This is a genomic window from Kribbella sp. NPDC004536 (assembly GCF_042873835.1).
Lineage (GTDB): Bacteria > Actinomycetota > Actinomycetes > Propionibacteriales > Kribbellaceae > Kribbella.
In genome coordinates this window covers 893517-1007493 of the sequence record NZ_JBIALY010000003.1, presented here as the reverse complement: position 1 = coordinate 1007493, position 113977 = coordinate 893517, and the positions used below count along the sequence as shown (strand labels likewise).

Below are 113977 nucleotides of genomic sequence, written 5' to 3'. Positions count from 1 at the left end.
CATGTCTGTACGGATCCGGCGTACCGCGGTCGAGGTCTCGGCGTCGAGCTGATGGCCCATCTGCGGGGCGTGCTACCGGCACCGTACGGACTGCTCACCTGCTCGCGTGAGGTCCAGGGCTTCTACGAGGCCGCGGGCTGGGTCGAGGTCGCGCCGGGCGTGACGATGACGAACGTCTACACCGGCGAGCAGATCGAGGACGTCGGCCATCCTGCGATGGTCCTCGGCGACGGCTTTCCGCCGGGTCGCCCGATCGATCTGCGCGGCCTCCCCTGGTAGGACCCTCTTGACCGGCCGGCTGAGGAAGCAGCCCCCGAGCTCCGTGCTTCCTCGGCCGGTCTACCTAGTGGTCCTGGTTGGGCAGCGGTCTGGACGGCCAGTGCACCTTGGTCGTCGCGGGTCCGGTCGACTCCCGGACGATGAGCTGGGTGTCGACCTCGACCGGTGCGGTGTCGGCCTTGTCCCCGGACTGGATGACGTTCAGCAACAGGTCGACCGCGAGGGCGCCGATCTCGTCGACGGGAATCCGTACGGTGGTGAGCCGCGGACGGCACAGCGACGCGACGAACGTGTCGTCGACGCCGACGACGCTGATGTCGCCCGGAACGGACAGGCCACGGTTCGCCAGCTGCTGCATCAACCCGATCGCGACCAGGTCGTTGTTCGCGACGGCCGCCGTGACGCCGTGCGCGGCGACGATGTCGGCGGCCTGGATGCCGCCTTCGACCGACTGCGCGAACGGGCCGAGCTCGACGAGTTCCATCCCGAGCGCCTTGCAGGTACGACGGACCGCCGAGCGGCGGTGCTGGTTCGACCAGACGTTGCGCGGGGCGTTGACGTACGCGCAGCGGGTGTGGCCGAGGGCGTACAGGTGCTCGACCGCCTGCCGCATCCCGTCCTCGCTCGACGCGACGACGGTCGGCAGACCGCCGGCGCTCCGGTTGACGAGGACCGTGGGAACGCGTCCGGCGATGTCGATCAAGGTCTCGGCGGGCAGCCGGGACGACCAGAAGATCAGCCCGTCGACCTGCTTGGACATGTCCGCGACGGCCTCGGCCTCCTCACCGGAATGCGCGTCGCTGTCGGCCAGGTAGATGCCGTAGTTGCGGGACCGTGCGCGGCGCTGAACAGCCTTGATCATCGGCGGGAAGAACGGGTTGACGATGTCCGGCACGATCAGCCCGACCGATCCGGTCCGGGTCGACCGCGGCGCCGGGTCCGGGACGTAGCCCAGCCGCTCGGCGACCTCCAGCACGTGTGTGCGGGTCGCGGCGTTCACCCGGTCAGGCATGCCGAACGCGCGCGACACCGTTGCCTTGGACACCCCAGCCTCTGCTGCGACGTCCGCGCTGGTCACCGCCATTGCGACCTCCTTTTGCTGCTAGAGCCTGCCGCGCGGCCGGGGAGCGAGTCAAGACGGTTCCGGAAACCATTGGCAAAGTTGCTGCAACACGACAGAATCAGCGGCAGTACCAGAGGAGGCTGAGGTGCGGATCGCAGATCTGTGGTTGACCGCGGTGCCGACGCACGGGCAGGACATGCTGCTCGTCGTCGCCGAGACCGACGAGGGCGTCCGGGGCGTCGGCGAGATCGGCGTCCGGACGTCGTACGGCGTGTCCCGGGCCGTGCTGAAGCATCTGCAGGACGTACTGATCGGGGCGGACGCGAGCCGGATCGAGCACCTGTGGCAGGTCATGAGCCGGGGCGACTTCTTCCCCGCCGACCGCTCGGCCGCGGGCGTGATCGCGGCGATCGACATCGCGCTGTGGGACCTCCGCGGCAAGGCGTACGACGTACCGCTGTACGAGCTGATCGGCGGGCGGGTCCGGGACTTCGTCACCTGCTACACCCACGTCCACCCGGAAGGGCACGACACGGACGCGCTGGTGGAGAGCGCATGCGGACTGGTCGAGGACGGATGGCGGCACCTGCGGCTCGCCGTACCGGCCGCCGGCGACGTACTCGAACCGCGGCAGGCGATGCGGGTCGCGATCGAGCAGTTCCACGCCGTCCGTGATGCCGTCGGCAACGACATCGAGCTGATCGTCGACGCGCACACCCGGCTGGACCCGCCCGACGCGGTCATGTTGTGCCGCGAGATCGAGCTGTCCCGGCCGTACTTCGTCGAGGACGCGGTCCGCTCCGAGGACGTCGAGGCGTACCGGATGCTGCGGGCGCGGACCGGCGTACCGCTGGCGGCCGGCGAGCAGCTGACCTCCAAGTGGCAGTTCCGCCCGCTGATCGAGGGCGACCTGATCGACTTCGCCCGGATCGACCTGGGCATCGCGGGCGGGATCACCGAAGGCCGGAAGATCGCCGCGATGGCCGAGGCCCATCACATCAAGGTGGCCACGCACAATCCGCTCGGCCCGGTCTCGACCGCCGCCGCGATGCACTTCAACCTTGCCTGCAGCAACTTCGGTGTCCAGGAGATGCCACCGAGCTTCGAACACGACGCCGTCGAGCACCCGCACGTACTGGACCGCGGGCGGCTGACGGCGCCGCGCCGGCCCGGGCTCGGCGTCGAGCTCGACTTCACGAAGGTGGACGAGCCCGGCGAGCCGGTGCGGATCCCTCAGGTACGGCGGCTCGACGGCTCGTTCACGAACTGGTGAGTCAGTACCAGACGTTTCGGCCGAAGCTGCGTCCAGAGGAACACCGCCGCGCCGAGCCCGAGCCAGAGGTAGGCGTTGCCGGCGAGCTGTTCCCACAGGTTCCAGCGGAGCTCGCGGTTGTCGCGGCGCGGCGGCCACCAGATCGGAGCCACGACGAACGCGAGGTACCACAAGCCGGCGACGGCGATCCGCCGGCGGCCGTCGAAGCATGCGGCCAAGGAGATGCCGAGCGGCAGCATCCAGACCCAGTGATGACTCCACGACACCGGTGAGCACAGCAGGCTGATCAGCCCGCACACGGACAGCGCCGCGAGACGCCGCCCGCTGAGCCAGAGCGCTCGCGACAGCCAGAGGCCGGGGGCGGCTGTCAGTACGACGGCACTGATCCAGACGATCCCGCCACCACCCAGGTCGCCGGACAAGCGGGCCAGGAACCCGTTCCACGACTGGTTCCCCGCGTACGCCAACCCGCCGATCCTGCTGTGATCGTTGATGATCTCGGTCCAGTACCGAAGCGCCGTCCGCGGCGCGATCAGGAATCCGGCCGCGACCGTACCGAGGAAGGCCGCCGACGCGCGCAGGCAGGCCTTGCGCTGCCCGGTGAACAGGAGGAACGCGACGAACACCAGCGGCGTGAGCTTGATCCCGGCCGCGATGCCGATGCCGATCCCGCGGCCGCGATGCTTCAGACCGAGCGCGTCCGCGAGGATCAGCGCACAGAGCACGAGGTTGATCTGCCCGTACGACAACGTCTCGCGGACCGGCTCGAGGAGCGCCGACGCCGCGACCAACGCGACCATTGGGCCGACGGTCGAGGCCGGCAGGCAGACCTTCCAGATCAGCGCCAACGCGACCAAGGACACCACGATCGCGAACGCGTACGCGACCGGCCAGGGCAGCAACGCCACCGGAATCATCAGCACCGCGGCGAAGATCGGATAGGTGAACGGCATCGAGATCGTGGCCGGATGGACGTCGTACAGCTGCGACGGGTCAGTCAGCACCGTCCAGCCGCCGGCCCGATACACCTTGAGGTCCGCGCCGGTGTGGCTCCAGGTCAACACCAGCAGGGCACCCGCGACCAGCACAACTACTGCCGTCAGCCACCTCGGCCAACCGCTCCCCCGCCCCATCGACACTCATCGATAATTACATTCACCAGGTAACAGAAACCGGTTCCTATGTTTCGAAATCCCATCAGTGGCTGACGGTGCGGCTCGATCGGGGGCCGTCGAGGCCCCAGCTGACGATCCGGGCCGGGGTGATCCGGATGACCTGTCGCGAGAAGTACGGCACCGGTGGCTCGACATCGCTCAACGCCACCGCCGTACCGCGGACCTCGATCCCCCGCACCACCCACGGGTCCACCGACGCAAGATCGTCGACGACGAACGCCACGGTGCTGCCCCGCTGCACGTTGCGGAACTTCTTCGAAGCGCCCAGCGCGTGCCCACCGATGACGATCACTCCGTCGTCCAGGAAGAAGTTGACAGGGTTGTTCTGGACGGCACCCTGCGCGGAAACCGTGGCCAACCGGCCGAGTCGCTGCGTGCCCAGGTACTCGAGTTCTGCCGCTGTGAAAACCATGCCCGAAGTATCGAACCCTGCCCCTGAGGTCAAGGCAAGTCGCGGGGCATACCTTGGCGGGTGAAGGTGTTGTGGCGGGTATGAGTGACTTCAATCAGCAGACGATCGATGAGTTCCGCGCCAACGAGGGCAAGGTCGGTGGGCCGTTCGACGGGGCTCCGTTGGTGCTTGTGCACCATGTCGGACGGAAGAGCGGCCGCGAGTTCGTGGCGCCGATGATGTATCTCGCGGACGAGACGGATCCGCGCACGATGTACGTGTTCGCCAGCAAGGGCGGCGCCCCGACGAACCCCGAGTGGTACGCCAACCTGGTCGGCGCCGAGAAGGCAACCGTCGAGGTCGGCACAGAGACGTACGACGTCAGCGTCCGCGAGGTGACCGGCGCCGACCGCGACCGCATCTACACCGAACAGGCAAAGCGCTTCCCCGGCTTCGCCGAGTACGAGAAGAAGACCGCCGGCATCCGCACCATCCCAGTCCTAGCCCTCACCCGCAGCTGACCTCAGGTCAGGAATGAGTTTTTGAGGCCCGGTTCTGGGGTGGATCCGTTGAGGGCTTGGTAGAAGGGGTGGTTGGGGGTCAGGTCTGTGCGGTGGAGCTTGGTGGCGGTGATTGACGAGGCGTAGAGGGCGGTGACGAACTCCATTGTGGGGCGGGTGCTCGCGAGGGTGGTGCTGTGCGGGCGGCCGGACAGGAGGTCGTCGACCAGTTGGGTGAGCTGTGCCTCGTGGTTGCTCGGCACGTCCTCTCCGGCCGATGCCGTCCACGGGTCGTCGGACGCGACCGCGTCTGACGGAGCCTTGCGGACGCCGGGGTCGAGTCCGAGGGTCGCCGCCTTCGCCGCGTCCGGGGCCGGGTGGAACGTCCAGTCCTTGTCGGAGTACCCGTAGACGTGGTTCACCTCGAGCGTCCCGCCGGTCGTGTCGATCCGGATCCGGCTCAGCTCCCGCGGCGACAGCAGGCTGTTGATCACGGTCGCGACCGCACCGCTCTCGAACACCACCGACGCCAGCGACACGTCCTCGAACTCCACCGGCCGGTCCAGCCGTACGGCGGTCGCGTCGATCGTCCGCCACGGCCCGAGCAGATGCAGCAGCAGGTCGATCTGGTGGATGCCGTGACCGAGGGTCGGCCCGCCGCCTTCGCCGACCCAGGTGCCACGCCATTCCGGGTCGAAGTAGCTGACCGGCCGGTACCACAACGTCTCGCACACCGCGACCAGCGGCCGCCCGAGCGCACCGCGTCCGAGCAGGTCCGCGGCCCGCAGACCGGCGGACCCGTGGCGGTGCTGGAACACCACGGATACCGAGCCTTCGCTCGCCGCTTCGGCGCGAACTACCGCGTCCAGCTCGGCCAGGCTCAGCACCGGCGGCTTCTCCAGCAGCACGGACTTGCCCGCGGCGAGGATCTCGATCGCGAGCTCCGCGTGGCTGCCCGGCGGCGTCGCCACCGAGACGAGCGCCGGCTCCTCCGTCGCGAGCAACTCGGCCACGCTCGGGTAGGCACGCCCGCCGTACTTCGCGACGAACTCCTCCGCCTTCCCGAGGTCGATGTCGGCCGCACCGACGAGCTCGGTCCGTCCGGTGTTCGCGTACGCCTCGGCATGCCGGCGGCTGATATTGCCACAGCCAACGATCGCAACCTTCATCGGGCGGCTCCCCACAGTTCGTGTACCGGTCCCACTCGAACGTACCCGTGCGCGCTCTCGCTACACAGCACGCTCGAACTGAGCTTCTCAGGATCCGCTCAAGATGACGTCGGTACGGTGCGCGGATGGCGAGAGTTGCTGTCTGCGAAGACGACCGGGCGTTGCGTGGCGTACTGCGGCGCGCGCTGGAAGGAGACGGCCACTCGGTCGTTGCCGCTGCCAACGGTCGTGAGCTGCTCGCGCAACTCGCACCGGCGCCGCAGGCGGTCGTCCTCGATCTGGGGCTTCCGGACGCCGACGGACGGGACGTCTGCCTGGCGTTGCGGGCGCACGGGGTGGATGCGCCGGTGCTGATGCTGACAGCGTTGAGCGGGCTGCAGCACAAGGTGAGCGGGTTCGAGGCGGGCGCCGACGACTACCTGACGAAGCCGTTCGACGTTCCTGAGCTGCTCGTCCGGGTCCGGGCGTTGTTGCGGCGTACGACGGTGAGCGTGACCGTCGATGAGGTGGTGCTGGACCCGGCCAGTCATGAGGTACGGCGCGGCGCGGACGGTGCGGCGTTGACGCCGACCGAGTTCCGGCTGCTCGGGCGGCTGATCTCCGTGCCGGGCGAGGTCGTCCGGCGGCATGCACTGGTCGCCGCCGGGTGGCCGCACGGGGCGTACGTGAGCGAGAACACGCTCGACTCGTACCTGCGCCGGCTGCGGGTGAAGCTCGATCGGCTCGGGATCGCGGCGCGGGTCGCGACCGTCCGCGGCGTCGGGTACCGATGGGACTGACCGGTTTCCGCGGGCGGATCGTCTCGCTCGCCGTACTCACCGCGACGCTCGTGGTCGCCGTACTCGTGGTGCTCAGTCACGTGTTGCTGACGCGGGCGACCGAGGCGGACACGCGGACGCTGGCGCGGACCCGGGCCGAGGCGGTCGCGGCGACGGTCGAGGTCGTCGGCGGGAAGCTCCGCCTGCTCGAGGGCACCGGGGATGCGTTCGACACGGTCGCCTGGGTGTACGCCGACGGCCGGCTGGTCGACGGTGTGTTGCACGAACCGATCGCGGAGTTGGTGGAAAACCTTGGTCGCGCCAACGGTGCCGCCTTCGTGACTACGCCGCGGTACTTGTTGTACGGCGCTCCGCTGCCCGTGCAGGGTCGTCATGTGGTCGTGGTGGTGATGGTGGATCTCGCGCCGTACGAGAGCTCGGAGCAGCGCAGTCTGGTGATGTCGCTGATTCTCGGTGCGCTGGCGATCGCTCTGGCCGGGGTCGTCGCGTACGTCGGCGTGAGCCGGGCGCTGCGCGTCGTACGGCGGATGTCCGCGCTGGCCGGCGAGTGGGGTTCGCACGATCCGGGGCGGAGGTTCCGGATGGGGCCGCCGCGGGACGAGTTCGGCGAACTGGCGCAGACGTTCGACCGGCTGCTCGACCGGGTCTCCGACACCATCGCCGACGAACGCCGCCTCACCGACGAGATCGCCCACGAACTCCGCACCCCACTCTCCGTCCTCCACGCCGAGGCCCAACTGGCCGAACTCACCGGCACCCAGGTCGAGCCCCAACTGGTCCGTACCGAAACCGATCGCCTGAGCACTGCCGTAACCACCCTCCTGGACGCGGCCCGAACCCGCCTCCCCGAGGAAGCAACCTGCCACCTCGCAACACCCCTCCAGAACCTCGCGCACACCTACAGCACGACAGGCGGTCTGGCGGGTGGTTTGGCGGGTGGGGTTGAGGTGGCGGTGCCTTCCGCTGTGGTGTTGGCGGTGTTGACGCCGCTTCTTGACAACGCCGTGCGGCACGCCAGCGCAGACGTCTTCCTCGCCGCGGAAGTGCAGGCCGAGCATGTGCTCGTGCACGTGTTCGATGACGGGCCGGGGTTTCGGGAGGACGAGGTGGATCAGGTGTTCACGGCGGGGCACAGCCGGACGGACGGGCACGGGCTGGGGTTGGCGGTGGTGCGGCGGATCGCGACGGCGGCCGGTGTCGGTGTTCGGGCGATTGCGGACGGCCGCGGTCACGTCGAGGTGCGGTTCCCGCGGCGCTGAGGTACCTCCTGCCTATCGGGACAGTCAGGTTGTCTGCAGGTTGCGCGCGCCAGGGTGGCCGGTATGACTACCAACACCGCACCCCGCACGGCCGCGCCGAAGGTGCTGCTGAACAAGGTGCCCGAGGTCACCATCTGGTTCTGGTTGATCAAGATCCTCTGCACGACCGTCGGCGAGAGCTTCGCGGACTGGATCAACATGCAGCTCGGCGTCGGCCTGGTCGCGACCGCGGTGATCTTCACCGTCGTGTTCGTCGCGGTGCTCGCCTGGCAGGTGAGCACATCCCGCTACAAGCCGGCCGCCTACTGGCTGACCGTCGTGGTCGTCAGCGTCACCGGCACCCTCTACACCGACATCCTCACCGACCAACTCGGCGTACCGCTCTGGATCAGCACCTCGGTCTTCACCGTCGCGCTCGCCGTCGTCTTCGGCATCTGGTGGGCGCGCGAGCACACCCTCTCCATCCACAGCATCGTCAGCCGCCCGCGCGAGGGCTTCTACTGGCTCGCGGTCCTGGTCACGTTCGCGCTCGGTACGGCGGCCGGCGACTGGACGCTCGAGCTGACCGGCTGGAGCCCGGGCGTGTCCGTACTCCTCCCGCTCGCCCTGATCGCGATCATCGTCGCCTGCTGGCGGATGGGCGCGAACCCGGTGCTCGCGTTCTGGCTCGCGTACATCCTCACCCGTCCGCTCGGCGCGAACCTGGGCGACTGGCTCGCCTCCCCCAAGGTCCCCGACCAGGGTCTCGGCCTCGGTACGCTCGTCACCAGCCTGATCTTCCTGGCCGCGATCCTGGCGACCGTGGTCTACCTGACGCTCACGAAGTCCGACGTGATCGAGGACCACCAGCGCCACCAACGGACCCCGAAGTACCACCGTCCGGGCCGCGAGTGGCCGATGGTCGGCGTGATGACAGCGGCCGCCATCGCCGCCGGCGTCCTGCTCAACTGGGCGTCCGCGCAACCGCACGCGAACGCCGCCGCCGAGGGCGAAGGCGAGACGCCGAAGTCGAACGTCCACCTGACCTCCCAGCAGGCGCTCGCGCACTTCCCCGCCGCGGACGTCGCGACCTTCCGTACGCTGGTGAAGGGCATGGACACCGCGCTCGCGAAGGGTGACCAGACCGCGCTCAACAAGGGCGTCGACGCGTACGAGAAGGCGTGGGACGACGACCAGGACAAGCTCCAGCCGCTCGACGGCAAGGCCTGGGACTTCATCGACGGCCAGAACGACGCGCTGTTCAACTCGGTCCGCAAGACGAAGGATCCGGGCGCCGAGAAGGCCGCGATCGCAGCCCTGCTGAAGACGTTGGCGTAGTACCGCGGTACGACGCGACCGCCGAAGATCAGGCCCCGGTACTACGGTTCCGGCGGCCTGGTCTTCCTACTTTGGCAGCATGATCGAAGCGAGACAGCTGACGAAGCAGTACGGCGAGACGACCGCGGTCGACGGACTGGAGTTCACCGTCCGGCCGGGCGCGGTGACCGGGTTCCTCGGGCCGAACGGCGCCGGGAAGTCCACGACGATGCGGATGATCATCGGCCTGGACGCACCCACCAGCGGGTCGGTGACCGTGAACGGCAAGCACTACCGGGAGCATCCGTCGCCACTGCAGGAGGTCGGCGCGCTGCTCGAGGCGAGGTCGGTGCATCCGGGCCGCTCCGCCTTCAACCACCTGCTGGCGCAGGCCCAGACCCACGGCATCCCGCGCCGCCGGGTCGACGAGGTGATCGAGCTGACCGGCCTGCAGTCGGTCGCGAAGAAGCGGGCCGGGCAGTTCTCGCTCGGGATGGGCCAGCGGCTCGGCATCGCCGGTGCGCTGCTCGGCGATCCGGCGACCGTGATGCTGGACGAGCCGGTCAACGGCCTCGACCCCGAAGGCGTGCTCTGGATCCGGAACCTGCTCACCCAGCTCGCGTCGGAGGGCCGTACGGTCTTCGTCTCCTCGCACCTGATGAGCGAGATGGCGCTGGTCGCGGACCGGCTGATCATCGTCGGTCGCGGCCGGCTGCTCGCGGACACCAGCGTCGACGAACTGGTCCGCCAGGCGGGCGGCGACGCCGTACGGGTGGCCACTGCGGACGCGGCGCGACTGCGCGACGTACTCGCACGGCCGGGCGTACAGATCGTCGGTACAGGCTCGGAGGAACTGGAGATCACCGGCCTTTCGGCACGAGCGGTCGGTACGACGGCGGCCGAGCACGGCATCGCCTTGTACGAGCTGACGACCGTGAAGGTCTCGCTGGAGCAGGCGTTCATGGACCTGACCCGGGACGAGGTCGTCTATCACGGCAAGGAGCTCGCGGCATGACCACGACGGCTGTTGCAAAACCGGCTACCACCAAGCCTGCGTACCGGGTCACCGGATCGCACGTACTGCGTTCAGAGACGACGAAGTTGTGGTCGCTGCGGTCGACGTGGATCACGCTCGGGCTCGGTCTGTTGTTCTTGGTTGCCTTCGGCACCATTGCGGCGCTCCGATACCACTCGGGGATCACCTCCGGGCGGCAGCTGGATCCGGACTTCGCCGATGCGACCGGGCTGAGCCTGTCGTTGTTCGGCGTACCGCTGTCCCAGCTGGCGCTCGGGGTCCTCGGCGTGCTGGTGACGGCGGGTGAGTACTCGACCGGGTCGATCCGCTCGACACTCGCGTCGGTGCCGCGGCGGTTGCCGGTGTTGTGGTCGAAGGCAACGGTGTACGGCCTGGTCGCGTTGGTGATCGCGCTGGTCGGAACGTTCGTGACGTTCTTCATCGGCACCGGCATCCTGCACAACACACCTGCCGCGATGACGATCAGCACCGCGGGTGTCGTTCGCAGTCTGCTCGGCGCGACCGTCTATCTCGGACTGATCGGCGTCATCGGTGTCGCTCTCGGTGCGTTGCTGAGGTCCGTGGCCGGGGCCATCTCCGCGCTGGTCGGTGCCCTCATGCTCGTCCCGGGGCTCGTCTCGCTGCTGCCGAAGTCCTGGCGCAACTCGATCGAGCAGTACCTGCCGAGCAACGCGGGCGAGTCGATGTACTCGCTGCACCACGCGCCGCACACGCTGTCGCCGGGCGCCGGGCTGCTGGTGTTCGCGGGGTGGACGGCGTTGGCGCTGGCCGGGGCCGCCTGGCGGTTGGCCCGCAGCGACGCCTGAGCCGGAGCTGAGAAGGACTGTCCTGATGGTGATCGACGGTCACAATGGAGTCGTGAGTACGGTGACTGGCGAAGACGCGTTGTGGCGGCACCCCTGGGTGGTCCGCCTCAGCCAGGTCGCCCGGCGGCTCCGCCGGGCGGACCGCGCCGTCCCGTGGGCGCTCGACACGCTCGTGGTCGTCGTCGCCATCGTGCTGTTCTGCATACCTGACCTGGTGCGCGGCACCGACCCACGCGAGCTGGCCGGCGTCTTCACCCGGCTGCCCCTCTGGGGTCTGATCGCGCTCCAGGCGGGCCTGGTGCTCCCGCTCTTCGTACGGCGGCGCGCACCGATGACCGCCTTCGTACTGACCGCGACAGCCTTCACCGTCCAGTGGTCCTTGCTGGTCTTCCTCCGGGCGGACGTCGCTCTGCTGATCGCGCTCTACAGCCTGACTCTGCACAGCTCTTTGCGCCGGCTCCTGTGGGCGTGCGCGATCACCCTGGCTGTCTTCACACTCGCCATCAAGCGGATCTCGGTGGTCGCGGCGGTGGCCGAGATCGCGTTCTTCCTGATCAGCGCGATGACCGCCGCGATCGCGCTCGGCCTGGTGGTCCGGATCCGGCGCTCGCAGCTCGCCGGTCTGCGGGACCGCGCCGCCCGGCTGGAGATCGAACGGGACCAGCGCGCGTTGCTCGCGGTCGCCGGCGAACGGACCCGGGTGGCCCGCGAGATGCACGACATCCTCGGGCACAACCTGTCGGTGATCATCCGGCTCGCCGACGGCGGCGCGTACGCGGCCCGGGTGAACCCGGAGCGGACCGTCGAGGCGCTCACGCTGATCGGCGAGACCGGACGGGACGCGCTCAACGACCTCCGCCGTACGCTCGGAGCCCTGCGCGACGAACCCGCCGTACCGGAGCTCAGCCCGCAACCGGGGATCGCCGACCTCGACGCGTTGTGCGAGCGGATCCGGGCCGCCGGTCCCCGGGTCAGCTATCGGACCGCCGGCGAGTTCCCGGCCGACCGGGGTCTCCAGCTCGCCGCGTACCGGATCGTGCAGGAGGCGCTGACGAACGCGCTGAAGCACGCCGGGCCGGAGACCGAGGCGCAGGTGTCGCTCGAGGTCGTACACCAGCAACTCCGGATTCAGGTCGAGGACTCCGGACCGCTCGGCATACCGCCCGGCACCACGGAGGACGCCGGCCAAGGCCTGATCGGTATGCGGGAACGGGCGGCGCTCTATGGCGGCGTCGTCCGGACCAGCCGTACCCGTACCGGCGGCTGGCGGGTGCAGACCGAGCTCGATCTCTCCCCGAGGACCTGATGACGACAGTACTGATCGTGGACGACCAGCCGCTGCAGCGCCTGGGCCTGCGGATCCTGCTCGAGTCCGTACCCGAGACCCAGGTCGCCGGCGAGGCCGGCAGCGGCTCGGAGGCTGTCCGCCGAACGGCCGAGCTGCGTCCCGACGTCGTCCTGATGGACATCCGGATGCCCGGGATGGACGGCATCGAGGCCACCCGGCAGATCGTTGCCAGCGGCAATCGCTCGCGGATCCTGGTGCTCACCACGTTCGACCTGGACGAGTACGCGCACGCCGCGCTCCGGGCCGGGGCGAGCGGGTTCCTGCTGAAGGACGCCCGGCCGGAGGAACTGCTCGGCGGGATCCGCGCGGTCGCGGCCGGTGACGCGATCATCGCGCCGGCGCTGACCCGGCGGCTGCTCGACACCTATGCGCTCCAGGTCCCGCGCGGGACCCGCGCGGACGACGACGACCGGCTCCGCGGACTGACCGAACGTGAGCGCGAGATCCTGGTCGCGATCGCGCACGGCTGGACCAACCCGGAGATCGCCGGCCGGCTGCACCTGTCCGAGTCGACGGTGAAGACCCACGTCGGCCGCGTCCTGGCCAAGATCGGCGCCCGCGACCGGGTCCAGGCGGTGATCTTCGCCTACGACATCGGCCTGGCCGCACCGAACCCGGCATGACCGGTCAGGCGAAGTAGAGGCCGACGGTGAGCAGGACGGTCCAGGTGAGGCCGGCGGTGAGCAGGACGCGGTCGCGGAAGATCTCGTGTTCGGGCTCCTCGCCGCGGCCGGTGGAGACGAGCAGGGCGTAGCGGAGCAGCCCGGTGAAGAACGGCAGGAACGAGACGGCGAGCAGTTCTCGGTGGACGTCGTGGCCGAGGTACTGGAACGCCCACATGCCGTACGACAGCGCGGTCCCGAGCAATGACACCGTCATCACTTGATCGAGCCACGAACTCGGGTACGCCGCCAGTACGGGCCGGCTGACCGCGTTGCCGGCGGCGAGGTGCTCCGCCTTGCGCTTCCCGGTCACGAGGAACATCGCACCGAACAGCGAAACCAGCAGGAACCAGTGCGACACCGGCAGTCCTGCCGCCGTACCGCCTGCTGCTGCGCGCAGCACGAATCCGAGCGCGACGACGACCAGGTCGACGACCGCGATGTGCTTGAGGCCGGCGACGTACAGCACCTGGGCGACGAGGTAGGCGGCCCCGAGCGCGAACGTCTTCCAGCCGAGACCGCTGACGACCGCGAGCCCGAGCAGCGCGGACGTCGTACCGAAGGCCGCTGCCGTCAGCGGACTCAGAGCGCCGGCTGCGACCGGGCGCAGCTGCTTGCGCGGATGTCTGCGGTCGTCGGGAGCATCCCGGATGTCGTTGAAGGCGTAGATCGCGACGGCGAGCAGGACGAACCCGACGGCGGCGATCGCCGCCTCCAGCACGACGATCGGCGACTCGAGCGCGCCGGCGGCGGCTGGTGCGGCGAACAGCATGACCGACTTGTGCCACTGCTGTGGGCGGCTGAGCCGGAACAGCGCATGCGCCGTGGACTCCCGCTGCCGGACCGGAACCGGTACCTGGACGCCGGTCATTTCGTGGTCACGTAGAAGAAGTCGCGCTGGTCGTCGACCAGGTAGCGATCGGCGGGCGGGTTCATCGAGTTCAGCAGCCGGCGGCTGGATACCGTACCGTTCGGTCCGGGCTGCTCGAGGTTGAAGCTCACGATCGCCGGGTGGATGTCGAGCTCCATCCCCTGCACGATCCCGGCCTGGTGCATCGCCGCGGCCAGCGTCGCGAGCGTGAGCTTGTTGCCGGCCACGTAGATCAGGTTGCCGTGGGCATCCGTTCCGAGCCCGGACCGCCAAGTGTACTGGAACTGGCTGCGCGTGGTCCCCCAGGTACCGTTGGCGTTGATCGTCAGATTGTCCGCGATCCGGCCGTCGGCAATCAGCGGATCCAGGTTCTGCCGGACCGCGACCACGTCCGGCGTCATCCGGATCGTCCGGTTCCAGGTGCCGATCCGGGCGGAGCCGTCGCGGAAGATCACCACCGACGCGCGGCCGTCGACGAGGGGTACCGCCGACGACTCGGTGGTCCACCAGCCGCCGTGCGAGTCCTTCATCTTGAAGCCGGCGTTGAAGGTGGCGATCAGGGCGGACCGGTCGGACCGCGGTACGGAGTACCCGTTCCTGGACTTCATGCCGACGATCGGCTCGCGGGTGCCGGGCATCAGGTGCAGGTGGTAGGTGTCGCGCGGCAGCAGGGCGGCCGCGGCCGAGACGGGCAGGTGGGCGGGATCGGCGCGGAACCAGGTGGTCCAGAGCAGCGGAGTACCGGAGGCGGACTGCCGCGCGACCGACCAGGCCCCTTCGTGTGCCAGCGGTGTGGCGCCCGCGAGGAGCTGCACGGTCGGCAGCCCAGCGGTGGCCGGGTCGGCCGTCGCGCCCGGCGTGGTGGTGCCCCGCCCGGTGGTGCCGCCCCTGGTCGTCGGCAGCGGAATCGCGTCCGGCATGGTGGTGTCGGCCGGGGTGCCGGTCGCCGGCGGCTGTTGGTGCGAGTACTTCCAGGTCTCGATGGTGTCGATGATCGGGCCGCCGCCGTGGTCCCGGAACCATTCGACCGTCCGCACGCTGAAACTCGCGCTGCCCGGGTACAGCAGAGCGCGGACGTACGACACCGCTGGAACCACCAGGAGCAGACAGACGACGAGCGCGATCCACCGCTTCCGGAACCGGCGCGGCCTGCGTTCGCGTGCGTTCTGTTTCATCGCCATCCCGCCGGAAGTAGTTTGCGTGGCAGCAGACCGAGGACGCGTACGGCGAGGCCCATCACGCCGGGCACCCACACGACCGTCCGGTGTGCGTCGACCGCCGCGGCCACCCGCCGCGCCACGTGCTCCGGATCGGTCGCCAGCGGCGGCTTCGGCAACCCGGCGGTCATCCGTGTCGTCACGAAGCCTGGCCGGACGACCAGCAGCCGGACGCCGGACTGTCGACCGAGCAACAATCCGGTCGAGTCCGCGAGTTGCTTGCCCAGCGAGTACGCCGCGATCGACGTCCGCGGCCGGACCGCGGCCGCCGACGACAACAGCACGATCTGCTCCGGTCTGCGGCGTACCAACGCCTGGAGCAACAGTGACACCGCAGTTCCGTTCACCAGCAACCCTTCCGCGAAGGAGGTGGCCGACATCGATCCGACCGCGACGATCGCCACTTCCAGTGGATGTCCGGCGCAGGCGTCGTCGAGCAGCTTGTCGAGGGCGTCGTCGTCGAGGGCACCGCCGAGCGTCGCGTCGTACTCCGCCGTCGACACCGGGAACCCCGCGTCGCGGAGTTTCTCGGCATTGCGCCGCAGCTCGGCGCTCATGCGGCCGGCCAGGATCACCTGGCGCGGCGCGGGCCCGAGCAACTGCATCAGTACCGCCATGCCGATTTCGGAGGACCCACCAACGAGCAGTAAGGACCCGGTCATGACAGCAGCCCGAGGCGTTCGGCCAGCCCGGACGTCCAGCGCCCGGCCGGGTCGAGCCGTCGCTGGGTGCGCCGCCAGGTCGGCAGGCGTGGGTACATCAACGGAATCAGCTCCGGATCGGTCACCGCGTCCTTCGCCAGGTAGACCCGGCCGCCGGCGCCCGCGACGAGCTTGTCGAGCGGCCGCAACGTGCCCAGCCGGCGTGCGGGGAGGTCGACGGCAAGCGTCCAGCCCGGGATCGGGAACGACAGCGCGCCGGCCGTACCGAACCCGAGGTTCTTCAACGTCGCGAGCGCGGGCGGCAACCCGTGCCTACCGAGGTAGGACAGCACTTCGTGGATCGTCCCGATCTCGTCGGCCGGTACGGCGAACTGGTACTGCACGAGACCGCCCCGCCCGAAGGCAGCCGGCCACGCGTCCGCACGATCGAGCGGGCACAGGGCATCGCGCATCGCGACGAGCTGCGAGTTGGCCGACCTGCTCAAGTGCCAGCGCGCCGCCGACGCGGCCGCGATCGTGGTGTTCGACACGACTCCTCGCCCGGGCAGCGACCGGCGGTAGCGCGCGCTCGGCGGCCGCGTCTCGGGGAACGGCGCGACCGCGCCCGGGAGGTCCAGTGTGCCGGCGCCGTAGTACTCGTCGACGATGCCGCGCCCGGGCGCCGAACCGCGCGCGTCCAGCCAGGCGATCGCGTACCGTTCCGGATCGAGCTCCTGCCGTCCCGCGGCCGCCCGCATCGCGTCCAGGGTCTCGTCCAGCGAACGGGTCCGGCGCCGGTTCCTGATCATCCAGCCGGTGTCGACCCGCTGCAACTGGATCGCCGCGCGCAGGATCACACCGGTCAACCCCATCCCGCCGATCGTCGCCCAGAAACCGTCGGGATCCTGGCCCGCCGACAGCTGGACGATCGTGCCGTCCGAACGCAGCAACGCGAGCCACACCACGTGCTGACCGAACGATCCCGCGCCCGGATGGTTCTTCCCGTGCACGTCACACGCGATCGCGCCACCGACCGTGATCCGCTCGGTCCCCGGCACCACCGGGAGCTTCCAGCCGATCGGGAGCGTCTGGTCGATCAGGTCCTTCAGCAGCGCACCAGCCTCGACGACAACCACCCCGTTGCCCTCGTCGAAGGAGACGATGCGGTCGAACTCCGTCAGCTCCAGCACCACCCCGGGACCGCCGGAGCCCGGCAGCGCTGCGTCGCCGTAGCTCTTCCCGGCGCCGCGCACAGTCAGCCGCGGCTCGGCCGTCACCAGGTCGACCAGCCCGCCGTCGAATGTCGGCCGCCGCACCTCACACGTACGGCGGATCGTCCGCCCCCAACCGGACAAGGTCCGCGGGCCGGACTTTTCGTGTGTCACCTTTTCGACGCTAGGCACGGTGCCCTTAGAGCGTGCTGAGTCAGCGATTCTCCGGCACTCAGGCGTCACTCAGTCGATTTCCGCGACACTGGCGGACACCATGATCTGAGAGGGAGCGCTCCACTTGCTGGTGATCTCGCGGCTTCGCCGTGCCAGTGTCCGTAGCCGGTCCGCGGCCGCCGCGGTCGTGGTCGTCGCTGCCGCGATGGCGCTCGGCGCGGCCGTACTGTTGCTGCTCCTGCAGCGCGCGCTGATCACCGCCGCGTCCGACGCCGCCGACGGCCGGGCGGCGGACGTCGCCGCGCAGGTCGGTTCGGAAGGCGTCGAGAACCTGCACAGCTACCTCGCGAAGACGACTCGCTCGAGCCAGATCGTGCAGGTACTGGACAGCTCCGGGCGGATCGTCGCGGCGTCGTCGGCCCGCGCCGAGTCGGCTCCGCTCACCGGGCTGCGGCCGGCGAACGGGACGGTACAGCGCGCCGAGGTCGGTGAGATGCCGTTGCTGGACGACGATCACGACTACCTGGTCGTTGCGCGAGGCATCGAGTACGGCGGTACCACGTACACGGCCGTGGTCGCCGCGTCGATCGAGACGCAGCGGGCGACCGTCGCCACGGTCACGCAGTACCTGACGATCGGGTTCCCGGTACTGCTGTTCGTGGTCGGGCTGGCGAGCTGGCTGCTCACCGGGCAGGCGTTGCGGCCGGTCGAGCGGATCCGGACGCGGGTCCGCGGGATCGAGTCGAGCGATCTGACCGAGCGGGTACCCGTACCGCAGACCGACGACGAGATCGCGCGGCTCGCGGCGACGATGAACGAGATGCTGGACCGGTTGCAGGCGGGGCAGGCGAACCAGCGGCGGTTCGTCGCCGACGCCAGCCACGAGCTGCGGTCGCCGCTGGCGACGGTGTCGGCCGGCCTCGACGTCATCGAGCCGTCGGCGCGCGGCGCGACCTGGCAAGGACTGCATCAGCTGATGACCGGCGAGACCGAGCGGATGCGTCGGCTGGTCGAGAACCTGCTGCTGCTCGCGAAGGCCGACGACGCCGCGCTGCCGATGCACCGTACGGACGTCGACCTCGACGACCTGGTCGAGACCGAGGTCGTACGGCTTCGCTCGGCCGGCCGGCTGACGGTGGTGGCCGACGTACGGCCGGTCCGCGTCGTCGGGGACCGGCTGCGGCTGACCCAACTGATCCGCAACCTGGTCGAGAACGCCGCGACCGCGGCACACACGACCGTACGGCTGGGTACGACGGAGAGCGACGGTCGCGCCGTGCTGACCGTCGAGGACGACGGCGACGGGATCCCCGCGGCGGAACGCGAGCGTGTCTTCGAACGGTTCGTCCGCCTGGACACCAGCCGCGCCCGGGCCAGCGGCGGCTCCGGGCTCGGCCTGTCGATCGTCCAGGAGATCGTCAAAGCTCATCACGGAACTGTCACACTGGCCCCTGCCGCCTCACAGGGCACCGTCGCTACCGTCACGTTGCCACTTCCTGCGGATTGACTCAGGTTGCTCTCAGCGAATTGGGCCGACACTGGGACCATGCGGGTGCTGATTGTCGAGGACGAGATTCCTCTGGCCGAGACGGTTCGGCACGGGCTGACCGAGGACGGGTTCGTGGTCGAGGTGGTGCACAACGGTGAGGACGCCGTCTGGGCCGCGACCGAGAAGCCGTACGACGTGATCGTGCTCGACATCATGTTGCCGAAGCTGAACGGGTACAAGGTGCTCGAGCAGATCCGCGAACGCGGCGTCTGGGCGCCGGTGCTGATGCTGACCGCGAAGGACGGCGACTACGACCAGACCGACGCGTTCGACCTGGGCGCCGACGACTACCTGACCAAACCGTTCAGCTTCATCATCCTGATCGCCCGGCTGCGCGCGCTGATCCGCCGCGGCGCGCCGGAACGCCCGGTGGTGCTGACCGCCGGCGACCTGCACCTGGACCCGGTCCGGCGCCGGGTGGAGCGCGGCGGGAAGGAGATCGTGCTGACCCGCCGCGAGTACGGGCTGCTCGAGTTCCTGATGCGGCACCGCGGCGAGACCGTCAGCAAGACCGAGATCCTGGACAGCGTCTGGGACCCGGCCTTCGAGGGCGACCCGAACGTCGTCGAGGTCTACATCCGCTACCTGCGCCGCAAACTCGACGCACCCTTCGAACGAAACGCCATCCAAACCCTCCGAGGCATGGGCTACCGCCTCGATCCCGACGGCGGCTGAGGCGTGCGCGTCGCAGGTGGATCCAGGCGATAGCCATGACCACGAAGGGTCGACACGGTCGGCAGGCGTAGCGACGGTACGGCGGCCCGCGCGGCCTCCAGGCGCCGGCGCAGTGCGGCGATCGTCACATCGAGAGTCTTCGTCGAGCCGAACCAGTTCTCGTCCCAGACCGTCGCCATCAGGTCCTCGCGGGAGACCGCGGCGCCGGCGTTCAGCGCCAGCGTCTCCAGCAGCTCGTACTCCTTCGGGCGCAGCGGCAGCTCGGCGGTCGCGACCAGGCAGCGGCGGGCTGCGGTGTCCACGGTCAGGTCCGCGATCGCGACCGGGCCCTCGACCGGCGGCGCCGGGCGGCGCCGCAGGTGCGCCCGCAGCCGTGCCAGTAACACGGTCAGGCTGAAGGGCTTGACCAGGTAGTCGTCGGCTCCGGCGTCGAGCCCCGACACGATGTCGATCTCCTCGCCGCGTGCGGTCAGCATCACCAGCAACAACGCCGGCAGTTCTGCCCGCAACGTCCGGGCGAGATCCACCCCGTCGGCGTCGGGCAGACCGAGGTCCAGGAGGACGACCTCGGCCCGCTCCCGCCGCGCAACGGCCAGGCCTGCCCGCCCGGTACGCGCCCAGAACGTCTCGTACCCGCTCCCGGTCAGCGCCCGCTCGAGCAACCGCCCGATCCGGTCGTCGTCCTCGACGACGACCACGGACGTACGTTCGGCCGTGGACTTCACACCCCCGACCGTAGGACGGCCCAACTGAGAACGGGCTGAGTCACAGCTCCCGCAGCTCCTCGACCGCGGGCCTGGCCGAGGAACGTGCGCTCGCCAACGCACCGACGGCGATCGCAGCCACCGCCACCACGACGGTCGCCGACAGGTACGGCCACGGCACCGCGGCCGCCGACGGTGGCGGATCGAACACACCGGTCAGTACCTTGATCAGCATCCCGGCCAGCCCCCACGCCATCAGCGCACCGCCGGTCAGGCCGCCGATCGTCACCGCCAGCGCCTCGCCCAGCACCAGCCCACGCAGCTGCCACCGGCGAGCGCCGAGAACTGTCGCGATGGCGAAGGCGCGGCGCCGTTCGGCGATCCCGAGCGCCAGCACCAGGCCACCCGCACCGGCCGCGATCAGCACCGCGAACGCGAGCTCGAACCGGGTCAGCCCGGCCAGATCGACCGACGTCAGGCTGGATCCGACCTGCGCCCGGACCTGGGTCAGATCGGTCACCTTCGCGGAGTCGCCGAGCGTGCTCCGGACGGCGGCCGCGACCGCTGCCTGGTTCCTGCCGCCGGTGTCCAGCAGGAACGACCCGATCGCATCGCTACCGGTCGCCTTGGCGACGTACGCCGCGTTCGCGACAAAGAAACTGTCCCGCGGCGCGGTCGGGAACTCCTTCACGATCCCGGCATAGTGGAAGGCCACGGCCCGGAAGCCCTTCGTCCGGCTGTCCTGCAACCGCAGCCGGATCAGGTCCCCGGGCGAGAGCTGGAAGTCCTTCACGGTCTCGTCGCTGACCAGGATCGCGTCCGGCCGGTGCGCCAGCTGCCGGAGCAGCGATCGCGCCGTACCGCCGGCGAAGTACGCGTCCTGCAGCGCGGTCGAACCGGCGATCGTGTCCGGCCGTACACCGTAGAAGTCCTGCAGGTCCGACCCGACGTACGCGAGCCGGTGCTGCAACGGTTCCACCGAGCGCACTCCCGGGATCGCGGCCAGCGCGGTACCGGCGTCCGGGCCGGCGACGACTCCGGGTGACTCGGTGACGGTGACGTCCGCGCCGTTCGTCAGCACCGCATCGGCCTCGGCCTGCTGTCGGTAGGTGGCGTTGAACGTCGCCGTCGACACAGCGAACGAGATCGCCAGCGCCAGCAGTACGACGGACCGCACCAGCGGCGTGCGCTGCCGGGACATGCTTGCGGCGGTCGTCCGCGCCAACCGCCCGGTCAACGGCCGGACCAGTACGGTCAGCGCGCCGCGTCCATGTGCCAACGCCAGCGAGGCGAGGCGCCACAACAACAGCGCTCCGCCGATCCACAGCAAGGCCGGCCCGAAGAACGCCCAGTAGGAAACGGAGATCTGCGGTACGCCCTCGGGCGCGAGCACCAGCGAGTAATTGTTGGCGCTCGACGCCCGGAACACCAGGAGCGCGACGATCAGGCAGCCGAAGTCGAGCCCGGCGCGCATCCACAACGGGTTACCGACGCGGTCGACCTGACGTCGCGCGGCGACCACGCTGCTGCCGCGCAGGTCACGGACCGCGGGCAGGAGCACCGTCAGTCCGGCGATCAGCAGACCGGCGCCGAACGCGATCGCGAACCACAGCAGCGTGGACCCCGTCCCGGCCCCGAACGACGTGCTGCCGAACGCGGTCCGCCCGACGATCGCCGCCACCGGCAGACCCAGGGCGCCGCCGAGGACACCGACCAGCGCGGCTTCCAGCGCCGCCAGCCTCAGGACGCGGCGGATGCCGAATCCGCGGACCCGCAGCAACGCCTGTTCGCGCCGGCGCCGGCCGGCTCCGGAGCCGGCCACCGCGGCCGTCAGCAAGGCGGCCAGCACGGCCCCTGGCAGGCCGAGGCAGAGGAACAGGATCTGCGCGTACGCGGCGTCGCTGCGGGCCGCGTCGAGCGCCGCGGCAAGGTTGTCCCCGACCACCGCCGACCCCGCCGACGCCGCCTCCACATTGTGGGCCGCACCAACCACCGAGGTGTAGGCGGCCGCCGGTGCGTGCGGCAGGGCGGCGGTGCGATGCGCGTGGACCTGGGTCGTGATCGCCTGCGGATCCACCGCGGCGACCGGACCCATCAGCCGGGCGAAGCGATCGGCCGGCAGCAGGAGGACGTTGTCCGGCGGCGCGGACGGTTGCGACTGCGGCGGCGCGCCGACCTTCTGGAACAGCGAGTCGGCCTGCGGCAGATCGATCACGCCGTCCACCGTGACCGCTACGGGCGGCAGCCCCGGCCGGCCGATCCGGATCGTGTCGCCCGGCGCCGCATGCAGGTTCGCCGCGGTCTGCTGGGCGAGCAGCACGCCGTCCGACCGTCCGCTCAACGGCCGGATCTCGCCGGGGAACGCGGCGCGATAGTCGTCCGGGAGCCCGAGTACGACACCGGGGCCGGTGGACTGCGTCGAGCCGTCGGCGGTGGCCTGGAATCCCGTCGTACGGCCGAACTCGACCGGCAGTGCCGTCGTGATTCCGGACGCCTGGCGGACCGCGGCCAGGACCGCAGCCGGATCACCGCCCGGCTGTACCTCGACCTGCCAGTCGACGGCGACGGTCGCGATCGCACGAGCGGTCATGGTCGCCTTCGAAGCCGTCAGGAAGGCGCCGATCGCGGCGAGCAGCGCGACCGACAGGCCGACGCCGGCCGCGGTCGCGAGCATCCGCCAGGCCCGGTGGCGGACCAGTCCCCGCAGCCAGAGTGTCATCGGCGGACACCTTCCTCAGCCGGTACGACCAATCGGCCGTCGGTCAGCTGCCACTGCTCGGCCAGCCGTGTCGCGACCGCCGGGTCGTGGGTCGTCACGACCAGCGCGGCGCCGGTCGCGGCCGCGGCCGCGAGCAGTACGTCAAGGACGTGCGCGCCGGTTTCCGCGTCGAGTTGCCCGGTCGGCTCGTCGGCGAGCACGAGCCGCGGGCGCAGGGCAATCGCCCGGGCAACGGCCACCCGCTGCGCCTGCCCACCGGACAACGTGTCCGCGAGCTGATCCGCCAGCGCGGCGACGCCGACCGTCTCCATCGCGGCGACGGCCCGTTGATCGGCCTTGGCTTCGGGTACTCCCGTGAGTACGGCGGCCAGGCCCACGTTCTCCGCCACGGTCAGCGCCGGGAGCAGGCTGGGACCTTGGAAGACGACGGCGATGTCGCGTGACCGTTCGACCGCCGTAGCGCCGAGTGCGGGCCATTCGACGGTCCCGCCGGTCGGGACCTCGAGACCGGCCAGCAGGTGCAGCACCGTCGACTTGCCGGAACCGGACGGACCGGTGATCGCGATCCGCGCGCCCGGCTCGACCGCGCAGGTGCAACCGTGGACAGCGACCACAGCCTGATCGCCGCGCCCGAAGGTGCGCGCGGCGTCGGCACAGCGGACCAGCGTCATGCCGCGATCCTCCCGTCGGACAAGGCGATCACGCGATCCGCAATCCCGGTCACCGCGGCGCTGTGCGTCACGAGCAGTACGCCGCGGCTGTCCTGGGTCCGCGCCCGGATCAGGTCCAGGACGAGCTGTTCGGTCCGGCCGTCGAGTTCACCGGTCGGCTCGTCGGCCAGCAACACGTCGGGATCGTTGCTCAGCGCAACCGCAAGCCCCGCCCGCGCCAGCTCCCCGCCGGACAGCTCCCGCGGCAGGGCGGACGCCCGCTCCCGCAACCCGACCTGTTCGAGCAACTCGTCAGGTCCCGGCCGTTCGCCACTCCTGGTCCGGACCTGGACCAGCTGGATGTTCGCCCGTACGGAAAGGTGGGCGACGAGGTTGCCGGACTGCAGCAGGACGCCGAGCCGGCGGCTGCGGATCCGCGCGCGCTCGGCCTCCGGACGGTGGCTGACCCGTTCACCGCCGAGCGTCACCGCGCCACCGTCCGGTTCGTCCAGCCCGGCCAGGCAGGCGAGCAACGTCGACTTGCCGGAACCGGACGGCCCGACGACGGCAACCACCTCGCCCCGGGCGATTCGCAGACTGACGCCACGCAACGCCGGCGTCTCCTCGTCACCGCAGCGATAGAACCGGTACAGCTCGTGGCAGCACAACACGTCGTCGGTCATCAGGCCCACCGGAAGGAGCCCGAGACGGTCTTCCACGGGTCCACGTTGTCGGCGTTCACCGGACCGATCAGGGTCAGCGCGACCTGCTTGCCGCCGCGGTGGAACAGATACCGTTCGAAGGCGTCGCGGACGACCTTGCCGGTCACCTGGTCCGCCGCGGAGTCGCCCTGGTAGGTGACCAGCACGACCTTGCCCGCCGGCCGGGTGATCTCACTGATCGTGCCGAGTGCGAACCGCGGCACGGTCCGGCTGAGCTCCGGGACGACCGTACTGGTCACCGACTGCGTCGTCGGCGCGACGGACGTACTGGACGGTGTGACCTCGATCCGGTTCAGCTTGTCGGTGAACGACGTGGTGGTCCCGGCCGCGGTCCGCGCCCAGCCTTCCGGCACCTTGACCGAGAAGCCGGTTCCCTGGAACGCCACGAACGCCTGGTTGTCCGGGATGTCACCCGGCGGATTCGACTCGGTCACCACCGGCTTCGAAGACTGCGCCGTCGACGGTGCGCCGGACCGCTCGGGAGGGGTTCCCACTGAGGTGTTCGGCACGCTGTTCGCAGAGGTGCCGGGGGTGGCGGCACCACCGGGTGGGCTGCCGGTGCAAGCAACCAGGACGACGGTGAGCGACAGCGTGAGTACCGGCCGGATCTTCATGCGTTCGACGCTAGGAACCGGCGGGTAAGCGTCCGGAACGACCGAGGTTAGAGGACGGCAAAACCTTCCGCCGGCAGCGCTTCGGCACCCGCATGATGGTGGCATGCGGCGCCGTGTCATCCGGGTCGCGCTCGTGGCTGCACTGGTCTCGCTGATCCTGGTGGCGGTACCGCTGGCGATCGGCATCCGGATCTCGTTCTTCGCCGACGAGCGCGCCGAACTCGAACGTACGGCACTGGCCGCCGCGGTGCAGGTCGGCCCCGATTTCACCGCCGGTGACCCGGTCGAACTGCCTGCGGCCGCGGCCGACCGGCAGCTCGCGGTCTACGACCGGACGCTCCGGCTGCGTGCGGGCACCGGACCGCAGATCGCCGACGACAGCACCCGGGCCGGCCTCGCCGGGCACGCAGTACTGGGCGAGTCCGCCGGCTCGCTGATCGCCGCGGTACCGGTCGCCTCGTCCGAGCAAGTGATCGGCGTGGTCCGCGCCTCCTCTCCGGTCAGCGCCGTCTGGACCCGGATCGCGCTCGCCTGGCTGGCCGTACTCGGTGGTGCCGTCGTTGCACTACTGATCGGTGCCGGGGTCGCGACCTGGCAGGCCCGCCGGCTGAGCGCACCGCTGGAGTCTCTGGCCCGGATCGCCGATGCGGTCACCGCCGGCGACCTGTCCGCGCGCGCGAACCCGACCGGCATCGCCGAGGTGGACGCCCTCGCCACGGCCCAGAACACCATGGTGGAAAGACTCTCGCGAGTCCTGGACCATGCGCACCGCTTCGCCACCGACGCGGCGCATCAGCTTCGTACCCCGCTGGCGGGGCTCCGGCTGACGCTCGAAACCGCCCAGACGGACCCTGCCACCGACACCCGTCACGCAGTCGACGACGCCCTGCGACAGACGAGCGGGCTGCAACGCACGGTCCAGGACGTGCTCGAACTCTCCCGGGTGCCCACCGAGGACCACCGAGGGGCGCTCGCCACGCTGACCGACCTGTTCGCCGAGACCGAGCACCGCTGGCACGGTCTGCTCGCCGGCACCGGCCGCCGGATCGTCTTCACCGTCGAGCCCTCGGTCGGCGGGCGCCGCGTACCTCTGGCCGGCTGTCGCCAGATCCTCGACGTCCTGCTCGACAACGCCCACACCCACGGCCACGGCACCGTCCGCGTCACGGCCCACGACGTCCTCGACACCACTGCGATCGACGTCGAGGACGAGGGCAGCATCAGCACCCCTGCCCCCGCCCTCTTCCGGCGGGACGCCGGCATCGGGCTGTCCCTGGCTCGCAGCCTCACCGAAGCAGCAGGCGGCCGCCTGACCCTTGCCAGGTGCTCCCCGACCCGCTTCTGCCTGCTGCTACCCGGCGAACGACCAGGGTAGGGACCGCAACTGAAAATTTCGCCGCGCATCGTCGTCTTGCTCGGCTTCGGCCTGCCTGGGCAGGGTGTCAGGGCGCCTGACCCTCGACCGCCCCAAGGAGAAGGATGAAGCGACGTACGCTGTTCAAGCTCACCGGAGGCGCCGCGGCTGCCGCGGCCCTCGGCCAGTCGGCGGCCGCCGCGCCGGCGACCTTCACCCACCCCGGAGCGCTGCACAACTGGGGTGATCTCAACCGGGCCAAGGTTCGTGTTGCCGCGGGCAACGATCCGTGGTTGTCCGGCTGGAACCGGCTGGTGGCCAACAGCCACGCCCAGTCAACCTGGCAGCCGAACCCGCAGGCCACCGTCATCCGTGGCGGCACCGGCGAGAACTACGGCATCCTCTACAACGACATCCATGCCGCGTACCAGAACGCGCTGCGCTGGCAGGTGCAGGGTACGAGCGCGAACGGCGACTGCGCGCGGAACATCCTCAACGCCTGGTCGGCCAAGCTCACCACTGTGACAGGTAACGCAGACCGGTTCCTGGCGGCCGGCATCTACGGGTACCAGTTCGCGAACGTCGCCGAGCTGCTGCGCGGCTACCCGGGCTTCGACCTCGCCCGGTTCAAGACCATGCTGCTGAACGTCTTCTACCCGCTGAACAACCAGTTCCTGCTCGACCACAACGGTGCCTGCATCACGAACTACTGGGCGAACTGGGACCTCTGCAACATGAACTCGATCCTTGCCATCGGCATCCTCTGCGACGACGGGGCGAAGTACGACCAGGCCGTGAACTACTTCAAGAACGGCGCCGGCAACGGGTCGATCGCGCACGCGATCCCGTTCGTGTACGACGACCAGGGACTCGCGCAGTGGCAGGAGTCGGGACGCGACCAGGGCCACACGATGATGGGCATGGGCCAGATGGGCGCGTTCTGCGAGATGGCGTGGAACCAGGGCGACGACCTGTACGGGTACGACAACAACCGGTTCATGAAGGCCGCGCAGTACGTCGCGAAGTACAACCTGGGTGAGGACGTGCCGTTCACGAAGTACACCTGGGGAACCGGGCAGAACTGCGCCTACCAGGAGCACACCGTGATCTCCAGCGCGAGCCGAGGACAACTGCGGCCGGTGTGGGAGATCCTGCACTACCACTACACGCGCCGGAAGTACCTGTCCGTGCCGTACATCTCGGCGATGGCCGCACAGGTACGGCCCGAGGGTGGCGGCGGCGACTACGGCCCGAACAGCGGCGGCTTCGACCAAACCGGCTTCGGCACCCTCACCTACGCCAAGTAGGACAGCCAGCCCTCGACCACCAAGCCGGCGTAGTACGGTACCGACTCGAACGACCAGATCTCGCCCAGCACACTGTGCCCTTCATCCACCACCACCGCGACCTCCACGCCGACCTCCACGCCGACCTCCACGCCGCCGTCCTCGCGGCAGCCGCCGTCCCGGCAGAACCAGCCTCCGACACCAGCGCCGTTAGCATCGCCTCGCTGCGCGCGGACCCGCTCAACGCCCGCGCGCAGCGACACCCGGCTGCGGAACACCTCGGCCGGCCGTCTTCCGTGAGAGCGGCCTCGCGGCGCCCGACGAGTCAACCCGATTTGATTCAGTCGGGCACTTGTTCCCTCAAGCCTCCGTAACGATGGCTTTCATGCTGTCATGTCTTTCATGCAGCGACTAGACGTACGCGGGGCGGATGCCGATATTCCGGTGGTGTCGCTCTCGGACGGTGTGGTCACTCTCCGGCCGTGGACGAGAGATGACGCCGGTTTCATGGCGGAAGCATTCGCCGATCCAGCGATCCGGCGGTACAACGGGGCCCACGATCGACTCGGACGGCCGGCTCCGCCGCTCTCGATCGTGGACGCTGAAGCGATCGTCGACGAGTTCGCGTCGAGGTGGCAGGCGTTCGGCGCGGGGGAGCTGCCATCTGGTGTTGCATTCGCGATCACCGACGCAGCCTCTGGTGGCCTGGTCGGCTGCTGCGGCATCGATGACTGGTCGAAGGAAGATGTAGCGCAGTTCGGCTACTGGATCGGGCCGAGCGCGCGAGGGGGCGGGTACGCGACCCGGGCGGTGGTTCTGCTCACAGGGTGGTTGTTCGAGCTCGGCGCAGCTCGCGCCTTCCTGACGGTCGAGGCGGACAACGAAGCGTCAGCTGCTGTGGCCCGCCGAGCGGGCTTCGTGCACGAGGGAACGATGCGCGCACACAGCGTGTGGCAGGGCGAGCGCATCGACGTGATGTGGTTCGCGGCGCTGCCGCTCGAATGGACGATGCGCGAGCCAGCCGAACGAGCGTGATGGGCACGCGATCGGAGCAGGACGCCTAGGGGCAGGTCTGGCACGACATCGCTAGCGACGCAGCACGCTTCATCCAACACCAAGGCCACGGCGCTAGGCAGACTGCCTACGTCCAGGACACTGTCCACAACGCAACACCGCAGGTCACGGCCTGGCTCAAGCATTTGAGTTCAAGGGAACACTTGTTCTAATATGGGCACATGACAGCAACAGCGACCGATCCGGCCCTTGGCGTACCCTCGCCGGGCGGTCCCGCTGCGCTGTCCGCTGCCGATCTAGTGCCGCCCGATCTAGTGCCGCCTGATCGGTGGCCACCCGACGTGCTCACAGACTCGTACCTGCCGCCTGGCGAGCTGTACGACGACGATGTGTGGGACCCGGACCGGCACGACGAACTGCCGCCGATGTCACGCGTCGATGCGCTCGAGTGGGAGGAATGGGCCGGCGTCGACCAGGACGAGGCCGAACGCTTCATGCTGCGCCTGAAGGCACCTGCCTGGGTGTTCCTGCCGCCAGGCGCCGAACTGGCCGCGGCATTGGAGGAGCTGCGCCCGCAGTGCGAGTCACCGATCGCGTCGCTCGAGGCAATGAAGGCCGCGGCCCGGATGGAGTCCTGGGCCGCATCGATCAAGAGCGCCGCCATGGCGTCGTTCGTCCGCCAGCGCAAGGCCCAGGCGACCGAGATCCCTCGCCCCACCCAGCTCGACTCGTCCGGCCGCCCCATCGACCCCGAACGCTCCTGGGCCGCCGAGGTCGCCGCCGCGCTACACCTGGCACCTTCCACCGCGCAGCGCCACATCGACACCGCGTTGCACCTGACCAGCACCCTGGCCGCCACCCACACCGCACTGCGCTGCGGCGCCCTGACCCCGTCCAAAGCCCTGGCGATCTCCGAAGCCACCCGCTCGCTACCCGAGCACGCGGCCCGCGCCGTCGAAGCCCACGTCCTGCGCCGCGCCCCAGGCCAGACCCACAAAAACCTGAACGCCTCACTCCGCCGCCAAGTCGCCAAACACAGGACCCGCGAAGACGCCGACAACCACCGCGCCGCCATCGCCGACCGCACCTGCAAGATCGTCCCCCTCGCGGACGGCATGGCCGGCCTGTGGGTCGTGCACACCGCCGACAAGATCCAGCAAATGTGGGTAGTCATCCAAGCCATGGCCGACCTGGCCAAACGCCCCACCCCCACCACCCCGACCGCCGCGACCACCCAGACCGCCGCAGCCAGCCCGAGGGATGACGCTGCCACAACGGACAGCCGAACGTCGCACACCGCGCCCGGCAGCGCCCCACACAGCGAACCGGTCAGCACCTCATGGGCGCGCGCCGGCCACGCGGGCCCCGACACAGCCGGCTCCAACACAGCCACCGAACACGCAGACACCGGCATCGGCACCGTCTCGCCGAGCCCAGCCCACGGCCGCCGCAAGGCTCGTACAGATTCGCCCAGCGCCGGCCAACCAGCAACGGCGGCCTCCACCAGCCGCAAGGCCACCAGCACCGCCGGGACCGCCGACACCGCCCACCCTGCCAGCACCGCCCACCCTGGCAGCACCGCCCACCCTGGCAGCACCGCCGAGACCGCCGGGGCGGCGCGGGACGCGCGGATCGCGCCCCAGCGGCGTGCGGACGTCATGGCCGACCTGTTCGAACACATGCTGCACAACGGACTCGATTGGCTCGGCCGCCGACTCCCCGACCAGCACCGCAGACGCCCACACATCGAGATCCTCACCCCCATCACCACCCTGCTCGGGATGAACGACGACCCCTGCGAACTCACCGGCTATGGTCCCATCCCCGCCGACATGGCCCGCCACATCGCCACCGACGGCACCTGGCGCAGAATCCTCACCGACCCCACCAACGGCGCAGTCCTCGAAGCATCCACCACCCGCCACGACCCCGGCGCACTGATCACTGAAACGCTCCTCGCCCGCCACCCCGTCTGCGCCTGGCCCGGCTGCGATCGCATCTCCCGCGAATGCGACCGCGACCACGGCACGCCATATGCCCGAGCCGGAACGACAAGTCTCGCCGGGCTCGCGCCGTTCTGCGAATATCACCACGTCATCAAAGACACTCCCGCCTGGGGCTGGTCGACGACAAACCATCCCGACGGCTCCGTCACCCTGAAGGCCCCGACCGGCCACCGCTACACCACCGTCCCACCGGCCCGCGGGCCGGTCTCGCCCCAAGTCCAACGGCCCGCCGGCGAACCGCCACCCTTCTAGGCGCTTCACCAGCCAGTACACAAGGCCGGTCGGCACAGGTGACGTGCCATCGCCCTCGCTGGTCTGACAGTTCCGGCCTGTGCCGCCGCGCGTAGGCCGCCGGGTCCGAGGCCGGGTCCGACTTGGTTCTGTGCCGCGATCCGATGTGCGAGCCGGCTGTCGGGGAGCAGTGCCGGCCCGCGTCGCCTTGCTGCACAGCAGAACACCGTTGCTCAGGGCATCTATCTCGCCACTTCCGGTGTCGGCCAGCTGCCGGCAGGCCTGGATCGTTCACGTCGGCTGGCCGGACGGCTCCGCGAGCGTCCCGGGCAATGATGTCAACCAGTTCTCCACAAGGTTGACGAACTGCACCGGACGATCGTGGTGGAGGAAGTGGCCGCAGCCGTTCCAGAGCACAGTTCGCGACCCGTACGGGAGCGGCAGGCTGATGTCCCACTCGGCCATGGACGGGGTTGGGCGTACGCACAGGAGTGGGACAGTCAGTCCGGCCAGGCGGGCGGCGGCTGCCGGGCGGGCACCGAAGGCGTCCGGGGCCGTGTACATGCCGGCGTAGCTCTCGGCGAGGACGTGACCTGGTGTCGCGAGCAGCTGGTCGCGGACGGCGCCGGCAGGCAGGTCGAGTTGGCGGACCGCGGCCGCGGCGCCCTCCTTTCGCAATGCAGCAAGGCGTTCCGCGAAGGTCGCCGCTTCGGCCTCGTCCGCGCCGTACGCCGGGTCGATCGCGACGACCGCCGACACCAGGTCCGGCCGTTCGAGCGCGAGTTCCGCCACGATCTGCCCGCCCATCGAGTGACCGACTGCGACGACCGGGCCGACCTCCAACCGTTCGACGAGCGCTGTGAGGTCTCTCGCGTAGTCGGCCGGCCGGTAGCCGGTGCGCAGTACTGGAGAGTGGCCGTGGCCTCGCAGGTCGACCGCCAGGACGCGGTGCCCCGCGAAGTTCAGGGCGCTCCACGCGCGCGCGTCGCCGCCCCAGCCGTGCACCAGCAGCAGCGGCTCGGCCGTGCCGGTTGCGGGGCCGGTTGCGGGGCCGGTGTCGGCCAGCCAGAGCGGAACACCGGCTTCGACATTCGCGGTCATGGATGGCAGCATAGTTAACGTTTTCTACGTACCGTCAGGGCCAGAAAATTTCGACCCGATCAGGAGCTGCCGCGTGGCCAGACCGACCGTGAAGGATGTCGCCGCCGCCGCGGGCGTCAGCGCCACGACGGTGTCACGCGTCCTCGCCGGCAACTATCCGGTCAGCGCCTCCACCCGCAATCGCGTGCTCCGGGTCGTGCAGGAGCTCGACTTCGTCATCAACGCCCAGGCCCGCGCACTGGTCGGCGGCTCGACCCGCACCGTCGCGTTCGTCGTCCGCGACCTGGTCGGCCCGCTGTTCGCGTACATCGGCCAGGGCGTCGAGCAGCAGGCGACCGCCGAGGGCCGGGTCTGTCTGGTCTGCACACACCACGGCGACGCCGACCGTGAGCTGGAGCTGATCGAGCTGATGCGCGAACAACAGGCCGAAGCGGTCGTCCTGGTCGGCGGCGGCCTGCGGACGCCCGAACACCTCGAGCGGATGGCGCAGATCGCGCGGTCGCTGGACCGCGTCGGCTCCCGGCTGGTGCTCTGCGGCCGCCCGCCGATCGGCCCGGATGCGCCGGCGACCGTCGTGGAGTACGACAACGAGGGCGGCGCGTTCGCCGTGACGAACTACCTGATCTCGCTCGGCCACCGCCGGATCGCGTTCGTCGGCGCCGCGGAGCCGAGCCACACGACGACCAGCGCCCGCTTCGACGGCTTCACCCGCGCGCACCGGGCACACGGTCTGACCGTCGACGCCGAACTTGTTGTCGGCGGCAACTTCGACCGCGAGTCCGGATACCAGCAGACCAAGGCGTTGCTCACCCGGGACACCGGCATGACGGCGATCATCGGCATCACCGACATGGTCGCCAGCGGGGTGCTCGCCGCGCTCCGCGAGGCCGGTCTGCGGGTGCCCGAGGATATCTCGGTCGCCGGGTACGACGACATCCCGCTCAGCGCCGATCTCAGCCCGGCGCTGACGACGGTGCACATCCCGCATGAGGAGCTCGGACGCGCCGCCGTACGGCTCGCGTTGCACCGCGACGAGTACGCGCTGGACCAGCATCTGCTGCTCGGGACACACGTCGTGATCCGGGACTCGACCGCTCCGCCCAGGGAGACTCATGGCTAAGAGGAAGACGACGAACTCCCCGACGCTGGCCGATGTGGCCGCGCACGCGGGGGTTTCGCCCGCCACCGTGTCCCGCGTACTGGCCGGCAACTATCCCGTGTCCCGCTCGGCGAACCAGCGTGTCATGCGGTCGATCCGCGAGCTGAACTACGCCGCCAACACCCACGCCCGCGCGCTCGCGGGCGTGCAGTCGAAGACGATCGCGTTCATCCTCGCCGACGTCCGCGGGCAGTCGTTCGCGGACGCGGCGCACGGGGTCGAGCAGGAGGCGTCCCGCCGCGGCTGGCTCAGCCTGATCGGGACGAGCCAGGGCGAGGCGGCCCGCGAGCTGGCCCTCGTCCAGCTGATGCGCGAGCAACGCGCCGGCGCGGTCATCCTGATCGGTGGCGTCACCAACGAATCGGCCGACGACCGAGCGCGGATGACCGAGCTGGCCCGGTCGCTGCACGCGTCCGGATCACTGCTCGTGCTGTGCGGGCGCCCCCCGCTCGGCGACGACGTACCGACCGCCGTGATCGAGTACGACAACGAGCAGGGCGCGTACGCGATGACGAGCCACCTGCTGTCACAAGGGCACCGGCGGATCCTGTTCCTCGCGGGTCCCGAGCGGCAGAGCACCAGCGTTCAGCGCCTGTCCGGGCACCGCCGGGCCTTGCGCGACTACGGCGTACCGGACGACGGCTCGCTCGTCGACCACGGTGTGTTCACCCGGGCGTCCGGCTACCAGCTGACCAAGAGCCGGCTGGCAGCCGGGCAGGACTTCACCGCGGTCTTCGCCGCGACCGACGTGGTGGCCGCGGGCGTGTACGCTGCGGCCGCCGAGTCCGGCCTCGACGTCCCCGAGGACCTCTCGGTCGTCGGGTACGACGACGTCGAACTCGCCCAGGACCTCCGCCCGCGGCTGACCACCGTGCATGTTCCGTACGAGGAACTCGGTCGGACCGCCGCGAAGATCGCGCTGGACTCAACACACCAGCAGCCCGGCTGGACCGGCGACCACCGGCTCTTCACGACCCACGTGGTCGTCCGCAGCTCGGTCAGCCGGCGCGGCTGAGGTACCTACCGTCCAGGACGGCGGCCAACGCCTCGCGACCCGAGGTCCCGGAATCCACGGCCACACAGGGAATGTCGTACGCGGCCAGATACGCCAACTGAGTGTCGGTGAATTCCACGTCGAGGCCGACCACACCGCGCGTACCGCGGGCGAACAGCCGTTCCAGCCAGAGCCGGGGCACCGGCTCTCCCCCGTCGACAGTCGTCACGACCAGCGCCAGCCCTGGTTCGCGGGCGGCGTCGGCGAGGCCGGTCAGCACCTCGCCGGCCCGGCCGCTGCTCTGACTCGCGACGACCACGTCGACGAGCGCCGACTCCTCGCGCCGATCGGAGTCCACCGGATACCCGAACCGGAGCAGTACCTCACGTACGCGGGTCCGGGTCGCCGGTGCGACGTCGGGGTACGCGCGCAGGACCTTCGACACGGTCGAGATCGACACCCCGGCCTCGCGCGCGACCACCGCCAGCTTCCTTCGTGGGGCGGACATCGGGGTCACTGCCCCTTGAGGTAAGCGTCCGCCTGCTTCTCCATCTCGCCCTGCAGGTCCGCCAGCCCGGCCTTGTCGACGGCCTTCTTCAACGTGTCGAGCCCCTTGTCGACGTCGACCGCGCCGATCCACAGCGGGTTGCCGTACTGCGTCATCGCGGCGGCGACCTGGCTGTCCTGCCGCTTCACCGGGGTGACGTCCGGGACGAACGACGCGTACGGGTCGAGAGTGAAGTTCTCGTACTTCTGCGCCCACTCGAACCAGGTGTCCTCGGTCGGCGTGATGTCCTTGATCTTCAGCTCGAGCTTCTGCCGCCAGCACAGTGCGTACCCCGGGAAGCCGTACCCGGTGAGCTGCTCGAACTTGTCCGTACCGACCGGCTTCCAGTCCTTCCCCTCGACGCCGTAGCTGAGCAGGTCGTGGTTCTCCTTGATCGAGACCCAGTCCTCCAGCTGCATCGCCCGTTCGTTGCTCTGGCCCTTGACGTTCAGCACGACGAAGTTGTCCGCCTGGAAGGTCTGGTTCGGCTTCGCGTCCTTGCCGCCACGCAGCGGTACGACGTTCGCGATCTGCGCGGACGGGACCGCCTTGCGCAGCGGCGCCAGCGACTGCGAGGACAGCCCGTCCGTCATCGCCCACCGGGTCGCGATGCGGCCGGCCTCGAACTGCGACCCGATCGTGCTCGAGTCGACGTTCAGCGCGTCCTTGTTGATGATGCCGTCGAGGTAGTACTGCCGTACCTTGCGCAGCGCGTCGAGCACGCCGGGCGCCTCCCAGAATGGGATCGGGTGCGACGACCCGGTGCTCTTGCCGTCCTGCGCCAGGTAGAACGGGAACGAGCCACCGCTGAAGCTCTGCACGCTGACGTGCGGGTTCTCCCAGTCGTGCTGGTTCAGCCAGCCGACCGGCGCGAACGCGACCAGCAGCTTCGGCATGTTCGAGGACACACCGACCGGCGTGATCTTCTGCTTCTGCTTCACGTCGTACCAGAACTTCTCCAGCTGGTCGAACGACGTGATGTCCCCGACGCCGAGCTTGTCGGCGAGGTCCTGGCGGACGGTGAAGTGGTGGAACCGGGCGGCCGAGTTGACCTGCGGGATCCCGTACAGCTTGCCGTTCCACTTGTTCTGCTCGAGCAGCTGCGCGTCGAGGTTCTTGCTCAGGTTCGGGTACTTCTTGATCAGGTCGCCGACCGGGACCAGCGACTTGCTCGCGACCAGCTGGATCATGTTCAGCCAGCGGGCCTGCAGCGCGGTGTCGAAGTTCTCGCCGGCGGTGAACTTGAGCAGCGACTGCTGCTGGTAGTTGGACCAGGCGATGAACTGCGGCGCGATCGTGAAGCCGAGATCCTTCTTGAGCTTCTCGTTGACCTTGGCAAGGACCGCGTCCCAGCCGGTGGGGGCGTCACCGGGCAGCAGCAGCGCGAGCGTGTCGGCGGACTTGCCGGAACCGGTGGCCGACGAGCCGCCGCAGGCGCTGAGGCCGAACGCGGCTGCGAGGGACAGGCCGCCGCCGGCGGCCAAGAAGCCGCGCCTGCTGAGGCCGGCGGGTGGTGTGGCGGGCACGATGCCTCCTGTTGTGCTGAAAAGTGTTGTGGTGGACGTCAGCCTTTGGTGGCGCCCAGCGTGATGCCTTTGACGAAATAGCGCTGCGCGAACGGGTACGCGAGCAGGATCGGGCCGATGGTGACGACCGTCAGCGCGAGCCGGAGCTGGTAGACCGGCGTCGTCTGTTGTGCGGCTGTCGGCAGCATCTGGGAGAACGAGACGTTCGAGATCAGGTTCTGCAACAGCAGCGGGAGCGGGTACTTGTGCACGTCGGACATGAACAGCAGCGCGGTAAACCACTCGTTCCAGTAGTGCACCGCGTAGAACAGGCCGACGACGGCGAGGATCGGTTTGGACAGCGGTAGCCCGATCCGGAAGAAGATCGCCATCTCCCCCGCGCCGTCGACGCGGGCCGAGTCCAGGATCTCCTCGGGCAGCTGGCGGAACGCCGACACCTGGATGAAGACCAGGAAAGGTGCCACCAGCAACGGCAGGATCACCGCGAAGTAGCTGTTCTGGAGTTTCAGGTACTGCGTGACGAGCAGGTACAGCGGAACCAGTCCGCCGCTGAACAGCATCGGGATGTAGGCGAAGATCGCCAGCGGGCGGCTCACGTACGGCAGCCGCCGTGCGATCACCCAGCTCAGACCGGACGTGAAGCTGAGCGCCAGCACCGTACCGATGACCGTGATGAAGACGCTGGCGACGTACGCACTGACCAGGGTCGGGCCGGTGAAGATCAGCTTGTACGCGGCTACCGAGAACGGCTGCGGGAGGAGACTGTAACCCTTCACCGCAAGGGTTTGCTCGTCGGTGAACGAACCGGACACGATCACCCAGAACGGGATCAGGCAGGCGATCATGAACAGCGCGACGCCGACGATGCTGATCAGCGTGAACGGTTCCAGACCGCCGGTCCTGCGCGCCTTCGTCCGCGTCGTCGCCTTCGCGAGGCTCGAAGTCATGGTGGTCACAGCAGACTCGTCTCCTTGGAGTAGCGGCGCTGGATCAGCACCGCGGTCGACACCAGTACGAAGCCGACCACCGACTGGAACAGGCCGATCGCGGCGGTGGTGCCGAAGTCGCCGATCTGGCGCAGCGACCGGAACACGTAGGTGTCGATCACGTCGGTGGTCGGGAACAGCGTGCCGTTGTCGCCGACGATCGCGTAGATGGTGCCGAAGTCGCCGTAGAAGATCCGGCCGACACCGAGCACGAGCAGCACCGCGGCCGTCGGCTTCAGCAGCGGCAGCGTGATCCGGAACGCCATCTGCGCGCGGCTCGCGCCGTCGATCTGGCCCGCCTCGTACACGTCCTCGGGGATCGAGGTGATCGCAGCCAGGAAGATGATGCTCATGTAGCCGCCCATCTGCCAGACCTTGACGAACGTCAGGATCCACGGCCACGGTCCCGGCTCGGTGTACCAGCCGACCGTCGGCAGCCCGAACCCGGCGAGGGCGTCGTTGACCACACCGCCGGAGCCGTTCGGGCCGGACAGCAGGACCTGCAGCATGATCGCGATCACGACCGGCGAGACGAAGTACGGGAAGAAGATCGTCGACTGCGCCGCTCGTTTGAAGAAGCGGCCGCGGATCTCGTTCAGCATGATCGCGAGCGTCACGCCGGCCGCCAGCGTCGCGGCCAGGAACAGCACGTTCAGCACGATCGTGTTGAACAGGATCCGCTCGGCGTCGCCCGAGGTGAAGAAGTAGCGGAAGTTGGCCAGGCCGTTCCACGGGCTGCCGAAGATGCCCTTGCTGATGTCGAACTCCTTGAACGCCACCACCAGGCCGGCCAGCGGCGCGTAGCTGAACACCAGGAAGAACGCCACCGCTGGGACTGCCAGCAACCCCAGCCATAAGCCGGAGCGGACGGTTCGGTTGGTCATGGTGCGGAGCTCCTTCGGCATCGTTCTAGAAAGCGCTTTCCATCTGCCGTGAAGGTAGCGCCGGTGATTTGGGGTGTCAAGGTGTGGCAAACGTTGTCTTTGAGCTCAGGCGGCGCGGTCAAGCTCTGCCAGGCTGACGCCGTGCCGCAGCGGTTCGCCGCTGAGGAAGCGCTCGAGTTCGGCCGTTACGCAGCCGCCCAGCCGGGCGAGTTCGTTGCCGTGCGAGCCGGCGATGTGCGGCGTCACGAAGGCGTTCGGGAGCGTGAACAGCGGGGAGTCGGCGGGCAGCGGTTCGGGCTCGGTGACGTCGAGTACGGCGCTGATCCGGCCGGTGCGCAGCTCCGCGATCAGCGCGTCGGGATCGATCACCTGGCCGCGCGCGGTGTTGATGAGCGTCGCCCCCGTCTTCAGCTGCGCCAGCTCTTCCGGACCCAGCAGGTGGACCGTTTCCGCGGTCAGTGGAGCGTGCACGCTGACGATGTCGCTGGTGCTCAGCAGGGTCCCGAGATCGACCGACGCGACATCCTCGGCGTACGGGTCGTAGACCTGGACGTGGAACCCGAACTGGCGGAGCAGGTCGAGCACCTGGCGGCCGATCCGGGAGGCGCCGATCACACCGACCGTACGGCCGTGGTTGCCGACTCCCCTGTGGATGTAGCCGAGCTCGAACCAGCGGTCCCGGCGATAGCGTTCGCGCAGGTCGAAGGCCCCTTTGCCGGCCAGCAGGATCGCGCCGAGGGCGAACTCCGCGACCGGTACGGCGTTCGCGGCGGCCGCGGACGAGACCACGATGCCGCGCTCCCAGACGGCGCGGCTCAGGTGGCCCTTCACGCTGCCTGCGGCGTGCAGGATCGCGCGCAGCTTCGGGGCCTGGTCGAGGACCCGGTTGTCGACGGGCGGACAGCCCCAGCCGGTGATCAGAACCTCCACCTCGGCCAGGCGATCGGGGGCGTAGTGGTCGACCGGACCGGCCGGATCGAGCCGGACGAGCCGGTCGAGCTGTTGCCGGACGGCGGGCGGGAACAGCAGCGGCCAGTGTTCGGCGGACATGACCGCCAGCGCGAGCGGCTTTTCAGGTGTCGGAGGCATGCGGTCAGGTTGGCATAGAAAACGTTAACTATCAGCGGAGCTAAATTTTCGGGCACCGCTGGACGCTGGCGGGCGTCCGGGCGCGGTGCGAGGCTCCGACGCGCCCGTCACAACGCTTGGAGATGTTCCGATGGCCTTTCTCAGATCGATCGCACTGGCCACCCTGGCCGTGCTCCTCGCAGTCGTCGGCGTCGTACCGGTCGCCGCGGCCGCCGATCCTCCCTTGCCGGCGCTGACCCCAGTACGGTCGAGCGCCGGCTTCGTCCACCCGGGTCTCTCGGTGAGCGCCTCGTCGCTCGAGCTGGCCCGGCAACAGGTCCGCGCCGGCGCCGAACCGTGGGCGTCGTACTACGCCGCGATGACGGCGACCTCGTACGCATCCAAAACCTTCAGCTCGCGGAACCAGGGCGCCGTCGTGGACCGTCCCGGTACGGCGGCGTTCAACTCGCAGGGTGTGGAGTCGAAGTTCATCGACGACGCGTTCCGTGCGTACACCCAGGCGATCCTGTACTTCATCAACGGCGACCCGGTGTACCGGGAGAACGCCCTGAAGCTCATCCGGATCTGGGCGCACATGGACCCGAACGGGTACGTGTACTACCCGGACGCGCACATCCACAGCGGTGCTCCACTGATGCGGATGCTGGCCGCCGCTGAGCTCCTGCGCTACTCCACCGTGACCGGGCCGGCCGCCGACGGCTACGACCTGGTCTGGAACGACAGCGACACGGCGGACCTCACCGGCAACCTGATCGTGCCGCTGACGCAGACGTTCCTGTACCGCAACCGCAACTTCATGGGCCAGCACAGCTACTCGCTGATCGGCGCGATCGCCGGGTACATCTTCACCGACAACCTGCCGCGGTACCGCGAGGCGGTCGAGTGGTTCTCGGTGAACTCGACGAATCCGGACGCCGACACGAACGGTGCCTTGAGCAAGGTGATGCCGGTCATCTCGAAGGACGACCCGCGCAACCCGTACCACAAGAGTTTCGTGCAGCTGCAGGAGATGGGACGCGACCAGGCGCACGCCTGGGACGACGTGACCATGCTGACGCAGCTCGCCCGCGTGATCGACGTCCAGGGCACCAAACTCGACCCGGTCCGCGGCACGGTGTCGACGCAATCCGGCGCCGTCTCGGTGTACGCGTTCGGCGGCGACCGGCTGCTGCGCGGCTCGGAGCAGTTCTTCGCGTTCATGATGGGCAAGACGATCCCGTGGATCGACACCACCCAGCGCGGCGGCGTGCTGTCCCAGGCGTACCGCGGGCGGATCTTCGACCCGACCAACGAGTTGTACACGATCTACCGGCAGAAACTCGGACCGGCGATCGCCACGTTCGCGCCGAGCATCACCGAGCTCGCCACCCGGCAGGACGCGGGCGCGCAGTTCTACTGGGGCACGTCGGCCTACAACTTCTGGAACAGCAACCCGGACTTCAACCCGGACTCGTGGCTGTCGTTCCCGGCATCGGTTGCCGGGACGGTTCCCCCGGTGCAGCGGGATGCGCTGGTGCAAGCCGAGACGCGGACCGTTCCGATCACCCCTGGTACGACGGTCGGCGACGGGTACGTACGGATGCGGCCGGTGCCTGGCGGCACGACGATCGCCGTACGGACGCTCCTGTACGACAGCCGGGACGGATACAGCCCTGTTGGCGTACGGATCCGGACGCACGGGACGGCTACGCTGCAGATCCGGAAGGAGCAGGGGTTGGCGCCGTACTACTCGCTGACGCTGCCGGACACCGGTGGTGCGTGGCGGTACATCACGTACGACATGGACACGAGCAAGCTCCGCGGGAGCACAGGTGGCGAGTCGCTCGCGTACTACACCGTCACCGGTTCGCCGGCGGTCACGGTCGACATCGACGCGATCAACCTGCAGGCTAAGGCGCAGCTCACGCCGCCCCAGTTCGCCCAGGGTTCCGACGTACGGCTGATCGCTGTCGCCGGGGAGCCCTTGTCCACAACGCTTTCCGCCACCAACACGCTGACCTACCGTGCGACGCTGCCCGCCGGGGCGGCTCTCGACCCGGCGACCGGCACGCTGACCTGGCAGCCGACCGCGAGTCAGGTCGGCGACCACAACACGGTCGTCGTCGCGTCCGGTGCGACCACCGACGCGGTGCTGCGGGTGCGGCTGACCGTCAGCGCGACGCGCCAGGACGCGATCACCGCGGCGCTCACGGGGTACGACCCGGGGACGACGTACGTCCGGTCGACTCGCTCCGCCGTCGAGTCGGCGAAGGCCGCGGCCTCTGATGCCGTGGACGCGGACCCGGCCACGTTCGCGGCGAAGCTCGTTGCGCTGCAGGCCGCGGTCGCACGGCTCGAGAAGCTGACGCCGACGATGAGCGACGACGGATCGTTCGACTACTGGGGCCGCGCGACCTCACCGTCGCTGTCTCAGGTTGCCCTGGGCAACATGCTGGACGGCGATTTCAACACGTTCTCGGGCGACCTGCGGGCGCCTGCGGTCATCGACCTCGGCGTCGGCTTCCGGGTCACCGCGGACGCGTTCGGGCTGCAGGCGCGGTACAACTTCGCGAACCGGACGCAGGGCGCCAACGTGTACGGCTCGAACGACGGGCGGGCGTGGACGCTGCTCACGTCACGGGAGACCACCGACACGTCCGCTGCGGGCTTCGTACTGGAGAAGATCCCGGTGCGGGACGAGGTCAAGGGCCTCGCGTTCCGGTTCCTGAAGCTCCAGGTCGACCACCCCGGCGTCCCGACGGATCCGGCGTACCCGGGACTGTCGAGCTTCAGCGAGTTCCGGATCTACGGGCAGCGGTCGGAGATGAGTACGGCACTCAACTCGGTGTCGATCTCCTCGTCGGACAGCGACCCGAAACTCGCGCAGAACGGCGACACCGTGACGTTGACGATGTCGGCGACCGAACCGCTCAGCCAGGTCAGCGCGTCGATCGAGGGACAGGCCGCCACCACCACGAGTACGGACGGCCTGCACTGGAAGGCGACCGTCACGTTGCCGGACGACGTACCGTACGGCCGTCCGCTGCGCTTCACCGTCGACTACACCACCGCGGCCGGCGAACCCGGCGCGACCATCGTCGACACCACCGACGGCACCTCGCTCGACCTCTGGAACACCCGCGTCCGGACGTTGCCGATCGACCAGAGCTGGGTCACCGCCTCCAGCCCCGCCTTCCCCGGCGTCGGTACGCCCGAAGCCAACGGCTGGCGCATGTTCGACGGCAACCTGACCACCTTCACCGACACCACCTCCGGCAACGGCTGGGTCTCCGTCACCCCACCCACCGGCACCGCCCTGACCTTCAACGCGGTCCGGGTCCGCCCCCGCAGCAACCTCCCCGACCGAGCCAACGGCGACCTAGTCCAAGCCTCCACCGACGGCACCACCTGGACCACCCTCACAACCATCACCGGCATCACGACCGGCACCCAGTGGTACGTCTACCCCCTACCAACCCAAGCCACCTACCCCCTCCTCAGAATCACCGACAACCACGGCGGCTTCACCAACCTCGCCGAGGTACAACTACTGGCCGGACCCTGACCACTGCCCGAAGCGCGGCCAGGTCTTGCCCGACTCGGGGAGGATCCTGGCCCGCTACGGGGGTGAAATCCTCCCCAAGCCGGGCCTGGCCATCGGGGCGTATGGGCTCGGTCACGCTCGGTGCATACTTGGTGCATGCGGGTAGTGGTGCGGGGGGTTGGGGTTTTGTTGTTGGTGGCGGGGCTCGGGGTGTTGGGGTGGGTGGGGTGGCAGTACTTTGGTACGGGGATCACCTCGAACCGGCAGATGAGTGCGGGTGCGAACTCGCTGCAGAATCAGTGGAAGGCGCCTGTCCAGGCGGGTGCCAAGCCGTCGGCGGGGAAGCCGTTCGTGTTGTTGCGGATTCCGCGGTTCGGGGCGGGCTGGGTGAAGCCTGTGGTCGAGGGCGTGGATGCGGATGATCTCGCTCGGGGGATCGGGCATTATCCGCAGACGCAACTGCCGGGGCAGCCGGGGAACTTTGCGGTCGCGGGGCATCGGGTGACGCACGGGTCGCCGTTCCGGAAGCTGCTCGAGCTCGACAAGGGCGACCAGGTCCTGGTCGAGACGCAGGACGCGGTGTACACGTACGAGCTGGACGGCTCGCCCCGCGACCTGACCGTCAAGGCGTCCGAGACCTGGGTACTGGACCCGGTGCCGGGTAAGCGGCAGACCCCCGCGCAGTCCATCATCACCCTGACCACCTGCCAGGACCTCTTCCACTCCCCCGACCGATCAGTTGCCTTCGGCCACCTGGTGAAAGTGAGCAAGAAGTAGTTCTACGGCACCGGGGCCGGCTGATCAATGAAGTACTGCGCGACCAGGAGACCGCCGAAGAGCACTGCCGGGGCGTAGAGGAACAGCGGCCACCGGAAGGGCGAGATTCGGGCCAGGGTCGCGACGCCGGCGGGCGCGAGCGCGAAACCGAAGGCTTCGAAGACGCCCGAGCCACCGCGGAGGACTATCCACGCGCAGACCGGCACACCGATCGCCGCGGACCACGCGTACGCCCGTGAGAAGGCCCTGTCCCAGGAGTTGTGCGGCACCCAGAACTTCCAGCCAGGTGGGGGCGGGCCCCAGTCCGGGTCCGGTTGCCAGCCTGGTCCGGGGCGCCATCCGTGCGGTGGCGCCGGCCAGTTCGGCGGTGGGTTGTAGCGCATCTTTGTCCCTCTCGGCCTCGTGGTCTGCGAAGCATTGTGGGCAGATGCGGATGACATCTCGATGACATCGGTCAGGCTGCGAGCAGCGCCTGGACCATCAGGTCGTTGCGGGCGTCCTGGCCGGCCGGGACGGTGGTGTGGACACCTTCGCGGAGCAACTGGGTCAGGCGCGACGGCTTCGCGGCCAGATATTCGGCCCAGCGGACGATGTCCAGGTTCGGGTACTTCTTCTCGGCGTCGTGGATCTGGGAGTTGATCCAGGCACTGTTGCGCTGGTCGGCGACCTGGATCGCCGCGGACTTCGCGATCCGCGAGATCTGCGTGTTGACCCAGATCACCTTCCGGTTGGAGCCGACGATCCGCATCGTGCGGTCGATCTGGGCGCCGAACACCGGCGGGTTGAAGATGTCGTTCGTACCGGTCGCCATCAGGATCCGGCGCGGCAGGCCGTACTTGATCGCCCAGTTCTCCAGCGCATCCACGGCCGGTGTCGTCGGCCGGCCGGACCAGTTGTGCACCGCGAGGCTGATGCCGCGGTTGAGCAGTTTGGTGGCGAGTGCCTTGCCGTCCTGTACGGCGATGCTGTCACCGAACATGCACACACCGTCGTTGTCGCGGACGTACGTGACCGTCGCGGCGGTCGAGATCGACCGGCTCAGGATCGTCCAGTCCCCCAGGTCCCCGGAGCCGTACGGGTCGGCGGCGCTGGCGGTCCCGGCGTTTTCGGCCGCGACGGCGCCTGCCACAGCAACTGCTGCCCCCGCAACCAAGAGCTGTCTTCGATTCGGTTTCAGGTTCCCCACAGACAGGAACTGTGGGCTATACCAGCCACTACGCGCAAGTACGGCTATTGGAACGTTATACGGATTGCAGCTTGTTGCAAGATGGGGCTCAGCTGACGGTCAGGATCTTGTTCGCGGTGAACGCCTGGGCATGGTCCGCATCCGCCGGGAACCACACCCGGTACACGAGCTGCCCACGGACCGCCGGCTTGACCCCGAACGCGTACGCGCCGGTCGTGGTCAGCTTCACCGACGCGATCGGCTTCCACGCCCGGTTGACGTACTGCTGCAGGTAGACCGGTTTGCCGTAGTGCGCCGGCGCGACGTACCCACTGAACTTCGCCGCCTGTCCGAGCCGCAGCGACGCCGGCGACAGCGTGGCCGAGATCGTCGGCGCGACCGCCACGTTCAGGTCGACGCTCCGGGTCCCCATCAGGTCGGTGTTGCCCGGGAACGTCATCATGAACACCGACGACGCGAGCGGCTTGTACGCGTAGTTCACGGTCCCCGTCGACGTCGTCTTCAACGCCGCGAGCAGCTTGAACGTGGACGAGTTCTTCGGCCGTACGTACAGGTTGACCGGCAGCCCCGCGATCGCCTTGTTGTCGATCCGCAGCGTGCTCCCACGCACTGTGACCGTCCCGCCGTAGTTCACCTGGGCCGCCGTCACGGCGATCGTCGTCTTCATCCCGAGCAACTGCGACACGGCGACCGGGCTGGTCTTCCCGCCGCGGTCCTTCGCCCAGGCGGCGTACGTGTACGTCGCTCCCTGCGCGAGCCCGGTGTTCTTGACCCCTGCCCCGGTCCCCGAGTACACGAGGGTCCCCGTGGTCAGCGACGGGACCTGACTGCCGGAGTTGCGCCGGACGACGATCTGGTCGAGGTCGGGCACCGACGGCACGTTCCAGGTCAACTGAGCGGCCAGATACGCGCCACTGGCATCGAACGTCAGCTTCGGCGGCGCCGCGTCCAGCGTCGAGAACACGCTGCTGAACGGCTCCAGGTCCCCGGTCGCCTCCTGCACACCGTCGACCGAGATCCGGTACGGCGTGTTGTCGAGCAGCGGAGCCGACGGCGCCAGGACGGCCTGCTTGTTCTCGGCGTCGTACGTGACCGCGGCGCCGACCGGCGCACCGGTCTTGCCGTTCAGGAGCCGTACGTTCGTCGCGTTCACGCTGCCCGCGACCACATCCCGCGGGAACGTCACGACCGGCCGCGTGTCCAGCCCCTGACCGCTCGCGAGATCGGGCGGCGACACCTCGCGCACCGGGTAGTCGGTGCCAGGGTTCGTGCCGCCGGTGTCGCTGTCGGCGATGTCGAGCTGGTACGGCCGCGTGTCGCGGGAGCCGTTCGCGTTGCGGACCGCAATGAAAGTGCTACCCGCGGTCACACTCACGTTCGTTGCCGCCGTCAACGGACCCCACTGCGAGCCGGTCGGGTACGGCGTGACCGCGGACGTCAGCGACTTCAGGTTCCCGTCGTACACGTCGATCCGCGGCCCGAAGTTCACCGCGTACTTGTCGCCGTTGAACTCCGGCCCGGTGAGCGTGACGCTGAGGTTCCGCGCGGCCGAGCTGACCACCTCGTACCAGTCGGTCTCGCCCTCGGTGCTGATCGTGGTACTGATCGAGCCCGACAGCGGGATCGCCCGTTCCGGGGTGTCGTTCAGGTCGATCGGGTTCATCGGGAAGTCCGCGGCCCAGCGGCCGCCGAGCGCGGCGTACGCGTCCAGCATGCCGGCGCCGAAGTACGGGTCGATGCCGCGCGGGCCGGCGTCGCGGGCGGACGACTTGATCCGCGCCTGGACCTGTGCGGGCGTCAGCGCCGGCCACTTGTTCTTCACCAGCGCGGCGACGCCCGCGACGATCGACGCGGCGCACGACGTACCGCTGCAGAACCAGTACGGCGACTGGCTCAGGTTGCGGGCGCCGGTGCTGAGCACGTCCCAGCCCGGCGCGGCGACGTCGACCCAGTCGCCGTACGAGCTGAAGTCGGTCAGTACGCCGCCCGCGTTCGTCGCGGCGACGGCGATCACCTCTGGGTACGCCGCCGGGTACTGCGCGACGTTGCTGCCGTCGTTGCCAGAGGCCGCGACCACGATCACGCCCTTGGCGATCGCGCGGGTGATCGCGTCGTGCAGGACCTGGCTGTCGCCGGGGTTCGCGATCGAGATGTTCAGCACAGTCGCGCCGTGCGCGACGGCCCAGTCGATGCCCTCGACCAGGTCGAGGTCGTTGGCGACCCCATCGGACCCGGCGACCTTGACCGGCATCACCTTCGAGTTCCAGCCGACGCCCGCGATGCCGGCGCCGTTGTTCGTACCCGCGGCGACGATGCCGGCGACCATCGTGCCGTGGCCGTTGTCGTCGACCGGGTTCGGACGGGTGGTCGAGACCGCGTTGTACCCGGCGACGAGGTGGCCCGCCAGATCCGGGTGACCCGAGTCGATCCCGGTGTCGAGGACCGCGACGATCTGGTTGCCGGTGGACTTCGAGACGTCCCACGCCTGCGGTACGCGGACGGTGTTCAGGTACGCCTGCTGCGTGGACGCGAAGTACGGGTCGTTCGGTACGGCGGCCACGCGGCGCCGGTAGCTCAGCGACGCGAGCTCGACCGTCGGGTCGGCCTTGACCTTCTTGAGCAGATCCCGCGCGGGCAGGCTGCCCTTCAGCTTGACGACGTCCCCGGCCGACTCGTCGACCGCGCCGAACTTGGACGCCGCTGCCTTCCGCGCCGACGCGGTGGCCTTCCGCTTGAACTTCACCAGCACCGCGTTCGGCTCGACGTCGGCGACGGACGCCCCGTGCCGGGCGAACCCAGGACGGTACGGCGCCGGCTCGGCCGCCGAACCCGACGAGCCGCTCAACGCCACCACCGAACCGGCGACCAACACCGCCGGCAGCCCCCACCGCAGCAGCTGAACAGGACGAACCGACACAACGCCCCCAGATCTCGGAGTTACGAACGCGGGGAGTATGTCAGAGGTCTGCGCCGGAATCCCTGTCCCGGCGATGTCAATACGTGCAGCTCTCTATGCTGAGCTCATGTCGAACCAGGCCAAGCCGGCGCGCCGCGGGGTCAAGGGGCATCCGAAGTCGGGGCCCTCGATCGGTGACGTGGCGCGCCTGGCCGGGGTCTCGGCGCAGACCGTCTCGCGCGTCTCGACCGGCGCCGACCCGGTCCGCCCCGAGACGAAGGAACGCGTCCTCGAGGCGATGCGGCAGCTCGGGTACGCCCCGAACCACGCCGCCCGCGCCCTGCGCCGCGGCAACTTCCGCTCGATCGGGCTGATGGCGCCGAAGATCATCCGGACCGGCGAGTCCAAGACGATCGAGGCGGTGATCGACGCCTCCCGCCGGGAGGGGTACTCGGTCAGCCTGGTCGACGTGGAGACGCCGTCGTCCAGCGATGTCAGCGACGTCAGCGACGCCGTGCAGCAGCTCAACCACCAGGCGATCGACGGCCTGATCATCATCCGCGCCGCGACCGCGACGCCGACCTCGCTCGCGCTCCGCCCGACGCTGCCGGTCGCGGTCTCGGACTCCCGGTTCATCGGGCACCATCCGTCGATCGGCGCGGACCAGATCGGCGGCAGCCGGGCCGCCGTACAGCACCTGCTGGACCTGGGCCACAAGACCGTGCACCACATCGCCGGGCCGGACGGCTCGGGGCCTGCCGAGATCCGGGTGACCGCGTGGCGCCAGGCCCTGGAGGAGGCCGGCCGCACGGTGCCCGCGATCGTCCGGGGCGACTGGTCCGCGGACTCCGGCTACGAGCTGGGCAAGGCGCTCGCGAAGCGCAGGGACCTGACCGCGGTGTTCGCGGCCAACGACGAGATGGCCTGCGGGCTGATCCACGCCCTGCACGAGGCCGGCCGCGAGGTACCGCGCGACGTGAGCGTCGTCGGCTTCGACGACATCGACCTCGTCGAGCACTTCTGGCCGCCGTTGACGACGGTCCGGCAGCCGTTCCAGCAGATCGGCACCGAGCTGGTCGAGCTGATCCTGCGGCAGCTCCGGCAGGGCGCCCCGCTGGTCGACCTGCACGGCACGGTGACCGCGCCGCTGATCGTGCGCGAAAGCACCGCGGCACCGCGCAAGCGCCGCTAGCGCCGCTGATCCCTAGATCACGTTCCCTCCCCTATGGACATGTTCACGTAAACACGCTAGCGTCCACGCCAGATTGTTTGCGTAAACAGAAACAAACAGAAACGGAGGTCGACGGACATGGCGGAGTCCGTGGCCCAAGAGCCGGCCCAGCAGGTGGTGAGCCTGCCCACGACCCGGCGGAAACGGGCGTCCACGGACGGTAAGGGGTGGCTGTTCGTCGGCCCGTTCCTGGCCGTCTTCGCGGTGACGTTCCTGGCGCCGATCGGGTACGCGATCTACCTCAGCCTGTTCCGTGAGCAGGCGTTCTTCGGCGGTCGCGCGTTCGTTGGCCTGTCCAACTACACCGAGGCGCTGCAGGACCCGAAGTTCTGGCAGGCGTTCGGCCGGGTGGCGATCTTCCTGGCCGTCCAGGTGCCGATCATGCTCGGCCTGGCACTGCTCGCGGCGCTCGCGATCGACAGCGCCCGCCTGCACGCGGCCGGCTTCTTCCGGATCGTGATCTTCCTGCCGTACGCCGTACCCGGCGTGGTGGCCGTGCTGATGTGGGGCTACATCTACGGCGACAACTTCGGCCTCGCGGCGAACCTCAACGATCTGCTCGGGACCGCGATCAAGCCGCTCAGCAGCGGGTGGATGCTGCCGTCGATCGCCAACATCGTCACCTGGGAGTTCGTCGGCTACAACATGCTGATCTTCTTCTCGGCGCTGCGCACGGTTCCCGGTGAGCTGTACGAGGCGGCCGCGATCGACGGCGCGAACACGTTCCGGACGATCCTCGCGGTCAAGCTGCCGGCGCTGCGCGGGGCGATCGTGATCGCGACGATCTTCTCGATCATCGGCAGCTTCCAGCTCTTCAACGAGCCGAACATCCTGCGCACGCTGGCGCCGAACGTGATCAACACGTACTACACGCCGAACATGTACGCCTACAACCTCTCGTTCGCCGGCCAGCAGTTCAACTACTCCGCCACTGTCGCGATCGTGATGGGCGTCATCACCGCGATCATCGCCTACGTCGTCCAGCTGCGCGGATCCCGGGAGGCGCTGTGAAAACCAAGCGCTCGAAAGTACTGACCGGCGTGATGGTCCTCTATCTGCTCTACACGATCGTCCCGCTGGCCTGGTTGTTGCTCAGCGCAACGAAGACCCAGGACGACCTGCTGTCGACTCCCGGGCTGTGGTTCGGCAAGAGCTTCGCGTTCTTCGGCAACGTCAAGGACACGCTGACCTACGACGGCGGGATCTTCCTGCACTGGTTCGCCAACACGGTGTTGTACGTCGTGGTCGGCGCCGGCGGGGCGACCCTGCTCGCGACGGCGGCCGGGTACGGGCTGGCGAAGTACAAGTTCGCCGGCCGGCGCGCGGTGTTCGCCGTACTGCTCGGAGCCGTCGCCGTACCGGGCACCGCGCTGGCCGTACCGACGTTCCTGATGTTCTCCAACCTCGGGCTGACGAACACCGTGTGGGCGATCATCATCCCGTCGCTGGTCAGCCCGTTCGGCCTGTACCTGATGTGGGTCTACTCGACCGACGCGGTCCCGCCGGAGCTGCTCGAGGCGGCCCGGATCGACGGCGCCGGTGAGGTCCGGACGTTCTTCACGGTGTCGCTGCGGCTGCTCGCGCCGGGCGTCGTCACCACCCTGCTGTTCGCGATGGTCTCGACCTGGAACAACTACTTCCTGCCGCTGATCATGCTCAGCAAGCCGAATCTGTACCCACTCACGGTCGGGCTCACCCAGTGGAGCAACCAGGCGACCGGAGTGGGCGCCCGCCCCATCTACAACCTGGTGATCACCGGATCGTTGCTGACGATCGTCCCCCTGGTGATCGCCTTCCTGCTACTCCAGCGGTTCTGGCAGTCCGGCCTGTCCGCAGGCAGCGTCAAGTAGTTCTGGGTCAAGTGAAAGGCACCAAGATGAAGGTAAATCGGTGGGGCATCCGGCGGCTGGTGGTCGCCGGAGCCGCGCTCACGGCACTCGCCGTCGTCGCGGCCTGCGGTGGCGGATCGACCGGCTCGGGCGGGTCGAGCAGTAAGTCCACCGGGTCGGCCGACGCGGTCGACGCCGCGCTGAAGGCCGGCGGCGAGATCACGTACTGGAGCTGGACGCCGTCGGCGCAGGCGCAGGTCACCGCGTTCATGAAGCAGTACCCGAACGTCAAGGTGAACTACGTCAACGCCGGTACCGGCAACGACCAGTACACCAAGCTGCAGAACGTGATCAAGGCCGGCTCGGGCGCGCCCGACGTCGCGCAGGTCGAGTACCAGGCGCTGCCGCAATTCGCGCTGCCGGGTTCGCTGGTCGACCTGAACCAGTACGGGTTCTCGCAGTACGAGTCGTCGTACACCGCCTCGACCTGGGCGTCGGTGCACGCGGGCAACGGGCTGTACGGGCTGCCGCAGGACTCCGGGCCGATGGCGCTGTTCTACAACAAGGAGGTCTTCACGAAGTACGGCATCGCCGTGCCGAAGACCTGGGACGAGTACGTCGCCGCGGCGAAGAAGCTGCACGCCGCGAACCCGAAGGCGTACATCACCAACGACTCCGGCGACGCCGGGTTCACCACCAGCATGATCTGGCAGGCCGGCGGTACGCCGTTCAAGACCGACGGCAAGAACGTCGCGATCAACCTGCAGGACGACGGTTCGAAGAAGTGGACCGGCATGTGGAACCAGCTCGTCCAGGGCGGCCTGGTGTCGAACATCCCGGGCTGGACCGACGAGTGGTTCAAGGCGCTCGGCGACGGCACGATCGCGACGCTGCCGACCGGTGCCTGGATGCCCGGCGTGATGGAGTCCTCGGTCAAGGCGGGCGCCGGCAAGTGGGCGGTCGCGCCGATGCCGACGTACGACGGCCAGCCGGCCACCGCGGAGAACGGCGGCAGCACCGAGTCCGTGCTGAAGCAGAGCAAGAACCCGGCCCTGGCGGCGGCGTTCGTCCGGTGGCTGAACCACGACGAGGGCGTCAAGCCGTTCCTCGCCAGCGGCGGCTTCCCGGCGACGACCAAGGATCTGAAGGACCCGGCGTTCGTGGACAAGGCCAGCGCGTACTTCGGCGGCCAGAAGATCAACCAGGTCCTGACCGGCGCGGCCGACAGCGTGGTGAAGGGCTGGAGCTACCTGCCGTACGAGCTCTACGCGAACAGCATCTACGGCGACACCGTCGGCAAGTCGTACCAGACGAAGTCCGACCTGAACGCCGGCCTGAAGTCCTGGCAGGATGCCCTCGTGACGTACGGCAATCAGCAGGGCTTCCAGGTAAACGGCTGACCCGCCCGCCTCTAGAGAAACGAGAACCCCGTGCCTGACTTCACGATCGGCGCATCCGACTTCCTGCTGGATGGCCGCCCGTTCCAGATCATCTCCGGTGCACTGCACTACTTCCGGGTGCATCCGGACTGCTGGACCGACCGGATCGAGAAGGCCAGGCAGATGGGGCTCAACACCATCGAGACCTACGTCCCGTGGAACCTCCACAGCCCGCGGCCCGGTGAGTTCGACACCACCGGGATCCTCGACCTCGGCCGCTTCCTGCGTGAAGTGGCCGAGGCGGGGATGTACGCGATCGTCCGGCCCGGCCCGTACATCTGCGCCGAGCTGGACAACGGCGGGCTGCCGCCGTGGTTGCTGCGGACCGAAGGTCTCGGCGTACGGCGGTTCGAACCGCAGTACATGGCGGCGGTGACGTCGTACCTGCAGAGCGTGCTGGAGATCGTACGGCCGCTGCAGATCGACCAGGGCGGACCGGTCGTCCTCGTACAGGTCGAGAACGAGTACGGAGCCTTCGGGGACGACCAGACCTACTTGAAGACGCTGGTCGAGGTGATCCGTACCGCCGGGACGACCGTCCCACTCGTCACGGTCGACCAGCCGACCGACGAGATGCTCAGTGCGGGCGGTATCGACGGCATCCTGCGCACCGGGTCGTTCGGGTCGCGGGTCGAGGCGCGGCTGGAGACGCTGCGGAAACACCAGCCGACCGGGCCGTTGATGTGCATGGAGTTCTGGGACGGGTGGTTCGACTACTGGGGCGGGCGGCACCACACGACGTCCGCCGCCGACGCTGCCGCCGAACTGGACGCGCTGCTCGCCGCGGGCGCTTCCGTGAACATCTACATGTTCCACGGCGGGACGAACTTCGGGTTGACCAGCGGGGCGAACGACAAGGGTGTGTACCGGGCGACGGTCACGTCGTACGACTACGACGCGCCGCTGGACGAGGCCGGTCGTCCTACGGAGAAGTACTTCGCGTTCCGGGACGTGATCTCGCGGTACGCGCCGGTGCCTGATTCGGTACCGGCGGCGGTTCCTGCTGCGCCCGAGTTCAACGTTGCATTGGGCGATCCGGTGGGGTTGCTCGGGTGTCCCGGCGGTCGTTGGTCGGACCATCGGTCGATGCCGACGCTGGACGAGCTGGACGTACGGCTGGCGGTCTTCCGCACCGAGTTGCGCCACGGCGGGCCGGCGTTGCTGACGTTCGGCGAGGTCCGTGACCGGGTGCAGGTGTTCCTGGACGGCGCGCCGGTCGGCGTACTGGAGCGGGAACGGCACGAGCGGTCGCTGATGCTGCCGCACGCCCGCGGTCGGCTGGAGCTGGTCGTCGAGGACATGGGGCGGGTCAACTACGGCCCGCGGATCGGCGAGGTGAAGGGCCTGATCGGTCCTGTCCATGTCGGAGCTGCCGAGGTGACCGACTGGTCGGTGTGCGGGATCGACCTGGACCGGCTGCCTCGCCTCTGGGACGCCGCCGGCCCGACGCCGTCCGCCGTCGTTCCCGGGCCGACCGCTTGGCGCGCGACGTTCGAGGCTGACCGGTCCGACCTGTTCCTCCGGACCGATGCCTGGGGCAAGGGTTACGCCTGGGTCAACGGGTTCTGCCTCGGCCGGTACTGGCGGCGCGGGCCGCAGCAGACGTTGTACGTACCGGGACCGTTGCTGGTGGACGGCGCGAACGAACTCGTCGTACTCGAGCTGGAAACCCTGTCGCCGACTGCTTCCTTTGCCGCTGAGCCGTGGCTCGGCTACACCGACCTGTAGTGGAACTGCTCGTCCTCGGCGGCGTCGTACTGCTCGGCGCCTTCGTTCAGTGGTTGACCGGTATGGGTTTCGCGCTCGTGTCGGTCCCTGCTCTGGTGATCGTGCTCGGCCCCGCGGACGGCGTCTCGTTCGCGAACTGCGCCGCCGGCGTCGTGTGCGTACTCGGCCTGGTCCGCGGCTGGCGCTACGTACGACTGCGCGCGATGGTCCCGCTCATCCTCGCCGCCGCCTGCACCGCGCCGATGGGCGCCTGGTTCGCCCGAGCCCTACCCGGTCCCGTTCTCCTCCTGGTGATGGGCGTCCTGGTCACCGTCGCGGCTGCCGTACTCCTGATCGGCCTCAGAGTCCCCGCCCTGAAAGGCCTGACCGGCGCCCTCACCGCCGGCGCCACTGGCGGCTTCATGAACACCGCCGCCGGCCTGGGCGGCCCGCCCGTCTCCCTGTACGCCGTCAACGCCAACTGGACCATCCGCGAATTCGTCCCCAACGCCCTGTTCTACGGCGCCGTAGTCAACGTCTTCTCCCTGCTCACCCGCGGCATCCCGCCCCTCACCACACCCGAATGGCTCACAGCAACCCTGACCCTAACCATCGGCGCCACCCTAGGCGCCATCCTCTCCCCCCGAATCCCCAACCACACCGCCCGCCACCTGGTCCTCCTCCTGGCGCTGACCGGCGGCGTGACCACCGCCGTCAAAGGCCTCCTCAACCTTTAGAGGCCGCGGGTTGGGGACGATTTACTGCCCGAACCGGGGCGCGATCCTCCCCAACCTCAGAGGCCGTGGGTGATCAGCCAGTGGTCGAGGTTGCGGAGTTGTTGGTGGGTCCAGTGGCGGGTCAGGATCGGGAGGATGTCCAGCAGGAAGATGCGGGTGGTTTCGGCGGCGTACAACGCCCGGGACCGCCAGGGCAGCTCGGGCGTTGGACGGCGGTAGGTCTGCAGGCTCACGGCTGCCAGCGTTCGGTGTTGCGGGTGCGGCGGCGCTGGCGGGCGATCTCCAGGTCCTGGAGCGCGTCGGCGTAGATGTCGTCGTCGAAGCCGGCGCGGGCCAGTGCGTTGCGGGCCCGCTGGTGCGCGTTCGCGGTGGCGAGGGTCGGTACGACGTCGCGGGCGATCACGCGCGACTGGTAGTTCAGAAACGCGAGCTGCGCGCGTTGATCGTGCACCGCCTCCACCGCGACGGTCGTGACCTCGCGCGCCGCGGCGGCGAGGGCCCGTACGGTCGTCGTGATCACGGGTACCAGAGCCTTGACCGCAACCTGTCCGGCAAGGTGCCCAGGCACCTGGACCAGCACGTCGCGTCCGTCGATCTTGACCAGTTCGTTGCCCACTGTGCTCTCCCAGCTCTCGAGGCTCGAGATCAGGATCGGCGAGCGACCGGCATCCGGGCGGCGCAGCTGGAAAGGTCTGGAAAACTCGCTAGCCTGAGCTGGTGACGATGCCCGAGCCCGGTGAAGGCCCGCCGATCGCCCGGGCACGCGGCAGCCTCGGCCACGCGCTGAAGAAGTTGCGGGCGCGCCGGCGCGCTTCCGGGCACAAGGCCGAGGTGCCCGCCCTCGCCCGCGTGGCGCAGGTGTCGGAATCGAGCGTGTACGCGTATCTGAGTGGAGAGACGCTGCCGCCTCACAACGCACTGGACGGACTGCTGACCGGGCTAGGGGTGTCGCTGGCGGACCGCGGCTGGTTCCACGAACTTCACGACGACATCGAGGTGCGCTTTCCGCATCACCCGAAGTCGCGAGACACCGGGCCCCCGCGCTTCGAGATCGTGCGGCCGGACGGCTCAGTCGAGGTTGCGGAGATCGTCGAGGCCGCGGGGCTGCCCGAAGAGGAGAGGACGCTGGCCGGGCCGTACGTGATCGAGCAGCTCGCCGAGCACGTACACGTCGACCTACACCGGACCATGCACCGCGTCGACTTCCGGCGCCGCATCCGCGCCACCTCCGCCGGCGTACGGCGATTCTCGTACGCCTTCGAATGCGATCCCGAGTCCGGCCTGCGCCGGGTGCTCGTGGAGTCCCACGGCGATGCCGTCGTCTCGAAGGTGATCCAGGTCGGCCGGAGCTCGTACGTCTTCCACTTCGGGCTGCCCGAACCCCTCGACGCCGGCCGGACCGCCGACCTGAGCTTCTCCCTCGTCACTTTCGAGAACCCCACGGACCAGCCCGGCGACATCTACGGCAAACGCCAGTTCGTCGCCACCGAACGCGTGGACCTCTCCGTCGAGTTCGGCCCCCGAGGTCACCCCCGCCGAAGTCACCTGGTTCGCTGCCCCCTTCGCCCTCGGCAACTTCCCCGACGGCTTCACCTTCCCTCCGGAAAACGTCGTACCCCCCACCCCCACCGGCCACTACCAACAGACCTTCGAAACCACCAACCTCCCCGAAGGCCGGATCGTCGGCCTCCGCTGGAGCTACTAGAACCTGTCGAAGGGTTTGCGCGTGCCGGCTCTTCCTCAGGACTCCGACGGGAGGGTGTTGCCGCGTTCGTCGGGGGCGGCGGCGAAGACGGAGGGGTTGGGGTTGGTGAGGGATTGCCAGCGGTTGAAGAAGAGGTTGAGGAGTACGGCGGTTGCGGCGGCGGCGCTGATGCCGGAGTCGAGGACGACGCCTACGCCGGTGGGGAACTTGTCCCAGAAGTGGGGGCGGGCGATCGGGACGAGGCCCATCGCGACGGCGACCGCGACGACCACCAGGTTGAGGTTGTCCTTGTACTCGACGCGGGACAGCGTACGGATACCGCTCGCGGCGACCGAGCCGAACAGGACGATGCCGGCGCCGCCGAGGACCGGGGCCGGGATCGCGGCGACGACGCGGCCGAAGATCGGGACCAGGCCGAGCAGGACGAGGACGCCGCCGCCGACCGCGACGGTGAAGCGGGACTTGATGCCGGTGATCGCGACCAGGCCGACGTTCTGCGCGAACGCGCTGGCCGGGAACGCCCCGAAGACCGGCGCGACCGTACTCGACAACATGTCCGCGCGCAGGCCGTTCGCGACCCGCCGGTGGTCGACCGGGGTCTCGACGATCTGGCCGATCGCGATGATGTCGGCCATCGTCTCGGTCATGATCACGAACACCACGATCGTCATCGCGACGATCGCGCCGGCGTCGAACACGGGCGTACCGAGACCGAAGACCGGCGGGAACGAGACCACCTTGCCGTGCGGTACGGCGGAGAAGTCGGCCTTACCCCACGGCAGGGCGATCAGTGTGCCGGCGATCATCCCGATCAGGATCGACAACCGGGACACGAACCCCTGAAACACCCGGCTGATCACCAGAATCACCAGCAACGTGATGCCGGCGAGCGCGATGTTGCTCGGGTTCCCGTACCCCTTCGCGCCGACGCCGCCGAGCGCCCAGTCGAACGCGACCGGCAGCAGCGAGACCCCGATGACGGTGATGATCGACCCGGTGACGACCGGCGGGAACAGTTTCACCAGCTGGGCGAAGAACGACGACGCGATCACGCCGATCACCCCGGCGACGAGGATCGCACCGAACACCGGCCGGACGCCGCCGTGCGAGGCGATCGACACCATCGTGGACACACTGGCGAACGAGATCCCTTGCACGATAGGCAGTCTGGCGCCGAACGGTCCGAGGCCCAGCGACTGCAGCAGCGTCGCGAGCCCGCTGATGAAGATACCGGCCGTGACCAGCAGCCCGATGTCCGGCGAGGACAGCCCGGCCGCGCTTCCGACGATCAGCGGCGGCGCGATCAGGCCGCCGTACATCGTCAGAATGTGCTGGGTCCCGTACACGACCAACTGCCCGAACGGCAGCCGTTCGTCCTCGGGCCGGGCGGGCGCAGGGGTGCTCGATGCCATGCTGCCTCCAACACTTTTCCGCTCTACGGAAACAAGATTCCGAACAGCGACACAGTGGCACACGGGTTGCCCACCGTCAACGGTTTGTTGAAATGCAATGTCCTAGGGTTTCCGCTGATGACGGATCGATTCGCGGAGCATCGGGGACTGTTGTACGCCGTCGCGTACCGGCTGCTCGGCAGCGTGGCCGACGCGCAGGACGTCGTGCAGGACGCCTGGCTGCGCTGGAGTCGCGTCGACACGGAGGCGGTGCACGACGCCGAGGGTTACCTCGTACGTGTCGTCACCCGGCTCGCGATCGATCGGCTGCGGAGTGCGGTCGTACGGCGCGAGTCGTACGTCGGACCGTGGTTGCCCGAGCCGATGCTGACCACGCCCGACGCGGCCGACGGGGTCGTCCGGGCGGAGGCGGTGTCGACGGCCGTACTGCTGGTGCTCGAGGCGTTGTCGCCGACCGAACGGGCCGTCTTCGTGTTGCACGAGGCCTTTGGCTACAGCTATTCCGAGATCGCCGGCGTACTCGATCGTCAGGTGGCCGACGTACGCCAGCTCGCTCATCGGGCGCGGAAGGCGGTCGCCACGCGGCGGCAGCGGTACGACACCGACCTCGCGACCCAGCGACAGGTGACGGAGCGTTTCCTCGCCGCGTGTGAGAACGGCGACGTCGAAGCGTTGATGGCGGTGCTCGCGCCGGACGTCACGTTGATCAGCGACGGCGGCGGCCTCACCGGTGCGCCGCGCAAACCGGTCTTCGGGGCGCTGTTCGTCGCGCGGGCGTTCCTGGTCGGATCGAGCCGCCGACCGGCCGGTTCGCGGTACGCGATCGAGGAGCTCAACGGTGCGCCCGGCATCACGATCCGGTCCGCCGACGGGCCGGTCCTCGCGGTCACGTTGCACCTGGTCGGCGGCGCCGTACACACGATCCATGTGGTCAGCAATCCGGAGAAACTCGGCGGGCTGTCACATCCGGCGTAGCTGTCTCCTCCGTGGGGCGCACCCCTACCGGATCGGAGATCTTGTGTACGTCGCTTACCTGGCTGCCACGTTGCTCGCGGCCGCGCTCACCGGCAGCGCCGCGGTCGCGAACCTGATCGGCCACAGCTACCCGAAGTCCCAGGCGGACCTGATCCACGTCGACCACAAGTGGATGCTTCCGTTCGGCCTGCTCCTCGGCGCGGGCGCGCTCGGTCTGCTCGCCGGGTTCGCCGTACCGGCCCTTGGTCTACTCGCTGCCGGTGGGCTCGTCCTGTACTTCCTTGGCGCGCTCGTCGCACACTTCCGCGCGCACGCACTCAACCTCGCGCCGTGGTCGCTCTACTTCACCGCCTGCGCCGCCGCGCTCGTCACCACGGTTCTGTACCGATGAACGGGTAGTGGTGCTGGTCGCGAGATGGTTTCGCCCGGTGGCTACGCCTGGCCGACGGCTGGCAGTCCTCGCACTACCCGTTCTTCGATGCGGGTCGGTTCTATGCTGGGCGATCATGACGGCGGACGGCGGGGATCCATCGCGGCTCCGGTGGCTCAACGAGCGGGCGGTGCTGGCTGCGGTGCGGGCGGCCGGGGAGGTTCGGGTCGCGCAGATCGTCGAGGAGAGCGGGCTCGGGCGTACCGCGGTCGAAGAGGTGCTGGCCAGCCTGGTGGAACGGCGCTGGCTGGTCGAGGAGAGTCCGGCGGTCCGCGGGCGCGGACGGCCGGCGCGGAGCTACCGGTTCCGGGCCGAGGGCGGGTACGTCGCCGGGCTGGACATCGGGGCGTACTCGGTCCGCGGTGTGCTCACGGATCTCGACGGGCGGATGCTCGCGAGTGCCCGGCGATCCGTCACCCCCGAGGCACCGCGGGCCGAACGTCTCCGTGCCGCGGACGAGGTGATCGCCGTCTGCGCCGCGGAGGCGCGCGTGCCGGCCTCGAAGGTGTGGGCGGTCGGCGCCGGTACGACCGGACTTGTCGACACCACCGGCACGGTCGTCCAGGCCAACGCGATCCCCGACTGGGCAGGCACCAACCTCCCGGCCCACTTCACAGCCCGCCTGTCCGTAGCCGACAACGACAGCCAACTAGCCGCCCTAGCCGAACAACACCGAGGAGCCCCGGCGGAGGACATGGTGTTTCTTCATGCGGGGCGGCGGACTGGGCTGGCTTTGGTGTTGGGGGGGAGGTTGCGGCGGGGGGCGTTTGGGGCGGCGGCGGACATGTCGGCGTTGCGTGGGGTTGCCTGGGAGGCGGCGCTCGAGTACCTGCATGCGGTGGTGCCGGACGACGTACCGACCGTCGACAAGGCCAAGCAGGCGTTCGCCGCAGCGCGGGACGGCGACCGTTCCGCCCGCGCGGCCGTACGCAAGTACGCGCACGCGATGGCTGTCGCGGCGGCGACCGCGATCGCGATCGTCGACCCGCGCCTCCTCGTCCTCGGCGGCGCGTTCTCCCAAGCTGCGGACGTACTCCTCGAACCGCTCCAGGCCGAACTCGAGAAGCTCTGCCCCCGCGTCCCCGAACTCCGCGCCTCCAACCTCGGCGCGCTCTGTGTCGCGCTCGGTGCCGCGAGCCTCGCGCTCGACGCACTGAACGACCGGCTGCTCTCCCCCGCCCGCGGACCCCTCCCGCAGTTGGCCGTTCGCAGCATCTGAGTTCGGCCTTTGTTCAGCAGGCCGTTGACGCCCATCCGATCCACAGGCTTAATAATGTCGGAAAGAGGCAATAATGCGCACGAACGCGCAACCCCCTGCCCAGGAAGTAGGTTCGTTGTGAACAGTCGGATCCGCCGCCGGACGTTCCTCACCGCCACCGGAGCCCTCGCCACCGCCACGGCGGTCGGCGACGTCGCCTACGCCACCCCGCACGCACTCGACGACGCTTCCGGGTACGTCGACGTACAACTGCTGAACATCACCGACCTGCACGGATACCTGCAGCCGACGACGCCCAGCCAGGGCAGCGTGATCACCGGCGCCGGCGGCGTCCAGGTCACCGTCGGCGGTGTGGGATACATGGCGACGCACCTCAAGCAACTCCGCGAGGGCCGCAAGAACTCGATCTTCTTCTCGTCCGGCGACAACTTCTCCGGCTGGCCGTTCGAGGTCGACGCGCACGCCAACGAGCCGACCGTCGAGGCGCTGAACGCGCTCGGCCTGCAGTTCAGCACGGTCGGGAACCACGAGCTCGACCACTCGGTGAGCTTCCTGGTCGACCACATGGAGCACGGCGTCCCGTACCCGGTGAACGGCCGCGACGACAACTTCGTCGACTCCACCGGCCACAAGTTCCGCGGCGCGAACTTCCGCTTCTACACGGCCAACATCGTGCACGCGGACACCGGCCGGACGATCGTCCCGCCGTACAACATCGAATGGGTGGACGCAGGGCACGGCCGCAAGCTGCCGATCGCGTTCATCCACCTGACGGTGATGGACACCCCGACCGGATCCACTTCGTACCAGCCCGGGCTGAAGTCGCTGTCCGACGTGGCCCAGGCGAACAAGCTCGCCGCCCAACTGAAGGCGCGCGGCGTGAACGCGATCGTGATCAACATCCACGACGGCGGCGTCGCCGGCAACGACTACAACGCCGGTACGAACCCGTCCGGCCCGGTGTTCCAGCTGGCCGCGAACGCGTCGCCGGACATCGCCGCGATCGTCACCGGGCACTGGCACTGCCGGTTCAACATGATGGTCCCGGACCCGAACGGCGTACCGCGGCCGGTCGTCGAGGCCGGCAACCACGGCTCGCTGATCAACGAGATCAACCTGAAGCTGGACCCGCGCACCGGTGCGGTGATCCGCGAGCTGACCACGTCGACGAACCACGCGAACACCCGCGACGTACCGGTGGACGAGGAACTGCAGTACATCGCGGACTACTGGACCGCGAAGGGCAAGCAGCGGTACGCGACGCCGCTGGCCAAGGTCACCGGCGACTTCACCCGGACCGCGAACGCGTCCGGCGAGAGCACCATGGGCAACCTCGCCGCGGACTTCGCGTACTGGGACGCCAACCAGCACGGCCGGGCCGACCTCGCGCTGATCTCGACCAAGCCGGTGTCCGGGTCGAACGCACTCACCGGCGACCTGTTGTTTGCCAAGGGCACCAATGCGGCCGATGCGGACGGGACCGTGCTGTTCGGCGAGGCGTGGGGCGCGTTCGGGTACGGCAACCCGATCCTGACCGTGACGCTGCCGGGCACGCAACTGCATGCCGCGTTCGAGGCGCAGTGGGTGCCGCAGGCGAACGGGACGGTGAAGTTCGCGCCGTTCGCGGTGTCGCAGAACGTCAGCTACACGTACGACCTGAGCAAGCCGATCGGTCAGCGGGTCGACCCGGCGAAGGTCCTGATCGACGGCAAGCCGCTCGACCTGAACCGGAGCTACCGGGTCGCCGCGCTCGCGTACACGCTGATCGGCGGCGACGGGACGACCGTGTTCGCCGGCTTCACCGACCCGGTCCGCAACGACCGCGACCACGAGGGCTTCATCGCGTACCTGCGGGCACACCCCGTGCTCACCCCGGCCACGCTCAACCGGGCCAAGCCGGCGAGCTGACTGGAAGCGCTCCCACGGCAGAGTCGCGAGGCGGGCGCTTGACGAGAGCGTGATCGATCGGCCACGATCGGTCAGGAAACTGGAAGCGCTCCCGGAGTGTCCGCCCCCGACTCGAAGCAGGAGCAAGCGCATGAAATGGATCGTCCGAAGCCTGGTCGCGACCGGGCTCGCCGTCGCCGCCGTCGTCCCCGCGTACCAGGGCGCCGGCGCCGCCCAGAGCAGCCACGAAACCACCCGGAACCCGCTCCGGCTGACCAGCGGTTTCTACGTCGACCCGAACTCGAACCCGGCCACCTGGGTCCGCAACAACCCGAACGACGGCCGGAAGACCGCGATCCAGAACTCGATCGCGTCCAAGCCGATGGCCCGCTGGTTCGGCAACTGGAGCAATCCGATCGGTACGGCGGTCGGCGACTTCACCCGTGCCGCCGCCGCGGCGGACAAACTGCCGGTACTGGTCGCCTACAACATCCCCGGCCGGGACGCGTGCGGCGGCCACTCCGGCGGCGGCGCGGGGACGCCCGAGGCGTACCGGGCCTGGGTCCATGACTTCGCCGTTGCCATTGGCAACCGTCCGGCGATCGTGGTGATCGAGCCCGACGCGCTCGGCGACTTCAACTGCATGAACGCGGACCAGATCGCCGAGCGGAACGGCATGCTGAGCTACGCCGTCCAGCAGTTCAAGAGCAATGCCCCGAACGCGTGGGCGTACCTCGACGGCGGGAACGCCGGGTGGGTCGCGGCCGACGTGATGGCCCAGCGGCTGCAGGGCGCGGGCCTGGCGAACGCGCACGGCTTCGCGCTGAACGTGTCGAACTACTACACCACCGCGCAGTCCGTCGACTACGGCAACGCGGTGAACAGTCACCTGGCGGCGAAGAAGCCGTTCGTCGTCGACACCAGCCGCAACGGCAACGGGACCGGCAACGACTGGTGCAACCCGCCGGGGCGCAAGCTCGGCGTGCCGTCGCAGACCGGCGGCGGTGCGGAGATGCTGCTGTGGATCAAGGTCCCCGGCGACTCCGACGGTGATTGCGGGATCGGCGCGGGCATCCCGGCCGGCACGTTCAGCCCGGATCTGGCCGTACACCTGATCAACGGGAACTAGCTCGGGTCACCAGCCGGGTCGGGAGGATCAGCGGCGAGGGGTCCTCGCCGCTGAGTACGGCGTGCAGCACGCGTGCCATCTCCCGGCCCAGCGACCGGATCGGCTGGCTGACCGTGGTCAGCGGCGGAGTCGTGTGCCGCGCCATCGGGATGTCGTTGAAGCCGACGACCGCGACGTCGGACGGTACGGACCGCCCGGCGGCAGCCAGGGCGCGGAGTGCGCCGATCGCCATCTGGTCGGAGGCGACGAAGACCGCGTCCAGCTCCGGGTGCTCGGCCAGCAGCGACTGCATCGCGAGCTCGCCGCCGGCCTCGGAGAAGTCGCCGTGCACGACCCGCCGCGCATCCTGACCGGCGACGGCGAGCGCCTCCTGGAAACCCTTGTAGCGTGCGGTTCCGGCCGCCTCGTCCATCCGGCCGGTGATCGTCGCGATCCGGGTCCGGCCGGTCTCGACCAGGTGCTCGGTCGCGAACCGGGCGCCGCCGCGGTTGTCGGCGTCGACGTAGTACCGCGGCTCGAAGTTCAGCGGCCGGCCGCCGAAGACCACCGGCAGCTCGGCGTCCTCGGCGAGCCGGGCGATCGGGTCGTCGCCGTGCATCGACATCAGCATCATGCCGGCCGTGGTCCGGCTCCGGAGCAGCTTCTCCAGCCGCTGCTGCCCGCGCGCCGACGTCGCGGTCACGAGCATCAGCTCGAGCTCGGTCTCCTCCAGCACCGACAGGATGCCGACGACAACCTCCGCGACGAACTGGTCCGCGTACACCGCCGGGTCCTCCGCGGAGATCGCGAGTACGACCGAACCGGACTGCCGCGACGCCAGCGCCCGGGCCGTTGCGTTCGGCACGTATCCGAGCTCGTCGACGGCCCGCTGGACGGCGGCCCGCTTCGCCTTGCTGACATGCGGCGCGTCGTTGATCACCCGGGACGCGGCCGAACGGGAAACCCCGGCACGCGCCGCGACCTCGTCCAGCGTCACCTGCCGACTCCGCGCATCCACCCGCCGATCATCACACGAAATCACCTGCCACGTACGGTTGGTTCCTCATGAACAGCATCGACTTTCACCGCAGCATGCCCGGGTACGCACCGACCCCGTTGATCGAGGCCGGGGGCTTTCGGGTGAAGGACGAGTCGAACCGGTTCGGGCTGCCGGCGTTCAAGGTTCTCGGCGCCTCGTGGGCCGTGAACCAGGCGCTCGGCCCGGCGCGGACGTTCGCCGAACTGGCCACCGGTGTCGCAGCGGTCACGCTGGTGACCGCGACGGACGGCAACCACGGGCGGGCGCTCGCCTACCTCGCAAACAAACTCGGGGTCGCCGCACGGATCTACGTACCCGCTGGTCTGCCGGCCTCGACGCTGCAGGCGATCCGGGACGAGGGCGCGACCGTCATCGACACCGGCCGTCCGTACGACGACACCGTACAGCTGGCCGCCCGAAGCATCGACGGCGACGACGTACTCATCCAGGACACCGCGTGGCCGGGGTACGAGGAGGTGCCGCGCTGGATCGTGGCCGGCTACGACACGCTCTTCAGCGAGATCGACGAGCAGCTCCCCGGCGTACCAGAGCTGGTGGTGGTACCAACGGGTGTCGGCTCACTGCTCCAGGCCGCGCTCGAGCACTACCGCGGCCGGGCGAAGGTCCTCGCCGTCGAACCGACCACCGCCGCCTGTGTCGGCGCATCGCTGAAGGCCGGAGAGCCCGTATCCGTTGACACTTCGGCACCGACGATCATGGCCGGGCTGAACTGCGGCACCGTCTCCTCCATCGCCTGGCCGATCATCCGCGACCACCTCGACGCCGCAGTCGCGGTCACCGACGAGCAGGCCCGCGCCGCGATGGAGTTCCTGCACGCCCACGGCGTCCCGGCCGGCCCGTGCGGTGCGGCCGCCCTCGCCGGCGCCCGACTCGCCACGATTCCGGCGAGCTCCGTCGTACTGATCAGCACCGAAGGCGACCCGACACGTTCTTGCTACCCCCAGTGAGTGTCGCTTCGGTGCGTGGCTGCCACCGGCCGGGCAGACCTTCTAGCGTCGAGGGCGGAGAGGGGTGTGCGATGGCGTATGGGGTGGGGTACGAGCTGGAGTACGAGACGCCGGTGCGGTTGCGGATCCGGATCGTGCGGCGGCGGGCCGGGGACGAGGTGCGGGAGTCCGAAGGGGAGTTCTTCGATCCGGTGCCACCGCCGGCCGGGGCCCGGTTGCTGACCCGGTTCGACTTCGGCAGCTGGGCTCTCACCAGGGTGCACCGGCAGCAGATCGTGCAGCTCGCCACCGATCTGCTGCGCGGCGGACCGATGCGCGGCGTCGACTGCCTGACCGTGAACGTCACCGGGCACGAGGACGAGATCGGTGATCCGGCCCGCTTCGGCGCCACCGGGATGCAACGCGCGACGGCGGTCGCCAAGGCGCTGGCCGACGAGATGAACCGCCAGGTCGCGCGCCTTCCCGCCGGGTCCCGGCCCGCCGGCCGCTACACGGTCAACATCCAGACGCTCGGCCCGACCCGTCCGATGCGGTCGAACCTCACCGCCGACGGACGGGCCCTGAACCGCCGCGTCGAAGTCACCTTCGGCGATCCGGTCGTCTGTCCCGACCTCACCTGACAGCACACCCCCGAGGTGACTGGGAACAAGCTATTGCCTGTTCCCAGACACCAGGCGCTGTTATCCGACCGAGGGACCCAGCCCCAGGGACTGTGGAGTGCTGGAGTCCGGGGACGGCTGGTGGAGTCCTTCGTCCAGGGCGCCGTACTCCGTCATCAGCGCGGGGCTGCCGCCCCACGGAGTCTGTTCCTCGGCGATCAGGGTGTTGGTCGTGAGCAGCAGCCCGGCCACAGAGGCGCCGTTCTGCAGCGCCGACCGGGCCACCCGGAGTGGATCGATGATGCCCATGGCAAGCATGTTGCCGTAGCGGCCTTCGAGCGCGTCGAAACCGTCGTCCGTGCCCATCGCCGTCGTCCGTTCGAGCACCTCAGCGCCGTTGTACCCGGCGTTCGTGGCGATCAGGTACGCCGGTTCGCGCAACGCGCGGCGGACGATCTCCACGCCGATCCGGTAGTCGCCCTGCACGTCGAGGTCGTCCAGCGCCGGCGACGCGTGCAGCAACGCCATGCCGCCGCCGGCGACGATCCCCTCGGCCATCGCGGCCCGGGTTGCCGACAGGGCGTCCTCGACACGATGCTGCAGCTCCTTCAGCTCGACCGGTGTCGGCGCGCCGACCCGGATGATCGCGACCTTGCCCGACAACGCGCCGATCCGCTCGGTCAGTACGTCCTCGTCGACGCCGAACGTGGCCCGCTCCAGCTCGGCCCGCAGCTGCGCGACCCGGAACGTCACGTCCTGCTCGTGTCCCGAGCTCGCGACGATCGCCGTCCGGTCCGCGGTGACCCGCACTTGGTCCGCCCGGCCGAGCTGGTCGATCGTCATCGTCTCGAGGCTGAACCCCGAGTGCCGGCTGTACACCGCGCCGCCGGTGATCGCGGCGATGTCCTCCAGCTTGTGCAACCGCCGGTCGCCGAACCCCGGCGCCTTCACCGCGACGCACTGGAACAGCCCGTTGACGTGGTTGTGCACGAGCATGCTGAGCGCCGTACCTTCGAGGCTCTCCGCGATGATCACCAGCGGCCGTGGCTCGCGCATGATCTTGTCGAGCAGCGGCATCACCTCCTGCACCTTGGTGATCTTCTCGCTGCACAACAGGATGTACGGGTTGTCGAGGACGGCCTGCAGACTGCCGGGATCGGTCACCATGTACGGCGACAGGTAGCCGTTGTCGAACTCGAACCCCTCGACGAAGTCGACGCTCATCCCGTGCGCCGCCGACTCCTCGACGGTCACGATGCCGCCGTCGCCGACCCGGTGCAGGGCGCGCGCGATGACCGCACCGACCACGTCGTCGTCGTTGGCCGAGATCGCCGCGACCCGGGCGTAGTCGTGCTCGGTCTGGACCGGGTGCGCGACCTCGCGCAGCCGCTGCACCAACCGCGCGACGGCCAGGTCGATCCCCCGTTTCACCAGCACGGGGTTGCCGCCGGAGCCGATCGCGGCCATCCCTTCGCGGATGATCGCCTGCGCGATCACGGTCGCGGTGGTGGTGCCGTCGCCGACGATGTCGTTGGTCTTGATCGCGGCTTCCTTGACCAGTTGCGCGCCCATGTTCTCGAACTGGTTCTTGAGGTGGACCTCGCGGGCGATCGTCACGCCGTCGTTGGTGACCACCGGCGAACCGGTGATCTTCTCCAGGATCACGTTGCGCCCCTTCGGGCCCAGCGTCGACTTCACCGCGTCCGCCAACTGGTCGACCCCGGCCAGCAGGAGTTCGCGAGCGTTCTCTCCGAACCGCAGTTCCTTCGCCATGATTGCCCTCCGGATCGTGACTTACGGAACGAGGATCGCGCGGCCGCGGATGCGGCCGGCGTCGAGGTCGGCGACCGCTTCGGCGGCCGCGTCCAGTGGGTAGGTCCGGGTGTGCAGGGTGACCTTGCCGGCCTGCGCGAGGGCCATCAGCTCGGCGAGTTCGTTGAACGTACCAACGATGTTGCCGACGATGTTCCGCTCGGTCGAGATGATGTCCAGGGTCGGGATCCGCACCTGCCCGCCGTACCCGATGACGAAGTACGACCCGGCCCGCCCCGTCATCGCGAAGCCGTCCTGCTCCGCGCCCTGCTCGGCGACGAAGTCGAGTACGACGTGCGCGCCCGCACCACCGGTCAGCTCGAGGACCTGCTCCACGTGCTTGCCATCAGCAACAACCGTCTGGTCGGCGCCGAGCTGCTCGGCCAGCTTCAACGCGTCCGGGTTGCGGTCGACGACGATGATCCGCGCCGCGGTCAGTGCGGCCAGGCACTGGACGCCGATGTGCCCGAGGCCGCCCGCGCCGATCACCACCGCCGTCGTACCGGGTGGCAGCAACGGCAGCGCCTTCCGGACCGCGTGGTACGCCGTGATGCCCGCGTCGGCGAGGGCGGCGACGTCCTGCGGCCGGGTACTCGGGTCCAGCTTGACGCACGCGCGGGCGGAGGTGAGGAGGTACTCCGCCATCCCGCCGTCGCTGTCGAGTCCCGGGAACGTGCTGTTCTCGCAGTGCATGTCGTCGCCCGCGCGACAGGCGCGGCACAGCCCGCAGGTCGGTGTCGGGTGCAGGATCACCGTGTCGCCGACCCGCACGTTGGTGACGGCGGAGCCGATCTCGTGCACCCAGCCGGCGTTCTCGTGGCCGATCGTGTAGGGCAAGGTGGGATGCATCGCGGCGTCCCACTGCCCCTCGATGATGTGCAGGTCGGTACGGCACACGCCGGCGCCGCCGATCTTGACGACGACGTCCAGCGGGCCTTTGACGACCGGTTCCGGTACGTCGTCGATGACTGGTTGCCGGTGGTACCCGTGCAGTCGTACTGCCTTCATCCCAGCTCCTCCTCGCCCGCACCGGTCGCGGCGTACCGGTGCCTCAGCATTCCCCTGCAGATCCCGGTGTTCGCCTCGATCCCGGTCCGGGTCAACCGAGCCAGGCCGAGGTGCCGCGCCGCGTCCGCCGGGCCGATCGCCGCACCGGTCGCGACGTCGACGAGCAGCGGCGCGTCCGGACCGGTCGGCAACCCGAGCTCGGCCCGCCGCCGCAGCAGCCGGTCCAGCGCCGGCGACGCCGGTACGTCCCCGACCCGGCACCCGACCGGCTCGATGCCCGCAGCAACCAGTTCGCGACAGACGACATCAGTTCCTGCCAGTACTGACTTTCGGACGAACGTACGGCGCAGTTCGTCCAACTCGTCCGCTGCCTCCCCGGCGAAGGTGTCCACGAAACCGGCTCGCGCTGATATCCCTGCATTGATCTGAGCAGCCGCGAAGTGGTCTTCCAGGGCGACGTCAGCTGTGCGCACCCACGGTAGGGCGGTGATCGCGTCGTAGGCGTCTGCGACCATCAGGAAGGCGAAGTTGGGGGCGCAGAAGTACGTCGGCAGGCGGAGGCGGACGACCACGTCGCCGGCGGCCGACACGACGCAGGTGGACACGAAGCCCAGCGTCGTGATCGGCTCGTCCAGCTCCGGGTCCCGGACGGCGCCCAAAGCGTCCAGGACCCGGTCCCGCTCAGTGATCACTGCCGTCATGAGGCGACCAGCTTCGAGTCGTCCTGCGCGGCCGGCGTCGCCTCCTTCAGTTGCAGTTCACCCGGTACCTTCAGGTCGTACAGCTTGGCGGCGTTCAGCCCGAGGATCTTCTTCTTCCCCTCGACGCCGAGCCGCGGGTAGTCCGCGAACTCCTCGCTGTCCGGGAACTCCCAGTCCACGAAGCCCTCGACCTGCCACTTCGGTTCCCAGATCCCGTAGTCGCTGCCGAACGTCATCTTGTCCTCGCCGACCCAGAACAGCAGCTCGCCCATCACCTTCGCGAAGAACCGCGGCCGGGCGTGCATCAGGCCGCCGATGACGACCGACAGGCCGGCGTACACGTTCGGCTCCTGGGTGGCCATGAAGCAGAAGTCCTCGATCCGCGGCAGGCCGACGTGCTCGACGATGAAGTTCAGGTCCGGGAAGTCGGTCGCCGCGTGATCGATGTCGGAGACGTCGAACGCGTCCTTGTCCAGCGGCCAGATCGTCGGGCCCTTGTGGACGTGGATGTTCTTGATCCCGAGCTCCTGCGCCTTCGCCAGGTAGGTGTAGGCCGCCGGGTCGGTCAGCTTGTACCCGCGGGACCCGGCGTTCCACTCGGCGGTGTAGAGCTTGACGCCCTTCGAGCCGTACCGGTCGACGTTCGCGGCCAGTTCCTCGAGGCCGGCGTCGCCGTCGCGTGGGTCGAAGCGGGTGTTCAGTACGAACATCCCGGGATGCTTCTCACCGAGGTTCGCGTTCTGCTCGGTGGTGTTGAAGCCTTCCTTGTACCACTCCTTCAGGTAGGTCGGCTGGAAGATCGCGACGTCCACGTACCCGTCCTCGAAGACGTCCTTCATCAGGTCGTCCTCGGTGTAGCGCATGAACTTCTCGATCGGCCAGTGCGTCTCCTTGGGCGCCAGGCTCATGTACGCGTGGAAGCACTCGATCCAGCCCTTCGCGTACTGCTCCGCGCCCGGCACCCAGTTGTCCGGTGCCGCATTCCAGAAGTGCATGTGGCTGTCGACCACGAAGTACTTCTCACCGTTCTTCTCGTACACGAAAAGACCCCCTTCGTCAGCTGGATGCGGTCAGGTCGAAGCCGATGTACTCGGCCGCGTCCTCGGGGTTGGCGAACATGATCGTCCGGTCGTCCAGGTGCACCATCCGCCCGTAGTGGGTGGACATGTTCTCCTCGAACTCGGCCTGGTCGAAGTACCCGGGCTCCTCGCCGAGCGCCTCGGAGATGTCGTCGTAGACGAAGTCCATCCGGCCGATCGCGTCCACCCGGATCATCGACGGCAGCGGCGTCACAGTGACGTTGTCGTACGCCTTCATGACGTCCGCGACGACGACGCCGACCTGGTTGTTCATCAGCGTCACGCCGCACTTGTTGGACGCGGTGTTGTCGGACTTGAACGGGCTCTCGACGACGGCCCTGAGCGTGGTCACTGTGCCAACTCCTTCGGTTCCTCGAGGCCCAGCGTGGTGACGATGCCGCTGAACCGGCTCTTCGCGCGGTCGAGCCCGTCCTCGAACCGCGGCGGTTTGGCGTCCGGCTGCGACCACAGCGGCTGCAGCGTCCGGGCGGCGCCCAGCGCCTTCGCGGTCCAGGTGCTCGCCCAGTCCGTGATGATCGCCTTGTTGTGGTCCGCGAACTCCTTGTCGTTGGTCAGCAGTTCGAACATCGCGGTCGTGTACCGCAGGTCGCGTTCGGCGAAGTCGTACTCCGCCGCGCCGATCACCGTCGGGGTCACGAAGTCGCCGTTGCGCGGAGCGGCCTGCTGCACCAGCTGGCTGCGGAACAGCTCGCCGACCAGCGGTTCGAAGACGACGTTCGCGGCGAAGATCGCCTCGCACCAGTCGTCGATCGCGGTCAGTTCCTCGGCGACCTCGCGGACGCCTTGCCAGGCCGGGTCGTGGTTCCACGTCTCCAGGTGCGCGGTGCCGTCGAAGCCCTCGATCTCCTCGGACAGCGTGAGGTTGTAGAGCGCGAGGTCCTGCGCCGCGCGGATCCGGTGCATGCTGTTCACCGAGATCGCGTTGTTGTGCATGTTCGTCGGCGCGCGCCGGTTCGCGTTCGCGTACAGGTACAGGCCGAGGCCGTGGTCGACGTGCATCCAGGCGCCGATGTGCTGCTCGACGAACCGCACCCAGTTCGGGTTCCACTGCTCGAACGCCTTGGACGCCTTCGCGGCCTCGACGTTCTGGGTGACCTGGCGGACCACGTTCGAGTTGTAGCGGTAGAGCGTGAGCTCCCACTCCTCGTTCGGGTCGCGGAACTCGTGCCAGCCGGTGGCCGGCCATTCCCGCACGAACAGACCGCCCGTACCCGGTCCGCGTTGCGGTGCCGGCTTGTCCGAACCCCACGCCTTCAGCACGGTCCAGTCCATCGGGTAGCCGCCGCGGCCGTCGGAGAAGCCGTACAGCCAGCCCTGGCTCAGGTAGTGCCGCGGATCGGGCTGGACGTCGACCGTGACGTCCTCGTAGTGACTCTGCTTGCGCTTCTGCGGTTTGTAGTAGTTGTAGTGCCGCAGCGTCGAGTCCGGGAACTCGCGGGCGCCGGCTTCGGCGTCGGTGAAGACCGGCTTCGGAACACTGCGTTCAGTCTTAGGTGATTCCTGTGTGGTGGTCATCTTGCCTCCAGCACCTTCGAGTCACCGGCGTCGCCGGTCGTCGTGAACTTGTCGTAGTAGATGTGCTTGGTCGCCACACCGAGCCGCTCCAGCAGCGGGATCGCCGCCTCGACCATCGGCGGCGGTCCGCACACGTAGGCGTCGGCTCCGGTGAGGTCCGGTTCCAGCCGTTTCACCACATCGGTGATCAGCCCGTTCTCGCCGTCCCATGCCTCGTCCGACAGCGCCGGTACGTACTTGAACCGCGGCAGCGGCAGCGCTCGCAGTTCCTCCTCGAAACACAGGTCCCTCGGGGTCCGCGCTCCGTAGTAGAACGTGGTCGGCCGGTCGATCCCCCGCTCGGCCATCGACCGGAGCAACGCGAGGATCGGGGCCAGCCCGGCGCCGCCGCCGAGGAAGACCAACCGGGCGTCCAGGTTGTCCCGGAGGGTGAACACCCCGAACGGCCCGGTCAGCTCCAGCCGGTCGCCGACCCGCAGGCGCCGGTCGAGGAACTCCGAGAACACGCCGCCCGGGTACACCTTGATGACGAACTCGAGCGCACCGCTCTCCCGGCTGGAGGTGTTCGCCATCGAGAACGACCTCGTCTGATCAGTTCCCGGTACGGCGATGTCGACGTACTGCCCGGGGAAGAACTTCAGCTCCCCGGGCTCGGTGAGCCGCAGCACCAGGTGCCGCAGGTCGTGGGTCACCGGGGTGATCGCCACGACCTCGGCGGTACGTTCCTGGATCGGCAGCCCGGAGCGGATCAGCTCCGCGTCGTAGTTGAGCAGCTCGATCGTGAGGTCCTCGAAGGCGTGCGCGCGGCAGAGCAGCGTGTAGCCCTCGTCCAGTTCGTACTCCGGCAGCGCGAAGGTCGAGTACCGGTCCAGGTCGATGTCCTCACCGTCCAGGACGAACGACTTGCAGGACGCGCACTGTCCCTCCTTGCAGCCGTGCATGAGCATCACGCCCTGCTCGGCCGCGGCCCGCAGGATCGTCTGGTCCTCGTCGACCTCGATCTCGATGCCGACCGGTTCGAACCTCACGACGTGCTTCATCAGGCGTCAGCTGGAGCCGGGCGGCCGGCGGGGCCTCCCTTGACGTAACGGGCGGCGAACGCGGTGCGCTCGTCGTCGGACATCTCGTTGAGCAGTACGTTCGGGCTGGCCAGCGGCGGGCACTTGCGCAGGTGGTCGAGCGTCCACATCTTGCTCGGGTCCAGGTCGAGGTGCGGCTGCGCGACCATGGTCTTGCCGTCGTCGCGGACGAAGCCCATGTCGGACACCACGTCGGCCCAGTTCCAGCCGTGGTACAGCGTCTCCCACTCGCGGTGGCCGATCAGCTTGCCCATGTTCGGCGTGTTCCGGCCCTGGTACGTCGGGCGGAAAGCGGTCTCGTCGGTCCACTTGCACATCTCGTGGCAGTACGTACGCCACTGGCCGTCGACCTTCGCCATCACCATGTCCTCACGGACCAGGCACGGGACCATGCACGTCCAGCAGCGGTGCGGGTACTCGTAGTCGACGTCCTCGAAGACGATCGGCTTGTGCCCGTTCGGCCGGGACAGCCGGTTGTAGTTCTCCCACCAGGCGCCGTACTTGTCGTACCAGCCCGGGTACTTGTACTCGAACCACTCGAAGTCCTTGTCGGTCATCGGGTCGATCCGCCAGTAGTTGGCGAGCCACCCGGTGGCGAAGAACTGTGCGACCTCGTGCACGTAGCCCTTGTTCCAGATCTGGTTCCAGGACTCCTCGATCAGGTCGTGCGGGATCTCGAGTCCATACTTCTCCAGCGGCACCAGGTAGCTGCGGTAGTAGTCGTCGTAGATCCAGCGCCGCCACATCTCGGCGTACGACTCGCGGTCCTTGCGGCGGTCCTTCGTGCCGTACTCGATGAACGTACCGATCGCCGCGTCGACGACACGGTGGTTGTTCCACCAGGCGTACCGCAGGTCGCGCGCGAGCAGCTGGTGGTTGTCCTCGTCGGCGAGCGCCATCAGCAGGGTCGCGTACCCGTTGCTGATGTGGCGGGACTCGTCGGACTGCACCGAGTGGAAGACCGTCGGCAGCAGGTAGTCGCCGTTCGCGGCGGCCTCGGCGGGCATCGCGACGAACAGCGTGTTGGTGAAGGCGGTCTCGGCCACGATCGTCAGGTAGATGCTGGCCGCGGTGATCGCGTCACCGGTGATGAACCCCTCGGCGAACTGGCGGCCGATGGTGCCGCAGTAGTCGCTCTGGAAGTTCCGCAGGCTGGAGTTGAAGCCCGCCGGGTCGATGTAGTTGTTCATGTACAGGCGTTTGAGGTTCTGCTGGATCGTCGAGTGCCTGACCTCGTCGATCATCTGGATGGCCTGGCCGTTGTGCAGTTCCGGGTTCGGCACCGTCCGGAACAGCAGCGGCATCGCCCGCGCGGCCGAGATCTCCGGCAGCGGGATGATGCTCAGGAACAGCTTCTGCCACTCCAGCCAGCGCTCCTGGACCTGACGGAACATGTTGCCGCGGATCGCGCCGTCCGAGGCGCCGTACACCCGGTGGTCCTTCTCCTCCTGCATCGGGAAGTACGACCGCAGCACCTGCTTCAGCGGGTCCTTCTTCTGGGCCTTACGGAACGTGTAGTCGGTGCCGTACTGGGAGACCGGCTCGTGGTACGCCGGTTCCCAGGACAGCTCCTGGATCTTCTGGTGGGCCTTCGCCACACTCTGGCGACTCATGGCACTCCTCCCGCTCATGTGACCGGCTGTCACCTGCAGTACAGCCCGGGCCGGAGAGTGCTGGAGGTCTCAAATTGAGAAGGGCGGGCCGGCGCCTGCGAGCGATCGGCTGTCTCATTCTGAGACAGCGCTTGTGCCGTACTGCACTACTCTCGAAGTGACGTCAGGGAGGCCCCGTGGACGAACTCGCACCTACGGCGGACGACAACCTCCGGACCGCCACGGCCCGGTTGAACTTCCTCACGCTCGATCCGGTCGAGCCGCGCGACGTCCGGCCGCCGATTCTCGCCTCCTGGGTGCGCTCGCAGCACTGGAAGCTGCCGCCGGACCGGATCCAGTTGCCGTACGTCGCCGACCCGGACCTCGACCTCCCGCTGACCCGGAGCGCCGGCCCGGTGCTGCGGAAACTGCACGAGAACCTCGACGGGCAGCCGATCAGCGTCATCCTCACCGACCGGTCCGGCCTGGTCCTGCAACGGCTGACCGCGGACGCCGGACTGGCCCGGCATCTCGACAAGGTGTACCTGGCGCCCGGGTTCAGCTACGCCGAGGAGTTCGCCGGTACGAACGGGATCGGTACGGCGCTGGAGGGCGGCGGGCCGATGCACGTGTTCGGTCACGAGCACTACGCCGAGGACCTGGAGGACCTGGCGTGTGCCGGCGTACCGATCAAGCACCCGTTGAACGGCAAGACGATCGGCGCGATCGACCTGACCTGCTGGCGCAAGGACGCCGGTTCGCTGTTGATGGCCCTGGCGAAGACGACCGCGGAGAACATCCGCGCCGCGCTGCTCAAGGACAGCTCGACCCGCGAGCTGACGTTGCTGGAGACGTACCTGCAGCGCTCGCGGCGGCTCGGTGACCTGGTCATCGCGATCGACGAGGACCTGTTGCTGATGAACGCGAAGGCCCGGCAGTCGCTCGACACCGACGACCAGCGGGCGGTCCTCGGGTACGCCTCGGAGATCCTCGGCAGCGGGGCGACCGAGGCGATCCTGACCGAGCTGCCGAGCGGTTCGTGGGTACGGATCACCTGCCGGCCGGTCGGCGGGCGGCCCGGCGCCGGGATCGTCCAGGTCAGCCCACAGTCGACCGGGGTCGGCCTGCGGTCCCCGGCGTCCGGGCACCGCCCGCCACCGCGCCCGGTACTGCCCGGGCTGGTCGGCCGGAGTGCGCCGTGGCTGGGCAGCAGTCGCGAGGCCGACAACGCCTGCCGGGCCGGTCAGTGGGTGGTGCTGACCGGCGAACGTGGTGTCGGCAAGGCCGCGCTGGCGCGGGCGGCGCACCGGCAGAACAAGGCGGGCCTGTTCCACCTCGTCGACGCGGCGCGTGACGGCTTCGCCGCGGAACTCGAGGCCGAACTGGCCGACGACTCGGTGCAGACTCTCGTCGTACGGCATGTCGAGGCCCTCGATCCGGCCGGCGCGGCAGGTCTCGCGGAGGCGTTGTACGGCGTCCTCGAACGGCGGCCGGCCGAACCGCCCTGGGTCGTGCTGACGCTGACGGGCGAGGCGCAGTACCTCGGAGAGTTGCTGACGCTGTTCCCGCTGACCGTCGAGGTCCCGCCGCTGCGGCACCACATCGAGGACGTTCGCGAGCTCGTTCCGTACTTCCTGGAGCAGCTCAGTCACGGTGAGCTGACCTGCGCGCCGGACACCATGCAGCAACTGCTGCGCTCGGCCTGGCCCGGCAACACGGCGGAGCTCTGCCAGGTGCTGCAACAGGTCGTCGTACGGCGTCGCCGGGCGGGCGTCATCGTGCCCGCGGACCTGCCGGCGCGGACCCAGGCGGTCAGCCGGCGCAGCCTGAGCCAGCTCGAGGCGCTCGAACGGGACGCGATCATCCGCAGCCTGATCGCGAACGACGGGCACAAGGGCCGGGCCGCGAAGTCGCTCGGGATGAGCCGCGCGACGATCTACCGCAAGATCCACGACTATGGCATACAGCCTCCGTAAATGTGATCGGAGCTGCGCCTGAAATCGTCGTTCCTGACAGATTTGATCAGATTCCTCTTGCCGCGAGCCTGCCGCTCGGGGTGAGATTGGTCCATGACGGACACGCGACCGGCCTCCGCCGCGGAGGGACGAGCCTTCTCCTACCGCCCGTTCGTCTGGCTCGCGGTCGCGACGTTCTCGATGGGCATCGACGGGTACGTACTGGCCGGGTTGCTGCCGCAGATCGCCGGCGACCTCTCGGTCACCCCGGCGGCCGCGGGTCAGCTGATGTCGGTGTTCGCGTTCACCGCCGCGCTCGCCGGCCCGGTCCTCGGCACGTTCACGTCCCGGTGGGAACGCCGGACGACGATCGTGCTGTCGCTGGGCGTGTTCATCCTCGGCAACGTGGTGGTCGCGGTCGCGACGAACTACCCGATCGCGCTCGGCGGCCGGGTGCTCGCGGCGCTCGGCGGCAGCCTGCTGAACGCGGCCGTCACCGGGTACGTGATCGCGCTGACGCCGGCCGAACACCACGGCAAGGCGTTGTCGTTCGTACTCGGCGGCTGGATGACCGCGACCGCGCTCGGGGTACCGATCGGGCTGGTGATCGGCCAGTCCAGCTGGCGGTTCCCGATGATCATGGTCGCCGTGGTCGGCACGATCGCTCTGGTCGGCATCATGTTGCGGCTGCCGCAGCTGCACCTGCCGGGCGGCACGCTGGTCGAACGGCTCCGCCCGCTCGGGCAGCCCCGGCTGGTGGCCGGGCTGCTCGTCACCAGCGGCATCCTGTGCAGCAGCTACGCCTGCTTCACGTACGCGACGCTGATCCTCGAGCCGCACTTCCACGTCAAGTGGGCGATGATCGCGATCATGTTCGGGTACGGCGTCTCGAGCATGGCCGGCAACGCGGTGACCGGGCGGCTGGTCGACAAGTTCACCGCACTGAAGGTCCTGACCGTCGTCCTCGTCGGACTGTTCCTGAACGCCGTCCTCGGGATGGTCGCGTTGATGTTCGCACCGGCCATGCTGGCCGCGGTCTGGGGACTGGTGTGGTTCTTCTCGGCCGGTGTCGGCAACGGCGGTGGCGCCGTACCGCAGCAGGCCCGGCTGGCCTCGATGGCTCCGGACTCGGCCGCGATCGTGATGGCGCTGAACGGCAGCGCGATCTCACTCGGCGGGGCGCTCGGTAGTGCCTTGGGCGGCGTCGCGCTGACCGCGGGTGCCGCGCCGAACGGGTTGCTCGGCGTCTCGGCCGTGGTCCTGGCGCTCACCGTCGGACTGCATCTGCTGGTCGCCCGTGCTTCAAAAGCCGCCGTCAGTTGAGCACCACCTACGCCGTCGACTTCTCGTACAAGCCGCTCGTCTGGCTGGCGGTGGCGACGTTCTCGATGGGCATCGACGGGTACGTCCTGACCGGGCTGCTGCCGCACATCGCCGCGGACCTGCACGTGAGCGTCGCCGCCGCCGGACAGCTGATGTCCGCGTTCGCGCTGACGGCGGCCTTCGCGGGGCCGGTCCTCGGTACGGCGACGTCGCGGTGGGAACGCCGTACGACGATCGCCGTCGCGCTGGCCGTTTTCGTGGTGGGCAACCTCGTTGTCGGGGTGGCGACGACGTACCCGATCGCGTTCGCCGGGCGGATCGTGGCCGCGCTCGGCGCGTGTCTGCTGAATGCGGCCGTCAGCGGCTACGTGATCGCGGTGACTCCGGTCCGGCATCGCGGGAAGGCGTTGTCGTTCGTACTCGGCGGATTGCTGACCGCCACCGCGCTCGGCGTACCACTCGGGCTGCTGATCGGCCAGTCCAGCTGGCGTTACCCGATGATCCTGGTCGCTGCGATGGGAACGGTCGCGCTGGTCGGGATCCTGCGCGGGCTGCCGCGCCGGCAGCTTCCGGCGGGGCGGCTCGCCGATCAGCTCCGGCCGCTGGGGCAGCCTCGGCTGCTCGGTGCGCTGCTCGTCACGACCGGCATTCTCACGGGCAGTTTCACCTGCTTCACGTACGCCGTCCTGATCCTGGGCCCGGCGTTCCCGGCCGGGTGGATGATCGTCGCGATCATGTTCGGGTACGGCGTGGCCAGTGCGCTCGGGAACGCGATCACCGGTCGGCTGGCGGACCGGTTCCTGGCGCCGCGCGTACTCACGGTCGTACTGATCGTGCTGTTGCTGAACTCGATCCTCGGTATGGCTGGTCTGCTGCTCACCTCGGCCGGGGTCGTCGGCGTGCTCTGGTTCTTCGTCCAGGGCATCGGCAACGGCGGCGCTGCCGTACCGCAGCAGGTGCGACTGGCCGGCCTCGCACCGGATTCGCCGGCGATCGTGATGGCCTTGAACGGCAGCGCGATCTCGCTCGGATCGGCGCTCGGCAGTGGCCTCGGCGGCATCGCGTTGGCGGCCGGGAGTGCTCCCGACGGTCTGCTGGGGCTCGCGGCTGTCGTCCTCGGCGCCACCTTGGTGCTGCATCTGGTTGTCTCGAGATCGGCTTAGGATACGGTCATGGCCGAAAAGCTGCGGATCGTACTGGCGGCGGCGCCGTCGTACCTCAAGCTGGTGTTCGCGCCGGAGAGTATGGCGCGGCTCGAGACGCTCGGGCAGGTCGTCGTACTGCCTGATCCGTCGAACGCCGACGCGCTGCGGGCCGCGCTGCCCGGGGCCGACGTACTGATCACGTCGTGGGGTTCGGCGCCGTTGACCGCGGGCGTGCTCGATCAGGCGGACCGGTTGCGGCTGATCGCGCACAGTGCGTCGTCGGTGAAGTACTTCGTGACCGGCGAGGTGTTCCGGCGCGGGTTGCGGATCACGCAGGCAGGGCAGGCGATGGCCGAGCCCGTCGCCGAGGTGTCGTTGGCGTTCACGTTGAGCCTGTTGCACCGGATCCAGCGGTTCGATCACGCGATGCATGCCGGTGGGTGGCGTCCGGACGTGCCTGCGCAGCACGGGTTGACCGCGTCGCGGATCGGGGTGGTCGGCGCGTCGCGGACCGGGGTCGAGTACATCCGGATGCTGGTGGCGCTCGGGGCCGAGGTTGTTGCCTACGACCCCTATCTCACGGATGATCGGGCGGCTGAGCTCGGCGTACGGTCTGTTGACTTGGACTCGTTGCTGCGTGAGAGCCGCGTGGTGGCGTTGCATGCGCCGACGTTGCCGGAGACGCATCGGATGATCGGTGCGCCGGAGCTTGCATTGATGGCTGACGGCGCCGGGCTGGTGAACACGGCTCGGTCCTGGTTGGTGGACACTTCCGCTCTGCTCGCGGAGCTCCGGTCCGGCCGGCTCGACGCCGCTCTGGACGTCTTCGACGAGGAGCCGCTGCCGCTCGACAGCCCGTTCCGCGGTCTGCCCAACGTGCTCCTCACTCCCCATCAGGCTGCCGCGACTGTTGAGTGCTACTTCGAGATGGGCGCGATCACCGCCGACGAGATCGAGCGGTGGGTCGCGGAGCAGCCTCTCCGGTACGAACTGTCAGAGGCTGCCCTCGCGCGGATGGGGTGAGTCAGCAGGTCGCCGTTGAGGCCGTGCGGAGCGCCTCGCGGTGGAGTGGGTCGAGGTGGTGGCGGGCTCCTGTGGTTGCGTCGGCGATCACCAGCGCGATGTCGCAGCGCAGGCCGGAGTGGCGGAGGTTGTCGACGCGTACCAGCTCTGCGAGTAGCTGGGTGGTGAGCGCGTCGAGCTTCGCGCGGATCACGGTGAGATCGGGGCCGGACGTCGGCGCCTTGTCCGGGTGGGCGGCCCAGTACGCGAGGAGGCCGCGCTGGACGACCTTGCTCGCGTCGATCTGCGCCTGGAAGAACGCGGCCGTCTCGTCCGGGTCGATGCCCAGCTGTAGGGCCGACGCGCGGACCGACGTGAGGATCTGCTGCTCGCGTACGGGGTCGTCGACCGGCTTTCCACTGAAGTACTTCGAGGCGGCTACGTCGTCGCCGATCAGAATCCGCTGAACCACCAGCTCCGTCAGCCCGCCCAGCTGCTCGCCGTGCACTCCCCCGAGCTGCACGACCTCCTGCGGAGCCGCATCAGCCGCCGGCACCACGCCCGCCGACAACCCGACCACAGCCACAACCCCGACAATCACCTTCCGAAACACAGCTCCACCTCTCCACGACTCCCCTGAACGGCACGCGACTGTACGCCCCCAAAGGTGCACCCCATCCACTCCCCGGTCCGCCCCGAACCACCCCCATGCACAAACCATCGTTCGTCCACACGCTCGCCGGCGCATTCGGTGGAGTGGTGGCGGCTGGGGCGGCGCTGGCGGTTGGGTATCTGGTTGCGGTTGTGACCGGCGGACCGTGGCCGGTCGACGCGGTCGGCGTACAGGTGATCGACTGGTCCCCGGGCCCGGTGAAGGACTGGGCCGTCCGTACGCTCGGCACCGCGGACCGCCCTCTCCTCCGCGTCGGCATCTGCACCACCCTCGTCGTGATCGCCGCCATCGCCGGCGCGCTCGCCACCCGCGGCCACCGCCGCACCGCAATCACCATCACCGGCGCCCTCGGCCTCATCGGCCTGACCTTCGCAACCGTCAGCCGCTCCGCCGCCACCAACACCCCCAACCGCTTGCTCCCAGCAACAATCACCCTGCTCGCAGCGGTAGCCGCGATGACCCTCGTCACCCGCGCCCTGGACCCCCCGACCACCACTCCTCGCCCCACACCACCAGACACCAGCGATCCCCTCACGCACCCCACCCACTCCAACGACGCCCACCAGCCGCCTGGGTTTGATCGGCGGAGGTTTCTCGTCGCCGTGTCCGCGTTAGCCGTGGCAGGAGGGGGCGCCGCCGGGGCGGCCCGGGTTGTCGGTGGGTCAGGGGACGGGTTGCGGGCGCGGGTTCGGGTGCCTCGGGTTCGGGATGGGGCGGGGGCGTTGCGGGCCGGGTTGGACGTGCCGGGGATCAGTCCGTTCATGACTGAGAACGCCAAGTTCTACCGCGTCGACACGCTTCTGCAGGTGCCGCGGATCGATCCGCGGAAGTGGGAACTGCGGGTGCACGGGCTGGTCGGCAAGGAGCTGCGGTTGTCGTTCGAGGAGCTGCTGCAGCGGCGACTGATCGAGCGCGACATCACCCTGACCTGCGTCAGCAACGAAGTCGGCGGCCCGTACGTCGGCAACGCCCGCTGGATCGGCGTACCGATCGCCGACATCCTGCGCGAGGCCGGCGTACAGCCCGGCGCCGACGCAGTGAAGTCGACGAGCGTCGACGGCCTGACGATCGGTACCCCACTCGGCGCGCTCACCGACGGCCGGGACGCGATCTTCGCCGTCGCGATGAACGGCGAACCGCTCCCGTTCGAGCACGGCTTCCCGGTCCGCATGGTCGTACCAGGCCTGTACGGCTACGTGTCCGCGACCAAGTGGATCGTGGACTTCGAGGTCACCAGGTTCCGCGACTTCAGCGCGTACTGGACGAACCGCGGCTGGTCGGTCGAGGCGCCGATCAAGACGTCGGCGCGGATCGACGTACCGAAAGGCTTCGCGAACTTGAAGGCCGGACCAACGATCGTGGCCGGCGTCGCCTGGGCGCAGCACCGCGGCATCAGCAAGGTCGAGGTACGGATCGACGACGGCCCGTGGCAACCCGCGACCCTCGCCCCTGCCGACACCACCGACACCTGGCGCCAATGGACGTACCGCTGGAACGCGACCCCGGGTACGCACAAACTCACCGTCCGCGCGACCGACGGCAACGGCGAACTGCAGACCGACCACCAGGCCGCGCCGCGCCCGAACGGTTCGAGCGGTCTGCACAACACAGTCGTGATGGTCACGTGACCCATCCGGCCCGCGAGCTGCCCCGAAGTACTTCCGACAGCCAACTCCTCCAAGGAAAGAGCGCACCTCATGTTCAAGCAACTCGGTCTCGCGGCGACGGCCCTGACCCTGGTACTGACCGCATCCGCCTGTGGAGGTAGCGACGACAAGTCGAGCAGCACACCCTCCACCAGCACGTCGTCGTCGGCACCGGCCGACACGCCGAGCATGACCCCGTCGGCGAGCGACGCGTCGGGCGGCATGGTCGGCCCGGGCTGTGCGGCGTACGCGAAGGCCAACCCGTCCGGCGCCGGCTCCATCGACGGTATGGCGGCCGCACCGGTGGCCACGGCCGCATCGGGCAACCCGCTCCTGAAGACGCTGGTCGCCGCCGTCTCCGGCAAGCTGAACCCGAAGGTCGACCTCGTCTCCACGCTGAACGGCGGCCAGTTCACCGTCTTCGCGCCGGTCGACACCGCGTTCGCAAAGATCCCGGCCGCGACGATCAACACGCTGAAGACGAACGACGCGCTGCTCACCAAGATCCTGACGTACCACGTGGTCGCGGGCCAGCTCGATCCGTCCGCGGTCGTCGGCAAGCACCCGACCGTGGAGAAGCAGGACGTGACGGTGACCGGTTCCGGCGACGCGTTGAAGGTGAACGGCGCGAACGTGATCTGCGGCGGTGTGAAGACCGCGAACGCTACCGTGTACCTGATCGACTCCGTTCTGATGCCCCCGGCAAGCTGACCGTGACCGAACCCACCCCGCTCCCGTGGCCCGCCGGATCGCACGCGCGATCCGGCGGGATCTCGGACGGCGACCTGCTGACGCTGACCGCGACCGGTGACACGGCTGCGTTCAGTGCCCTGTACGACCGCGTCGTGCCTTGGGTGTTCGGACTCGTACGACGGATCCTCCGCAATCCGGCCCAGTCCGAAGAGGTCACCCAGGAGGTCATGCTCGACGTCTGGCGGACCGCGACCAGGTACGACGCGGACCGCGGCTCGGCGCACGCGTGGATCCTGACCATCGCGCACCGCCGCGCCGTCGACCGGGTCCGCTCCGAGCAGGCCGCGGCGGACCGGACCGAACAGGCCGGTGCGCGCGCCGCGGAGATCGAGTTCGACCAGGTCGCCGACACCGTCAGCACCCGCCTCGAGGCCGAGCAGGTACGGCGCTGCCTCGACACGCTGACCGAGCTGCAACGTGAGTCGATCGAGCTCGCGTACTACAACGGGTACACCTACCCCGAGGTGGCGCAGCAGCTCGGCGCGAAACTTCCGGCCATCAAGGCGAGAATGCGCGACGGCCTGATCCGGCTCCGCGACTGCCTCGGCACCGCTCAAGGGGGCCTGACATGACGGATCCCGACGTGCACACCCTCACCGGCCCGTACGTGCTCGACGCGCTGCCGGCCGACGAACGCGCGCGCTTCGAGGCACACCTCGCCGAGTGCGCGTTCTGCACCACCGAGGTCGCCGAGCTTCGCGCTGCCGCGGTCAAGCTCGCCACTCAGGTATCGACCCCGCCGCCGCCCGCTCTGAAGGCCGGCGTGATGGCCGCGATCGAGCACGTACGACAGCTCCCGCCGGTCGTCCAGGACCAGCCCGCGAGTCCGGTCGTACGGCGTCGGCTCGGACGCCGGTCCGTCTTCGCGCTGGCTGCCGCGGCCGCGGTGGTCGCGCTCAGCGGAGGGATCGCGATCGACCAGTACCGCGGCCGGACCGCGGCGGAACAGGCCAACCAGCAGGTGGCCGCCGTACTCGCCGAGCCCGACGCCCACACCGCCCACGGCGCTGTGAACGGCGGCGGCCAGGCCACGGTCGTCACGTCGGCACGCGCGAACAAGTCGGTCGTCGTACTGCGCGATTTGCCGAAGCTGCCGTCCGGCCGGACGTGGCAACTGTGGATGATCGACCCCCAGCAGACCGCCCACTCGATCGGCCTCGCGACCGGCGACCTGACCCGGGTCGTCACCGGCTCCACCACCGGCATGTCCACCTTCGGCCTCACCGTCGAACCCGACGGCGGCTCACGAACTCCTACCCTGCCGGCGGCCGCACTGGTTCCGCTGACCTAGGAGCGGGTGCTTCCCATCGGCTGCTCGGTACGAGACGATCGGTCCACACCCGGGGGGCTGGGTGCTTGTCTGTCGGCTGAGGGGGGCCGCCATGGATTTCGGGCATTTCCTTCGACTCGGAAAATGCCGTCGCGAACTTCGGACGGAGCAGGACCGGCTCAGGGACAGCGGCGAGGCCGAGTTGGCCGAAGGCCTCCGCCCGGCATTGGATGCCGCGCTCCAGACTCTGCGCCGCCTGCACGACGACGACGAAGCCTGGGACGCCGCCGAGAATGCCGTAGCTGCCTTGGCCGGTGCTGATGTCGCGCAGGTCCGCGAGAACTGTGTCCGCTCGCTGCCTCCGCTGCTGATCCTCTTCGGGTACACGGTCCCGCCGCCGCCACCCGCGCAACAACTGGTCGACGAGACCGTCTCCATGCTGAAGGACATCGGCGACGGAGACACCATGGCAGAAGTACGGCAGGCGCGAAGGCAGCTCGGCGAGCTTCTCGCGAGAGCCGAGAACCTCCCGCTGTTACCGGCGTGGCGGGTGCCGCACACTGCGACCGAGGTGAACAGCTTCATCGAGCTCGGGCTGCAGGTCGCGGTCGGGAGCGGCCTCGGTGCACTGGCGGGAGCGTTCGTCGGGGTGGCAGCCGGTGCGGTGACCGGAGGCATCGCTCCCGTCGCGGGCGGGGTCGTCCTGGGCGGAGTTCGGCGATTCCGCCAGCTTCACGCCTTCGAACGAGAGGCCGACGAGTTTCTGCAGACGTACGAGCGACTCAACGCCGGCGTGTTCCCGGCAACTGCTCTGGCGGCGGAGATCTACCTCAACCAGGTGTTGGCGCTGTCCACCGAACACGGGACCGACGATCCGTACGCCTCGATTCTGGTCTCCGGCAACCTCGACGCGCTGATCGACATCTCGCGCCGATTGATCCGGGATCGAGGACGCTTCACGGTGGTCAATCAGGCCAGCTTCCTCCAGCACAACGAACTGCCTCATGAGCTGCTGCCGGTGCTGAGCCGGGTGTACGACGCGGCCGACAAGGCTCGCAGCGAGCGGGCGCTGTACGGCGCCATCAGCCGTCCCGCACTCGACGAGCTGGCACGACTACGAGACGACCTGGTGTCGTTGCTGGAGCGCGACCGGCACTGACATCCGGGGGCTAGTAATGTCCCGGCATGGAGTTGGTGGATGCCGAGGTGCGGGAGCGGGTTCAGGCGAGTTTCGAGCGCCAGGGGCTGATGGAGCACCTCGGCGCGCGGATCTCGCACATCGGACCCGGTGAGGTACACATCGTGCTGCCGAGCCGCCCCGAGGTCACCCAGCAGCACGGCTACTTCCACGCCGGCGCCACCAGCTCGATAGCCGACAGCGCCGGCGGCTACGCCGCGTTCACCCTCTTCCCACCCGGCACCTCGGTCCTCACGGTCGAGTTCAAGATCAACCTCCTCGCCCCCGCCGAAGGCGACCACCTCCGCGCCGTAGGCACCGTCATCAAACCCGGCCGCACCCTCACCATCTGCCGCCTCGAAGTCTTCGGCATCACCGCCGACCGCAGCACCTTGGTTGCCGCCGGCCAGCAAACGCTCATTCAAATCGAGTCGCGCCCAGAACGCTGAAATTACCGGCCGCCAAGACTTGACGCGTCCGGCGAGCGTCCGGTTACTGTTAGTGATGTAGGCCGACGTGTCGGACGCGGGACGAAACTGGGAGCGCCCCGCAGCAGGTGTCCGAACAGGGGGCGTCGGCTGTCCGCATGTTCATCGCTTTCGCACCGGGCATCGCCGTGTCCGGAGCTCGCTTCTGCCTGCGCACGTCCGCGCGCCGGGCCACTGACGCGCGCCCGAAACCCGAATCGAAACGGTGGTATATCGCCATGACGTTGACCGATCCCGACACCGACGCCAACAGCCGGCCACAGCTCAGCCTGGGCACCGCGGCCGCCCGGAATCTCGCGACGACCACCAAGTCCGAGCCGCAAATGCAGGGCATCACTTCACGTTGGCTGCTCAAGCTTCTTCCCTGGGTCGAGGCGAAGGGTGGCGCGTACCGGGTGAACCGCCGGCTCAGCTACGCCGTCGGCGACGGCCGCCTGACCTTCACCAACGTCGGTGCCCAGATCCGGGTGATCCCGCAGGAACTCTGTGAGCTCGGTATGCTGCGCAGCTTCGACGATGTCGACGTGCTGTCGGCACTCGCCGATCGCTTTGTCCAACAGGAGTTCCAGCCCGGCGATGTGATTGTCGAGCGAGGGCAGCCGGCCGACCAGATCTGCCTTGTCGCGCACGGCAAGGTGAACAAGATCGGGCTTGGCAAGTACGGCGACGAGACTGTCCTGGAGACCCTCGTCGACGGTGACCACTTCACCTATCGCGCGATCCTGGAGTCCGACGATCTCTGGGAATTCACTGTCAAGGCAGTCACACCGTGCACGCTACTGTCGTTGTCGCAGGCCTCCTTCGAGGAGTTGGTTTCACGGTCGGACGTCCTGCGGGCGCACATCGACCAGTTCCGGAACAGCCCGGAGGCAGCCCAGGACGAGTACGGCGAGGCGGCCATCGAACTCGCCGCCGGCCACCAGGGCGAGGCCGACCTGCCGGGCACGTACGTCGACTACGAGACGACTCCGCGCGAGTACGAGCTGAGCGTCGCCCAGACCGTACTGCGGGTGCACAGCCGGGTCGCCGATCTGTACAACCACCCGATGGACCAGACCGAACAGCAGTTGCGGCTGACCATCGAGGCGCTGCGGGAGCGGCAGGAACACGAGTTGGTCAACAACCGCGACTTCGGCCTGCTGCACAACGCGGATCTGAGCATGCGGATCCCGACCCGCAGCGGCCCGCCGACGCCGGGCGACCTGGACGAGTTGCTCAGCCTGGTGTGGAAGGAGCCGGCGTTCTTCCTCGCGCATCCGCGGTCGATCGCCGCCTTTGGCCGCGAGTGCACGAAGGCCGGGATCTACCCGGACGCGGTCGACGTCGGCGGACATCGGCTGCCGGCCTGGCGCGGCGTACCGATCTATCCGTGCAACAAGCTCGGCATCAGCCAGACCCGGACCAGCTCGATCCTGCTGATGCGCACCGGCGCCGACAACCAAGGCGTGATCGGACTGCACCAGACCGGGCTGCCCGACGAGTACGAGCCGGGCCTGTCGGTGCGGTTCATGAACATCAGCGAGAAGGCGATCATCAACTACCTGGTCAGCGCCTACTACTCCACCGCCGTACTCGTGCCGGACGCGCTGGGAATCCTCGAGGGTGTGGAGATCGGCCGCGAGGGCTGAGCCGTGGGCCAGCCCTACGAACTGCCCGACTTCTACGTGCCGCACCCGGCCAGGATCAATCCGCATCTGGACGGCGCGCGGGCGCACAGCAAGTCATGGGCCTACGACTTCGACATGATCGACGTTCCCCAGCAGGGCCGTCGGATCTGGGACGAGCACGACTTCGACTCGCACGACTACGCGTTGCTCTGCGCGTACACCCATCCGGACGCGACCGGGCCGGCGCTCGACCTGGTCACCGATTGGTACGTGTGGGTGTTCTACTTCGACGACCACTTCCTCGAGCTGTACAAGCGGACCCGCGACATCCCGTCTGCGAAGGCGTATCTGGATCGGCTGCCCGCGTTCATGCCGGTCCACGGCGACATCATCGAGGCGCCGTCCAATCCGGTCGAGCGCGGACTCGCAGACCTGTGGACGCGCACGGTCCCGTCGATGTCACCCGACTGGCGCGAGCGGTTTCGGCGGACCACCGAAGCGTTGCTCGCCGAGTCACTGTGGGAATTGTCGAACATCACCAGCGGCCGGATCGCGAATCCGATCGAGTACGTCGAGATGCGCCGCAAGGTAGGCGGCGCACCGTGGTCGGCGAACCTGGTCGAGTACGCCTCGGACGCCGAAGTGCCAGCGCAGATCGCTGCGACCCGGCCGATGCGGGTGCTCAGCGACACGTTCTCCGACGCAGTGCACCTGCGCAACGACCTGTTCTCGTACCAGCGGGAGGTGGAGGTCGAGGGTGAGCTCAACAACGGGGTTCTGGTGGTCGAGCGCTTCCTCGGGTGCGGTGTACAGCAGGCAGCGGAGCTGGTGAACGACATCCTGACCTCGAGGCTGCATCAGTTCGAGAACACGGCACTCACGGAAATCCCGCCGCTCGTCGACGAGCATCAGGTCGATGCGGCCGGCCGCCTCGGGCTGCTCAACTACGTGAAAGGCCTGCAGGACTGGCAATCCGGCGGGCACGAGTGGCACCTCCGCTCGAGCCGTTACATGAACAACGGAGGGAAAGCTGCCCACAGCCCTCATGGCCTGGGCACCGCGGCCCTGCGCGCGTTCTCGTCCCTTGCGACCACAGCACCTAGCCGCGCCCGAAGCCACACCTTCACTCCACACCAACCAGTCGGCCCTACCGACCTTCCCGACATCTACATGCCATTCCGAGGCAAACAGAGCCCGCACCTGTCAGCGGCAAGATTCGCCATCCTCGAATGGGGCGAGCGAACCGGCATCACCGATGGAACCATCTGGGACGCACGGATGCTCGAGGCCTTCGATCTCCCGTTGTGCGCATCGGGAATCTTCCCGGACGCGTCACCAGAGCAGCTTGATCTCGCGAGCGCATGGCTGGCCTGGGGTACGTACGCCGATGACTACTATCCGGTCGTCTTCGGGCGTCGGCGTGATCTGGCCGGGGCGAAGGCCATGACCGAGAAGCTGTCCGCACTGATGTCCCTGGACTGTCAAGAGCCAATGCATGCGGGCCCGACACCGGGTGGGGTGGTGCCGGTCGGAGCGCTGGAGATGGGCCTGGTCGACGTGTGGGGGCGGACGGCGGCGGGGATGAGCGCGGAACAGCGGCGCGCGTTCAAGGGCGCGGTTGACAGCATGACCGAGAGCTGGCTCTGGGAGCTGACGAACCAGGCTCAGAACCGGATCCCGGACCCGGTCGACTACATCGAGATGCGCCGGCGGACGTTCGGGTCGGAGCTCACCATGAGCCTGTGCCGGATCGGTCACGGTGAGCAGATCCCGGCAGACGTCTACCGGTCGCGACCGATTCAAGCGATCGAGAACGCAGCGTCCGACTACGCCTGCCTGCTGAACGATCTGTTCTCCTACCACAAGGAGATCCAGTACGACGGCGACTTCCACAACGGCGTGCTCGTCGTGCAGAACTTCCTGGCCTGCGACAAGGACCGGGCCGTTGCCGTGGTCAACGACTTGATGACGGCCCGGATGCGGCAGTTCGAGCACGTGGTCGCGGTCGACCTGCCGGCGTTGGTCACGGACTTCGGCCTGGACGACGACGTCCGCCGGATCGTCCTGCGGTACGCCGAGGAGCTGCAGAACTGGATGTCCGGAATCCTCGGCTGGCACCGCGGCTGCCACCGGTACGGTACCGCCGACCTGCCGCACCGCAGACCGTCCCCCGCCCGCCCGCCCGCGCGGCTGCTGAGTACACCGACCGGGCTCGGCACGTCCGCCGCCCGCATCTCGAGAAAGGCCGGTGCCGCATGAGCAACCAGCTGAGCCTGAGTACCACCGCCGCCCGGCAGCTCGCCACGACCACGAAGTCCGTCCCGCAGATGCAGGGCATCACACCCCGCTGGCTGCTCCGGCGGCTCCCGTGGGTGGAGACGACCGGCGCGACGTACCGCGTCAACCGGCGGACCACCTTCGCGGTCGGCGACGGCCGGCTGAGCTTCACCGTCACCGGGTCCGACGTACAAGTGATCCCGGCCGAACTCACCGAACTGCCGCCACTGCACGGCTTCGACGATCCCGACGTACTCCAGGCCCTCGCCGACCGCTTCCACCGCGAGGACGTCGAACCGGGTCAGGTCATCACCGAGTTCGGCAGCCGCGTCGACGACATCATCCTGATCGCCCACGGACGCGTGACCAAGACCGGCATCGGCCAGTACGGCGCGAACACGGACCTGGGCACGCTCGCCGACGGCGACTACCTGGGCACGGAACTGTTTACCGAACCTCCGGAGCATCTGTGGGAATACACCGCGAGGGCCTCGACCAGTTGCATCGTCCTGAGATTGGGTAGGAACGAATTCTCCGAGTTGGTGGATCGCTCCGAACGCCTTCGAACGCACCTGGAGGAAGTGCGCTCCCGGCCGCGGCGCGCGCAGAACAAGGCGGGTGAGGCGGCGATCGACGTTGCGTCGGGGCATGCGGGTGAGGACGACCTGCCGGGGACGTACGTGGACTACGACCCCGCGCCCCGCGAGTACGAACTCAGCGTCGCGCAGACGATCCTCCGGGTCCGGACCCGGGTCGCGGATCTCTACAACGACCCGATGGACCAGACCGAACAGCAACTCAGACTGACCATCGAGGCGCTGCGCGAACGGCAGGAACACGAGCTGATCAACAACCGTGAGTTCGGCCTGCTGCACAACGCCGACTACAAGCAGCGGATCTACACCCGGACCGGACCGCCGACACCGGACGACTTCGACGAGTTGCTGACCCGGCGGCGCAAACCGCGACTGCTGCTCGCGCATCCGCGCGCGATCGCGGCGTTCGGTCGCGAGTGCACCCGGCGCAAGGTCTACCCCGGGACGACGACGATCGACGGGAAGACCGTGCAGACCTGGCGTGGGGTACCGCTGCTGCCGTCGGACAAGATCCCGATCACGAGCAACAACACCACGTCGGTGCTCGTCGTCCGGACCGGCGCGGACGACGAGGGCGTGATCGGGCTGCACCAGACCGGGCTGCCGGACGAGTACGAGCCCGGCCTGAACGTGCGGTTCCTGGGGATCAGCGAGAAGGCGATCATCTCGTACCTGGTCAGCACGTACTACTCGGTCGCGGTGCTGGTCCCGGACGCGCTCGGCGTCCTGGAGAACGTCGAGCTCGGGCGATGAGGGGGTACGGCGATGACCGTGGTGCAGCGAAGCCGCTCGGCGGCCGAGGTACTGATGTGGAGCCGGGACCAGGTCTGGCCGGCGCTCCGGGCGGCGGTCGCAACGTTGCCGCCGGCAACCAGGCGGATCGTCGACTACCACTTCGGCTGGGCCGACGAGGACGGCCGCCCGGCGCACGGTGACGGCGGCAAGGCGATCCGCCCGGCGCTGGTCCTGCTGAGCTCACAAGCCGTCGGCGGTACGACGACCGCCGCACTGCCGGCCGCGGTCGCGGTGGAACTCGTGCACAACTTCTCCTTGCTGCACGACGACGTGATGGACTGCGACACCGCGCGCCGGCACCGTGCGACCGCATGGACCGTGTTCGGTCTCGGTCCGGCGATCCTGGCCGGCGACGCATTGCTCGGGCTCGCGTTCGACGTACTCGTCGGCAGCGAGCACCCGAGCCGGGGCGCGGCGGCGCGGATGCTCGGTGCGGCGGTTCAGGAACTCGTCGACGGGCAGTTGGCGGATGCGGAGTTCGAGACCCGCGACGACGTCGTACCGGCAGAATGCGTACGGATGGCGCAACTGAAGACGGGCGCGTTGCTCGGGTGCTGCACAGCTCTCGGCGCGCTCCTCGGTGGCGGCCGGCCGCAGCAGGTGGATCACCTGCGTTTGTACGGCGAGGATCTCGGCCTCGCATACCAGTACACCGACGACCTGCTCGGCATCTGGGGCCAGCCCTCGGTCACGGGCAAACCGGTGTACTCCGACCTGCGCCGCCGGAAGAAGTCGCTGCCCGTCGTCGCGGCCCTGTCGTCGGGTACACCGGCCGGACGACAGCTGGCGGCGTTGTACGGGCGCGAGGACGAACTGTCCGACGCCGACCTGGTCGACACCGCCGCACTGGTCGAGGCCGCGGGCGGCCGGACAGCCAGTCAGGCGCAGGCCGACGCCTTGCTCACTGCCGCCTTGGGGGAACTGACCGCGGCCGGAGCACTCGCACCCGCGGCCGCCGAGCTGGAAGGACTGGCCCGGCTGGCCACACGTCGCGATCACTAGTTGGGGGGACCAATGAAGAAGCGCACCATCCTGCTCGCGGCACCGCGCTCGTTCTGCGCCGGAGTCGAACGGGCCGTCGACATCGTCGAACGGCTGCTCGCCGCCCGTCCCGGGCCGGTCTTCGTCCGCAAGCAGATCGTTCACAATACTCATGTCGTCGACGAACTCCGGGCGCGTGGCGCGGTCTTCGTCGACGAGCTCGACGAGGTACCGGCCGGTGCGACCGTCGTCTTCTCCGCGCACGGGGTGGCGCCCGCGGTTCGGGCAGATGCGGCGCGGCGTGGCCTGGACGTGGTCGACGCCACCTGTCCGCTGGTCGGCAAGGTGCACCAGGAGGCCCGCCGGTTCGCGGCCCGCGGGCACACCGTCGTACTGATCGGGCATGCCGGCCACGAGGAAGTCGAGGGCACCCTCGGCGAGGCGCCCGCGCAGACCGTGCTGGTGGAAGACCTGCGGGATGTGGACGAGTTGCAGGTCGACGATCCTACGAAAGTCGCCTATCTGACCCAGACCACGTTGGCCGTCGACGAGACGACCGCGATGATCGATGCGCTGCGCGAGAAGTTCCCAGCAGCGCATGGGCCGGATACGGCCGACATCTGTTACGCCACGACGAATCGGCAGGCGGCACTGTCCGCGATCGCCGGCCGGGCCGAGTTGGTGATCGTGGTCGGCTCGGCCAACTCGTCGAACTCACGCCGGCTGGTCGAGCTCGCGACGCGGGCGGGTACGACGGCATACCTGGTCGACAGCGCTGCCGACGTACCGCCCGACTGGCTGGACGGGGTGAAGGTGATCGGGCTGACGGCCGGCGCGTCGGCGCCGCCGGTCCTGGTCGACGAGGTGATCGACCGGATCAGGGAGTTCGGTCCGGTCGACGTGATCGAGCACGAGGTGACCCGGGAGACCGTCCGGTTCACGTTGCCGTCCGAGGTGAGGGGCGGATGAACCTGGTCGTCAGTGGGGTGCTCTGGGTCGGCTGCATCATGATCGTCACCGCCGTACTCGCGGTGCTGCTGCGGAAGTGGCGGCAACGGGTCGGCCGGGAGGCGAACAACGAGGTCGCCGGCCAGGTGTTCACGGTGGTCGGAGGCGTCAACGTGGTGATCGCGGCGTTCGTGCTGATCTCGCTGTTCGACGGCATGGACACCGCGGCGAAGACCACGTACGACGAGGCGAACGCGTTGGTCGCGGTGCAGTGGGCCGCGGACTCGCTGGCCCCGGCGGACCGGACCAGGGTGCGGCAGTTGACCCGCGCGTACGCAAACGAGGTGGCCGGGCGGGAATGGCCGGCGATGCGGGCCGGCCGGACCGTCGGCGACCAGGGCTGGACGCTGCTCACGTCCTTGCAGAAGACCGTCGAGCAGGCGAAGACGACCAGCGAGCGGCAGGAGGACCGCCGGGTGGAGGCGGCGAACCAGCTCTGGAACGTCTACCAGGCACGGCAGAACCGGCTGAACTCGAGCGGCAGCGGTGTCAGCGAGGTGGTCTGGTTCGCGATCCTGATCGGCAGCGCGATGTCGGTGGCGCTGATGTTCATGTTCGGCGGCCCCGGCCTGTACTCGTACGCGTTCATCGTCTCGATGCTCGCGGGCGCGATCGGGCTGTTGCTGTTCGCGATCTACCAGTTGCAGAACCCGTTCAGCGGCGGAGCCGACGTCGGGCCGGAGGCCTTTCTGTCCGCTCTCACCCGGTTGAGCGACGGTGGCTGACGTCCGACGCGCCGCCGGGGTCGCGGCGAGTACGGCCGCCGTCGTGTCCTGCATCCTGCCTGCGACACCGTCGGTTGCCACCACCGCCTGCTCGTACTTCGACTTCCGGGCGAGTGGGTACCACTCACTGACCCGGATGGTGCGGGTCGACCTCCCGTCCGGTGCCGTGTCGGACCTCGGCCGCCTGGACCACCGGGTGCTCGCGGCCGGGTACTCGCGGGCCCAGGACCTGGTCTACGCGATCGTCAGCGGTGGCCTGCTGCGCCGGCCGCGCCTGGTGACGATCACGCGCGGCGCCACGGTCACGGATCTCGGCGAGGTCCGGCACGGTGTCGGCGGCCTCGCGGACGCGGAGGCGGGTGCGGTCGTCGGGTCACAGTTCTACGTCCGCGATCACCTGCGCCTCTACACGATCGACATCGGCCCGGGGAGCCCGACGTACGGGCGCGTCGTGCGGGCCGTACAGCTCCCTGTCGTCGGGTACGAGGTGGACGACTTCGGGGCGGATCCTTCGTCGGGCGTACTGTACGGCGTCGCGACCTGGGGCCGGGTGGCGCAACTGGTGACGCTTTCACCGGCGACCGGCGCGGTGCGGGTCGTCACGCCGGTGGCGGGGATCCCGTGGCAGGACGGCTACTCCTCCGTGGTGGTGAGCGGATCGACCGTGTACGCCGAACACACTGGTCACGGCCGGGCGAGTGAGCTCTACCGGATCGGGCTCGACGGCTCGTCCACGAAACTGGCCTCAGGCCCGTCCCTCGCCGACACCGACGCCGCCGGCTGCCTCGCACCCGCGACGCCACCGCCCCCACCGACCTCACCGCCACCCAAGCCACCACCCACCCCACCACCACCCACCCCACCACCACCGCCTCCTCCTACTCCGCCTCCGCCGCCTGGAACGCCCACGCCGACCTCCACGTCCCGTCCGACTCCGACGCCCCGACCGACCCCGACGCGGCACCCGACGCCCGCTCCCCCGAAGCCACCCTCGACACCGCACCCACGACCCACCCAGACGCCGACCCCGACCCCGAGGCCGACCAGCACCCCCACCCAGCCCGACCTGCCACCACCCTCGAAGCCGCCGACCCGCACCCCAAGCCGCCCCGCACCGGTGACCGACTTCGCCGTAGCCCCCCAGGCCGCAGCCGCCCCCAAGCCCCACGACCGCAACGTCCAGGTACTGCGCCGCTGGTCCCTGGCCACCCTCCTCGTCATCCTCAGCGGAGGTGCCGCCATGGCCGCCCAGCGCCGCATGCGCCGCCGGCGCTGAAACTCGTTCTCATCGCACCGATGAGTTCGGGTACTCGCGCCGGTCTGTAGTGGTGTGAAGAGTCAACAACGATGGGTTCTCGGGCTGGCCTCGCTCGGGTCGGTGATGGTGGCGCTGGACACGCTGGTGGTGGCCGCGGCGCTGACGACGATCCGGGCGGATCTTGGTGCTTCGGCTGAAGAGCTGGAGTGGACGGTCAACGCGTACGGACTGAGTTTTGCGATGCTCCTGATGACGGCCGCCGCGATCGGTGACCGTCTGGGCCGGCGGCGTACCTACGCGGCCGGTCTCGCCCTGTTCACGGCCGCGTCGATCGCCTGCGCGCTGGCCACCAATCTGCCGTTCCTGATCGTGGCCCGCGCCGTTCAAGGGGTCGGCGCGGCCTTCGTGATGCCGCTGGCGATGAGTCTGCTCGGGGCGGCGTTCCCGCCGGAGGTGCGCGGGCGGGCGATCGGCGTGTTCAGCGGCGTGACCGGGATCGCCGTCCTCGGCGGTCCGATGATCGGCGGCGCGGTCACCGAAGGGTTGTCCTGGCAGTGGATCTTCTGGATCAACGTGCCGATCGGCGCGATCGCGATCGGGCTCGTACTGACGAGGATCCCGGAGAGCACCGGCCCCGCCCGGCGCCTCGACCTGACGGGCGCCGTGCTGATCAGCCTCGCCGCGCTCGGGCTGGTCTGGGGCACGGTCCGCGGTGAGTCGGCCGGCTGGTCGAGTACCGAGGTACTGACCGCGTTCGCGATCGGGGTCGTGATGCTGGCAGCGTTCGGGCTGTGGGAACGGCGGACCGATCACGCGATGGTGCCGCTCGCCTTCTTCCGCAACCGGACGTTCACGGCGGCGAACGCGGCCGGCTTCTTCCTCACCGCGGCGTTGATCAGCGCGGTGTTCTTCCTGTCGCAGTACATGCAGGCCGTACTGGGCTCGGCGCCGTTCAAGGCCGGGCTGCAACTCCTGCCGTGGACAGGGACGCTGTTCGTCGTCGGACCGATCGCGGGCCGCCTCGTCGACCGGGTCGGCGAACGCTCACTGGTCGTGATCGGTCTGACGCTCCAGGCCGCGGGCATGTTCTGGGTCAGCCGCGGCGCGGACCACTACTGGGAGCTGATCCCGCCGCTGGTTGTCTGCGGGGTCGGGATCTCGCTCGCAATGCCCGCGGCGCAGAGTGCGGCGATGGCGGCGCTGCCCCGCGACGGCGTCGGCATCGCATCCGGGATCTACAGCATGAACCGCCAACTCGGCGGCGCGGCCGGAGTCGCCGTCCTGGGCTCCGTGTTCACCGCGGCCGGCGGTTACACCGGCGACGGATTCACCCGGGCGCTCGCGGGTTGCGGCGTACTGTCGTTGCTCGGGGCGTTGTCAGGCGCAGTGATCGCCGCCCGCCGCCGTACCAGCGAGACCGTACCGGTGAAGGTGGTGGAAGGGGTCCGATGAATCTCGAGGAGGAGTTCGCGGAGTACCGGGGTGAGCTGGTCGCGCACTGCTACCGGATGCTCGGGTCGTTGCACGACGCGGAGGACGCCGTCCAGGAGACGTACTTGCGCGCCTGGCGTGGCCACGCGGACTTCGAGCACCGTTCGACGGTCCGGACCTGGTTGTACCGGATCGCCACCAACGTGTGCCTCAACCTCCTGCAGCACAGCAGCCGGCGGGTGGTCCCGTCGGCGCTGGGTGCCCCGGGCAACGATCCGGAGGACCTGCACGCGCAGGCTCTCGAGGTGCCGTGGCTGGAGCCGTTCCCGGACCAGCTGCTCGGGGCCGACCCGGCGACCGTGGTCGGCGACCAGGCGAGTTTGCGGCTGGCGATGGTCGCCGCGATGCAGCATCTGCCGCCGCGGCAACGCGCGGTACTGATCCTCCGCGAGGTGCTCACCTGGCCGGCCGCCGACGTCGCATCGTTGCTCGACACAACGACCGCGGCGGTGAACAGCTCGCTGCAGCGCGCCCGCGCCGAGCTCGCCCGGCTGAAGCCGCGCGAGGAAGAATTGAGCGAGCCGGACGAACCGCTTCGGCGCGCGCTGCTCGACCAGTTCCAGGCCGCGATGGAGAACAAGGACCTGGTCGTACTCGAAGGGCTGTTCAGTGCGGACGCGCGCTGGGAGATGCCGCCGATCCCGACCTGGTTCCGCGGCCGGTCCGACGTACTGCGGCTGCTCGACTCGAAGCTCCGGCCGGGCCCGGCGCGGCGCGTGCTGGTCGAGACGTCGGCGAACGGGCAGCCTGCTTTCGCGATGTACATCCGCGGTGCCGACAGCCAGTTCCACGCGCACTCGGTCAAGGTACTGAAGCTCTCGAAGGGCGCGATCGAGGCCGTGCTCGCGTTCCACCAACCTGCTTTGTTCCCAGCCTTCGGGCTGCCCCTGATCCATGGGAGATCTTGATGTCTTTGGCAACTACTCTGCGGGAACTGCAGGTTCCCGGTACGCCGCTGGTGGTCCCGAACGCATGGGACGCGGCGTCGGCGAAGCTGATCGAGGCGGCCGGTTTCGCCGCGGTCGCGACCAGCAGCAACGCGACCGCCGCGGTGCTCGGCTACGACGACGGCGAGCAAGCGCCGGTCGACGACGTCCTCGCCGGCGCCGCCCGGATCGCACGGTCGGTGTCGGTCCCGGTGACGGTCGACTTCGAACGCGGGTACCGGCTGGCGCCGGCCGAACTCGCCGAACGGTTCCTCGCCACCGGCGCCGTCGGCCTCAACCTCGAGGACTCCGACCCGGCCACCGGCGCGATGGTCGACGCCGGCGAACAGGCCGACTTCCTCGCCGCGGTACGGGCCGCGGCCGGTGACGCGCTGGTGATCAACGCCCGCATCGACACGTTCCTCCGCAAGGCCGGTACGCCGGAGGAACAGTTACGGAGCGCACTCGATCGCGGTACGAAGTACCTGGCCGCGGGCGCTGACTGTGTGTACCCGATCGGGGTCGGCGACCTGGACGTGATCGCCACGTTGACGACGCAGCTCGACGGTCCGGTGAACGTCGCGTACGGGCAGGGCGCGCACACGATCGCCGACTACGCGGGCCGGGGCGTGGCCCGGGTCAGCTTCGGGCCGATGTTCCAGCGGCACCTGTACGGCGTGTTCGCGGCGAGCGTACTCCCGGCGCTGCAGGCAGACCGGAATCCGTTTACCGGATGAACCCTGCCCGAACCGTCGGCGAGTCCTTGTGTGGATTCCGTCCGATCGGGTAAGACGGGCTTGGTAGTGGAAGGCAACCATCGAAGGAACGGGGATAGACGATGGGTCTGTTCGACGAAATGAAGGACAAGGCCGAGGAGCTCGCGAAGGAGCACCCGGACCAGGTCAACGAGGGCCTCGAGAAGGCCGGTGAGTTCCTGAACGAGAAGACCGGCAACAAGTTCGGGGACCAGATCGAGCAGGGCGAGAACTTCGCCCGCGAGCAGCTCGGCTCGGACGGCGACAACCAGGACAACCAGTCCTGAATCCCGGCTGACGCAGCAACACCCCAGCGGCCGCGGCATCTGCCGCGGCCGCTGTGTGTTTCCTCAGTTTCCTGAGTGGATTCTCAGCGCCAGATCACTGCTTCGATCTCGCGGCGCTGCTCGGCGAACACACCGTCGCCCGACGCCTTCGTCAGCAGTTCACGAAGGTCGGTCTCGAAGGCCGGCAGCTCCGCGCCGAACAGGTGCGGCGCCGAGCTCGACAGCGAGAACACCGCCGCGACCACGTCGTCGACCGTACGGTCCTCGACTTCGTTGCCTCCGACCACGATCCGGGTCGGCCCGGCGTACCCGGCGGCGCGCATCACGTCTTCCTCACCACCGGGCGTACCGGTCGGCAGCGCGCTCTGTCCGGCCCGCCGGACCGGACCGAGGTACCGCGTCACCAGCCCGTCGATCGCGTCCCACGGCGGCCGCGGATGCGGCAGCTCCGTACGGCCGTCGATGCCCCGATGGGTGGTCGCACCAACATGTACCCACGCTCCTCCGTCGGCGAGCATGCTGCGTACCAACCCGGCCACCAACGGCTGGTTCATCCAGTGGAACGACTGCGCGAACGTCACCACCTCGAACGTCCCGAGCTGCCCCGGCAGCTCCTCCGCGCGCAACTGCTTCCACTTCGCGTTGTGTACGCCCAGCTCTGCCGCCCGCCCGGCCGCGACGTCGAGCATGTCCGCATCCGCGTCCACCCCGACCACTTCGGCGAAGTACGGCGCGAGCAACAACGTCACCGGCCCGGGTCCACACCCCACGTCCAGCAATCGTCCGGTTGCATTCAGCTGCAGTTCGTCCCGCAGCGCTTCCCCTAATGCGTTCGGATATGCCATTCGCCCGACTGCGTAGTGTCGCGCGCTGCCTGCATAGAGCGTCTTGTCCCATTGCCAGTCCTGGGGGTTCACCACCAGAGGTTAACGAGCGCACAGCGACGCCGCGATCGCATTACGAATAAGTCACGGAAAGGGGTTCGTCTCAGCAGATTCACAGCGTAGGCTCGGGCTGAAAGGCGACGGTGGGGTTGCAGGGGGGAACTGCATGATGCTGGATTTTCACCCGCGTTTCGGGGAAATGCGACGAGTCCGCTGCGGCGGATTCTGATCTGGATCTCCGGCGCTTCCGCAGGGCTTGGCGCCGCGCTTGCGGCGACGGCCCCGTTCCGGGGTGCGAAACTTGTCGACCTCTCCCGGCGCGGCGGCACGCCGGGAGCGCAGCACGTGTCGGTGGATCTCGCCGATCCGGGCTCCTGGCCGGTCGTCGAGGAGGACTTCCGGCAACGCATCGAGGCCGAGGACCCGGAGCTGGTGGTGTTCATCCACAACGCCGGTACGTTGACGCCGCTCGGGCCGGTGGACCGGGTCGACACCGCGCAGTACACCAGAAACGTGTTGCTGAACTCGGCTGCCGCCCAGATTCTCGGGCACGCGTTTCTCAGCGCGGTCTCGGGACGGTCCTGCGAGCAGCATCTGATCATGATCTCGTCGGGCGCCGCGAGCCGCCCGCACGAGGGCGAAGCGAGTTACTGCGCGGGCAAGGCGGCGATCGACCAATGGGTACGGACGGTCGGCCTGGAGCAGCGGCACCGCCGACCCGGCTGCCGGGTGGTCTCGGTGTCACCGGGCCCGCTCGACACCGACATGCAGGCCGAGCTCCGGGCCGCGGATCCCGAGCAGGTACCGGTGGCCGGCCGCTTCCGCGACCTCGAGGCCCGCGGCCGGTTGGACAAACCAGAACCGGCGGCGCGTGCGATCTGGTCGCTCCTCGACCGCGAACTGGACAACGGCTCCGTGCTGCACCTCCGCGACGTGACGTAACACGTCAGGGAGCTCACGCGGCCGTTGCGAACTGGGTTGCGTAGAGGTCGGCGTACAGGCCGCCGCGGGTCAGCAGTTCCTCGTGGGTGCCTCGCTCCTGGATGCGGCCCTCGTCGAGGACCAGGATCACGTCGGCGTGCCGGATCGTCGACAACCTGTGCGCGATGACCAGCGAGGTCCGGCCGACCAGCGCGTTCGCCAGCGCGGTCTGGACAGCGGCCTCGGACTCGGAATCGAGGTGGGCGGTCGCTTCGTCGAGGATCACGATCGACGGTGACTTGAGCAGCAGCCGTGCGATCGCCAGCCGCTGACGTTCCCCACCGGACAACCGGTACCCGCGATCGCCGACCACCGTGTCCAGCCCGTCCGGCAGGCTGTCGACGAGCGGCGCGATCTGCGCGGCCTCGAGGGCCTGGCGCAGTTCCGCGTCGGTCGCGTCCGGCCGCGCGAGCAGCAGGTTCTGCCGGATCGTGTCGTGGTACATGTGCGAGTCCTGCGTCACCACACCGATTGCCGAGCGCAACGAACTCTGCGTGACCGCGCGTACGTCGTGACCGCCGACCAGGACGGCTCCACCGGTTGCGTCGTACATCCGGGAGACCAGCGACGAGAGCGTGGACTTGCCGGCTCCGGACGGGCCGACGACGGCGACCAGCTGCCCGGGCTCGACCGTGAACGTCACGTCCTTGAGGACTTCCTCGCCGGTCTCGGCCGACAGCGTCGCGACGGACTCGAGCGAGGCGAGCGACACCTCCTCGGCGGACGGGTAGTGGAACGACACGTGGTCGAACTCGATCGACGGCTCGACCGTTGCCGGGAGCACCTCGGCGTCGTTGCGGTCAGCAACCATCGGTTCCAGGTCCAGCACCTCGAGCACTCGCTCGAAGCTGACCAGCGTGGTCATGATGTCGACCTGGATGTTGGACAGCGCGGTCAGCGGTCCGTACAGCCGGTTCAGGTACGCCGTCAGCGCGACGACCGTACCGATCCCGAGCGTGCCGGCGACCGCGAGCACGCCGCCGACGCCGTACACCAGCGCGACCGCGAGCGCCGCGACCAGCGTCAGCGAGACCCGGAAGACACTCGCGTACATCGCCGTGGTGACGCCGATGTCGCGGACCCGGGCCGCCTTGCCCGCGAAGTCGCGCGACGAGTCCTGGGTCCGGCCGAAGACCTTGGCGAGCACCGCGCCGGCGACGTTGAACCGCTCGGTCATGGTCTGCGCCATCGTGGCGTTCAGCTTGTAGGTCTCGGCCGTTGCCTCCCGCAACTTCCCGGCCAGCAGCCGGGCGGGGATCACGAACAACGGCAGGACGACGAGCGCGAGCAGCGTGATCTGCCACGACATCACGAACATCGCGCCGAGTACGAGGGCGACGCTGAGCAGGTTGCTGACCACGTTCGACAGCGTCGACGTGAACGCCTGCTGCGCGCCGAGTACGTCGCCGTTCAGCCGCTGGATGAGTGCACCGGTCTGCGTACGGCTGAAGAACGCGACGGGCAGTTGCTGGACGTGGTCGAACACCGCGGTGCGCAGGTCGTACACAAGACCTTCACCGATTCGTGCGGAGAACCACCGCTCGGCCAGGGTGATCGCGCTGTTCGCGAGCGCGAGGGCCGCGACCACGAGGGCCAGCCAGACGACCACGTTCGCGTGGCCGGGCACGATGCCCTTGTCGATGATCGCCTTGAACAGCAGCGGGGTGACGGCACCGGTCGCCGCGTCGAACGCGACCAGTACGAGGAACGCGGCCAGGTAGCCGCGGTACGGACGGGCGAACCCGAGGATCCGGCGGAGCGTACCCGCCGACAGCTTGTGATGCCGGACCGAGGAGTCCTTGAGCAGCGAGCGCATCGCCCGGCCGCCACCGCCTCCCCCGCCCGGGATTCCGGAAATCTGCGACATGCAGTTCCTTTCGTCAGGGACCAGATATACTGAGGTTAACTCACTATGAGGAAACCTCACAAGATCCCCGGCTATTCCACTAGGCTCTGCACATGCACGCGCGTGACGACTCGACCGACGCCGCCGAGCAGATCGCGGCGCTCCTGGACGGCATCGTCCGCCGCCAGCGCCGCGCGTCCCGCGAAGGCTTCGGGGACACCGTCACGCACGGCCAGTTCCGGGTCCTCAGGACCCTCGACAACGCCGCCCAGCCGATCCGCCTGAGCGACCTCGCCGCCCGCCTCGGCATCGTCCCCCGCTCGGCCACCTCGGTCGTCGACGACCTGGAAGCAGCCGGCCTGGTAGCCCGCCAGCCCGACCCGCACGACCGCCGCGCCACCCTCGTAGACCTCACTCCCCACGGCCGCCAGCTGCTCACCACCCTCCGCGAGAAACGCCGCGACGTGATGGTCACCCAACTGGCCCGCCTCACCGCCGCCGAACAGCACACCCTCGCCGACCTGCTCCGCCGCCTCGCCGAGGACTGAGGCGCCGGGCCGCTGGCGGGTTGTGTGACCGCTGGCGTGCTGCAACCCGCCAGCGGTGAAACAACCTGCCGGCGGCGCACCGCGGGAGGTGCGGTGGGCCGCCGGCTGGGGGAAGGGTCAGGCCTTCTTCAGGTGGGCGACGATGCCTTCGAGGTCTTCGGAGAGGCGGTCTTCGCGGATCATGTGGCCGCCTGGGTCCTCGTAGGCGGTGAAGGTGATGCCGGCCTTGTCCAGGGCGGCCTTGAACTCGCGCTGGCCGGCCAGGACCTGGGTCTCGTTGGCGTAGTCGAACGGGTCGGGGCTCGGGCTGGTGCCGGCGACCAGGAAGATGCGCTTGCCGCGGTAGCGCTCGAGGTTCTCCATCGGGTTGTCGGCCGAGACGCGCCGCTCGTCCCACGCCGGGGCGCCGTAGACGGTGCCGCCGGCCAGCTCGACGGCCGCGGACGAGACGTTCGCCCAGTGCACGACCAGCCCGGCGTCGCGGCGCATGCTCGGCGGGCCGGAGTGCGCGCTGATCGAGCTGAAGTGGCCGTAGTACTTCGCCGTGTACTTGAGCGCGCCGAAACCGCCCATCGAGAACCCGGCCACGGCGCGGCCGGCGAACTCGGCGTACGTACGGAAGTTCGCGTCCACCCACGGGACCAGCTGGTTCAGGTGGAAGCTCTCCCAGTTGTGCGGGCCGGCGTTGCTGCTGACCGGGTTCGAGTACCAGCCGGCCTTGCCGCCGTCCGGCATCACCACGATCAACGGCTTGTCCGCGGTCAGCTCGCGGATGTGGTGGTGGTCGAACTCCATGAAGTCGCCGTTGCCGCCGTGCAGCAGGTACAGCACCGGGTACGTGCGCCCGCTGGTGTGATAGTCACTCGGCAGCAGGACGTTCACGCCCGGCGCCCAGCTGATCTCGGCGGTCTGGAAGCGGTAGTACCACATCCGCGGATCGCTCTCGTTGCGATCGGTGATGTGCAGGCCGAATCCGTCGCCGGCGGCGCTCGCGGCGAGGGAGGTGGCCAGAATGGTGCCGGCGCCGAGGCCGGCGGCGACGGTCAGCCCGCCGACGGCCTTGAGCATCGTGCGCCGGGTGGGGCGAGGTGCGCTCACCATGATCTCCTGAGGAGTAAGGGACAGAAACGATCACCATCAGTGATGGCGTCGATCTAAGTTAGTAGCATAACTTTGGGGTCAGGCCCCGAAAGAGGAGGGTTGTGACAGCGAATCCGCCCCGCCGGAAGACCGGCGGTCGCCAGGCACAGATCACCGTCGCGGACATCGAACGCGAGGGCCTGCGGCTCGGTCTGCCGAACCTGACCGTGAACGGCGTCGCGACCGCGCTCGGAGTCAGCCCGACGGCGCTGTACCGGCACGTCGACGGCAAGCTCGGCCTCGAGGAGCTGGTCGGTGAGGCCGTACTGCGGGAGCTGCGGATCGTCGACGATCCGGCGGACGGGGTGCAGGCGCACCTGCTGTCGTTCGCCGAGCAGATCCACGACTTCGTCAGCGCGCACCCCGGGCTGGCGGCGTACATGCAGGGGCTGTTTCCGCGCGGCGAAGCCGGGGTGCGGCTGCAGCGGGAGGCGGTCGAGGCGCTCGGGCGGCGCGGGTACGGTCCGGGCGCCGCGGTGATGCTGTCCGGTACGGTCGCCTCGCTCGCGATCAACCTGTGCGCCGCCGAGGAGCGGCACCGCCCGTACTTCGAGGGATCGCACCGCCGCGAACTCGAGAAGGTGTACGCGCTGCTCGCCGCGGACGAGGTGCTCGCCGCCGCGCAGGCCGAGCTCCCGCAGATCAGCAGCGAGGCCTACTTCCGGATGGTGATGACCGGCTGCATCAGCGGCCTGGTCGCCGCGGCCGCGCCGGGCCAGCCGGTCGGCGACATCCTCAACGAGCTGGGTTTCGAGGCGTCGCCGCGCTGAGATGAGCCAGTACGGCGAGCACGCGGCGGTGGCCGTCCTCGCTTTCGGGGAGGTCGAGCTTGGTGAACAGGTGGCGGACGTGCGCTTCGACCGTGCGTTCGCTCAGGTAGAGGCGCTTGGCGATGCCGTTGTTGGTGAGGCCTTCGGCCATCAGCTCGAGGACGCCGCGTTCGCGGTCGGTGAGCGTCTCCAGCGGGTCGCGACGCGCCATCAGCCCGGCGACCACCTGCGGGTCGAGGGCCGACCCGCCGCGGGCGACCCGCTCGGCGGCGGCCAGGAACTCCGCGACATCGAGCACGCGATCCTTGAGCAGGTAGCCGAATCCGCCGAGCGACACGAGCTCCACGACGTACTGCGTCTCGATGTGCTGCGACAGCAGGAGGACACCGAGCTCCGGGTGCGCGCGCTTGATCGCCTGCGCCGCCCGCGCGCCCTCGTCGGTGTGGGTCGGCGGCATCCGGATGTCCGCGACGACGAGATCAGGTCCGTACGTCGTGACCGCGTCGAGCAGGCCGTCCGCGTCGCCGAGGGCCGCGACCACCTCGTGCCCGCCGTCGACGAACAGCATCCGCAGGCCTTCGCGGAGCAGCACCTGGTCCTCGGCGATCACGATCCGCATGGCAGCTCCGCGACGAGGGTCGTACCGGCACCGGGCCGGCTGTCGACCTGGAACGTACCGCCGAGCGCGGCGACCCGATCGGCCAGCCCGGTGAGTCCGGTACCGCCGCGCGGTGCGGCGCCGCCGATGCCGTCGTCGACGACCCGGACGACGAGCTGCTCGCGGTCGTGGTCGGCGATCAGCTCGACCCGGGTCGCGTCGGCGTGCTTGACCGCATTGGTGAGGCCTTCGCAGCAGATGAAGTAGGCCGCTGCCTCCACCCCACTGTCGAACCGCCGCTCCGGCATCCGCACCGACACCGGAACCGGAGCCCGCCGGGCCAACTCCTCGCAGGCCGGTCCCAGCCCGGCGTCCAGCTGACTCGGCGGGAGACCGCGAGCCAGCTCCCGCAACTCCCCGATCGCCACCGTTGCCTCCGCAACCGCACCGTCCAACGTCGCCCGCACCGCCGCGACGTCCGGCTCGCCGCTCCCACCGAGCTCCGGCGGTGCAGTCGGCTTCCCCAGCCCCAGTTGGTGTTGAGCGTGTCGGAGGGCAAGGCCGATGGACACGAGGCGTTGCTGGGCTCCGTCGTGCAGGTCGCGTTCTATCCGGCGGCGTTCGGCGTGGGTGGCGGCGACGATGCGGGCCCGGGAGGCCGTCACCTCGACCAGTTGGACGTTCAGCTCGGCGCGCAGGCGGGCGATCTCGACCGCGAGGCCGCCGAGTTCGACGACCCGGCGGACGAGCTCCGGACCGAGCGGACCGGCCCCGTCGTACAGGACCACGCCGACCGGCTGGTCGCCGCGTTCGATCGCGATCCGTTGGCGCCCGTCGGCGTCGTCGCGAGCCGTCCCGCGCAGGTCGACGTACCGGCGGCTCTCCGGGAGGAACACGAGCAGCTCCAGCCCGGGGTCGCCGAGGATCTTGCCGAGCACCGGTTGTACGTCCTCCGGCGGGCGCCGCCCGGCGCGGACGTCGTCGAGGAACGTGGTCATCCGGTGCAGCGCGTCGTACCGCGATCGGTTGAACCGGCGATCGACCACGTCCTGGATCCGGGTCCGCAGTGGCCGGAACAGCACGGCACAGACGAGGGTCGCGACGGCCACCGTCCAGGCCGAGCCGCTTCCGAGGAAGGTGCCCAGGGCAACGGTTACGACGGCGTACGAGGCGACGAGCAGGACGGTCAGACCCGCATACGCGACGGTCCGGCTGATGAAGAAGTCGATGTCGTACAGGCGGTACCGCAGGATCGCCGCACTCGCGGCCAGCGGCAGACCGGTGAGCGCGACCGCCGCGAGCACGCTCGCGGCCGGGCTCACGTACCAGAGCGCGAAGCTCGTCGGCAGCGCGACGCCCGCGACCGCCGCGGCGAGGACGAACCACTTCAGCTGCTGGCGTTCCAGGCCCGCGGAACGACGGAAGCGGACGGCGAGCGACACCACCGCGGCGAGCAGCGCGCCGAGGAACAACGGCATGCCGACCGCGAGCAGCAACCCGGTCGGCAGGCCCTCGACCGCGATCGGGTTGCGGCCTGAGACGAAGTCGCGGCCGCGGTCCGGGCTGAGCGTCCACGCGGTCATGCTGATCAGCAGGCCGGCGGCACCGATCCACGGCACCGCGCGCCAGCGGCGTCCCGGGAGCCTGCCGGTCGGGAAGAGCAGGAACGTCAGCACCCAGCCGTACCCGCTCGGCAGCCAGCTCACCGCCGAGATCGCCTCACCGACGGGGCCGCCCGGCCACCCCTCCGCGGCCGCGCGGAGACCCCATCCGTGCGCGAGGTCGGACGCGAGCGTGTTCAGCAGCCCGAACCCGAGGAACAACCAGCCGATCGTGTTCTCCGGTCGCCGCCACGCGATCACCGCGCCGGCACCGACCGCGGCCAGGTTGAACAGGACGTACAGCAACGTGTCGTAGGCCGGCTCGAGCCGCCACGACAGGGTGATCGCGGCAAGCTCCGCGACCACCGCCGTCCCGAACATTCCGGCCACCGCCGGCCGTCGCCCTCCCACGCCACCATCGTGGCAGCGCCGGGCCGTCCCGCCAACAGTGCTGGCACCTACATCGAACGTCGTACTGCTGCCGATGCGCACGGCAACCACTGGTTCCTACCGTCGAACCACAATCTTCGAAAGGTGGGGAACCATGAACCGCAATCTGTCAATCACCGGCCTGATCGGCGCTGCCGTGACCACGCTGACCGGCGTCGGCGTCGAGGCCGTCGTCAAGCCCGCGTCCACGATCTCCGACAAGCTCTGGAGCTACCCGTGGAGCGCGGACGCGATCGTCCCGGTGTCGATCGTGTACGCCGTACTCCATCTGCTGGTGTTCTGCGGGATGCTCGCGCTGTTCCGCTCGTTGACGACCCGCGCCGGGCGGGTCGGGGCCGCGATCGCGGGTGCTGGGACGTTGGTGTTGCTGCTCGCCGAGGTGGCGTCGATTCCGATCGCGGACCAGCGGCTGAGTGACACTGGGCCGAAGGTGGTCGGCGGGTTCTTCGGGCTCGGCGTCGCGCTGACCGCGGTCGGGTTGCTCGTCGCCGGGGTCGTCGTACTGCGCTCGTGGAGCGGGTGGCAGCGCTACACCGCGCTGGTCGCCGGCGTGTGGGCGGTCGCGATGATCGGGGTGAGCGTGACCAGCGCCCTCCCCCTCGGCGTAGCCATCTACGGCATCACCCTGTGCATCCTCTTCACCGCCCTCCTCACCCGCGACCACGAGTCCACCCCCAACTCCCACCTCCACGCCCGAATCGAGAGCTGACCATGCAAGACCACACAACAGAAAACCCCCCGGGCGGCGCAGGGGCCAACGCCCGGGGTGGCGCGGAGGAGCGGGGCGCGGAGGAGCGGGGTGCGGTGCACTCGCGCAAGCCAGCTCTGCGTCGGGCGGGGGTGCAGGTGTTGGTGGTGGGTGGGGTTTGTGGGTTGGCTTGGAGTTGTGGGTTGCGGGGGTTTATGGCTCAGGTTGCGGGGAGTGGGTCCGCGGTCAGTTGGGGTGGGACGTTTGGGTGGATTTTGTTGCCTGGGGCGGCTGTGGGGGTGTTGGTCGGGTGGGGTGAGTGGCTGCGGCGGATGGGGCGCCGGCCGCGGCGGTGGTTGCCGTACTCGCCGATGTTGCTGGCCGCCGTGCTGCTTCCAGGGCTGGCGGATCCGGCGCACTTCCTGGCCGGCGGGATCGGTGGTGGCGCGCTGGCGGTGCCTGTGTTCGGCATCGCCGGCGGATACGCGATCGCCGGCAGCACACGGTGGAAACGGATCGCGTGCGCAGTGCTTGCGGTGATGCCGATTCCGGGCTGGCTGATCGCGACCCTCACCCAGGACTCGGCCGTCGGACCGCGCGAGGTCTGGATCGCCGTCTACTTCTGGTCGCTGATGGCAGTACTCGACCTCGCGGCCGCGATCCCGTTCCGCCGAACTAGTTGCCAGTAGCAAGCACCCTGGCTGTCGCGAGTTCGAACAGCAGCGTGTTGATCGGCGTCGGCACGCGCGACTCGCGACCGAGCCGGACCACCGCTCCGGTCCACGCGTCCAGCTCCGACGGCCAGCCGGCGATCAGGTCGCGTTGCAGCGACGTGGTCCCGTCCGCTGGGAGCTGATCGATCCAGTCGAGCGTCCGGTCGACGACATCGGCCGGGAGCCGAACCCCGCGGGCGACAGCGAGATCGCGGATCTCCGCCGTCGCCTCGGTGAGCAGCTGGCGGGTGGCCGGCTGCTTGCGGAGTACGCCGTACCCCGCGCCGGTGGCCGTACCCAGACCGCCGCCAGGCACCACCGACAGGAACTTCGTCCACAACGCCACCCAGATGTCCTCCGGGATCGCCGCCTGCAGCCCGGCACCGACGAACGCGTCCCGCAACGCCTCCACCCGCGACGTCGTCCCGTTGCCCCACTCGCCGAAGCTGAGCTTCCCGTTGCCGAGGTGCCGGATCACCCCAGGGCTCTCGACGTACGCGATCACCTCCGCGGCCCCGGGCAGTACGGCGTGCTCCCCATAAACCTTCGCGACCTGCCCCGGCGCCTCGACCCCGTTCTGCACGGTGACGATCGCGGTGTCCGGGCCGACCAGCGGGCGGATCGACTCGATCACCTCGGGCAGTTGCCAGGTCTTCACGCAGACGAGTGCGTAGTCGACCACGCCGAGCTGCGCCGGATCGTCGGTCGCCCGCACCGGCTGCCGCAGGTCGCCGTCCGGGCTGTGCACGACCAGCCCGTCCGAGCCGATCGCCTCGAGGTGCTTGCCCCGGGCCACGAACGCGACGTCCTGCCCGGCCGCCGCCAGACGCGCTCCGAAGTACCCACCCACACCGCCTGCGCCGACGATCCCGATCTTCACGCCCGACTCCTCTGTTACCGGTTTAACTGGTAACACCGATGATAGACTATCCACCATGCAGACGGAGTTCACCTGGGTCGGCGGCCGTCCGTCGGTCGACTTCACGGCGACCCTCGGCAAGCGCGAGCAGGCGCCGTTCGAGCGGATCCCGGAGGTGGGCGACCTCGCCCGCTGGTTCCAGGAGTCCGGGCTGACCCGGCAGCCGCCGGCAATCTCGCCCGCTGTCCGCGGGATGGCGATCGAACTGCGCGAGGCGCTGTACAGGTTGTTCTCAGGTACGGCCGTCGCCGCGGACGTCGGCGTCGTCAACCGATGGAGCAGCCGCCGGCTTCCCGGCCCGCGCCTGACGTCCGAGCTTGCGCTGGAAGACGCCTCACCCGAGGCGACCGACCTGCTCACCACTTTGGCCCGAGACGCGATCGACCTGCTGACCGGCCCGTACGTCGGCCGCATCCGGTCCTGTGCCGCGGACGACTGCTCACTGCTGTTCGTCGACACGAGCCGGCCCGGGCAGCGCCGGTGGTGCTCGATGAACACGTGCGGCGCCCGGGCCAAGATGGCGGCGTACCGTGCCGTGGATTGAGCACTTCCCTCAATCCATCGCGGGCGTGGCATCGTCGACTGTTTGATTGTCGACATGCGTACACCGACGACGACCCCGGCGCAGGCGGCCGGGATGATCCGCCGCGACCAGGAACTGCTGCTCAGCCAGGTCGAGGGCAAGACCGAGGACGAACTCCGTACGCCGTACGAAGTGAACGACGGACCGCTCGGGCACTTCTGCGACTCGCTGCACGACCTGGTCGCGCATGTGCTGATGTGGGACGAGATCAACCTCGCCGTACTGCGTGACGCCCGCGTGGGCCGCCGACACTGGAGCCTCGACCCGCGCTGGGAAACCGCCGACATCGGCAGCGCCCTCAACCACGGCGGCGTCGAGGCCGGCCGCCGGATCCCGTCGGAGCTGCTCCTGCACCGCTTCCACAACGTGGGCGACGCCCTGGTCGCCGAAATCCTCCAGTACGACGACGAAACCTGGGCCGACCCGTCCACGGGCGGCGGGTTCGACGGCGGGATCGGAGCGTTGGCCGAGTACGTGTCTACAACGCCGGACGGCGTTCTGTTCGCGCACGCCGCTCGGCACCTGCAGCCGGTGATCGCATGATTGTCGACAATCCGCAGTTCGGCCCCGAAACCGACGCACTGCTCAAGCACCTGGCCGATCTCCCGAGCAACCCCGACCTCGACCCGTACGAAGCGCTCCTCCTCGACCGCGAAGACCTCCCCGACCCCGCGATCGCCGGCGAACTCGACCCACGCGTCGCGACCGAGGACATCGCGATCGACCTTCCTGGGCGAACGCTGCAGGCGAGGATCTACCGGCACTCGACCCAGCCGCGGCCGATCCTGCTCTGGCTGCACGGCGGCGGCTTCGTCGGCGGCGACCTGCGGGACATCGAACACGCGACCTCCCGGATAGCTGCCGACGGCAACGTCACCGTTGTCTCGCTCAACTATCGGCTCGCGCCCGAAAACCCTTGCCCAGCAGGACTCCAGGACGTTTACGAGACCCTCGGCTGGATCCGCGACCACGTCGACGGCGACGGCCGGGTCGCCATCGGCGGACAGAGCGCAGGCGGTGCGCTGGCCGCCGGTGCTTGCCTGCTAGCCCGCGACAACGGCGTGCCACTCCCCGACCGTCAGATCCTCTGCTACCCGGTCCTCGACCTCCACCCGAGCTCCGACTGGCACGAGTGGTACTTCGGCACCCGCGAGATCCCACCAGGCGGCGTACCGCTCCAAGCCGAGACCCTCAAAGGTCTCCCACCAGCCCTGCTGCTGGCTGCCCAACGCGACTGGCTACGTGACGACGCCCTAGCCTACGCGGCCCGTCTCAAGCAGGACGAGGTACCAACAGAACTCGTCGAATACGCCGACACCATGCACGCGTTCCTCAACTTCCCCGCAGCGCTGTCGGCCGGCCGCCACGCGATCGAATTGATCGCCGCGGACCTGCAGACAGCGTTCAGTGGACGCCGCTCATGAGCCGCCGGATCGGGCGGACAGCCACCGCGAGCAGCCCGCCCAACACGAGCGCGACTCCGCCGATGACGCCGAAGTACGCAGCTTCGTGGTCGGGGCTGTAGAGCTTCGCGAGTACGCCGGACATCGCCGTACCCAGCGCGACCGAAAGGAAGAACAAGGCAACCATCTGGGTCCGGAACGCCTCCGGGGCGAGCTTGGTCGACAGCGACAGGCCGACCGGTGAGAGCAACAGCTCGGCGATCGTGAACACCAGCAGGATGCCGGCGAGTCCGAGCAGCGGGGCGCTGTTCGGGCCGCCGCCGGCCATCGTCAGGAAGAGCAGGAACGCAATTCCCATCACGGCGAGGCCGGCACTGAACTTGACCGGCGTCGACGGCTGCCGCGGGCCGAGCTTCGTCCAGAGCGCGGCGAACACCCCGGACAACACGATGATCATCACCGGGTTGATCGACTGCACGAACGACACCGGCATCTCCCAGCCGAGGATGTTCCGGTCCAGTCGCTGGTCTGAGTAGATCGTCACCACGGTGAACTGCTGCTGGTACAACGACCAGAACGCCGCGCTGGCGATGAACAGCGGAATGAAGGCCTTGACCCGCCGGCGCTCGACCTCGGTCACGCGACTGCTCCCGAGGATCACCGCGAAGTAGATCACCGCCGCGATCGCACTGATGACCGCCACCGCCGTCGCGTACCGGGAGGCCGGGAGCACGCCCGAGATCAGCAGTACGACGACGACCACGACGACACCTGCCGCGATCAGACCGGTACGGCGCAACGCCTCGGGCGGGAGCGGGTTCGGGACCTCGCGCGCGGCGGCACCGAGCCGGCGGCGTCCGGCGCCGTACTGCACGATGCCGAGGAACATCCCGGCCGCGGCCAGCCCGAATCCGTAGTGGAAGCCGGCATTCTTCTGCAACAGCCCGGTGAGCAGCGGGCCGACCAGTGCGCCGAGGTTGATGCCCAGGTAGAACAACGAGAACCCGCCGTCACGCCGCTCGTCGTGTTCGTCGTACAGCGATCCGACGAGCGAGGTTGCGTTCGCCTTCACACCGCCGCTGCCGAAGCCGATCAGCACCAGGCCGACGGCGACCCCACCGATGCCGGGAATCAGCGCCAGCGCGATGTGTCCGCACATCACCACGATCGCGCTGTAGAACAGCGTGCGTTCGGCACCGAGCAGCCGGTCGGCCAGCCACCCGCCGAGGATCGTCGACAGGTAGACGAGACCGCCGTACGCGCCGACGATGCTGGTCGCCGTACCCTCGTCGATGCCGAGGCCGCCGCGCTCGGCGGAGTAGTACAGGTAGATCAGCAGGATGCCCTGCATGCCGTAGAACGAGAATCGTTCCCAGAGTTCAACCCCGAAGAGGTTGGCGAGCACCGGCGGATGCCCGAAGAAGGTGCGGTCGGTCCGGGTGGTGTCCGTACCGCTCACAAAAATCTCTCCTAGTGGTCTGCTCGGTGGATGAAGAAGCGGGCGGGGTCGCCGGCGGCGCGGGGGCTGGAGGCCAGCCAGGTGGCGAACGAGTCGGGGTGGCGGCGTTCCAGTTCGTCCAGGTAGGCACGGCGTACGTCGACCATCGCCTGGCGGCGGTCGGCGCCCGCGATCCGCTGCAGCTGGGTGAAGCTGCGGCGCCAGGCGAGGCACAGTTCCTCGTCGCTGAGTTCGCAGACGCTGCGGACGACCGCGGTCAGGTACTTCGGCATCGGCAGGTCCTGCTGCAGTACAGGGGCCTTCGGCAACTTCTTCGCCGGACGGCGGCCCGGGCCGCGCGACATCCGGCGGAGCGGGCGCGCGGGTCGTACCGGTCGCGGTGTGCGGCCCGAGCGGAGCCAGTCGACGACCGGCGGCGAGACGCCGAGGACCAGCAGGACCAGCGTCACGGTCCGCGCGCCGACCGCGGCGGCGTACCCGCAGACCGCGAGGACGCACAGCCCGCCGAGCACGGCGCCGCGCGGTACGACGCGGACCAGGTCGGCGTTCGGCAGGTCACGACCCAAGCCGATACTCAGACAGACCGCGCCCATCGTCAGCGCGGCGACCAGGAACGCGGCCAGGTTCGTCGCCGGCGACACGAACACCAGCGCCGTGAGCACACCGATCGTGGCGAGCACACCTACTGCCGCCCGCCAGATCCGCTCGTACCGAGGCCCGACGTTCACCATGCTCACCAAGTGCCCCATCACCCGGTCCTCCAACCGGAGTCGAACGGCTCCTACCTCAGTGTTACTCGTTTCAGGGCAGTAATGAAGGCTC

At 69.1% G+C, this 113977-nt stretch carries 108 protein-coding genes (2 of these 108 only partly in view); 62 read left to right on the top strand and 46 right to left on the bottom strand.

The window, feature by feature from the left end; translation table 11 throughout:
* Nucleotides 1–279: the 3' portion of a GNAT family N-acetyltransferase gene (locus ACFYRU_RS30160; RefSeq protein WP_387664576.1), read on the top strand. Its footprint begins 240 nt before the window's first position; the window shows 279 of its 519 coding nt (coding positions 241–519); its start codon lies beyond the left edge, outside the window; it ends in the stop codon at nt 277–279.
* Nucleotides 280–343: 64 nt separating this feature from the next.
* Here the strand turns inward: ACFYRU_RS30160 and ACFYRU_RS30155 are convergent, their stop codons facing one another.
* Nucleotides 344–1363 (bottom strand): LacI family DNA-binding transcriptional regulator, encoded by a 1020-nt coding sequence (locus ACFYRU_RS30155; RefSeq protein ID WP_387664573.1) that lies wholly within the window; start codon nt 1361–1363, stop codon nt 344–346.
* Nucleotides 1364–1487: 124 nt separating this feature from the next.
* Here ACFYRU_RS30155 and ACFYRU_RS30150 point away from each other — a divergent pair, with 124 nt between their 5' ends.
* Nucleotides 1488–2615, top strand: a complete 1128-nt coding sequence (locus ACFYRU_RS30150) for a mandelate racemase/muconate lactonizing enzyme family protein (protein ID WP_387664571.1) — start codon at nt 1488–1490, stop codon at nt 2613–2615.
* Here ACFYRU_RS30150 and ACFYRU_RS30145 read toward each other — a convergent pair.
* Both ACFYRU_RS30145 and ACFYRU_RS30140 read right to left on the bottom strand, forming a co-directional pair.
* Nucleotides 2576–3748, bottom strand: a complete 1173-nt coding sequence (locus ACFYRU_RS30145) for a glycosyltransferase 87 family protein (protein ID WP_387664568.1) — start codon at nt 3746–3748, stop codon at nt 2576–2578. The two genes, ACFYRU_RS30150 and ACFYRU_RS30145, sit on opposite strands and share 40 nt — an antisense overlap.
* A gap of 64 nt (nt 3749–3812) precedes the next feature.
* A complete protein-coding gene (locus ACFYRU_RS30140) occupies nt 3813–4202 on the bottom strand; it encodes a PPOX class F420-dependent oxidoreductase (RefSeq protein WP_387664566.1) in 390 nt (129 codons plus the stop codon).
* 80 nt (nt 4203–4282) lie between these two features.
* Here ACFYRU_RS30140 and ACFYRU_RS30135 point away from each other — a divergent pair, with 80 nt between their 5' ends.
* Complete coding sequence (locus ACFYRU_RS30135) at nt 4283–4702, top strand: nitroreductase/quinone reductase family protein (RefSeq protein ID WP_387664564.1); 420 nt, start codon at nt 4283–4285, stop codon at nt 4700–4702.
* 2 nt (nt 4703–4704) lie between these two features.
* Here ACFYRU_RS30135 and ACFYRU_RS30130 read toward each other — a convergent pair whose 3' ends face one another.
* Nucleotides 4705–5850: a Gfo/Idh/MocA family protein gene (locus ACFYRU_RS30130; RefSeq protein WP_387664561.1), complete on the bottom strand. Its 1146-nt coding sequence runs from the start codon at nt 5848–5850 to the stop codon at nt 4705–4707.
* Nucleotides 5851–5975: 125 nt separating this feature from the next.
* On the opposite strand from ACFYRU_RS30130, the gene ACFYRU_RS30125 reads away from it, so the two are divergent.
* From ACFYRU_RS30125 to ACFYRU_RS30095, 7 genes are all read left to right on the top strand, one after another.
* Nucleotides 5976–6629, top strand: a complete 654-nt coding sequence (locus ACFYRU_RS30125) for a response regulator transcription factor (RefSeq protein WP_387664559.1) — start codon at nt 5976–5978, stop codon at nt 6627–6629.
* On the top strand, nt 6620–7888 hold the full coding sequence (locus ACFYRU_RS30120; RefSeq protein WP_387664557.1) for a sensor histidine kinase: 1269 nt from the start codon (nt 6620–6622) through the stop codon (nt 7886–7888). The genes ACFYRU_RS30125 and ACFYRU_RS30120 overlap by 10 nt, the downstream gene beginning before the upstream one ends.
* Before the next feature lie 63 nt (nt 7889–7951).
* Nucleotides 7952–9205, top strand: a complete 1254-nt coding sequence (locus tag ACFYRU_RS30115) for a hypothetical protein (protein WP_387664555.1) — start codon at nt 7952–7954, stop codon at nt 9203–9205.
* A 79-nt stretch (nt 9206–9284) separates the two neighbouring features.
* Nucleotides 9285–10199 (top strand): ABC transporter ATP-binding protein, encoded by a 915-nt coding sequence (locus ACFYRU_RS30110; protein WP_387664553.1) that lies wholly within the window; start codon nt 9285–9287, stop codon nt 10197–10199.
* On the top strand, nt 10196–11026 hold the full coding sequence (locus ACFYRU_RS30105; protein WP_387664551.1) for a hypothetical protein: 831 nt from the start codon (nt 10196–10198) through the stop codon (nt 11024–11026). Before ACFYRU_RS30110 ends, ACFYRU_RS30105 begins: the two co-directional genes overlap by 4 nt.
* A 52-nt stretch (nt 11027–11078) precedes the next feature.
* Nucleotides 11079–12332, top strand: a complete 1254-nt coding sequence (locus ACFYRU_RS30100; protein ID WP_387664548.1) for a sensor histidine kinase — start codon at nt 11079–11081, stop codon at nt 12330–12332.
* The gene (locus ACFYRU_RS30095) at nt 12332–12997 is read left to right on the top strand and encodes a response regulator (protein WP_387664546.1); all 666 of its coding nucleotides are present in this window, start codon (nt 12332–12334) and stop codon (nt 12995–12997) included. Before ACFYRU_RS30100 ends, ACFYRU_RS30095 begins: the two co-directional genes overlap by 1 nt.
* A gap of 4 nt (nt 12998–13001) precedes the next feature.
* Here the strand turns inward: ACFYRU_RS30095 and ACFYRU_RS30090 are convergent, their stop codons facing one another.
* From ACFYRU_RS30090 to ACFYRU_RS30075, 4 genes are read right to left on the bottom strand one after another with little or no spacing between them, the layout of a single operon-like run.
* Nucleotides 13002–13907: a decaprenyl-phosphate phosphoribosyltransferase gene (locus ACFYRU_RS30090; protein WP_387664544.1), complete on the bottom strand. Its 906-nt coding sequence runs from the start codon at nt 13905–13907 to the stop codon at nt 13002–13004.
* Nucleotides 13904–15082, bottom strand: coding sequence for a hypothetical protein (locus ACFYRU_RS30085; RefSeq protein ID WP_387664542.1), 1179 nt, complete (start codon nt 15080–15082; stop codon nt 13904–13906). Before ACFYRU_RS30085 ends, ACFYRU_RS30090 begins: the two co-directional genes overlap by 4 nt.
* Entirely contained in the window at nt 15079–15786 is a 708-nt protein-coding gene (locus tag ACFYRU_RS30080; protein WP_387664539.1) for an SDR family NAD(P)-dependent oxidoreductase, read from the bottom strand. Before ACFYRU_RS30080 ends, ACFYRU_RS30085 begins: the two co-directional genes overlap by 4 nt.
* Nucleotides 15783–17150, bottom strand: a complete 1368-nt coding sequence (locus ACFYRU_RS30075) for an FAD-dependent oxidoreductase (protein WP_387664537.1) — start codon at nt 17148–17150, stop codon at nt 15783–15785. The genes ACFYRU_RS30080 and ACFYRU_RS30075 overlap by 4 nt, the downstream gene beginning before the upstream one ends.
* Nucleotides 17151–17280: 130 nt before the next feature.
* Between ACFYRU_RS30075 and ACFYRU_RS30070 the strand changes: the two genes are divergently transcribed.
* Both ACFYRU_RS30070 and ACFYRU_RS30065 read left to right on the top strand, forming a co-directional pair.
* The gene (locus ACFYRU_RS30070; protein WP_387664535.1) at nt 17281–18657 is read left to right on the top strand and encodes a sensor histidine kinase; all 1377 of its coding nucleotides are present in this window, start codon (nt 17281–17283) and stop codon (nt 18655–18657) included.
* A 39-nt stretch (nt 18658–18696) separates the two neighbouring features.
* Complete coding sequence (locus ACFYRU_RS30065; RefSeq protein ID WP_387664532.1) at nt 18697–19374, top strand: response regulator transcription factor; 678 nt, start codon at nt 18697–18699, stop codon at nt 19372–19374.
* Here ACFYRU_RS30065 and ACFYRU_RS30060 read toward each other — a convergent pair.
* From ACFYRU_RS30060 to ACFYRU_RS30040, 5 genes are read right to left on the bottom strand one after another with little or no spacing between them, the layout of a single operon-like run.
* A complete protein-coding gene (locus ACFYRU_RS30060; RefSeq protein ID WP_387664529.1) occupies nt 19347–20099 on the bottom strand; it encodes a response regulator transcription factor in 753 nt (250 codons plus the stop codon). The genes ACFYRU_RS30065 and ACFYRU_RS30060 overlap by 28 nt on opposite strands.
* A 40-nt stretch (nt 20100–20139) precedes the next feature.
* Nucleotides 20140–22797, bottom strand: coding sequence for an FtsX-like permease family protein (locus ACFYRU_RS30055; protein WP_387664526.1), 2658 nt, complete (start codon nt 22795–22797; stop codon nt 20140–20142).
* Nucleotides 22794–23468 (bottom strand): ABC transporter ATP-binding protein, encoded by a 675-nt coding sequence (locus ACFYRU_RS30050; RefSeq protein WP_387664524.1) that lies wholly within the window; start codon nt 23466–23468, stop codon nt 22794–22796. The genes ACFYRU_RS30055 and ACFYRU_RS30050 overlap by 4 nt, the downstream gene beginning before the upstream one ends.
* A complete protein-coding gene (locus ACFYRU_RS30045) occupies nt 23465–24130 on the bottom strand; it encodes an ABC transporter ATP-binding protein (protein WP_387664522.1) in 666 nt (221 codons plus the stop codon). Before ACFYRU_RS30045 ends, ACFYRU_RS30050 begins: the two co-directional genes overlap by 4 nt.
* Nucleotides 24130–24783 carry a hypothetical protein gene (locus ACFYRU_RS30040; RefSeq protein ID WP_387664519.1) on the bottom strand — a complete coding sequence of 218 codons (654 nt, stop codon included), beginning with the start codon at nt 24781–24783 and terminating at the stop codon, nt 24130–24132. The genes ACFYRU_RS30045 and ACFYRU_RS30040 overlap by 1 nt, the downstream gene beginning before the upstream one ends.
* A gap of 103 nt (nt 24784–24886) precedes the next feature.
* Here ACFYRU_RS30040 and ACFYRU_RS30035 point away from each other — a divergent pair, with 103 nt between their 5' ends.
* Nucleotides 24887–26158: a sensor histidine kinase gene (locus tag ACFYRU_RS30035; protein WP_387664516.1), complete on the top strand. Its 1272-nt coding sequence runs from the start codon at nt 24887–24889 to the stop codon at nt 26156–26158.
* A 104-nt stretch (nt 26159–26262) separates the two neighbouring features.
* A complete protein-coding gene (locus ACFYRU_RS30030; RefSeq protein WP_387664514.1) occupies nt 26263–27444 on the top strand; it encodes an alginate lyase family protein in 1182 nt (393 codons plus the stop codon).
* Here the strand turns inward: ACFYRU_RS30030 and ACFYRU_RS30025 are convergent.
* Entirely contained in the window at nt 27432–27575 is a 144-nt protein-coding gene (locus ACFYRU_RS30025) for a hypothetical protein (RefSeq protein ID WP_387664511.1), read from the bottom strand. The two genes, ACFYRU_RS30030 and ACFYRU_RS30025, sit on opposite strands and share 13 nt — an antisense overlap.
* Before the next feature lie 241 nt (nt 27576–27816).
* On the opposite strand from ACFYRU_RS30025, the gene ACFYRU_RS30020 reads away from it, so the two are divergent.
* Both ACFYRU_RS30020 and ACFYRU_RS30015 read left to right on the top strand, forming a co-directional pair.
* Nucleotides 27817–28458: a GNAT family N-acetyltransferase gene (locus tag ACFYRU_RS30020; RefSeq protein WP_387664509.1), complete on the top strand. Its 642-nt coding sequence runs from the start codon at nt 27817–27819 to the stop codon at nt 28456–28458.
* A 200-nt stretch (nt 28459–28658) separates the two neighbouring features.
* Nucleotides 28659–30695, top strand: a complete 2037-nt coding sequence (locus tag ACFYRU_RS30015) for a DUF222 domain-containing protein (RefSeq protein ID WP_387664507.1) — start codon at nt 28659–28661, stop codon at nt 30693–30695.
* A gap of 270 nt (nt 30696–30965) precedes the next feature.
* Here ACFYRU_RS30015 and ACFYRU_RS30010 read toward each other — a convergent pair whose 3' ends face one another.
* Nucleotides 30966–31775 carry an alpha/beta fold hydrolase gene (locus tag ACFYRU_RS30010; protein WP_387664505.1) on the bottom strand — a complete coding sequence of 270 codons (810 nt, stop codon included), beginning with the start codon at nt 31773–31775 and terminating at the stop codon, nt 30966–30968.
* 73 nt (nt 31776–31848) lie between these two features.
* On the opposite strand from ACFYRU_RS30010, the gene ACFYRU_RS30005 reads away from it, so the two are divergent.
* Nucleotides 31849–32895 (top strand): LacI family DNA-binding transcriptional regulator, encoded by a 1047-nt coding sequence (locus ACFYRU_RS30005; protein ID WP_387664502.1) that lies wholly within the window; start codon nt 31849–31851, stop codon nt 32893–32895.
* Entirely contained in the window at nt 32888–33949 is a 1062-nt protein-coding gene (locus ACFYRU_RS30000; protein WP_387664500.1) for a LacI family DNA-binding transcriptional regulator, read from the top strand. The genes ACFYRU_RS30005 and ACFYRU_RS30000 overlap by 8 nt, the downstream gene beginning before the upstream one ends.
* Here ACFYRU_RS30000 and ACFYRU_RS29995 read toward each other — a convergent pair.
* From ACFYRU_RS29995 to ACFYRU_RS29975, 5 genes are all read right to left on the bottom strand, one after another.
* Complete coding sequence (locus tag ACFYRU_RS29995; protein WP_387664497.1) at nt 33933–34436, bottom strand: LacI family DNA-binding transcriptional regulator; 504 nt, start codon at nt 34434–34436, stop codon at nt 33933–33935. The two genes, ACFYRU_RS30000 and ACFYRU_RS29995, sit on opposite strands and share 17 nt — an antisense overlap.
* A gap of 5 nt (nt 34437–34441) precedes the next feature.
* On the bottom strand, nt 34442–36001 hold the full coding sequence (locus ACFYRU_RS29990) for an ABC transporter substrate-binding protein (RefSeq protein WP_387664494.1): 1560 nt from the start codon (nt 35999–36001) through the stop codon (nt 34442–34444).
* A gap of 38 nt (nt 36002–36039) precedes the next feature.
* Entirely contained in the window at nt 36040–36957 is a 918-nt protein-coding gene (locus ACFYRU_RS29985) for a carbohydrate ABC transporter permease (RefSeq protein WP_387664491.1), read from the bottom strand.
* Nucleotides 36954–37871 (bottom strand): ABC transporter permease, encoded by a 918-nt coding sequence (locus tag ACFYRU_RS29980; RefSeq protein WP_387664488.1) that lies wholly within the window; start codon nt 37869–37871, stop codon nt 36954–36956. Before ACFYRU_RS29980 ends, ACFYRU_RS29985 begins: the two co-directional genes overlap by 4 nt.
* A gap of 105 nt (nt 37872–37976) precedes the next feature.
* Nucleotides 37977–38960 (bottom strand): hydroxyacid dehydrogenase, encoded by a 984-nt coding sequence (locus ACFYRU_RS29975; RefSeq protein ID WP_387664485.1) that lies wholly within the window; start codon nt 38958–38960, stop codon nt 37977–37979.
* Between the two features lie 130 nt (nt 38961–39090).
* Here ACFYRU_RS29975 and ACFYRU_RS29970 point away from each other — a divergent pair, with 130 nt between their 5' ends.
* Nucleotides 39091–42504, top strand: coding sequence for a putative Ig domain-containing protein (locus ACFYRU_RS29970; RefSeq protein ID WP_387664483.1), 3414 nt, complete (start codon nt 39091–39093; stop codon nt 42502–42504).
* Nucleotides 42505–42639: 135 nt separating this feature from the next.
* Nucleotides 42640–43260, top strand: a complete 621-nt coding sequence (locus tag ACFYRU_RS29965; RefSeq protein WP_387664480.1) for a class E sortase — start codon at nt 42640–42642, stop codon at nt 43258–43260.
* A 2-nt stretch (nt 43261–43262) separates the two neighbouring features.
* On the opposite strand, the gene ACFYRU_RS29960 is transcribed toward ACFYRU_RS29965, so the two are convergent.
* From ACFYRU_RS29960 to ACFYRU_RS29950, 3 genes are all read right to left on the bottom strand, one after another.
* The gene (locus tag ACFYRU_RS29960) at nt 43263–43643 is read right to left on the bottom strand and encodes a hypothetical protein (RefSeq protein ID WP_387664479.1); all 381 of its coding nucleotides are present in this window, start codon (nt 43641–43643) and stop codon (nt 43263–43265) included.
* Between the two features lie 71 nt (nt 43644–43714).
* Complete coding sequence (locus ACFYRU_RS29955) at nt 43715–44389, bottom strand: hypothetical protein (protein WP_387664476.1); 675 nt, start codon at nt 44387–44389, stop codon at nt 43715–43717.
* Nucleotides 44390–44534: 145 nt separating this feature from the next.
* Nucleotides 44535–47363 carry a S8 family serine peptidase gene (locus tag ACFYRU_RS29950; RefSeq protein ID WP_387664473.1) on the bottom strand — a complete coding sequence of 943 codons (2829 nt, stop codon included), beginning with the start codon at nt 47361–47363 and terminating at the stop codon, nt 44535–44537.
* A 106-nt stretch (nt 47364–47469) separates the two neighbouring features.
* On the opposite strand from ACFYRU_RS29950, the gene ACFYRU_RS29945 reads away from it, so the two are divergent.
* The 6 genes from ACFYRU_RS29945 to ACFYRU_RS29920 all read left to right on the top strand — a co-directional run bounded on the left by ACFYRU_RS29945 (nt 47470) and on the right by ACFYRU_RS29920 (nt 54285).
* Nucleotides 47470–48534 carry a LacI family DNA-binding transcriptional regulator gene (locus ACFYRU_RS29945; protein WP_387664471.1) on the top strand — a complete coding sequence of 355 codons (1065 nt, stop codon included), beginning with the start codon at nt 47470–47472 and terminating at the stop codon, nt 48532–48534.
* Nucleotides 48535–48651: 117 nt separating this feature from the next.
* The gene (locus ACFYRU_RS29940) at nt 48652–49584 is read left to right on the top strand and encodes a carbohydrate ABC transporter permease (RefSeq protein WP_387664469.1); all 933 of its coding nucleotides are present in this window, start codon (nt 48652–48654) and stop codon (nt 49582–49584) included.
* Nucleotides 49581–50423 carry a carbohydrate ABC transporter permease gene (locus ACFYRU_RS29935; protein WP_387664467.1) on the top strand — a complete coding sequence of 281 codons (843 nt, stop codon included), beginning with the start codon at nt 49581–49583 and terminating at the stop codon, nt 50421–50423. Before ACFYRU_RS29940 ends, ACFYRU_RS29935 begins: the two co-directional genes overlap by 4 nt.
* A 26-nt stretch (nt 50424–50449) precedes the next feature.
* Nucleotides 50450–51802 (top strand): ABC transporter substrate-binding protein, encoded by a 1353-nt coding sequence (locus ACFYRU_RS29930; protein WP_387664464.1) that lies wholly within the window; start codon nt 50450–50452, stop codon nt 51800–51802.
* Between the two features lie 30 nt (nt 51803–51832).
* Nucleotides 51833–53569 (top strand): beta-galactosidase family protein, encoded by a 1737-nt coding sequence (locus ACFYRU_RS29925; RefSeq protein ID WP_387664461.1) that lies wholly within the window; start codon nt 51833–51835, stop codon nt 53567–53569.
* Complete coding sequence (locus tag ACFYRU_RS29920; RefSeq protein WP_387664458.1) at nt 53569–54285, top strand: TSUP family transporter; 717 nt, start codon at nt 53569–53571, stop codon at nt 54283–54285. The genes ACFYRU_RS29925 and ACFYRU_RS29920 overlap by 1 nt, the downstream gene beginning before the upstream one ends.
* Before the next feature lie 56 nt (nt 54286–54341).
* On the opposite strand, the gene ACFYRU_RS29915 is transcribed toward ACFYRU_RS29920, so the two are convergent.
* The 4 genes from ACFYRU_RS29915 to ACFYRU_RS29900 form a co-directional block, all read right to left on the bottom strand.
* Nucleotides 54342–54518 (bottom strand): hypothetical protein, encoded by a 177-nt coding sequence (locus tag ACFYRU_RS29915; RefSeq protein ID WP_387664456.1) that lies wholly within the window; start codon nt 54516–54518, stop codon nt 54342–54344.
* A complete protein-coding gene (locus tag ACFYRU_RS29910) occupies nt 54515–54901 on the bottom strand; it encodes a hypothetical protein (RefSeq protein WP_387664454.1) in 387 nt (128 codons plus the stop codon). Before ACFYRU_RS29910 ends, ACFYRU_RS29915 begins: the two co-directional genes overlap by 4 nt.
* Nucleotides 54902–55461: 560 nt before the next feature.
* Nucleotides 55462–55830, bottom strand: coding sequence for a hypothetical protein (locus ACFYRU_RS29905; protein ID WP_387664451.1), 369 nt, complete (start codon nt 55828–55830; stop codon nt 55462–55464).
* 195 nt (nt 55831–56025) lie between these two features.
* On the bottom strand, nt 56026–57402 hold the full coding sequence (locus ACFYRU_RS29900) for a nucleobase:cation symporter-2 family protein (RefSeq protein WP_387664449.1): 1377 nt from the start codon (nt 57400–57402) through the stop codon (nt 56026–56028).
* A 117-nt stretch (nt 57403–57519) separates the two neighbouring features.
* Here ACFYRU_RS29900 and ACFYRU_RS29895 point away from each other — a divergent pair, with 117 nt between their 5' ends.
* The 5 genes from ACFYRU_RS29895 (at nt 57520) to ACFYRU_RS29875 (ending at nt 63042) form a co-directional block, all read left to right on the top strand.
* Nucleotides 57520–58377, top strand: a complete 858-nt coding sequence (locus tag ACFYRU_RS29895; protein ID WP_387664447.1) for an RNA polymerase sigma-70 factor — start codon at nt 57520–57522, stop codon at nt 58375–58377.
* 43 nt (nt 58378–58420) lie between these two features.
* Nucleotides 58421–58768, top strand: coding sequence for a DoxX family protein (locus ACFYRU_RS29890; RefSeq protein WP_387664445.1), 348 nt, complete (start codon nt 58421–58423; stop codon nt 58766–58768).
* Nucleotides 58769–58883: 115 nt separating this feature from the next.
* Nucleotides 58884–60026, top strand: a complete 1143-nt coding sequence (locus tag ACFYRU_RS29885) for an ROK family protein (RefSeq protein ID WP_387664443.1) — start codon at nt 58884–58886, stop codon at nt 60024–60026.
* A gap of 117 nt (nt 60027–60143) precedes the next feature.
* Nucleotides 60144–61934 (top strand): bifunctional metallophosphatase/5'-nucleotidase, encoded by a 1791-nt coding sequence (locus ACFYRU_RS29880; RefSeq protein ID WP_387664440.1) that lies wholly within the window; start codon nt 60144–60146, stop codon nt 61932–61934.
* Nucleotides 61935–62064: 130 nt separating this feature from the next.
* The gene (locus ACFYRU_RS29875; protein WP_387664437.1) at nt 62065–63042 is read left to right on the top strand and encodes a glycoside hydrolase family 6 protein; all 978 of its coding nucleotides are present in this window, start codon (nt 62065–62067) and stop codon (nt 63040–63042) included.
* On the opposite strand, the gene ACFYRU_RS29870 is transcribed toward ACFYRU_RS29875, so the two are convergent.
* A complete protein-coding gene (locus ACFYRU_RS29870) occupies nt 63029–64039 on the bottom strand; it encodes a LacI family DNA-binding transcriptional regulator (protein WP_387664435.1) in 1011 nt (336 codons plus the stop codon). The genes ACFYRU_RS29875 and ACFYRU_RS29870 overlap by 14 nt on opposite strands.
* A 47-nt stretch (nt 64040–64086) precedes the next feature.
* Here ACFYRU_RS29870 and ACFYRU_RS29865 point away from each other — a divergent pair, with 47 nt between their 5' ends.
* Entirely contained in the window at nt 64087–65028 is a 942-nt protein-coding gene (locus ACFYRU_RS29865) for a pyridoxal-phosphate dependent enzyme (RefSeq protein ID WP_387664433.1), read from the top strand.
* Nucleotides 65029–65099: 71 nt separating this feature from the next.
* The gene (locus tag ACFYRU_RS29860; RefSeq protein WP_387664431.1) at nt 65100–65648 is read left to right on the top strand and encodes an OmpA family protein; all 549 of its coding nucleotides are present in this window, start codon (nt 65100–65102) and stop codon (nt 65646–65648) included.
* Between the two features lie 60 nt (nt 65649–65708).
* Here the strand turns inward: ACFYRU_RS29860 and groL are convergent, their stop codons facing one another.
* The 8 genes from groL to ACFYRU_RS29820 are packed head-to-tail and all read right to left on the bottom strand — an operon-like array spanning nt 65709 to nt 74455.
* Nucleotides 65709–67403 carry a chaperonin GroEL gene (gene groL / locus ACFYRU_RS29855; protein ID WP_387666048.1) on the bottom strand — a complete coding sequence of 565 codons (1695 nt, stop codon included), beginning with the start codon at nt 67401–67403 and terminating at the stop codon, nt 65709–65711.
* 18 nt (nt 67404–67421) lie between these two features.
* On the bottom strand, nt 67422–68447 hold the full coding sequence (locus tag ACFYRU_RS29850) for an NAD(P)-dependent alcohol dehydrogenase (RefSeq protein ID WP_387664429.1): 1026 nt from the start codon (nt 68445–68447) through the stop codon (nt 67422–67424).
* Entirely contained in the window at nt 68444–69148 is a 705-nt protein-coding gene (locus ACFYRU_RS29845) for an iron-sulfur cluster assembly protein (protein ID WP_387664427.1), read from the bottom strand. The genes ACFYRU_RS29850 and ACFYRU_RS29845 overlap by 4 nt, the downstream gene beginning before the upstream one ends.
* Nucleotides 69145–70188, bottom strand: a complete 1044-nt coding sequence (locus tag ACFYRU_RS29840) for an amidohydrolase family protein (RefSeq protein ID WP_387664426.1) — start codon at nt 70186–70188, stop codon at nt 69145–69147. Before ACFYRU_RS29840 ends, ACFYRU_RS29845 begins: the two co-directional genes overlap by 4 nt.
* A gap of 16 nt (nt 70189–70204) precedes the next feature.
* Nucleotides 70205–70579 carry a propane 2-monooxygenase effector subunit MimD gene (gene mimD, locus ACFYRU_RS29835; RefSeq protein ID WP_387664424.1) on the bottom strand — a complete coding sequence of 125 codons (375 nt, stop codon included), beginning with the start codon at nt 70577–70579 and terminating at the stop codon, nt 70205–70207.
* Nucleotides 70576–71763, bottom strand: a complete 1188-nt coding sequence (locus tag ACFYRU_RS29830; RefSeq protein ID WP_387664422.1) for a hypothetical protein — start codon at nt 71761–71763, stop codon at nt 70576–70578. Before ACFYRU_RS29830 ends, mimD begins: the two co-directional genes overlap by 4 nt.
* Complete coding sequence (locus ACFYRU_RS29825) at nt 71760–72791, bottom strand: FAD-binding oxidoreductase (protein WP_387664420.1); 1032 nt, start codon at nt 72789–72791, stop codon at nt 71760–71762. The genes ACFYRU_RS29830 and ACFYRU_RS29825 overlap by 4 nt, the downstream gene beginning before the upstream one ends.
* Before the next feature lie 11 nt (nt 72792–72802).
* Nucleotides 72803–74455 (bottom strand): hypothetical protein, encoded by a 1653-nt coding sequence (locus tag ACFYRU_RS29820; RefSeq protein ID WP_387664418.1) that lies wholly within the window; start codon nt 74453–74455, stop codon nt 72803–72805.
* Between the two features lie 176 nt (nt 74456–74631).
* Here ACFYRU_RS29820 and ACFYRU_RS29815 point away from each other — a divergent pair, with 176 nt between their 5' ends.
* The 4 genes from ACFYRU_RS29815 to ACFYRU_RS29800 all read left to right on the top strand — a co-directional run bounded on the left by ACFYRU_RS29815 (nt 74632) and on the right by ACFYRU_RS29800 (nt 79880).
* Nucleotides 74632–76410: a sigma-54-dependent Fis family transcriptional regulator gene (locus ACFYRU_RS29815; protein WP_387664416.1), complete on the top strand. Its 1779-nt coding sequence runs from the start codon at nt 74632–74634 to the stop codon at nt 76408–76410.
* A gap of 93 nt (nt 76411–76503) precedes the next feature.
* Nucleotides 76504–77712, top strand: a complete 1209-nt coding sequence (locus ACFYRU_RS29810) for an MFS transporter (RefSeq protein WP_387664414.1) — start codon at nt 76504–76506, stop codon at nt 77710–77712.
* Nucleotides 77709–78875 carry an MFS transporter gene (locus ACFYRU_RS29805; RefSeq protein WP_387664412.1) on the top strand — a complete coding sequence of 389 codons (1167 nt, stop codon included), beginning with the start codon at nt 77709–77711 and terminating at the stop codon, nt 78873–78875. The genes ACFYRU_RS29810 and ACFYRU_RS29805 overlap by 4 nt, the downstream gene beginning before the upstream one ends.
* Before the next feature lie 9 nt (nt 78876–78884).
* Nucleotides 78885–79880, top strand: coding sequence for a hydroxyacid dehydrogenase (locus ACFYRU_RS29800; RefSeq protein WP_387664410.1), 996 nt, complete (start codon nt 78885–78887; stop codon nt 79878–79880).
* Nucleotide 79881: 1 nt separating this feature from the next.
* Here the strand turns inward: ACFYRU_RS29800 and aroQ are convergent, their stop codons facing one another.
* On the bottom strand, nt 79882–80472 hold the full coding sequence (gene aroQ / locus ACFYRU_RS29795) for a gamma subclass chorismate mutase AroQ (RefSeq protein ID WP_387664408.1): 591 nt from the start codon (nt 80470–80472) through the stop codon (nt 79882–79884).
* A 95-nt stretch (nt 80473–80567) separates the two neighbouring features.
* Here aroQ and ACFYRU_RS29790 point away from each other — a divergent pair, with 95 nt between their 5' ends.
* From ACFYRU_RS29790 to ACFYRU_RS29710, 17 genes are all read left to right on the top strand, one after another.
* A complete protein-coding gene (locus ACFYRU_RS29790) occupies nt 80568–82160 on the top strand; it encodes a molybdopterin-dependent oxidoreductase (protein WP_387664406.1) in 1593 nt (530 codons plus the stop codon).
* Nucleotides 82161–82229: 69 nt separating this feature from the next.
* Entirely contained in the window at nt 82230–82889 is a 660-nt protein-coding gene (locus ACFYRU_RS29785; protein WP_387664404.1) for a fasciclin domain-containing protein, read from the top strand.
* A gap of 2 nt (nt 82890–82891) precedes the next feature.
* On the top strand, nt 82892–83503 hold the full coding sequence (gene sigK / locus ACFYRU_RS29780) for an ECF RNA polymerase sigma factor SigK (RefSeq protein ID WP_387664402.1): 612 nt from the start codon (nt 82892–82894) through the stop codon (nt 83501–83503).
* A complete protein-coding gene (locus ACFYRU_RS29775; protein WP_387664400.1) occupies nt 83500–84222 on the top strand; it encodes an anti-sigma factor domain-containing protein in 723 nt (240 codons plus the stop codon). The genes sigK and ACFYRU_RS29775 overlap by 4 nt, the downstream gene beginning before the upstream one ends.
* A 91-nt stretch (nt 84223–84313) precedes the next feature.
* The gene (locus tag ACFYRU_RS29770) at nt 84314–85360 is read left to right on the top strand and encodes a hypothetical protein (RefSeq protein ID WP_387664399.1); all 1047 of its coding nucleotides are present in this window, start codon (nt 84314–84316) and stop codon (nt 85358–85360) included.
* Between the two features lie 26 nt (nt 85361–85386).
* Entirely contained in the window at nt 85387–85827 is a 441-nt protein-coding gene (locus ACFYRU_RS29765; protein ID WP_387664397.1) for a PaaI family thioesterase, read from the top strand.
* A gap of 257 nt (nt 85828–86084) precedes the next feature.
* A complete protein-coding gene (locus tag ACFYRU_RS29760; protein WP_387664395.1) occupies nt 86085–87494 on the top strand; it encodes a family 2B encapsulin nanocompartment shell protein in 1410 nt (469 codons plus the stop codon).
* Between the two features lie 3 nt (nt 87495–87497).
* Nucleotides 87498–89732 carry a germacradienol/geosmin synthase gene (locus tag ACFYRU_RS29755; RefSeq protein WP_387664393.1) on the top strand — a complete coding sequence of 745 codons (2235 nt, stop codon included), beginning with the start codon at nt 87498–87500 and terminating at the stop codon, nt 89730–89732.
* Nucleotides 89729–91099 carry a family 2B encapsulin nanocompartment shell protein gene (locus ACFYRU_RS29750; protein ID WP_387664391.1) on the top strand — a complete coding sequence of 457 codons (1371 nt, stop codon included), beginning with the start codon at nt 89729–89731 and terminating at the stop codon, nt 91097–91099. Before ACFYRU_RS29755 ends, ACFYRU_RS29750 begins: the two co-directional genes overlap by 4 nt.
* Before the next feature lie 12 nt (nt 91100–91111).
* A complete protein-coding gene (locus ACFYRU_RS29745; protein ID WP_387664389.1) occupies nt 91112–92143 on the top strand; it encodes a family 2 encapsulin nanocompartment cargo protein polyprenyl transferase in 1032 nt (343 codons plus the stop codon).
* Between the two features lie 12 nt (nt 92144–92155).
* Nucleotides 92156–93091, top strand: a complete 936-nt coding sequence (gene ispH, locus ACFYRU_RS29740) for a 4-hydroxy-3-methylbut-2-enyl diphosphate reductase (protein WP_387664387.1) — start codon at nt 92156–92158, stop codon at nt 93089–93091.
* Nucleotides 93088–93855 carry a hypothetical protein gene (locus ACFYRU_RS29735; protein WP_387664385.1) on the top strand — a complete coding sequence of 256 codons (768 nt, stop codon included), beginning with the start codon at nt 93088–93090 and terminating at the stop codon, nt 93853–93855. The genes ispH and ACFYRU_RS29735 overlap by 4 nt, the downstream gene beginning before the upstream one ends.
* Nucleotides 93848–95131 carry a DUF6923 family protein gene (locus ACFYRU_RS29730; RefSeq protein ID WP_387664383.1) on the top strand — a complete coding sequence of 428 codons (1284 nt, stop codon included), beginning with the start codon at nt 93848–93850 and terminating at the stop codon, nt 95129–95131. Before ACFYRU_RS29735 ends, ACFYRU_RS29730 begins: the two co-directional genes overlap by 8 nt.
* A 54-nt stretch (nt 95132–95185) precedes the next feature.
* The gene (locus ACFYRU_RS29725; RefSeq protein ID WP_387664381.1) at nt 95186–96565 is read left to right on the top strand and encodes a DHA2 family efflux MFS transporter permease subunit; all 1380 of its coding nucleotides are present in this window, start codon (nt 95186–95188) and stop codon (nt 96563–96565) included.
* Nucleotides 96562–97512 carry a sigma-70 family RNA polymerase sigma factor gene (locus ACFYRU_RS29720; protein ID WP_387664379.1) on the top strand — a complete coding sequence of 317 codons (951 nt, stop codon included), beginning with the start codon at nt 96562–96564 and terminating at the stop codon, nt 97510–97512. The genes ACFYRU_RS29725 and ACFYRU_RS29720 overlap by 4 nt, the downstream gene beginning before the upstream one ends.
* On the top strand, nt 97512–98267 hold the full coding sequence (locus ACFYRU_RS29715) for an isocitrate lyase/phosphoenolpyruvate mutase family protein (RefSeq protein ID WP_387664377.1): 756 nt from the start codon (nt 97512–97514) through the stop codon (nt 98265–98267). Before ACFYRU_RS29720 ends, ACFYRU_RS29715 begins: the two co-directional genes overlap by 1 nt.
* 101 nt (nt 98268–98368) lie before the next feature.
* On the top strand, nt 98369–98572 hold the full coding sequence (locus ACFYRU_RS29710) for an antitoxin (RefSeq protein WP_387664376.1): 204 nt from the start codon (nt 98369–98371) through the stop codon (nt 98570–98572).
* Nucleotides 98573–98655: 83 nt separating this feature from the next.
* Here ACFYRU_RS29710 and ACFYRU_RS29705 read toward each other — a convergent pair whose 3' ends face one another.
* Nucleotides 98656–99489, bottom strand: a complete 834-nt coding sequence (locus ACFYRU_RS29705; RefSeq protein WP_387664374.1) for a class I SAM-dependent methyltransferase — start codon at nt 99487–99489, stop codon at nt 98656–98658.
* A 129-nt stretch (nt 99490–99618) separates the two neighbouring features.
* Between ACFYRU_RS29705 and ACFYRU_RS29700 the strand changes: the two genes are divergently transcribed.
* On the top strand, nt 99619–100398 hold the full coding sequence (locus tag ACFYRU_RS29700; RefSeq protein WP_387666046.1) for an SDR family NAD(P)-dependent oxidoreductase: 780 nt from the start codon (nt 99619–99621) through the stop codon (nt 100396–100398).
* 13 nt (nt 100399–100411) lie between these two features.
* Here ACFYRU_RS29700 and ACFYRU_RS29695 read toward each other — a convergent pair whose 3' ends face one another.
* The gene (locus tag ACFYRU_RS29695) at nt 100412–102304 is read right to left on the bottom strand and encodes an ABC transporter ATP-binding protein (RefSeq protein WP_387664372.1); all 1893 of its coding nucleotides are present in this window, start codon (nt 102302–102304) and stop codon (nt 100412–100414) included.
* Nucleotides 102305–102396: 92 nt separating this feature from the next.
* Here ACFYRU_RS29695 and ACFYRU_RS29690 point away from each other — a divergent pair, with 92 nt between their 5' ends.
* Nucleotides 102397–102831, top strand: a complete 435-nt coding sequence (locus ACFYRU_RS29690) for a MarR family winged helix-turn-helix transcriptional regulator (protein ID WP_387664370.1) — start codon at nt 102397–102399, stop codon at nt 102829–102831.
* A 117-nt stretch (nt 102832–102948) separates the two neighbouring features.
* Here ACFYRU_RS29690 and ACFYRU_RS29685 read toward each other — a convergent pair whose 3' ends face one another.
* Nucleotides 102949–103932, bottom strand: a complete 984-nt coding sequence (locus tag ACFYRU_RS29685; RefSeq protein ID WP_387664368.1) for an alpha/beta hydrolase — start codon at nt 103930–103932, stop codon at nt 102949–102951.
* A 101-nt stretch (nt 103933–104033) separates the two neighbouring features.
* Between ACFYRU_RS29685 and ACFYRU_RS29680 the strand changes: the two genes are divergently transcribed.
* Entirely contained in the window at nt 104034–104741 is a 708-nt protein-coding gene (locus ACFYRU_RS29680; RefSeq protein WP_387664367.1) for a TetR/AcrR family transcriptional regulator, read from the top strand.
* On the opposite strand, the gene ACFYRU_RS29675 is transcribed toward ACFYRU_RS29680, so the two are convergent.
* A complete protein-coding gene (locus ACFYRU_RS29675) occupies nt 104707–105360 on the bottom strand; it encodes a LuxR C-terminal-related transcriptional regulator (RefSeq protein WP_387664365.1) in 654 nt (217 codons plus the stop codon). The two genes, ACFYRU_RS29680 and ACFYRU_RS29675, sit on opposite strands and share 35 nt — an antisense overlap.
* Nucleotides 105348–107351: a sensor histidine kinase gene (locus ACFYRU_RS29670; RefSeq protein ID WP_387664363.1), complete on the bottom strand. Its 2004-nt coding sequence runs from the start codon at nt 107349–107351 to the stop codon at nt 105348–105350. The genes ACFYRU_RS29675 and ACFYRU_RS29670 overlap by 13 nt, the downstream gene beginning before the upstream one ends.
* A gap of 133 nt (nt 107352–107484) precedes the next feature.
* Here ACFYRU_RS29670 and ACFYRU_RS29665 point away from each other — a divergent pair, with 133 nt between their 5' ends.
* Together ACFYRU_RS29665 and ACFYRU_RS29660 are read left to right on the top strand one after the other, a co-directional pair.
* A complete protein-coding gene (locus ACFYRU_RS29665; protein ID WP_387664361.1) occupies nt 107485–108099 on the top strand; it encodes a hypothetical protein in 615 nt (204 codons plus the stop codon).
* A 278-nt stretch (nt 108100–108377) separates the two neighbouring features.
* On the top strand, nt 108378–108767 hold the full coding sequence (locus ACFYRU_RS29660) for a hypothetical protein (RefSeq protein ID WP_387664359.1): 390 nt from the start codon (nt 108378–108380) through the stop codon (nt 108765–108767).
* On the opposite strand, the gene ACFYRU_RS29655 is transcribed toward ACFYRU_RS29660, so the two are convergent.
* Nucleotides 108754–109671, bottom strand: coding sequence for a 2-dehydropantoate 2-reductase (locus tag ACFYRU_RS29655; RefSeq protein ID WP_387664357.1), 918 nt, complete (start codon nt 109669–109671; stop codon nt 108754–108756). The genes ACFYRU_RS29660 and ACFYRU_RS29655 overlap by 14 nt on opposite strands.
* 55 nt (nt 109672–109726) lie before the next feature.
* Here ACFYRU_RS29655 and ACFYRU_RS29650 point away from each other — a divergent pair, with 55 nt between their 5' ends.
* From ACFYRU_RS29650 to ACFYRU_RS29640, 3 genes are read left to right on the top strand one after another with little or no spacing between them, the layout of a single operon-like run.
* The gene (locus tag ACFYRU_RS29650) at nt 109727–110254 is read left to right on the top strand and encodes a CGNR zinc finger domain-containing protein (protein WP_387664355.1); all 528 of its coding nucleotides are present in this window, start codon (nt 109727–109729) and stop codon (nt 110252–110254) included.
* Nucleotides 110255–110308: 54 nt separating this feature from the next.
* Nucleotides 110309–110836 carry a hypothetical protein gene (locus ACFYRU_RS29645; RefSeq protein ID WP_387664353.1) on the top strand — a complete coding sequence of 176 codons (528 nt, stop codon included), beginning with the start codon at nt 110309–110311 and terminating at the stop codon, nt 110834–110836.
* Nucleotides 110833–111717, top strand: a complete 885-nt coding sequence (locus ACFYRU_RS29640) for an alpha/beta hydrolase (protein WP_387664351.1) — start codon at nt 110833–110835, stop codon at nt 111715–111717. The genes ACFYRU_RS29645 and ACFYRU_RS29640 overlap by 4 nt, the downstream gene beginning before the upstream one ends.
* Here the strand turns inward: ACFYRU_RS29640 and ACFYRU_RS29635 are convergent.
* The 3 genes in view from ACFYRU_RS29635 to ACFYRU_RS29625 are tightly spaced (at most 32 nt apart) and all read right to left on the bottom strand, a layout consistent with a single transcriptional unit that may run on beyond the window.
* Nucleotides 111698–113155 carry a peptide MFS transporter gene (locus tag ACFYRU_RS29635; RefSeq protein WP_387664349.1) on the bottom strand — a complete coding sequence of 486 codons (1458 nt, stop codon included), beginning with the start codon at nt 113153–113155 and terminating at the stop codon, nt 111698–111700. The two genes, ACFYRU_RS29640 and ACFYRU_RS29635, sit on opposite strands and share 20 nt — an antisense overlap.
* A gap of 11 nt (nt 113156–113166) precedes the next feature.
* Nucleotides 113167–113904, bottom strand: coding sequence for a hypothetical protein (locus tag ACFYRU_RS29630; protein ID WP_387664347.1), 738 nt, complete (start codon nt 113902–113904; stop codon nt 113167–113169).
* Between the two features lie 32 nt (nt 113905–113936).
* Nucleotides 113937–113977, bottom strand: the 3' end of a protein-coding gene (locus ACFYRU_RS29625) for a LysR family transcriptional regulator (RefSeq protein WP_387664345.1). The gene runs 820 nt beyond the window's last position; only the last 41 of its 861 coding nucleotides appear in the window; the start codon falls outside the window, past its right edge; the stop codon is at nt 113937–113939.

What these genes read in the sequence shown, in the direction of transcription:
- ACFYRU_RS30155 (WP_387664573.1), bottom strand. Translation starts at nt 1,363, where the DNA reads ATGGCGGTGACCAGCGCGGACGTCGCAGCAGAGGCTGGGGTGTCCAAG.
- ACFYRU_RS30145 (WP_387664568.1), bottom strand. Translation starts at nt 3,748, where the DNA reads ATGGGGCGGGGGAGCGGTTGGCCGAGGTGGCTGACGGCAGTAGTTGTG.
- ACFYRU_RS30140 (WP_387664566.1), bottom strand. Translation starts at nt 4,202, where the DNA reads ATGGTTTTCACAGCGGCAGAACTCGAGTACCTGGGCACGCAGCGACTC.
- ACFYRU_RS30135 (WP_387664564.1), top strand. Translation starts at nt 4,283, where the DNA reads ATGAGTGACTTCAATCAGCAGACGATCGATGAGTTCCGCGCCAACGAG.
- ACFYRU_RS30130 (WP_387664561.1), bottom strand. Translation starts at nt 5,850, where the DNA reads ATGAAGGTTGCGATCGTTGGCTGTGGCAATATCAGCCGCCGGCATGCC.
- ACFYRU_RS30125 (WP_387664559.1), top strand. Translation starts at nt 5,976, where the DNA reads ATGGCGAGAGTTGCTGTCTGCGAAGACGACCGGGCGTTGCGTGGCGTA.
- ACFYRU_RS30120 (WP_387664557.1), top strand. Translation starts at nt 6,620, where the DNA reads ATGGGACTGACCGGTTTCCGCGGGCGGATCGTCTCGCTCGCCGTACTC.
- ACFYRU_RS30115 (WP_387664555.1), top strand. Translation starts at nt 7,952, where the DNA reads ATGACTACCAACACCGCACCCCGCACGGCCGCGCCGAAGGTGCTGCTG.
- ACFYRU_RS30110 (WP_387664553.1), top strand. Translation starts at nt 9,285, where the DNA reads ATGATCGAAGCGAGACAGCTGACGAAGCAGTACGGCGAGACGACCGCG.
- ACFYRU_RS30105 (WP_387664551.1), top strand. Translation starts at nt 10,196, where the DNA reads ATGACCACGACGGCTGTTGCAAAACCGGCTACCACCAAGCCTGCGTAC.
- ACFYRU_RS30095 (WP_387664546.1), top strand. Translation starts at nt 12,332, where the DNA reads ATGACGACAGTACTGATCGTGGACGACCAGCCGCTGCAGCGCCTGGGC.
- ACFYRU_RS30090 (WP_387664544.1), bottom strand. Translation starts at nt 13,907, where the DNA reads ATGACCGGCGTCCAGGTACCGGTTCCGGTCCGGCAGCGGGAGTCCACG.
- ACFYRU_RS30085 (WP_387664542.1), bottom strand. Translation starts at nt 15,082, where the DNA reads ATGAAACAGAACGCACGCGAACGCAGGCCGCGCCGGTTCCGGAAGCGG.
- ACFYRU_RS30080 (WP_387664539.1), bottom strand. Translation starts at nt 15,786, where the DNA reads ATGACCGGGTCCTTACTGCTCGTTGGTGGGTCCTCCGAAATCGGCATG.
- ACFYRU_RS30065 (WP_387664532.1), top strand. Translation starts at nt 18,697, where the DNA reads ATGCGGGTGCTGATTGTCGAGGACGAGATTCCTCTGGCCGAGACGGTT.
- ACFYRU_RS30055 (WP_387664526.1), bottom strand. Translation starts at nt 22,797, where the DNA reads ATGACACTCTGGCTGCGGGGACTGGTCCGCCACCGGGCCTGGCGGATG.
- ACFYRU_RS30050 (WP_387664524.1), bottom strand. Translation starts at nt 23,468, where the DNA reads ATGACGCTGGTCCGCTGTGCCGACGCCGCGCGCACCTTCGGGCGCGGC.
- ACFYRU_RS30045 (WP_387664522.1), bottom strand. Translation starts at nt 24,130, where the DNA reads ATGACCGACGACGTGTTGTGCTGCCACGAGCTGTACCGGTTCTATCGC.
- ACFYRU_RS30040 (WP_387664519.1), bottom strand. Translation starts at nt 24,783, where the DNA reads ATGAAGATCCGGCCGGTACTCACGCTGTCGCTCACCGTCGTCCTGGTT.
- ACFYRU_RS30035 (WP_387664516.1), top strand. Translation starts at nt 24,887, where the DNA reads ATGCGGCGCCGTGTCATCCGGGTCGCGCTCGTGGCTGCACTGGTCTCG.
- ACFYRU_RS30030 (WP_387664514.1), top strand. Translation starts at nt 26,263, where the DNA reads ATGAAGCGACGTACGCTGTTCAAGCTCACCGGAGGCGCCGCGGCTGCC.
- ACFYRU_RS30020 (WP_387664509.1), top strand. Translation starts at nt 27,817, where the DNA reads ATGTCTTTCATGCAGCGACTAGACGTACGCGGGGCGGATGCCGATATT.
- ACFYRU_RS30015 (WP_387664507.1), top strand. Translation starts at nt 28,659, where the DNA reads ATGACAGCAACAGCGACCGATCCGGCCCTTGGCGTACCCTCGCCGGGC.
- ACFYRU_RS30010 (WP_387664505.1), bottom strand. Translation starts at nt 31,775, where the DNA reads ATGACCGCGAATGTCGAAGCCGGTGTTCCGCTCTGGCTGGCCGACACC.
- ACFYRU_RS30000 (WP_387664500.1), top strand. Translation starts at nt 32,888, where the DNA reads ATGGCTAAGAGGAAGACGACGAACTCCCCGACGCTGGCCGATGTGGCC.
- ACFYRU_RS29995 (WP_387664497.1), bottom strand. Translation starts at nt 34,436, where the DNA reads ATGTCCGCCCCACGAAGGAAGCTGGCGGTGGTCGCGCGCGAGGCCGGG.
- ACFYRU_RS29980 (WP_387664488.1), bottom strand. Translation starts at nt 37,871, where the DNA reads ATGACCAACCGAACCGTCCGCTCCGGCTTATGGCTGGGGTTGCTGGCA.
- ACFYRU_RS29975 (WP_387664485.1), bottom strand. Translation starts at nt 38,960, where the DNA reads ATGCCTCCGACACCTGAAAAGCCGCTCGCGCTGGCGGTCATGTCCGCC.
- ACFYRU_RS29970 (WP_387664483.1), top strand. Translation starts at nt 39,091, where the DNA reads ATGGCCTTTCTCAGATCGATCGCACTGGCCACCCTGGCCGTGCTCCTC.
- ACFYRU_RS29965 (WP_387664480.1), top strand. Translation starts at nt 42,640, where the DNA reads ATGCGGGTAGTGGTGCGGGGGGTTGGGGTTTTGTTGTTGGTGGCGGGG.
- ACFYRU_RS29960 (WP_387664479.1), bottom strand. Translation starts at nt 43,643, where the DNA reads ATGCGCTACAACCCACCGCCGAACTGGCCGGCGCCACCGCACGGATGG.
- ACFYRU_RS29945 (WP_387664471.1), top strand. Translation starts at nt 47,470, where the DNA reads ATGTCGAACCAGGCCAAGCCGGCGCGCCGCGGGGTCAAGGGGCATCCG.
- ACFYRU_RS29940 (WP_387664469.1), top strand. Translation starts at nt 48,652, where the DNA reads ATGGCGGAGTCCGTGGCCCAAGAGCCGGCCCAGCAGGTGGTGAGCCTG.
- ACFYRU_RS29930 (WP_387664464.1), top strand. Translation starts at nt 50,450, where the DNA reads ATGAAGGTAAATCGGTGGGGCATCCGGCGGCTGGTGGTCGCCGGAGCC.
- ACFYRU_RS29900 (WP_387664449.1), bottom strand. Translation starts at nt 57,402, where the DNA reads ATGGCATCGAGCACCCCTGCGCCCGCCCGGCCCGAGGACGAACGGCTG.
- ACFYRU_RS29895 (WP_387664447.1), top strand. Translation starts at nt 57,520, where the DNA reads ATGACGGATCGATTCGCGGAGCATCGGGGACTGTTGTACGCCGTCGCG.
- ACFYRU_RS29885 (WP_387664443.1), top strand. Translation starts at nt 58,884, where the DNA reads ATGACGGCGGACGGCGGGGATCCATCGCGGCTCCGGTGGCTCAACGAG.
- ACFYRU_RS29875 (WP_387664437.1), top strand. Translation starts at nt 62,065, where the DNA reads ATGAAATGGATCGTCCGAAGCCTGGTCGCGACCGGGCTCGCCGTCGCC.
- ACFYRU_RS29865 (WP_387664433.1), top strand. Translation starts at nt 64,087, where the DNA reads ATGAACAGCATCGACTTTCACCGCAGCATGCCCGGGTACGCACCGACC.
- ACFYRU_RS29860 (WP_387664431.1), top strand. Translation starts at nt 65,100, where the DNA reads ATGGCGTATGGGGTGGGGTACGAGCTGGAGTACGAGACGCCGGTGCGG.
- ACFYRU_RS29850 (WP_387664429.1), bottom strand. Translation starts at nt 68,447, where the DNA reads ATGAAGGCAGTACGACTGCACGGGTACCACCGGCAACCAGTCATCGAC.
- ACFYRU_RS29845 (WP_387664427.1), bottom strand. Translation starts at nt 69,148, where the DNA reads ATGACGGCAGTGATCACTGAGCGGGACCGGGTCCTGGACGCTTTGGGC.
- ACFYRU_RS29830 (WP_387664422.1), bottom strand. Translation starts at nt 71,763, where the DNA reads ATGACCACCACACAGGAATCACCTAAGACTGAACGCAGTGTTCCGAAG.
- ACFYRU_RS29820 (WP_387664418.1), bottom strand. Translation starts at nt 74,455, where the DNA reads ATGAGTCGCCAGAGTGTGGCGAAGGCCCACCAGAAGATCCAGGAGCTG.
- ACFYRU_RS29810 (WP_387664414.1), top strand. Translation starts at nt 76,504, where the DNA reads ATGACGGACACGCGACCGGCCTCCGCCGCGGAGGGACGAGCCTTCTCC.
- ACFYRU_RS29800 (WP_387664410.1), top strand. Translation starts at nt 78,885, where the DNA reads ATGGCCGAAAAGCTGCGGATCGTACTGGCGGCGGCGCCGTCGTACCTC.
- ACFYRU_RS29790 (WP_387664406.1), top strand. Translation starts at nt 80,568, where the DNA reads ATGCACAAACCATCGTTCGTCCACACGCTCGCCGGCGCATTCGGTGGA.
- ACFYRU_RS29785 (WP_387664404.1), top strand. Translation starts at nt 82,230, where the DNA reads ATGTTCAAGCAACTCGGTCTCGCGGCGACGGCCCTGACCCTGGTACTG.
- ACFYRU_RS29775 (WP_387664400.1), top strand. Translation starts at nt 83,500, where the DNA reads ATGACGGATCCCGACGTGCACACCCTCACCGGCCCGTACGTGCTCGAC.
- ACFYRU_RS29770 (WP_387664399.1), top strand. Translation starts at nt 84,314, where the DNA reads ATGGATTTCGGGCATTTCCTTCGACTCGGAAAATGCCGTCGCGAACTT.
- ACFYRU_RS29765 (WP_387664397.1), top strand. Translation starts at nt 85,387, where the DNA reads ATGGAGTTGGTGGATGCCGAGGTGCGGGAGCGGGTTCAGGCGAGTTTC.
- ACFYRU_RS29760 (WP_387664395.1), top strand. Translation starts at nt 86,085, where the DNA reads ATGACGTTGACCGATCCCGACACCGACGCCAACAGCCGGCCACAGCTC.
- ACFYRU_RS29750 (WP_387664391.1), top strand. Translation starts at nt 89,729, where the DNA reads ATGAGCAACCAGCTGAGCCTGAGTACCACCGCCGCCCGGCAGCTCGCC.
- ACFYRU_RS29745 (WP_387664389.1), top strand. Translation starts at nt 91,112, where the DNA reads ATGACCGTGGTGCAGCGAAGCCGCTCGGCGGCCGAGGTACTGATGTGG.
- ispH (WP_387664387.1), top strand. Translation starts at nt 92,156, where the DNA reads ATGAAGAAGCGCACCATCCTGCTCGCGGCACCGCGCTCGTTCTGCGCC.
- ACFYRU_RS29735 (WP_387664385.1), top strand. Translation starts at nt 93,088, where the DNA reads ATGAACCTGGTCGTCAGTGGGGTGCTCTGGGTCGGCTGCATCATGATC.
- ACFYRU_RS29720 (WP_387664379.1), top strand. Translation starts at nt 96,562, where the DNA reads ATGAATCTCGAGGAGGAGTTCGCGGAGTACCGGGGTGAGCTGGTCGCG.
- ACFYRU_RS29715 (WP_387664377.1), top strand. Translation starts at nt 97,512, where the DNA reads ATGTCTTTGGCAACTACTCTGCGGGAACTGCAGGTTCCCGGTACGCCG.
- ACFYRU_RS29710 (WP_387664376.1), top strand. Translation starts at nt 98,369, where the DNA reads ATGGGTCTGTTCGACGAAATGAAGGACAAGGCCGAGGAGCTCGCGAAG.
- ACFYRU_RS29695 (WP_387664372.1), bottom strand. Translation starts at nt 102,304, where the DNA reads ATGTCGCAGATTTCCGGAATCCCGGGCGGGGGAGGCGGTGGCGGCCGG.
- ACFYRU_RS29690 (WP_387664370.1), top strand. Translation starts at nt 102,397, where the DNA reads ATGCACGCGCGTGACGACTCGACCGACGCCGCCGAGCAGATCGCGGCG.
- ACFYRU_RS29685 (WP_387664368.1), bottom strand. Translation starts at nt 103,932, where the DNA reads ATGGTGAGCGCACCTCGCCCCACCCGGCGCACGATGCTCAAGGCCGTC.
- ACFYRU_RS29675 (WP_387664365.1), bottom strand. Translation starts at nt 105,360, where the DNA reads ATGCGGATCGTGATCGCCGAGGACCAGGTGCTGCTCCGCGAAGGCCTG.
- ACFYRU_RS29665 (WP_387664361.1), top strand. Translation starts at nt 107,485, where the DNA reads ATGAACCGCAATCTGTCAATCACCGGCCTGATCGGCGCTGCCGTGACC.
- ACFYRU_RS29650 (WP_387664355.1), top strand. Translation starts at nt 109,727, where the DNA reads ATGCAGACGGAGTTCACCTGGGTCGGCGGCCGTCCGTCGGTCGACTTC.
- ACFYRU_RS29645 (WP_387664353.1), top strand. Translation starts at nt 110,309, where the DNA reads ATGCGTACACCGACGACGACCCCGGCGCAGGCGGCCGGGATGATCCGC.
- ACFYRU_RS29640 (WP_387664351.1), top strand. Translation starts at nt 110,833, where the DNA reads ATGATTGTCGACAATCCGCAGTTCGGCCCCGAAACCGACGCACTGCTC.
- ACFYRU_RS29630 (WP_387664347.1), bottom strand. Translation starts at nt 113,904, where the DNA reads ATGGGGCACTTGGTGAGCATGGTGAACGTCGGGCCTCGGTACGAGCGG.